Genomic DNA, 115,343 nt, shown 5'->3' on the forward strand with positions numbered 1-115,343 from the left:
AGTGCCGTGACAGGCGTCTTGCTCGATGTGAATGGCGGCCAATTCATGGCCAACTGACAGCAGGTCTTCGCCGCTTAAAGGGCCGGAGGGATAAGCTTCAGATCCTGATAGCGGCGAAGATATTTTCTCATCATATCTGCAGTATCAATACAGCCTGCAAAGCCTGCCTGCCTGACCTTGATCGTATTGATCAAATTCCAGCGCAACTCATCGCCGGGCTGTACAGGGGCCGTCCAGACACGCGCAACCTGAGGAGAAAACCCCAGGAATGTCTCAATATCGGAGGGGGCCGCCAGGCCATATTTCTCGACCATGCCTGGCCACAGATGCGCCAGGCATGCAAGTTCATCGGCGATATCGTACTGACAAACAGAGCCAACAGAAACGCCGAGCGATTCCGCTACCAACGGAAACGCATCGCGAATTGGGAACACGTCGCCATTTGTCAGATTGAACGCTTCATTGCGCGCATGAGGCGCCTCTGCTGCCCATGCCAGCGCTTCCGCGATCAGGTCCGCATCAGTGAAATCCACAATCTCCCCCCGCCCCGCTGGCAGGGGCATGGCGCGGCCAGCCTCACGGCATAACGATGCAAACACTGCCAGAACAAGAAATGGGCTGAGAGCGCCACCGATAACGACCCCGACCACGCTGGATGGCCTCAATATCGTAACCGCCCATTCGCCGGCACCAGCCTTCCTCTTCCGGGTCAGGTAATCTTCCTGCCAATAATAGAAATTGTCCCCCGGTGCACGCGGTTGGGTCTCGCGCAAGGGGATTGGCAAGTCGAGATCAGGCAGATGCACACCGTAGGCCTTGGGCCCGTGTACCAGCGAAATATGTTGCAACCCGCGAGCCGCATCGCACAACGGGTCGCACAAGTTCGCCAACATTGCTGCGTTCTTCGCCATTTGCGCGGGATCGCTCCATCCCGCGACAACATCGTCCTCACGCTCGTTCAGGGCGGCAAAGACCACATGAGTGACATCATGCATACCACCGAAAATTTGCTGGCATGCATCGCGGTCCAACAGATCAGCCGACAGGTGCCGCGCTCTGCCATATGGCATGATCGGCGGCCTGCGAGACACACCGACCACCTCCCAATCGGGCAAGCTGGAAAAATGACTCAGCGCGGCACCGCCGACAGCTCCGGATGCGCCGGCAATCAGAACCTTCTTCTTGGGGCCTTTACCGGTCACTTCACACAGCCTCCTTTGCGCTCAGTTTCAGTAACCGCGGAATACCGGAGCACGTTTTTCCATGAATGCTCTGGCTGCTTCCTTACCATCATGGGAGAGACTGAGTTGTGCGTTGGCGGTGGCCTCCAGCGCCATGGTTTCTTCAAATGAGCTGGTTTCGGCATTGTTCAGATTGCGCTTCATCGCCGCGAACGCAGCGGTCGGCCCCTGGGCGAGCTTTTCCGCGATCGTCTGGCTTTCTGCTTCCAGTTGATCATCATCGACCAGACGATTGACCAATCCCATGGCCAAGGCGCTCGGCGCATCGAACTTCTCATCCAATAAGTACAGCTCGCGCGCCTTGGCCGAGCCAAGCAGTTGAGTCAGCAGGAAGCTTCCCCCCGGATCACCGCATCGTCCGGCAGTGGCAAACGCGAGCTTGAAGCGCGCCGTAACCGATGCGACACGCAGATCGCAGGCCGCCGCCAGCAAGAGGCCGCTACCGGCGGCCGGTCCGCGAATAGCGGCAACAGTCGGCTTAGCCATGCGCCGCAACAGCGTAGGTATCTGCGAGTGGATCATCATGTGGGCCGCGGCTTCCTCCGGCCTTATCTCGCTGGTCTTGTCCGGTTCCTCGCCACCCGAAAGATCGTAACCCGCGCAGAAGCCCTTCCCTGCACCTGCAATCAGCACGCACCGGACCGAAGCGTCCACCGCAAATGACTGAAGCCTTTCGACCAGTTCATCCAGCATCGGCATCGTAAGCGCATTGAGTCTGTCGGGTCGATTGAGAGTGAGCTTCGCAACACCGTTCGCCATTTCAACGAGAATTGTCACTTGTTACCCTTCACGGCATCCATGCCGGCAACCATCCATTGCCCGGTTTGACCATAGGCTGATGCATGCCCGAGCTGGTGAATGTCAAAACAGCTTTGCAGGGCTGCGCTTTGTCCCATGATATCCATCGTTTGATTGACCGCCCTCTTGGCCATTGCCAACGCGTGGGGGTGCATCTTGGATATGTCGGCGGCAAGCGCGCGGGCCTGGGTTTCGAGATCGGCCAGCGGAACCACCCGGTTGACCATCCCGCGACGCTCGGCCTCGTGGGCATCTATCGGACGCGCAGTAAACAGCATTTCCTTGGCCTTGCGCGGGCCCAGTTCCCAGGTATGTCCGTGATATTCGACCCCACCTATTCCCATCATCACGACAGGGTCGGAAAAGCGCGCATTGTCGGCGGCAATGATGATATCGCATGGCCAGGCGAGCAACAGCCCGCCCGCGATGCAAGCCCCTTGAACGGCCGCTATCGTAGGCTTGGGAATGTCGCGCCACTTCTTGGAAAAACCGAGGTAATATTTGGCTTCCCATTCGTGGATACCAAGCATCCCCCGCTCAGGAATGGTTTCCTCAATGCGCTGGAAAGCCCCTTTGGCCATTTCCTCAGGGCTGATGTCATGCCCCGCGGAAAAGTGCGGCCCATCAGCCCGAAGAAGCACTACACGAACCCCCTCGTCCTCCGCAGCCTGATCGAAGGCCACGTTCAATTCTTCGAGGAATTGCTGATTCTGCGCGTTACGCCTCTCGGGACGGTTGAGCGTGATTGTCGCCACGCGATCGTCGACTGAATAGTCGATAAATTCTGCCACTGGAAATCCTCCTTGCGCTACAGAGTGTAGCCGTGTTGCCTTGCCCGCACCAGTTAGGAGCGGGCTTCCGGATGGTCGGAAGGCGTTGCTCGCAAAATTGACAATACGCGAGCAGGATGCGGATGCAGCCGCTCCATTCAAGAACCGGAGCTATTGATGAATCTCGACCTCGACGAACAGCAGATGCTGATGGCCGAAACGGCCGATCGCTTTTTCCGGGCGAGATCTTCGATGGACGAGGCGCGAGCGGCCGATGCCGGTATCGCCATGACGCTTTGGCAAGAAGCCGTGGAAATGGGCTTCATCGCCATGCGCATGCCGGAAGATGCAGGTGGCTCAGACGTTGGGTTGATGGACGCCGCTCTGGTGTGCGAAGCGGCAGGCCGTGTCGTTGCGCCCATCCCTATCGCGGATTCAATGGCCGCTTATCGCCTTCTCGCGAAACTCAATAGCCCGACCGCCCACGAGATGACCGGTTCGATCGCGGACACGCCGCTGGCTTTCCATCCCCAAGATAGTGCGACAATTCTCTCGTGCGAAGGTGGGGAGATTATTGCGACCAGCCCCTCCGGCGAACGCGCTGTTGTTGCACAGGGCAACGAAATCTCCACGTTGTTCGAAGCGGCCTGGGAAGAATGCGGGCTCTTGCGCACGTCCTACCTGATCGGCGCGACTACGGAGGCTATAGAACTTGCTTCGGCTTATGCCTGCGAAAGAACCCAGTTCGAACGGCCAATCGGCTCATTCCAGGGGGTTGCGTTCCCACTGGCTGAATCGATCACCGACATAGAAGGTGCCCGCCTGTTGACGTGGCACGCGATTTGTACGCTCGCCAGCGGAAGCAACAAGGCGGCTGCCCTCATCCCGATGGCCCAATGGTGGACGGCGAAATCCGCCAGAACCGCCGCTACGCGGAGCCTCCGGACGTTTGGCGGATATGGTCTGTCTCTCGAATACGACATTCATCTGTATTTCAAGGCGATCAATCGCATGGCCCTCGCTGAGGGCGATCCGGACAAACTGCTTCTGACCGTCGGCAAAAGACTGTGGCATGGTGAAAAGGTCAGCCTGCCTGATGCGGGCGAACCCGGTATCGAGACGGGGCTTGGCGCTGAGGCTGAAGCCTTCGCGGAAGAAGTTCGCCAGTTCTTCAAGGCTGAAATGACGCCTGAGCTGCAAGCCAAGGCTCACCATTCGACGGAAGGGCATGATCCCGACTTCCACCTCAAGCTAGCAGCGGCAGGCCTAGCCTATCCAGACTGGCCCAAGAAGTGGGGCGGCCGGGAAGTGAGCGCCATGGCCGTTACTGCTCTTGGCCGCGTGTTCGAGGAGTATCGCTGGACCCGCGTTCCCATCGGCTGCTCCAATATGGGGGCCCGTATGGTCATGAAATTCGGCTCGCCAGAATTGCAGGAAGAAGTTTTACCTCCGATCATTCAGGGGCGAGCACTCAGCTGTCTGGGCTTCACGGAGCCGGGATCGGGTTCAGACATGTTCGCGGCACGCACCCGGGCGACACGGGATGGTGACGACTGGATCATCAGCGGTCAGAAGATGTTCACTACCGGTGCGCACATTTCCGATTACGTTCTGCTGATCGCGCGCACCAATCCGGACAAGCCGAAACACCGCGGCATCACAATCTTCTTCTTCCCGATGAACCTGCCCGGCGTTTCAATCCAACCTGTCCATACGCTGCAGGATGAACGGACAAATATCACCTTCTATGACGAGGTCCGCGTGCCGGATCGTTACCGGCTTGGTGAAGTCGACGGTGGGCTGAATGTTATGGCAGCCGCAATGGAGATCGAGCACGGCGGCGAAGGCTATCACATCAACCATCGCAGCCTGATGGAGGCAGTGGAGCAATGGACTCACGCCCCCGATTCACATGGCAAGCGTCCCATAGATGATCCTACGGTTCTGACCGCGGTCGCCCGGGTCGCAACGCATCTCGAGATCGCTGATCTGCTGTGCCGTCGTGCGACCTGGGCCGGGTCGGTCGGAGCGGGCAGCCGCGCCAGCGGCCCTATGGCGAAGCTTTTCGCTACCGAAATCTATATGCACGACGCCGCGGATATGGTTGCACTCGCTGCCCCTGCCTCACTCCATCACGAAACATCCGCCCTGTCGGAAATAGAAGATCGGCATCGCCAGTCGATCAGCCAGACCATCTATGGCGGAACAAGCGAGGTTCACCGGGGCATTATCGCACAGTACGCCTTGAACCTTCCCCGCGCGAGTTGACCACGACAGCCATCGCCAGGCACCTTCCACGTAGGCGGAAAGGCGCTTGGCAGCGTTGACGAGAGGCCTTCCCGCGAGGGAAAAGGACGCCAACAGCCAAACATCATCTGTAATTTTTGCGAGAGCGTTATGACCGCTACCCTTCCCTTCCCCGTTTACGACGCGGACAATCATTTCTACGAACCCGAAGACGCCCTGTTTCGCCACCTCCCCAAAAAGTGGCAAAGAGATTTTCGTTACATCACGGAAAGCAACGGCCGTCGGCGTCTGGCAATCAATTCCCGCATTTCGGATTATCTGCCGAACCCCACGTTTGAACGGGTTGCTGCGCCAGGCACTCATGTAAAGTATTACAAGGCGCAGAACCCCGAAGGCCTGTCGATGCGTGAACTGGCGGGCAAGCCGGTTACCCCTCCCCCAGCCTGGCGTTACGGTGCCGACCGTATGGCTGTGCTCGACGAACAGAATGTGCAAGCCGCTTTGATGTTTCCTACGCTGTTTTCAGTGATCGAACATGGCCTGTCCTATAATCATGACCTGCTGCACGATGCGCTGCATTCGTTGAACCAGTGGGTATCGGAAGAATGGGGCTTCCATCGTGATGAACGCCTGTTCGGTGTGCCGGTAATCGGCCTTGCCAACATGGACCGCGCGATCGAAGAACTGGAATGGTTGCTCAAACAAGGCGCCCGTACGGTCAATTTACGTCCGTCTCCGGTCCCCGGTTATCGCGGTGGGCGCTCTCCCGGCCTGAAGGATTTCGATCCGTTCTGGGCGCGGGTGAACGAGGCAAAGATTTTCGTCACGATCCATGCGTCGAATTCTGACTATGACAATCTCATCACGATGTGGACCGGCGGTTCCGAGTGGCTGCCGTTCGAATCCGATCCGCTGGTCAACTGCCTGCGTATCATTGAGCGTGCGATTGCCGACACATTGTCCGCAATCATTTGCGGCGGTGTATTCCAGCGCTTTCCCGACGTCCGTGTGGTCAGTGTCGAGAACGGCGCCAAGTGGGTTGGACCGCTGATAGAGACACTGGAGCACGTTTACGGCCAGATGCCCCAGAAATTCAGCTTCGATCCGGTCGAGCATTTCCATCGGAATGTCTTTGTCACGCCGTTCGTCGAGGACAATTGGGACAAGGTCGGAGAGCTGATGCAGACCAATCGCATCCTCTTCGGCAGCGACTACCCGCATCCGGAAGGGACTGAGCGGCCGCTTGACTTCCTTGAGGAATTGGCATCCTTCAACATGACTCAGAAGGAGCAAATCATGTCCAGCAACCTCAAGGGCCTTCTCGAGGGCAAGAGAGACTGAGCGTGGGAGATGTTGTCGACAAGCTGCGGGATAACCTCCGGGCCCGCAGCGACCTGCGCGGAATCGAATATCAGGGGAAATGGGTAACCTGGGGTGAAGTGGCACGGTTCGGTGAAGCCGTCGTTGCCGCAGTGGATGCAACCGGTTGCCCACCCGATGCCCGTGTCGGAGTTATAATCCGCAACCGTCTGACTCATGCGGCGACGGTTGTGGGATTGTTGGCCCAACGCCGCTCGATCAGTTTCATTTACCCTTTCCTGCCTCCAGCAGCTCTCGTCGAGGCGGTGAGTTCGCTCGGAGCCGGGGCGATCATCGCCGATGTGGAAGACTGGCCTAATTTCCGCGATGCGGTGAAAGATGCCGGCAGCGCCGGTATCGAGCTTAGTTCTTTCGATAGCGCGCCAGCCCCTGTGGCCGGTCTTGAAACCTGCCTGAAACATCATGCAGGTCTGGATACCGGCAGCGAAGGCGGCATCGAGGTATTGTCCAGCGGCACCACAGGTCCGCCAAAACGGATTGCCATGCCGTTGCGCTTACTTGAACGCGCCGTTGCGAGCGCCCCCGGGGGCGAAGCCGACGAAATACCGGAGGTACAACTCAACATCTGGCCGCTGGGCGGCGTGGGCGGCGTGTGTCTGCTGATGTCCAGTGCCGTCAACGGCACTCCTCTGGTCATGTTCGAACGTTTCTCTGTGGATGCCTTGGTGGAATCCATCCGCCGCCATCGCCCATCCACTCTCGGCCTGAATCCCACCGCCATCAGCATGCTGATGGACGCGAATGTCTCGGTCGATGACATGAAGAGCGTGCAAAGCGTATCGGGAGGATCGGCTTACCTGGACCCCGATCTGCAAGATCGTTTTGAAGAACGCTATGGCATTCCCATCCTCTGGGGTATGGGCGCGACGGAATTCTGCGGCACGATCGTGCGCTGGACACCGCAAATGCGGGAAAAGGTCGGCAATTCCAAACGCGGCAGCACGGGGTTGCCCATGCCAGGCGTGGAAATCAAAGCTGTGGACCCTGAAACCGGAGAGGCAGTACCTCCCGGGCACGAAGGCTTGATGGAGGTACATTGCCCCGCCGTCCGGCCTGACTGGGTGCGCACAACCGATCTCGTAATGATCGACGAGGATGGCTACGTCTTCCATCGCGGCCGTTATGATGGCGCGATCGTGCGCGGCGGGTTCAAGATTTTACCTGAACGCGTGGTGGATGTTCTGCGCGCTCATCCTTCAGTTGCCGATGCTTCCGTGGTTGGTATGCCCGATGCCCGCCTGGGCGAAGTACCTGTCGCCGCGGTTGAACTGCTAGAAAGCGCACCGACAGTCAGCGAGCAGGCTTTGTTGGACCACGTCAGGACAAATCTGCCTCCAACGCATATTCCTGCGCGACTGCGGATTGTCGATGCCCTGCCCCGCACACCTTCACTCAAGGTCAGCCTGAATGATGTGAAGGATATGTTCGCCGAAAAGGTCAGTTAATCCAGGAAGGCGCAGGCGAGAGGCAATGTCCTCCAACCTGCGCCCCTGACTGCCTCAGATTCAGCCGCCAAACCGGCGTTCCGGCAGCCCTCTCACACCCAGTCCGTGAACGGCGAACAGCTTTCCGTCGAAAGGCGTTTCGGGCACCTCGCTGGGTATGTTCATCCCTGTGACGAACAGAATGTCCAGATCAGGCCCCCCGAACATCAGGCTGGTCGGTTTCGGTGTCGGCATGGTCACGATGCGATCAAGCGACCCATCCGGGGCATATCGCCGCAATTCGCCTTTACCGCTGTAGGCACCATTCGCCGCCGACCAGAGATAGCCTTCCTCGTCAACGGTGGCGCCATCAGGAATGCAGTTGGCCGCGAGGCGGGCAAACTCTCTCTTGTTGCTCGCCACTCCGGATTTCGCGTCCCAATCGTAGGCAAAGATAGTGTCGTCCGTGCTTTCCGTGAAATAGAAGGTGGACTGATCCGGGCTCCAGCAGGGTCCGTTGGAAACCGACATGCCGCTTTCGAGCCGATGCAGGCTTAGATCCGTGTCCAGCCGGTAAAGGGCGCCACGCCGATCCGGGCGGGCCGGTGGATCGAATACTGTCTCCATATCAAGAGAGCCGACGATAAAGCGGCCAAGGCTATCGACCTTGCCATCATTGAGGCGGACATTTTCCTGCCCTTCCTCCGGGTGGGCCACGAGTTCGAGCTTTTCGCTATCGAAATCGAAAAAATGCAGGCCGGTTTCGAGCGCAAGCAGCGCTCCACCGTTCTCGCGCAAGGCCAGCGATCCGATCGCCGCAGGCAATTCCCAGGTCCGCACATCGCTGCCATCGGCGGAACAGCGCCAGATCTGGTTCTTCATACTGTCGATCCAGTAAAGCCGCTGTTCCGCAACATCCCAGACCGGCCCCTCCCCCAATTGGTTAGTGCAATCGACGCACACCTGAATATCGGTCATCCTCGTCTCCACTTCCGCTCTTTTGCCTTGTTTCGGTTAGTCGGTAACAAATGCCAACCCCCTGCAAGCTCGCGGCACACCCCTCCGCATTGATGGAAAATTGCCGAACGGTCATACCCGCAGCCAGCTGTTGTATTATGGAGCGCGCCACATCGTCGTCATGCGGCCAGGAAAATTGGGAGAAGATTACCATGTCATCGTTGTTCGGACTTGAAGGGAAGAAGGCGCTGGTCGTTGGCGGCGGGCGCGGCATGGGAGAATCGACCGCTTTGCATCTTGCACAGGCAGGCTGCGATGTAGCGGTGCTGGACAACGCCAAGGAACGCGCTGAACTTGTCGCCGATCAGGTTGCCAAGCTTGGCCGTCGGAGCATGCCCGTCGTGGCGGACATTCTCGACGAAGACTCCGTGAAGAAGGCTGTTGCCGAGGTGGAAGCCGAGCTTGGCGGCCTCGATGTATTGGTCACCATCGTCGGCCAGGCACTGTTCAAACCCCTCCTCGAAACGTCGCTGGATGAGTGGGACTCCGAACAGGCCCGCAACCTGCGTTACGTATTCGTTACCGCCAAGACCGTGGCGCAATCGATGATCGCTCGCGGAACGGGTGGTTCGATTGTGTGTGTAGGATCCATTGACGGCGTGGTCGGTGCCCCACTTCATGCAGCCTACGGCGCCGCAAAGGCCGGACTGATGCATCTGGTCAAGAGCATGGCCGCGGAATGGGGCAGAGACGGCATCCGGGTCAATTCCGTAGCCCCTGGCAGTATCACTACCCCGCGGCTACCCGAAACACCTGAATCCCTCGCCATTCTCAAGAACAGCGTCGTCCCGCTGGGCCGTCCGGGGACCACCGATGAAATCGCCGGCGCAGCTTTGTTCCTTGCTTCCAGCCTGTCCAACTATGTGACCGGGCACACATTGCTCGTAGATGGCGGTTGGATGGCCGCGAACATCTTCGACATGCGTTTCTTCGAGGTTAAAAAGTCCAACGAGTGATCGTTTCGGACATCACTCGTCAAGAAAAGCCTGCAGATCCCCTATGAACCGATCGAAGCGGTCATGGTGGAGCCAATGTCCCGCTTCTTCGATATCTATCCGACGCACGTGTGGCACATATTGCATCAGGTCATCGGCCATTGCGGAAGGCCAACTTTCCTTGCCGAACATCAACAAGGTCGGGCAGGCGATATTCTGCCACAGAGCAAACACGGCACTCTGTGGGATGTCGGGTGCAGGCCAATGCCGCAGGTAGTTATCGAATTTCCAGATGTAGTCGCCATCTTCAGTCCGACGGAGGCCATGTAAGGTCAGGTGCGATGCGTGATCGTCGGACAGGCGCGGGTTTTCAGCCTGCATACGTTCCTGCGCCTCCCCAACCGAAGCATAGACCCGTGCGTTGTGACCTGCAGCACCCCTATGCTCTTCAATCCAGCGTCTGAAACGCGTCGCCATCGGAGCACTGATACGCTCCACATCGATATTGCCGGGCGCGCCAACCGCTTCGATCGCGATGAGTTTCGAAACAGCGTCAGGATAGATGCCTGCATAGCGTAGGGCGATATGTGCTCCCATCGAATGGGCTACGATTGTTGCGGGCTCTCCTCCCAGCTCAAAGGCGAGCTGGGCCAGATCATACGTATAGGAAGCAAAGTCGTAGCGTCCCTCAGGCGACCATGCGCTATCGCCATGGCCACGAAGGTCCGGCGCGACGACATGCCACTTCTCTGACAAGGCTTCCGCAGTCCAGTCCCAGCTGCGGCAATGATCCCTGTTCCCGTGAACAAGTATCAGCAGCGGAGCCCCGGTGTTGCCCCAATCCACATAATGCATCCTCGATCGCTGCGAGATGAAGCTTTGCGACGTCGGGCCGAAACGTGTCATCCTGTTCCCATCAGATTGTTTTCAATACCCGGTTCCTGCACTCCCGCACGCCCGGCACGAGCCGGAAAACCGGAGATTCCGTCAATCTGGAATCCCTACACGGCGTAGCTGAATGATAAAAGGCCGATATCCAGCACCCTCCAAGGGTGCGGATACCGGCCTTTTCATTGCACCGCTGACAAGCGGCAGGACGCAAATGCGAGCGTTATCTCAGAAGCGCCAGCCCAAACCTGCGCTCAACACCCAAGGGTCGAGGTTGTGCTTGGTTTCCAGCATCTTGACGCCGCTGGGATCGTACCATTTGGCATCGACATTCAGAAAATAACGCTTGGCATCAAGACTGATCGACATGCCTGAATCATTGATCGGGATATCGACGCCAGCCTGAAGTGCGAAGCCCAGGGAATCATTGAGTTTGGCCTTGGTCGCACCGACCAGGTTAGCCGTTGCTCCCGGCTTTTCGTCAATGAAAATGAAGTACGTGGGGCCGGCGCCGACATATGGCTTTATCGCCCCCGCATCGAGGTGATATTTGAGCGTGAAAGTGGCCGGAATGATCTTGGCATTGGAAATCATTTCAGCACCAGCGAGATCCCCTTTGCCGTCGACATCGTGCTGGGTCACGCAGCAGATCGTTTCGAGAGACACGTTGGGCGAGAAAAAATACTCGATCGCAACGGTCGGCACAAAATTGTCGTTCGCTTTCGTGTCGGGATTCGCCACGCCAGCCAATGCAACCGTGAAGTCCGGACCGACATATTTGATCTTGTCGATCTCGCCATCCGGCAGGACGGCCGTGCCCATCAGCTTGACTTGAATCTTACCGTCCGGGCTCGCGGCATGGGCCGGGGCGGTGACTGCGAAGGCGGCGGCAAGCGCCGCAGTGGCGGCCAGTTTACGCATTGTTTCAATCCCTCACGCCGCAGTGGCCACCCTGCGTGGCCTGATGTGATTACGACGTAGAATCGTTTTTTGCGCGCCCCGGCGCTTGCGACATTGATCCCGCGCAAATTTACTTCCGCTGAATTTTTCCTTGAGGCACGGTTTTTTGATCGTCATCAATGCTGGCATCCTGGTTCCGTCGCAGGGCCAGTTCATTGATAGTACCGAGGGAAGGCAATCTCCATGGAAAGGATTGTAACGCGCGCCGGAATCTGGTTCGCGATCATGCTGCTTGCCGTAATGGCGGCTGCGGCGGCTCAGGATTCCGGTTTTGCCGCGCACATGTTCATTGTCGCGATCGCGGCCCTGATCGGATTGTGGATGACGATCAGCAAGCCGGATTATTCGGCGATTGCGCGGGGTATCCTGCGCATGCCGGATGATCCGTCTCGCTATGACGACGATCCCGTGCGTTGGGGCGTCATTGCCACGGTGTTCTGGGGCATTGCCGGTTTTGCGGCAGGCCTCTTCATTGCATTGCAGCTTGCCTATCCGCTCCTCAATCTGGAGCCTTACCTGAACTTCGGACGCCTCCGTCCGCTTCATACCTCTGCGGTGATTTTCGCGTTCGGCGGCAATGTCCTGATCGCAACGTCTTTCTATGTAGTTCAGCGCACCTGTCGGGCCCGGCTCGCCTTTCCCGCCCTCGCCCGCTTCGTGTTCTGGGGATACCAGCTCTTCATCGTACTGGCGGCCACCGGCTATCTCATGGGGATCACTGAATCCCGCGAATATGCTGAGCCGGAATGGTATGTCGATCTGTGGCTCACTATCGTCTGGGTCGCTTATGCTGCCGTATTCATCGGCACGATCGTGAAGCGTTCGGAACCTCACATCTATGTCGCCAACTGGTTCTATCTGGCCTTCATCCTGACGATCGCGATGCTTCACATCGTGAACAACCTCAGCATGCCGGTGAGCCTGCTGGGATCGAAGAGCTACAGTGCCTTTGCAGGCGTTCAGGACGCTCTTACCCAGTGGTGGTACGGCCATAACGCAGTCGGCTTCTTTCTGACCGCTGGCTTCCTGGCCATGATGTACTATTTCGTCCCCAAGCAGGCGGAACGGCCCATCTACAGCTATCGCCTGTCGATCATTCACTTCTGGGCGCTGATCTTCCTCTACATCTGGGCAGGCCCTCACCACCTCCACTATACGGCATTGCCCGACTGGGCCCAGACGTTGGGTATGGTGTTCTCGATCATGCTGTGGATGCCCAGCTGGGGCGGCATGATCAACGGCCTGATGACTCTCAACGGCGCATGGGACAAAGTCCGCACCGACCCCATCATGCGTATGCTGATAATGTCGGTCGCCTTCTATGGGATGAGCACCTTTGAAGGGCCGATGCTGTCGATCAAGAGCGTCAATTCGCTGTCGCACTACACCGACTGGACCATCGGCCATGTTCACTCCGGCGCACTGGGCTGGAACGGCATGATCTCGTTTGCCGCAGTCTATTTCCTCGTACCGCGCCTGTGGGGCCGTGAACGCCTCTACAGCCTGCGCATGGTCAACTGGCACTTCTGGCTCGCAACCGTGGGGATCGTTTTCTACGCGGCCTCCATGTGGGTCGCCGGCATCACCCAGGGCCTGATGTGGCGCGAATACGGCGCTGACGGCTACCTCGTGAACAGCTTTGTCGAGACTGTCGCGGCCCTTCATCCGATGTATCTGCTGCGCGCCTTTGGGGGCGTGCTCTATCTGGGCGGCGCAGTCATCATGGTCATCAACGTCTGGGCGACCGTCCTTGGCAAACTGCGCGAGGAAACGCCGATGCAGACCGCCGCCTACGATCCGGCTGCCGACAGGCCGCTTGTACCAGCCACGAGCAATTGAGGCTTCGCAACATGAGCATTACCGAGAAGCACAAGAAGCTTGAACGCAATGTCACCCTGCTGAGCGTGGGGGCATTCATCACTGTCGCGATCGGCGGTATCGTTGAGATCGCGCCACTCTTCTGGATCGACAACACGATCGAGAAGGTGGAAGGCATGCGGCCTTATACCCCGCTCGAACAGGCTGGCCGCGATATCTATGTCCGCGAAGGATGTTATGTCTGCCACAGTCAAATGATCCGCCCGTTCCGTGACGAGGTGGAACGCTATGGGCATTACAGCCTCGCCGCGGAATCGATGTACGATCATCCGTTCCAATGGGGCTCCAAACGCACCGGCCCGGACCTTGCCCGTGTTGGCGGCCGCTATTCCGACGAATGGCACGTCCAGCACCTCAAGGATCCTCGCGCGGTGGTGCCGGAAAGCATCATGCCAACCTATGCTTTCCTTTCGGACACCGACCTCAAGATTTCCGACCCGGCAGCCAACCTGCGGGCCCTGCGTCGTGTAGGCGTCCCCTACACTGACAAGGACGTCGAAATGGCCATGAGCGACATCAAGGCTCAGGCAGATCCCGATGCCGATGCCGGCGATCTGGAGCAGCGTTATCCGAAGGCGCAAATTCGTGACTTCGACGGGAATCCATCCCGCCTGACGGAAATGGATGCCCTCGTCGCATATCTTCAGGTTCTGGGCACGATGGTCGACGTCAACGCCGCCTCCGCTCAGGAAGAGCTAGCCACGGAGAAAGGCCGGTGATCGAGCATTCCCTCTACGACTTCCTTCGTCACCTTGCCGACAGCTGGGTACTTCTGGCGATGTTCATCGTCTTCCTGGTTCTGGCGGCGTGGCCTTTTCGCCCCGGTGCGCGCGAGCGCAACAACAAGGCGGCAAACATGATCTTCGAGGATAAGAACGATGGCTAACAAGCGCATCGACGAAGCGACCGGCGTCGAAACCGTCGGACATGAATGGGACGGTATCGAGGAACTCAATACGCCGCTGCCCCGGTGGTGGCTGTGGAGTTTCTATGCCTGTATTGTTTTCGCCATAGGTTATTGCATTGTCTATCCTGCATGGCCCCTGCTCTCGCATGGAACCGAGGGTGTTCTGGGTTGGACCAGTCGTGGCCAGCTTGCTTCCGAAATGAACGCCGAAGAAGCCCGCCGCGAACCGATCATGGAAGCCTTGGCAGCTACGCCCATAGAAAAACTGCCTGACAATCCCGGCCTTATGCGGGCCGCCATTGAAGGCGGCCGGGCTGCATTCAAGGTCAATTGTGTGCAGTGCCATGGCGCGGGCGCAGCAGGTAGCCCCGGCTATCCAAATCTGAATGACGACGATTGGCTGTGGGGCGGCGATTTGAAGACGATCGAGACGACGCTGATTCATGGCATTCGCCAACCTGGCGACGACCAGACCCGCTTCAGCCAGATGCCGGCATTCGGGCGTGATGGGATCCTGACCTCGCAGCAAATCGGGCAGGTGACACAGTATGTGCAGTCGCTGTCGGGCAAGGCAAAGCCCAACGCCGCCGGTGCGCAGATCTTCGCTGATAACTGCGCCAGTTGCCATGGTTCGGATGGGAGAGGGATGCGACAGTTCGGTGCCCCCAACCTCGCCGATGCCATCTGGTTCTATGGCGGCAGTCCTGCAGCCATTACCAGGCAGATCACTACCCCGAACCATGGCGTAATGCCTTCGTGGGGGGGCAGGCTGGACCCGGCAACCATAAAAATGCTGGCGGCCTATGTACATTCTCTGGGAGGGGGTGAAGACTTTGAGGAGGTCGCCCCGCAGGCTGAAAATGCCTCAGCGACGGAGACGCATGAACAGCCCTGAACCCCTTGCCGTTACAAGCAACAAGAAAGGCGCTCAGGTGCCTGAACCCGTACTTTACGCAAAGCGTGAGCCAGTCTTCAATCGCCGGATTGACGGTCCTTTCCGGCGATTCAAGTGGTTCATCATGGCCGTTACTCTGGCGATCTATTACATCACACCCTGGCTTCGGTGGGACCGCGGTTCCTATGCACCTGACCAGGCCGTTCTGATCGACCTGGCCCATCGCCGGTTTTACATGTTCGGCATCGAAATCTGGCCCCACGAATTTTATTTCGTCGCCGGAATGCTGATCATGGCCGGCATAGGCCTGTTTCTCGTTACCAGCGCGGTGGGCCGGGCGTGGTGTGGATATGCTTGTCCTCAGACGGTCTGGACGGACTTGTTCCAGCATGTCGATCGATTGATCGACGGGGACCGCAACGCACGGTTCCGGCTTTACAAGGCACCTTGGGGGCCTTCGAAGATTGCCCGGCGTTTGTTGAAGTGGACGATCTACCTCGCAATCAGCTTTGCCACCGGTGGTGCGTGGATTCTCTATTTTGCTGACGCGCCAAGCCTGTTTCGGGACTTCTTCTCAGGCCAAGCTGCCCCTATTGCCTATGTAACGGTAGCCATCCTGACTACGACAACATTCGTACTTGGCGGTTTCATGCGAGAACAGGTGTGCATCTACATGTGCCCCTGGCCGCGCATCCAGACTGCCATGCTCGACGAAAAGTCACTCATCGTTACCTACAAGGACTGGCGTGGCGAACCGCGCGGTAGCGTCAAGAAGGCTGAAAAGAGTCCCGATTCATTCGGAGACTGCATCGATTGTGGGCAGTGTGTCGCCGTGTGCCCAACCGGCATAGACATTCGCGAAGGCCCTCAGATCGGGTGCATCACCTGTGCACTGTGTATTGATGCCTGCGACAGGGTCATGAAAGAGGTCGGACGCCCGCGCGGTTTGATCGACTATGCCACGCTGGATGACTGCAAGCGTGAAGCAGCAGGTGAGACACCTCGGCCCGTCTGGCGTAGTCTGCTCCATCCGCGTACGCTCATTTACACCGGCGTGTGGGCCGCAATCGGACTGGCCCTGCTGTTCGCGCTTGGCACCCGTTCGCGAACGCAAATCACTGTCGCACCGGATCGCAACCCACCCTACATGTTGTTGAGCGATGGGTCTGTCCGCAACGCCTACACAGTCAAACTTCGTAATATGGAAAGCCGTCCCCGCGACATGGAAATCGCGCTTACTGGCCTCCCCAATGCGAAGATGTGGAGCGACGACATGCCGCGTGAAGAGGCTGTGCGTGCCATGACCCGCAAGGTTCCTGCGGATTCCACGGACATTGTCAGGCTCTATGTCGTTGCTCCGGATGGAACCCCCGCCCAGGAATTTTCCTTTGCCGTACATTCCCTGGACGAAAAGGGCGAAACGGATAGCACGGAAACCAACTTCGAAGCTCCGGAGACAAGCGAATGAATGCCCCCTTTACCGGTCGTCACATGGCAGCAATTCTCGTCCTGTTTTTCAGCGTCGTCTTCGCAGTCAATTTCACCATGGCCCGCTACGCCAGCTCCACGTTCGGAGGCATCGTGGTGGAAAATTCCTATGTTGCCAGCCAGGAATTCAACACGTGGCTGGATGAGGCGTCAGCCGAAAAAGCGCTTGGCTGGAAGGCTACCGTAGAGCGGACGACTGACGGCAGGCTGGCAATCGATTTGTCCGGGGCCCCGGCAGATGTTACCTTAACCGCAATAGCACGCCATCCATTGGGCAGAGCACCCGACAGGGCAATAACATTCACCTCCGTTGGTGATGGTCGTTTCCTTTCGATCGAAGAACTGCCTCTTGGCCGTTGGACACTTCGGATCGAAGCCCGCACCGGACAATCTGTGTGGCGTGACGAGGAGCATCTGACTTGAGCGCACTTGCCAATCGACAAGGTGCAGACGACATTGAAACGGTTCTTGCCGTTCCGGGTATGCATTGTGCCGGTTGCATCAGCAAAATCGAACGGGGCCTGATGGATGTTTCCGGAATAGCCTCAGCCCGTGTGAACCTCTCTGCGAAGCAGGTTACCATCCATCACGACCCGCTGCTTAAGAGCCGTGATCTGGTCTTTGCGATGGAACGCATTGGTTTCGAATCCGAACCACGCAAAGGCAATCTTGCCCGCAGTCCTTCCGCTGTAAAACCCTTGCTTGCGCCACTTGCAGTTGCCGCATTTGCCTCAATGAACGTGATGTTGCTCTCGGTCAGCGTATGGTCCGGAGCCGACGGCACATCGCGAGAATTGTTCCACTGGATTTCCGCGCTCATTGCCATCCCGGCAATCGCCTACGCAGGACAACCATTCTTCCGTTCCGCATGGGCGGCCCTGCGTCACGGCCGCACCAATATGGACGTTCCGATCTCTCTCGGCGTGCTTATCGCAACCGCATTGAGTTTCTATGAAGTTGTTGTTGGTGGAAAGGATGCTTGGTTCGATGGCGCGTTAATGCTGCTGACCTTCCTTCTGGCGGGACGCGTGCTGGACGCGATGATGCGTGACAAGGCTCGCACCGGGGTCGATGCCCTTCTCAGCCATGCGGCGCAGGGAGCAATGGTTGTCGGCGAGGATGGGGCGTTGGAATGGCGCAAGGCCGAAGAGCTATCTCCTGGCATGACAATACGGGTCGCGGCAGGTGAACGGCTCGCTGCGGACGGTATCATCGTGTCAGGTGCAAGCCGTTTCGACCAATCCTTGCTGACTGGCGAAAGCGCCCCTGTTCCAGGCGCTGCAGGTCAGGAGGTGCTCACTGGCACTCTCAATCTGGACGCACCGATCGATGTTCGTATCACTGCAATCGGCGGCGATACCACACTGGCCGAGATCGCCCGCTTGATGGAAGCCGCCGCCCAGGATCGTTCCAAGTATGTCCGGATCGCCGACCGTGCCGCACGCCTCTATGCCCCGGCTGTTCACACACTCGCAGCGCTGACTTTCGCCGGATGGATGCTTGCTGGTGCTGGATGGTATCAGTCGCTGGTCATCGCTGTTGCGGTCTTGATCATTACGTGTCCCTGCGCCCTTGGACTTGCTGTGCCGGTCGCCCAGGTTGTCGCCAGTGGGGCTCTGATGCGTGCCGGTATTATGGTGAAAGATGGCAGCGCTCTTGAACGACTTTCCAAAATCGACCGGACGTTGCTCGACAAGACGGGATCATTGACCCTCGGGCGCCCTGCCCCCGATCCTGCAATTCTCACACTCCTGCCTGAAGATGCCAAAGCTGTGGCGCTAGCCCTTGCTTCACACAGCCGGCACCCAATCTCCAAGGCTCTCGCCGATGCTCTCACAGCCATGGAAATCCGCGCGGTTTCCATGGAAAATGTCGAAGAACGGCCCGGTCAGGGAGTGTTCGCAAGCTGGCGAAATATCGAGGTCGCACTGAGGCGGCCTGAAAGCGCAAATGGCGTTGCCGTAACCCTGGAGATTACCGGCCATCCCACTTGGCTTATCCCGTTTGCCGATCGCTTGCGGCCTGATGCCAAGGAAGCCCTTTCCCGGCTTTCCAAAATGGGAATTGAAACATCCATTTTGTCTGGCGACCATGCCGCCTCCGTATCTGCGATAGCGCAGGAAACTGGTCTGGCTGCGCAGGCTGAAGCGCTGCCGGCCGATAAACAGCAGGCGATTGCCCAACTCCAGGAAGAAGGCCACCGCGTTCTCATGGTGGGTGACGGTTTGAACGACGGGCCTGCCATGGCCCTGGCCGATGCTTCCATCGCGCCGGGATCTGCCAGCGATGTAGGACTGCAAGCCTCTGATTTCGTATTCGTCCAGGACTCCCTCATTGCCCTGCCAAGAGCGATACACGCCGCCCGGGCCACAATGCGCGTAGTGAGGGAAAATTTCGCGCTGGCAGTTATTTACAACATACTGGCCGTGCCACTGGCGATCGCCGGTTTCGTGACTCCGATGATTGCCGCCATCGCCATGTCCGCAAGTTCCTTGATCGTTGTCGGCAATTCACTTCGCCTCGCAAGAGCCGCGAAATGAATATACTCGCCTTTCTCATCCCGGTCGCGCTTCTGCTGGGCCTCAGCGGACTAGGGGCATTTTTCTGGTCTCTGAAGAGTGGCCAGTTCGATGATCTGGATGGCGCAGCCAATCGCATCCTGATCGACGACGACGAATTAAATGATGATGGTGACGGCTTGTGAACAGCCCGCTGAAAATTCTGATGATCGCCACACTGCTGCCAGCGGGCCTCAATCCGTCACTGATAGCATCGGCAAACGGGATCGCACTCAGTCTTTGCGGCAGTGCTGGTGCCAGTGTGACAGTTCCTCTGGGCGCTCCGTCCCTTCCCGGCACCAATGGCAGCGCATGCTGCGCAAAAGGATGCCACGGCTCTCAGGAACGCAAGCGCCTGCGCGGTCAGCCAGCAACCTGATCCGGCGCGGCTGAAATATCGATGTACCGCCGGTCATAATAGGTGAGCGGCTTGGCATTATCCCGATGCTGGGCGCCGATAAGCTCGCCAATGAAAATGGTGTGAGTACCAAAGCTGTGGCGATCAACCGTCTTGCAGATCAAACTGGACTGCGCATTCGCGAGGACCGGCACGCCCATCTGATCCGCCCACTCTCCGATCTCGAAGCGGTCTTCACCCTTCTTCGCCATAAAACAATCGGCCACATCACGGTTGGCAAGGCCCAGAACGTTTACGCAGAAGATATCTGCCTCCATCAAAGGGGCATGAACCGAAGCATCCTGATTGATGCAAATGAGAAGTGATGGTGGATCGAAACTGACCGAAGAAACCGCAGTCGCCACAATTCCGTAACGCTTGCCCTCAACAGTCGTTGTGATTGCATATACCGCAGCGGCGATGTGCCGCATGGTGTTCTGGAATTCGTCGAGGATTAGTTCGCGCTGCATTGTGGCTCCTGAGTGAATGTTTCACCTCGCTTCGCACATGGTACCCCATGAACGCAACCGCAAATAGAATTAAAATGTGATATTTCTTGTTGCGTGCACATTTAAATGTGATACCACAGTCTCATGAGCACATCGACAATTGACAAGGTTCGCACGCTGGTTTCTTCCGGCCAGATGACCAAAGCCGCCCTTGCGCGCGCCGCCGGGCTTCATGCCAATACTCTTCGCGATTGCATAGATCCTGGCTGGAATCCAACTGCCGAGACTCTGAGCAAGCTCGACCGCTTCCTCTCTGCCAACGACGATCGTCCCATGCTGGTTCCGATTGAGGAGATCATCGACGAAGCTCGCAACGGACGAATGTTTATCCTTGTCGACGATGAAGACCGGGAAAATGAAGGCGATCTTATCATCCCCGCCCAGATGGCGACTCCTGCCGCTATCAATTTCATGGCGACTCACGGCCGGGGCCTGATCTGCCTGTCGATGACTGGCCAGCGGTGTGAACAACTGGGCCTCAATGCCATGAGCCCGAGCAACGGAACCCGGCACGAGACCGCCTTTACGGTTTCGATCGAAGCCCGTGAAGGCGTCACCACCGGAATTTCCGCCGGAGACCGCGCCCGTACGGTTTCAGTGGCGATTGATGGCACCAAGAGCCGGGAAGACATCGTCACCCCCGGCCACGTATTCCCGCTGCGCGCACGCGATGGCGGCGTTCTCGTCCGTGCCGGCCACACCGAAGCTGCAGTGGATATATCGCGTCTTGCCGGTCTTAACCCTTCGGGCGTGATCTGCGAAATCATGAATGACGACGGCAGCATGGCAAGGCTGGATGATTTGATCAGCTTTGCCCGGCTCCATGATCTCAAGATCGGGACAATTCGCGACCTGATCGAATATCGGCGCCGTAATGATCACTTGGTCGAATGCGTTACCGAAGCTCCGTTTGTTTCGGATTACGGCGGCGAATGGACTGCCAAGACCTATCGCGACAAAGTCGAAGGGGCTGTGCACGTAGTTCTGCAAAAGGGCCATGTCATCCCCGGCGAGCCGACTCTGGTGCGAGTGCATGCAATTTCAATCTACTCGGATGTGCTTGGGCAACCCGGCCCATCCAAGCGCACCCTGCAAAGAGCCATGGTGGAAATAGGCCGCCAGGGCGCAGGCATCATTGTGCTGCTCATGCCCAACGATCCGGATCAGCTGAACCGTGAGGTTGGCGACGCCAAAGGCCCTGCGATGGACCTACGTAGTTACGGCATCGGCGCCCAGATTCTGGCCGATCTCGGCGTGCATGACATGATCCTGTTGAGCAATACGCCACGCAACGTGGTGGCCATCGATGGTTATGGCATCAACATCGTCGACCAGCACAATATTCCGGAAGGCTGAATCCATGGCCCGTTTTCTCATTGTCGAAGCCCGTTTTTACGACCACCTGAATGACATGCTCGTGTCCGGGGCGAGAGCAGCTTTGGAAACCGCAGGTCACGATGTCGATGTCGTTACCGTACCCGGCGCTCTGGAAATCCCCGGTGCGATTTCTCTCGCCGAACAGTCGGACCGCTACGACGGTTTCGTCGCCATCGGTGTCGTGATCCGTGGTGAAACCTATCACTTTGAAATTGTAGCTGGCGAAAGTGCGCGCGGCATCATGGCGCTGACCATGGACGGCATTGCTATCGGCAACGGCATCCTCACGGTCGAAAACGAACAACAGGCTCTGGTCCGCGCAGACCCCGAACAAAAAGACAAAGGCGGAGAAGCAGCCAAGGCCGCTCTTGCGTTATATGAATTGCAGGGACGCTTCGCCTGACGATCCGTCTCCGCCGACAAAAACGCTGCAATCAGCAAATGGAGTATCTGCATGAACGGTCCGGTCGAATGGTTGGCGGCAATTGGAACCATGATTGCTGCCGGCTTGATCGCCACGGATACAGGCAGAAAAACGACCGGCTGGGGCTTCGTCCTGTTTTGCCTGGTATCCGCCACCTGGGTGGTTACCGGGCTAGTGGATCACGCCCTTCCCATCGCGGCAATGAATGCGATGCTATTCCTCATCAACGTATGGGGTGTTTGGCAATACCTCCTCAGCCCGAAAAATCGCCGCAAGCTCAAACGCTTGGAGGAGCTTGAAGAACAGGCTGAGGAGGATGTCGAAAACGGTCAGGCCTGACGGGGTTAGCCGGCACGCCGGCCAAAGCATCCTGCCCCGGCATAACGGGCGGCACCCCCCAGTTCCTCTTCAATGCGGATCAACTGGTTGTATTTTGCAAGCCGGTCCGACCGTGCCAGAGAACCAGTCTTGATCTGGCCGCAATTGGTCGCAACCGCGAGATCGGCAATCGTCGCATCTTCGGTCTCTCCCGAACGGTGGGACATGACTGCCGTATAGCCGTTGCGTTGAGCGATGCTGACAGCCTCCAGGGTTTCGGTCAGAGTGCCGATCTGATTGACTTTCACCAGAAGTGAATTGGCCAATCCCTGCCCGATACCCATTTCAAGCCGCATGGGATTGGTCACGAACAGGTCATCACCGACCAGTTGAACCTTATCTCCAACCTTGGCCGTCAGCGCAGCCCATCCGGCGAAATCATCCTCGCCCATTCCATCCTCGATCGAACGAATTGGGTAAGCTTCGCAGAGATTGGCGAGATAATCTGCCATTTCTTCGCCCGTGAGCGAGAGCCCTTCGCCGGAAATCTCATACTTGCCGTTGCGGAAGAATTCCGTCGAAGCGCAATCCAAAGCCAACGCGATGTCGCTGCCTGGCTTGAAACCGGCCTTCTCAATCGACTCAAGCACGAAATCGAGCGCGGCGCGTGTGCTTGCGAGATTGGGCGCGAAGCCCCCTTCATCACCAACGGATGTAGAGAGCCCCTTTTCTGCCAACCCCTTCTTCAGGGTATGGAACACTTCCGCACCCCAACGCAAGGCTTCCGCAATCGAATCCGCCCCTATCGGCATGATCATGAATTCCTGGAAGTCGATCGGATTGTCTGCATGTTCGCCGCCATTGATAATATTCATCATCGGCACCGGCAGCATATGAGCAGAAACTCCGCCAACATAAGAATAGAGCGGCAGACCACGCGCATTGGCAGCGGCCTTGGCGGCAGCAAGGCTGACACCCAGAATTGCATTTGCGCCTATCCGGCTCTTGTTCTCGGTCCCGTCGAGTTCGATCATCGCGAGGTCAACGTCTCGCTGATCTTCCGCGTCGAGGCCGAGCAAACGCTCGGCGATTTCACCATTAACTGCATCGACGGCTTTCAATACACCCTTGCCCATGTAGCGAGACTTGTCGCCATCGCGCAGCTCAACCGCCTCATGCGCGCCTGTGGATGCCCCGGAAGGAACTGCGGCCCGGCCGAAGCTACCGTCTTCCAGCAACACATCGACTTCGACGGTGGGGTTGCCGCGGCTATCGAGAATTTCACGGCCGTGGATGTCAATGATCGCCGTCATGGTTTAACGCTCCGTTTCATGCTGCAATGCATTATGTTATGAAGATGCGGCCTCCTAGCTATGGGAACCATGGCAGGCAAGTCGCGTTGAAAAGAGGGGCGGGAAATGGCACTTTCCGTCTGATATTCGTCAGTCCACGAGATCAATAGAGAGGACTATCGTCATGGCCGAGAGCACCACCCGCAAAAGCACCCGTTCCACAAAGGCGAAGAGCACCGCAGCCCCTCCCGTCGACAACCGCACGGAAGCAAAGTCAAAGTTTTCTGCGGCTTTGGAGGAAGCGAAAGCTGGCGTCGCCGCCTTGGGGCGCGAGGCGCAGGTTCAGGCCGATAGCCTCAAGGGAAAAGCAATGGGCAAACAGGCCGAGTGGCAATCCGAAGCCAAGACCTACAGCGAACAAGCTAAAGCCAAAGCAGGAGAATTCGCGTCCGACGCAAAGGTCTATGGTGATCAGGCAAAGGCCAAGGCAAGTAAACTTGCAGCCGACGGTAAAGCCAAGACCAGCGAAGCTTTGAGCTTGCTTGGCAAGACTGTAGCGGACAATGCCAGCACAATCGATGAAAAGCTGGGTGAAAAATATGGAGATTACGCCCGCTCCGCGGCACGATCCATCCAGGAAACAGCAGCCAAGCTCGAAGCGAAGAGCGTCGAGGACATGGGTGAAGATGCCAAGGAGTTCGTCCGCAAGAGCCCCGGCCTTGCTGTCGGCATTGCCGCTGTCGCCGGCTTCATGGTTGCACGGTTGTTCAAAGGCTCGAAGAATTGATTTCAATACCGGTCAACGGTTCGATCACTAGCCATGGATGAACGGGACGAAGACGCGGAAAATCTCCGGCATGAGATACCGGATCAGCAGAATGAATCCCTTTTTGACGATGTCAGCGGTCTGATTGACGATGGGCGCACGCTCATCGAAGCGGAGTTGGCATATCAAAAAACCCGCTTTGCCTATGCAGGGCGAAGGGGACGGAATGCTGTTGTCTTTGGAATACTTGCAGCAATTTTGGCGGTGTTCGCCCTGTTCGGGCTCGTTGTCGGGGCGATCTTGGCGCTTACTCCCCACTTTACTGCTTGGGGGGCGACAGGCGTGGTCGCAGGCTTACTACTGATATCGGGAATCTTGTTTGCCTTGTTAGCAGCCAGAAACGCACGATTGATTGCAAAGGTCTTCAAAGAGGGAGAGTGATGGGTAGGCAAGAAAGAATTTTGTCGGAATACAAGGCATTGCGGGATGCCGCTCATGCCGCATTTCGAACCAATCTTGACCTTGTCCGTTCGGAGTTTGCCCCAGAGGCTATCGCACAACGCGCAGGCGAAAAGGCCTCTGCCCTATCCAGCAGTGCCACAGAAACAATCAAACATCATCGCGGAGCCCTTGTAGGAGGCATTGCTGCGGCAACACTCGCCGCCACACTCGTCTTTTGGTTGAGGCGCAGCTCGTCTCAGGGCGAAAATTGTAACGATGTGGAGGGGGACAACGATGAAGATAAGGAAATCTCATGACCGATGATCCCCAACTTAAAGACATAAAGCAACGTGTGGAAGCCGCTGAGACGCGAAACAGCCAGCGATTGGCCGACCGTGCAGCACAAGCAAAAAACCGTGTCGCGACATTTATCGGCGAGCATCCTGTCGCATCAATTGCCAGTGGCATTGCTGTGGGCACGTTAATTGGCACGCTCATTCCTAAACGGCGGGCCTCTGTTAAAATGGGCGCTCTCGCGGCGCTGGTCGCTGAAGCCGGTGCTGAGATTGCCCAGCGCAGTTGGCAATCGGCCCGCAACACTGGTCGTGCTGGACAGAAAAGCCTCGAACATTTAGGGGATCGCGTATCGGACAGCACAATCGGCCTACGCGAGGAGATCGAGCGCTTTGCAGAAGAAGCGATCGAGAATGTTCGTAGTGCCGGCAAGCAAGCGTCCCAACAGGCCAAGAGCGTGACCGGGAAAATCGGGTCACATCTTCGCCACTGAATCCCGCCAGGATATAGCGGGAGCCTGCGGGAGAGGCCGTTCGTCAGTTTATTTCCAAAGGTCTAAACAACATGCAGCTTCTTCACCTGGTAATGGGCGGGCGCGTCAAAAACCCCCAAAGTCTCGAATTTGAGGATCTGACGAAGATCGACTTGGTGGGTGTCTACGGCACTTATGCCGAAGCGGAGGAAGCTTGGCGCAGCCATGCGCAGCGCACTGTCGATGATGCTGAAATGAAGTATGTCATTGTTCACCTGCACAAACTGCTGGAGCCCAAGCTCCCAGGTGAATGATGGAATGACGAACCGGCGCACATGCGCCGGTTCGTTGATATTCAGATGAATTCAATCTTGTCGACAAGATAAAAGCGTTCACCCGAGGGCACGGTAACTTCAATTTCGTCACCTACCTTGCGCCCGATCAGCGCCTTGCCAAGCGGCGAATTATAAGAAATTCTTCCCACCTTGGCGTCAGCTTCAGTCTGACCGACGATCTGATAACGCACTGGTTTATCATCATCGTCCAAAAGGGTCACAGTCGCACCGAACACGACCTTGTCACCCGACAGCGTTGTGGGGTCGATAATCTGAGCCCGGCTGACGCGATCTTCCAGATCGGAAATCTGCGCCTCGACCTGACCTTGCCGTTCTTTTGCCGCATGATATTCGGCATTTTCCGAAAGGTCACCATGAGCACGCGCCTCCTCGATCGCATCGACGATACGCGGCCGTTCTTCCCTCAGGGCCTTAAGATCGGCAGTCAGCTTCTCATAGCCTTCCGCCAGCATCGGCACCTTTTCCATAAGAACTACCCCACTCCGTTAAGGTCTTCCGGTCAATAGGACCCCCGCCATTTCACGCACCATGCGGAGAAACGGTAGCAATCCAATCCTGATGTCGGGAAGACGCTGGTGTCTTAGGCGTAATAATCCTGAAGTGAGCGTACTTCAAGTTCGCTTGTTTTGGCAGCCGTAATCGCCTTTGCCACGGCCACGGATGCAGCTGCGGTGGTGAAATAAGGCACCTTGTTTTCCAGAGCCGATGCACGGATCGATTGCGAATCTTTCAGGCTCTGCCAACCTTCCGTGGTATTGAAGATTATCGCAACGTCACCGTCGATAATCTTGTCGACCACATGCGGCCGCCCTTCCAGAACCTTGTTCACCTGCTCAACCGATAGACCGGCCTTGATCAGATAGTCGTGGGTCCCGCCAGTCGCAATGACCTTGAACCCATTCTCGATCATCTCCTTCACAGCCGGCAAGATCACCGGTTTGTCGCTGTCCTTAACGGAAACGAAAAGCACACCCTTTTCCGGAAGCCGGAGACCAGCCCCCATCTGCGCTTTGAGAAAAGCCATCGGGAAATCGCGATCAATGCCCATGACTTCCCCGGTTGATTTCATTTCCGGTGACAGCACCGGATCAGTGCCAGGGAAACGGGTAAAGGGAAACACGGCTTCCTTGACTGCCATGTAATCCACCTCGCGCCGGATCGGCGGCAGGGAAGACAAGGCTTCACCGGCCATTACACGCGCAGCAATCTTTGCGACAGGGCTACCCACAGCCTTGGCGACAAATGGTACGGTACGACTCGCGCGAGGATTAACTTCGATCAGATAGACTTCGCCATCTTTAATCGCGAACTGCACATTCATAAGGCCACGGACATTGAGACCCCGAGCGAGGGCATCGGCCTGACGCTCCATCTCTGCCACGATCTCATCTGTCAAACTGTAAGGCGGAAGAGTGCAAGCGCTATCGCCCGAATGAACTCCCGCTTCTTCGATGTGCTGCATTACACCTGCAACTACGACCTGTTCGCCATCACAAAGGGCATCGACATCGCATTCGATCGCGTCCCTCAAATATTGGTCGATCAAAACAGGGCTGTCGCCTGACACGTTGACTGCAGTCGCAATGTAATCGTCAAGTTGGGCTTCCGAGTCGACGATTTCCATCGCCCGGCCGCCCAGGACATAAGATGGACGCAGCAAAACGGGGTAACCGATCCGTGCGGCCACAGCTGCGGCTTCATCCCGACTCCGAGCAATCCCGTTAGCCGGCTGTTTGAGACCAAGCTTTTCGACGAGCGCGGAGAAACGTTCCCGATCTTCAGCCAAGTCGATCGCATCAGGCGATGTACCAAGGATCGGAATCCCGGCATCTTCCAGCGGCTGGGCCAATTTGAGTGGAGTTTGGCCTCCAAATTGCACGATAACGCCTACCAACTCGCCTTTGCTCTGCTCAACCCGCAGAATTTCAAGCACGTCTTCAGCCGTCAGCGGCTCGAAATAAAGGCGATCCGAAGTGTCGTAATCGGTCGAGACAGTTTCCGGATTGCAATTGATCATGATTGTTTCGAACCCTGCTTCGTCAAGCGCAAAGCAGGCATGGCAACAGCAATAATCGAACTCGATGCCCTGCCCGATCCGGTTCGGCCCCCCGCCCAGGATCACAACCTTGCGGCGATCCGTTGGCATCGCCTCATCTTCCGGTTCACCAAAGCTAGGCGCCTCATAAGTCGAATACATATAGGGCGTAATTGCTTCGAATTCGGCGGCACAACTGTCGATCCGCTTGAATACCGGGTAGACGCCGAGTTTGTGGCGCAACTCGCGCACTTCTTCCTCACTGGTCGCACCAGCCATGGCGCGGATCGCATCGTGCAGCAGGCCCGAACGCTTGGCCTGTGTCTCACCCAGCCCACCAGCGACATGGACGGAGCGGACAGCTAAAGTGGCAAGGCGCTTGTCAGAAAAGCCCATGGCCTTCACGCGACGCATTCCTGCTGCGTCTGTGGGCAAGCCATGCTCCGAAATCTGTGTCTCTTCGGAAATGATTTCCTCGATATGGCGCAGGAACCACTTATCATACGCAGTGATCGCGTGGACCTCGTCCACGGTGAAGCCTTCACGGAAAGCCTGCGCAATTTTCAGAATACGATCCGGTGCGCGCACTGAAAGCGCAGCAGTGACGGCTTCTTTCCCGGCCCCCTCAAGCTCAACAACGCGATTGAAACCGTCCAACCCGGTTTCAAGCCCGCGAAGAGCCTTCTGCATGCTTTCCTTGAAATTCCGGCCAATAGCCATGACTTCGCCGACCGACTTCATGGCCGTGGAAAGCTCTACCTTGGCGCCTTTGAATTTCTCGAACGTGAAACGCGGAATTTTGGTGACGACATAGTCAATGGTCGGTTCGAAACTGGCTGGAGTCGCCCCTGTGATCTCATTAGTGATCTCGTCCAAAGTGTAGCCAACAGCGAGCTTGGCCGCGACCCGCGCGATCGGGAAGCCGGTGGCTTTCGATGCCAGCGCCGAACTACGTGACACACGGGGATTCATCTCGATCACGATCAGGCGACCATCATCCGGATTGACCGCGAACTGAACGTTGGATCCGCCTGTTTCAACTCCGATCTCCCGCAGCACGGCAATGCTCGCGGAGCGCATGATCTGGTATTCTTTATCAGTTAAAGTCAGTGCCGGGGCAACGGTGATGGAATCGCCCGTATGCACGCCCATCGGATCGACATTTTCAATCGAACAGATGATAATCGCATTGTCGTGCTTGTCGCGCACGACTTCCATTTCATATTCTTTCCAGCCCAGCAGGCTCTCTTCGATCAACACTTCAGTCGTGGGGCTGGCATCGAGCCCTTCCCGCACAATCTTTTCGAATTCTGCCTTATTATAGGCAATACCACCGCCAGTACCGCCGAGCGTGAAGCTTGGGCGGATGATTGAAGGCAGGCCTGTGTTCTCCAACACAGCGAAAGCTTCGTCCAACGTATGCGCCACACCGCTACGCGCGGATTCCAGGCCAATCTTGTCCATCGCTTCACGGAAACGCTGCCGATCTTCAGCTTTATCGATTGCGTCGGCATTGGCCCCGATCATGGTCACGCCGAATTTCTCCAGCACTCCCATGCGTTCGAGATCGAGCGCACAATTAAGCGCCGTCTGCCCGCCCATCGTCGGGAGCAAGGCGTCAGGCCGTTCTTTCTCTATGATCTTCGCAACCACATCCGGCGTAATCGGCTCTACGTACGTCGCGTCCGCAGTCTCCGGATCGGTCATGATCGTCGCTGGGTTAGAGTTGACGAGGACCACACGGTAGCCCTCCTCTTTCAGCGCCTTGATCGCTTGTGTGCCGGAGTAGTCAAACTCGCAGGCCTGGCCGATGATGATCGGGCCAGCGCCAATGACGAGGATCGAGGAGATGTCTGTGCGTTTTGGCATTAGCCGAGCGATCCCACGAATTTCTGAAAAAGGTAGAAGCTATCTTGCGGACCAGGCGAAGCCTCCGGGTGATATTGCACGCCGAACGCATTCTTACCCTTGATTGCAATTCCGCAATTGGAGCCATCGAACAAGGAAACATGCGTTTCCTCGATATTATCGGGCAACGTCGCATTATCAACCGCGAACCCATGGTTCATGCTGGTGATCTCAACCAGTCCTTCAGTGGGCCCCCAATTGCCGCCCACTCGCTTGACAGGATGGTTCGCCCCACGATGCCCTTGATGCATCTTGGAAGTCTTGGCCCCTGCGGCAAGCGCCAGCATCTGATGGCCGAGGCATATCCCGAACAGAGGGATGTCCCGGTCCAGCAGCCCCTTTATAACGGGCACCGCATATTCCCCGGTCGCTGCCGGGTCGCCCGGACCATTGGAGAGAAACACTCCGTCCGGCTTACAGGCCAATACCTGCTCCAGAGACGCATTTCCGGGAAGCACGGTAACCTTGGCCCCTGCTTTCACCAGATTGCGGAAAATATTGTCCTTGGCCCCGAAATCGAGTGCGACCACATGGGGACGGCCTTCACTCTCACCGAGGGAATAGCCTTGGCCTAATGTCCACGCACCGCCACTCCAGCCTTCCTCACCTTTGCGGCTGACCACTTTGGCAAGATCCATCCCAACAAGGCCGGGCCAATCCTGGGCCTGCCGCAGCAAGGCCGGAATGTCGAAGCGTCCTTCAGGATCATGAGCGATCACAGCGTTAGGCGCACCTGCCAAGCGGATGCGCCGTGTCAGCGCTCTGGTATCGATGCCGGAAAGACCGATCTTGCCGTTATCGGCCATCCAATCGCCAAACGTTCGTTCCGCGCGAAAATTGGACGGCGGAGTGACTTCCTCGCGCACTATGCAACCCACAGCCCCTTCGACGTGAGATTCGACATCTTCGTCGTTGGTCCCGACATTCCCGATATGCGGGAAAGTGAACGCGACGATCTGTGATGCATACGATGGGTCGGTCATCACTTCCTGATACCCGGTCATCGAAGTGTTAAAGCAAACCTCGCCCACTGCATTGCCGGTGGCGCCGAAGCCCTTCCCCCAAATCACAGTTCCGTCAGCGAGCACGAGAACGCCCGTCGCCCCATCGGGTAGGGGCACGTGCAAAGAGGCGGCGTCGGCCATAGGGGCTGCTCCGTCAGTAAGAGGTTTTGGCGATGTGCGCTAAGGCCCACCGGCTAGACGTGGCTGGGCCCTGGGTCAAGCTATCGGCAAACAAATATATCGGCTAAGATACTCATGCCCACCGGGCGGATCCTTAAATTATTGAGAGGAAAGTTTTTCCGATGCTCCGCGATTCGATCACGCAAGCCCAAAAAGATGCCATGAAGGCTCGCGAAAAGGATCGTCTGGCAGCTATCCGCCTGATCCTGGCCAAGATCAAGGATCGGGACATTGAGTTGCGCACCTCCAGTGCCACTGGCGACGATGATGCTATAATTGGAGAAGTCCTCCAGAAAATGGCCAAACAACGCCGCGAATCCATCGCGATGTATGAGGATGGCGGTCGGCAGGAACTTGCCGATCAGGAGAAGGGAGAGCTTGCGGTCATTGAAGAATTTCTGCCGCAACAGATGTCCGAAGATCAGATGAAAGCCGCGATCGGAGAGATCAAGACAGAGCTGAGCGCCGAATCGATCAAAGACATGGGCAAAGTGATGGGTGAATTGAAGGCGCGCTACGCAGGCCAGATGGATTTCGGCAGGGCCTCCAGTCTCGTAAAAGCCAGCTTCGGCTGAGTAAGACAGGAGCAGGTGGCGCTTTCTCCACAATGGCTGGATGAACTCCGCGCCCGGATCACGCTTTCCAGCGTCATCGGGCGGACGACCAAACTTCTGCGCGCCGGGCGGGAATGGAAAGCTTGTTGTCCATTCCATAATGAGAAGACACCCAGTTTCACGGTCAACGACGAAAAGGGCTTTTATCACTGCTTTGGCTGTGGCGCCCATGGCGACGTCATCCGCTGGATGACCGACCAGCGCGGACTGTCTTTCATGGATGCAGTGAAGGAACTAGCGTCGGAAGCAGGGCTGGAAGTTCCTCAGCCGGACCCACGTGAGGCGAAACGTGCCGAGCAGCGTGCGGGCCTGCATGATGTCATGCAGGCCGCTCAGGACTGGTTTGTAAACAATCTTGCCGAACCACGGGGGGCTGCGGCCCGAAAATACCTCATGGAGCGTGGTTTTGACGCCCGCACTATTCAACGCTTCGGCTTTGGGTATGCCCCAGGGAGTCGAATCGCACTTTTGGATGCTCTCGGCCGGTTTGACGAAGCGATGCTCTTGGAAGGAGGGCTTCGAATCGCTGTCGAAGGCAAAGAACCTTATGACCGATTCCGCGATCGCCTGATGCTTCCCATTCAGGATGCGCGTGGACGTGTGATCGCGTTTGGGGGACGCATCCTTCCTTCCCAACAGCCATCGGGAAACGACAGCGCACCCAAGTATCTTAATTCCCCGGATACTCCGCTGTTTGACAAGGGACGCACGCTTTACAATCTTCACCGAGCCGGCCCAGCCTCCCGCCACAGTCACCGTATCGTGGTCGTCGAAGGCTATATGGACGTTATCGCACTGGCAGCCGCCGGTATTGAAGATGCAGTGGCACCTCTCGGTACTGCTCTGACCGAACGGCAGATAGAGATGTTGTGGCGGCTGGTGGAAGTCCCGCTTCTCTGCTTTGACGGCGACACGGCAGGCCAACGCGCTGCAATGCGAGCCGTTACACGCGCCCTTCCCCTGCTCCGGCCTGGATATTCGCTTGCCATTGTGCGCTTGCCTGCCGGGCAGGACCCGGACGATCTGATCAAGGCGAAGGGCAGCACGGCGATGGAGGGCTTGTTGGCAAACCCCTCCAGTCTCCTCGACACGCTGTGGGAACATGAGCGTGAAGCGAAGCCGCTCAACACGCCAGAAGACAAGGCTGGCCTGAAAGCGCGTTTGCTCGAACATGTGGAAGTGATCGAACATCCGGACATAAAGGCATTATACCGGCGCGAATTGCTCGATCGCTTTTCTGCTTTCGCATATCCGCCACGTGCTCCTTTTACCCCTCACAGAAAATTCGCCCGTCCCACTCCTGAGAGACTCTCGGGACATTCGGCAAAACTGCTCCGGGGGCTTGTGCAAGGTGGTGGCCGAGACAATCTCGCCAGTGCAGTAATCGCAGGGCTTGCGCGCTTTCCTGACCAGATCCACCGTCACGCCGAAGCCCTGGCGGCATTTGAGACAACCGATGCTGAAACGACGCAGGCGATCAACATCTTGCTTGATCATGCCGAAACGCTTGAAAATCGAGCAGCTGTTCCCATAAAGAGTTTGGAAAGCCTTGCCACGCCGCCGGATCAAGCTCGACGCTATTCCTTCCTGATGGAAGATCAGAATCCGCAGTCTGCCCGCGAGGACTTAGCCGAAGCCGTCGCCATGCTGGTCGAACGGCCCGCTATCGAAGCCGCATTGGCGGCTGCGACGGCGCGGTTCGAGATCGATCCGGAAGGCGCCATTGCCGAGCAGCAGCGCTTGCGCCAAAGAAAGCTGGCATTGGAAGAGCGGTTGAGGCAATTGGCCCGGCAACGCGTCGCCGGGTCGACACAGGAAGATTCATCGCCTGCTGCTGTCCACCCAGCGCAGGGCGAACAGGGAATGGACTGAAATAGCTTATGGCGTCCGAAGCAAACACCGAAAGCAACGATGCACCTCTGATCGATCTCAACGAGGCGTCGATCAAGAAACTGATTGCTCGCGCAAAACGGCGTGGTTTTGTCACGGTTGACGAACTTAACGAAGCTCTGCCTCAAGATCAGATGTCTTCCGAACAGATCGAAGACATCATGTCGGCCATCTCCGAAATGGGCGTGAATATCGTCGAAAGCGACGAAGATGCCGAAGGTCAGGACGATGATTCGGGCGTCGACGAAATCGATGCCAACGATGACGCACCAAAGCTCGTCACCGAAACGCCGAAGAAAAAGGAAACGATTGAGCGCACTGACGACCCCGTACGCATGTATCTGCGTGAAATGGGGGCAGTGGAACTTCTCAGCCGGGAAGGCGAAATTGCCATCGCCAAGCGGATCGAGGCCGGTCGTGACACGATGATCATGGGCCTGTGCGAAAGCCCGATTACGTTTCACGCCATCATCCATTGGTCCGAAGCCCTCAACAACGAGGAAATGCAGCTGCGCGAGATTCTCGATCTCGACGCCATGCTTTCCAAGGAACCTCCCGTCGAGAAGATGGAAGAGGAAGAAGACGGCAACGGCGAGATCAGCGAAGAGACCGCGGGTCCGTCGTACAAGGACGATGACGACCTGGAAGAAGAGGAAGACGATTCCGAAGACGAGAACGGCGAAGGCAGTTCACGTCGTCGCGAGGAAGAGGATGAGGACGACAACACTCTCTCCCTCGCTCAAATGGAAGCCGCGCTTAAACCCGAAGCGCTCGAAAAATTTGACCGGATTACCAAGCTCTTCAAGAAATTCGAAAAAATACAGGCCGAGCGGGTCGATGCATTGGGTCGCGGGGATGATTTTCCTGCTGCAAAAGAGAAACTTTACGAGCAACTGCGCGAAGATCTCACCGCCGAGGTCGAAAGCGTCCAGTTCCACGCGACCAAGATCGAATTCCTGGTAGACAATCTCTACGCGTTCAATCGTCGGCTGACCGCCTTGGGCGGCCAGATGCTTCGCCTGGCCGAGCGGCATAAAGTCCCTCGCAAGGACTTTCTTGAATGTTACATCGGCCACGAGCTGGATGATGGCTGGCTGCAAAGCCACGCGAAAAGGGACAAGAAGTGGGCCGCATTCGTCGAAAACGAAGCGGAACCGGTTGAGCGCATTCGTGCGGAAATCGCCGATATTGCTGCCAACACAGGCATGAGCCTGAGCGAATTTCGCCGAATCGTGAATATGGTTCAGAAGGGTGAGCGCGAAGCCCGCATTGCAAAGAAGGAAATGGTCGAGGCGAACCTCCGTCTCGTTATTTCAATCGCCAAAAAATACACCAACCGCGGCTTGCAGTTTCTCGACCTTATCCAGGAAGGGAACATCGGCTTGATGAAGGCCGTTGATAAATTCGAGTATCGGCGCGGCTACAAGTTCAGCACTTATGCGACATGGTGGATTCGCCAAGCTATCACGCGCTCAATCGCCGATCAGGCGCGCACCATTCGTATTCCTGTTCACATGATCGAAACGATCAACAAACTCGTCAGAACGAGCCGTCAGTTCCTTCATGAACAGGGCCGTGAACCTACTCCCGAAGAGATGGCCGAACGGCTTTCAATGCCGCTTGAGAAGGTTCGCAAGGTGATGAAGATCGCCAAGGAACCGATCTCGCTCGAAACGCCTATCGGTGATGAGGAAGATTCACATCTCGGCGACTTCATCGAGGACAAGAACGCGATCATTCCGGTCGATGCGGCAATCCAGGCTAATCTCAAGGAAACGGTAACCCGCGTGCTGGCGTCTCTCACGCCACGTGAGGAACGTGTCCTGCGTATGCGCTTCGGTATCGGCATGAATACCGATCATACGCTTGAGGAAGTGGGGCAGCAGTTCTCCGTTACTCGCGAACGTATCCGTCAGATTGAGGCGAAGGCTCTGCGCAAGCTCAAGCATCCAAGCCGAAGCCGCAAGATGCGCTCTTTCCTCGATCAATAGTTCACGCAAACCCAATGCACGAACGGTAAGCCCAGAGTTCCGGGAACCATCCTGATTGCAGGGTGGCATCCTGGGACGACTGGGCCTAAGGGGACATCCACATCGAATCCCCAGAGCAGTTGACGACACACTATGCGCATCGCCATCGCTTCCGACCACGCCGCCGTCGACCTCAAGGCCGAACTGCGCGAATACCTGATCCAGCAGGGTCACGAAGTAGCCGATCTCGGCCCGGAAACGGCTGATCGGGTCGATTATCCTGATTACGGCTATAAACTTGCGTCTGTCGTAGCCGACGGCACAGCAGAATTCGGCGTCGCCCTATGCGGTTCGGGCATAGGGATTTCGATTGCAGTCAACCGTAATCCCAAACTCCGCTGCGCACTGGTTTCAGAACCTTTGTCGGCTTCGCTGGCGCGCGAGCACAACAACGCCAACGCAATTGCGTTGGGCGCACGTTTGACGGGTGTCGATATGGCGAAAGCATGCCTCGATGCCTTTCTTTCCACGGAATTCGGCGGCGGCCGACATGCTGGCCGCGTCGACAAACTGTCCAACCCCGCGATCGGGAATTGAACCATGAGCACTGCCCCTATTCAGACTGCCGACCCAATGAACCGCTTCTGGAACGATACGCTTGCACAGGCTGATCCCGAAATCGCCGAAGCGGTGGCAAACGAATTGAAGCGGCAGCGCAACAAAATCGAACTGATTGCTTCTGAAAATATCGCGAGCCGTGCGGTGCTCGAAGCGACAGGCTCCGTTTTCACCAACAAATACGCCGAAGGCTATCCCGGCAAGCGCTATTATGGCGGATGCGATTACGCCGATGTGGTCGAAACATTGGCAATCGAACGGGCCAAGAAGCTGTTCGGTTGTGAATTCGCCAACGTGCAGCCCAATTCAGGCAGCCAGATGAATCAGGCCGTGTTTCTCGCCCTGCTTCAGCCGGGCGACACTTTCATGGGGCTCAACCTGAATGCCGGGGGACATTTAACCCACGGCTCCCCCGTCAACATGTCAGGCAAGTGGTTCAATCCGGTTCCTTACGGGGTACGTGAGGACAATGAACTGATCGACATGGACGAAGTCGCGAGCATTGCACGGCAAAACAAGCCCAAGCTGATCATCGCTGGGGGGACAGCTTATTCACGCATTTGGGATTTCAAGCGTTTCCGCGAAATTGCGGATGAAGTAGGTGCCTATCTGCTCGTTGATATGTCCCACTTCTCCGGCCTGGTTGCCGGGGGCGCTCACCCCTCGCCGGTGCCGCACGCCCATATAGTAACCAGCACCACTCACAAGAGTTTGCGAGGGCCGCGTTCAGGGATCATCCTGACCAATGATGAGGCGATCGCCAAGAAGATCAATTCGGCAGTCTTTCCCGGCATGCAAGGCGGCCCCCTGATGCATGTCGTTGCGGCGAAGGCTGTGGCGTTCGGGGAAGCTCTGCGGCCCGATTTCAAAGTCTATGCCAATCGTGTGGTCGAAAACGCCCGTGCGCTCGCGAGCAGCCTGGAAGAACAAGGGTTACGCATTGTCTCCGGCGGGACTGACAATCATCTCATGCTCGTCGATCTCACAGCCAAGGACGTGACTGGTAAGGCCGCAGAAAAGGGCCTCGATCGCGCATGGCTGACGTGCAACAAGAATGGCATTCCATTCGACACCCGTAGCCCCTTCGTCACTTCGGGTGTGCGCCTTGGGACGCCGGCAGGCACCACCCGTGGCTTCGGCACGGATGAATTCCGCAAAATCGGTGCACTGATCGCCGAAGTGGTAGAAGGTCTTGCTCGGAATGGTGAGGAAGGTGATGGCCAGGTGGAAGAACGTGTCCGTTCTCAGGTCGAGGCCCTTTGCGAATCCTTTCCCGTTTATCCGGGCATATAAGCGGTAGCCGAGCCGATCCATGCGCTGCCCCTTTTGTGCCCATGACGACAGCCAGGTGAAGGATTCACGGCCGACAGAGGACAACACTGCAATTCGTCGTCGGCGGCAATGCGAACGCTGTGGCGCACGTTTTACGACATTTGAACGCGTCCAATTGCGTGATGTCATGGTCCTCAAGAGCGGTGCGAGTGGCGACGTCAGCCGCAGGGAGCCCTTTAACCGATCGAAGATTGAGCAATCGGTTGCTCTCGCCTGCCGAAAGCGTGGCATCGCACAGGAAAGATTGGATCAACTGGTTTCCGGCATTCAGCGCCAGATTGAAACCCTGGGTGAAAGTGAAATAGAGTCTGCCCGGATTGGCGAGATGGTCATGGAGGGGCTCCAGCAACTCGACAGCGTGGCCTATATCCGCTTTGCCAGCGTCTATCGGGATTTCAGCGAAGCCAGGGATTTTGAGGAATTCGCAAGCTCCCTTCAGGAAATGAGTGGGCGGGATGCCTCAAAAGGCTAAAGCCAGCACGAACCGGCCCATAATCGTTCTTGTCCGACCCCAACTTGGTGAGAATATCGGCAAGGCAGCCCGGGCAATGCTCAATTTCGGTCTATCCGAACTGCGGCTTGTCAGTCCCCGCGATGGCTGGCCCAACCCTTCTGCCGGACCAGCGGCTTCAGGTGCGGATATCGTGCTGGAACAAGCGCAGGTCTTCGACAGTGTTGGCCAGGCAGTTTCCGATTGTGAGCATGTCTATGCCACGACAGTTCGCAAACGAGGCGTAACCAAGCCGGTACTCACACCGGAAAAGGCGGCACAAGACATCACAACACTTTCCGGTCGGCACGCAATCCTGTTCGGGCCGGAACGCTCCGGGCTGGAAACAGATGATGTGGCTGTTGCCCGCGCGATCATTACTGTACCGATCAATCCGGAATTTGCATCGCTCAACCTCGCACAGGCCGTCATTCTCTGTGCTTACGAATGGTCAAAGCACCAGACACTTGTGCAGCCCACGATTGATGAGGAATTACCCCCTGCCCCGCAGGAGGAATTGGATGGGCTGATCGATCATTTTACCAGCTTGCTTGAGCCCAGAGGTTATTTCCTGCCCGAAGCCCGAGCCGCGACGACGGCTCGCACGCTGCGGAACATGTTGACCAAGCCCCGCTGGAATCATCTCGAAGTACGAACCATGCGCGGAGTGCTCAGCGCGTTGGGTCGCGAACCACGCAACGATGCTCCCGAGTCTTGACCTGACGCCCATTCCTGCTAGGGGCGCGCCTTCACTTCGGATCCGGCACTTGCTGGCACACCCGATTGGCCCCGCACCTCGGTGAAGCGGTGGCCGCGTCCGGCAACAGGCCGGACGGTGCGATACCGGGTTAAAACGTTGCCACAGGGGCAGCGGACGCAAATTGGAGAAGCACCATGTCGAAGCGTAAGGCATCGAAGTATAAAATTGACCGCCGTCTGGGTGAAAACATCTGGGGTCGTCCCAAAAGCTCGGTCAATCGCCGCAGCTACGGCCCTGGCCAGCACGGGCAGCGTCGCAAGGGCAAACTGTCCGACTACGGCATCCAGCTCCGCGCCAAGCAGAAGCTGAAGGGCTACTATGGCGATGTTACGGAAAAGCAGTTCAAGCGTACCTACCAGCAGGCCGCGAGCATGAAGGGCGATACGGGTCAGAACCTTATCGGTCTGCTTGAGCAGCGTCTTGATATGGTGGTCTATCGTGCGAAGTTCGCTCCGACCATCTTCTCCGCCCGTCAGATCGTTTCCCACGGCCACATCCGCGTCAACGGCGTGAAGTGCAACATTGCAAGCCGCAAGATCCTTCCTGGCGACGTCGTCAGCCTGGGTGACAAGGCCAAGGATATGGCATTGATCATCGAAGCACAGAGTCTGCCGGAACGTGATATTCCTGAATATGTCGCTCCCGATGGCAACGACAAAGTCACCTTCGTACGCGTTCCTTCGTTGGATGAAGTTCCTTACCCGGTGAAGATGGAACCGAACCTGGTTGTCGAATTCTATTCGCGCTAATTTGTACGGCAACTTGCCGATCACAAAAAAGGCGGTCCCTCGGGCCGCCTTTTTTGTTTGGGTATGTCTGAAACAAAACTATCCGATATGCTACTCGCCCAGATAACCCCGGCGAAAAGCAGCTGCGAAGGCACCAAAGCTCTGCCCCTCTATCGCGTCGCGCATGGCCTGCATTAGCTGCTGATAAAATGACAAATTGTGCTCCGTCATTAGCATCGCACCAAGAATCTCCTTCGATTTCACCAAGTGATGGAGATAGGCACGGCTGTAGTGTCGGCATGTCGAGCAGGTACATCGCGAATCCAAAGGCTCCATATCCTCAGCATGTTTTGCATTGCGGATATTCACCGGCCCGTTCCAGGTGAAAGCCTGCCCGTTGCGGCCTGAACGACTTGGCAAGACGCAGTCGAACATGTCGACCCCACGCTCGACTGCACCAACTAGATCATCAGGCTTCCCGACCCCCATCAAATAGCGCGGCTTGCCATCAGGTAGCTGCCCAGGCGCAAAATCCAGCGTCCTGAACATTGCTTCCTGGCCCTCCCCAACGGCCAGTCCTCCAATAGCATAACCGTCGAATCCAATATCTTGTAACGCTTGCGCGCTCTGCAGACGCAGATCTTCGTCCAACGCCCCCTGCTGGATGCCGAACAACGCCGATCTTGCGGCGTGTGCTTCGCCAGAATTAAATCCATCCCTGCTGCGTTTGGCCCAGCGCATGGACATTTCCATCGAACGCGCAATTACCTCGCGCGGTTCATCGGCACGCGGACATTCGTCGAAGGCCATCACAATATCAGAGCCCAACAGACGCTGAATTTCCATGGACCGTTCCGGTGTCAAAACATGCTTCGATCCATCCAGATGGCTCGAGAACCGAACCCCCTCTTCCGTAATCTTGCGCAGCGCGGAAAGGCTCATCACCTGATAGCCGCCGCTGTCGGTCAAAATGGGGCGGTCCCAATTCATGAACTTGTGCAGCCCGCCCAAACGCGCCACCCGCTCCGCACTTGGGCGCAGCATCAGGTGATATGTATTGCCCAGGATGATATCGGCACCAGTACGTCGCACATCCTCGGGCTTCATTGCCTTGACAGTTGCCGCCGTTCCAACCGGCATGAACGCAGGAGTGCGAATTTCGCCCCGTTCCATGGTGATCCGCCCTTTTCGGGCCTTGCCATCGCGAGCTTCTATGGTGAAAGCAAATCTGGTCATTGGGCTGGCGCATAGGGGCTCTCTCTCGCCTCGGCAATCGGAAGCGAAATTCAGGAACTGTCTTGGAACTAGAACTGTGGGTCTATGTCGCGCTAACCGCGACTTGCGTTGTGTCAGGCTTTATCGATGCGGTGGCCGGGGGTGGCGGATTGCTTACCATGCCTGCCTTACTGTCTGCCGGGCTGCCACCTCATCTGGCACTCGGCACTAACAAGCTGCAATCTGTATTCGGCGTGTCCATGGCGGCGCGAACATACCATGGAAAGGGCTTGCTGGAGATACGCCCCAATCTCGGCACGGCGATATGTGTCGTCGCTGCCGCCGCCATCGGTTCCCTTACTGTGCAAGCGCTCGATAGCAGCGTGCTGCAACTGGTCGTGCCAATCCTGCTTGTCCTGTGCGCAGGCTATGTCCTCCTCTCCCCTCGCATGGACGATTCGGACAGGCATCATGTATTGTCCCGAAAGGGTTATATGCCTGTGGCTGGCGGAATCGGCTTTTACGATGGCTTCTTCGGGCCAGGTACAGGCAGTTTTTTGACGACGTCGCTGGTGGCATTGCGCGGCATGGGGCTGACACGAGCAACCGCGTTATCGAAACTGTTCAACATCAGCAGCAATATCGGCAGCCTTGCGATGTTCGCCCTGGGTGGCAAAGTCATCTGGACACTCGGGCTCTGTATGGCATTGGGCACCATGGCAGGAAGCTGGCTCGGCTCACACAGCGCGATCCGCTATGGCGCACAGCTAATACGTCCCCTGCTGGTGGTGATTTCCCTCGCGCTCACCGCACGCCTTATCTGGGGCTATTTTGCAGGTTGATCAGCTGCGCAGACGCCAACCTGTTTTGAAAATCACCGCAATTACCCCAATGCAAATCACAAGAAATGCGACGGTCGATCCTGCCGAAACAAGAATGTTCACATCGGAAGAGCCATAGAACGTCCAGCGCAAGCCATTCACCAAATAGACTATGGGGTTAAACAGCGCGACCGACCGCCATGGTTCATCAAGCATATCTATGGAATAGAAGGTACCACCCAGAAATGTGAGCGGCATCAACACCAGCATCGGGATCATCTGCAGCTTCTCGAAGCCTTCCGCCCATATGCCGAGAATAAACCCCAGCAACGAGAAAGATGCTGCCACCAACATGATGTAGCAAACCGCCAAGATCGGGTGAGCTATGGAATAATCGACAAATATCGTTGCCGTCGCAAGAATGATTGCGGCCAGGATCAGGCTCTTCGTCGCCGCTGCCCCGACGAAACCGATCAAGGTCTCTGCCACACCGACAGGAGCTGATAACAGCTCATATATCGAGCCAGTGAAGCGCGGCATATAGATGCCGAAACTGGCGTTGGACGTGCTTTCGCTAAGCAAGGTCAACATGAGCAGACCAGGAACGATGAAAGCACCATAGTTGACCCCGCCAACGGCCTGCATCTGGCCACCGATGGCAGAACCAAAGACGACAAAATAAAGGCTCGTCGTCAGAACTGGTGACACGATCGTGCCAAAGATCGCACGCCAGGCACGCGAAACTTCTTGTTTGTAAATGGCCCAGGTGCCGCGCAAATTGATCATCCTGCAGCCTGCTCTTCCATCAATTCAACAAAGATATCTTCCAGGCTCGATTCCTTTTGGTCCAGCGCGCTAAAGATAATTCCGTGCTCTATCAGAATGCGAGCAATCGCAGCGATTTCCGCCTTGCCCTTGCCCATCCCGTCGCCACCGCGATAAACTAGAACTTTGCCCTCATCGTGCAAAGAAACATGATAAGATTGCAGTGCTTCCGGAATGGATTGCTGCGGTCGTTCCAGTACGAAACGTGCTTCGGTGCGCCCCAAGCGGGCCATGATCGCATCCTTATCGTCGACAAGCAGAATCCTCCCCTTGTCGATTATGCCCACGCGGTCGGCCATTTCCTCCGCTTCTTCGATGTAGTGCGTGGTCAGAATGATAGTGACACCCTGGTCGCGTAGCTGATCAATCAGCCGCCACATATCCCGGCGCAATTCAACATCGACACCAGCTGTCGGCTCATCGAGAAACAGCAGGTCCGGATCGTGGCTCAGCGCTTTGGCGATCAGCACACGCCGCTTCATTCCGCCGGAAAGCTTGCGGATCTGATCATGCCGTTTGTCCAGCAACTGAAGGGAGCGCAGAATTTCCGTAATTCGCCCGTCATCAGATGCACGACCGAACAACCCGCGGGAATAACGGATCTGCCGATCAACGGTATCGAATATATCGAAGCCCAGTTCTTGCGGCACCAGCCCGATACGCTGGCGGATCTCCCGCCAATCGCTTTTCAAATCGAGGCCAAACGCGCGGATCGAACCGGATGTGGGGCGAACCATGCCACAGACAGCCCCAATCAGCGTTGTTTTGCCGGCCCCATTCGGCCCCAGCAGTGCGAAGATTTCACCTCTGCGGACTTCCAGATCCACTGCGTCGAGAGCCTTCAGCCCCCCACTGTAGGTCTTGGTCAGCCCTCTGATGTCGAGAATAGGCTCCATACCCGGCTCATTGGCGATTCTTGCCAGTATTGCAACTGCCTAGGGGATCAGCAAACTTGCATCGCCATAACTGTAGAAACGGTAGGCATCACGAACTGCGTGGGCATAGGCTGCGTGCATCCGTTCCAGCCCCATCAGCGCGCTGACCAGCATGAAGAGGGTCGATTTCGGCAAATGGAAATTGGTCATCAATCCATCGATCGCGCGAAAGTGATAGCCCGGCGTTATGAAGATATCGGTATCGCCGACAAAGGGAGCGATCACCCCGTTCTCATCAGCCGCGCTTTCGAGAAGACGCAACGAAGTCGTGCCAACAGCAATCAACCGCCCTCCACTCTGGCGCACACTATTGAGACGATTGGCGGTATCCTGATCGATACGCCCCCATTCCGAATGCATCCGATGTTCTGTGGTATCGTCCGCCTTGACCGGAAGAAAGGTGCCTGCTCCGACATGCAAGGTAAGGGTTTCCGTTCCAACGCCTGCCTGATTTAGCGCAGCCAGCAATTCAGGCGTAAAGTGGAGCGCGGCCGTAGGTGCCGCGACAGCTCCTTCCTCACGCGCGAAAATCGTTTGATAATCTTCCCGGTCGGACGCATCGGTTGGGCGCTTGCCTGCAATGTAAGGCGGTAATGGCATGGTACCCGCCCTTTCGAGCAGCACCTCGACTGGCTCGTTTCCCTGGAACGCCAATGTCCAACTGCCATCTCCATGGCGTTCTTCTGCAATGGCAGAGACATCCCGTGGAAACATAATGACATCGCCCATGCGAAGCCGCTTGGCGTTGCGGATAAAAGCCTGCCAGCGCCTGAGATCGACTCTTTTATGCAAGGTCGCGCCGATCCGCGCCTCACCACGTCGCCCTTCGAGTTGCCCGGGTATTACCTTGGTATCGTTGAAGACCAGAACATCGCCCGCACGAAGAAGCTCCGGCAGTTCATTCACGACCCGATCCGCCAGCGGACTTTCCCGTCCTTCGACCACCAGCATTCGCGCCGAATCCCGCGGCCGGACAGGCCGCAGAGCAATCCGTTCGGGTGGAAGGACGAAATCAAACAGATCAACGCGCATGGAGCGCGCCTAGGCAAATGCAGAGCACTTGGGAAGCTTGCTTACTGCGCTTTCGACTTGTTCAGCATCTCGGCGGTAATCTGTTCCCCGGCAGGAGCAGGAGGAGCGATCACAGGTGGGGCCTTGTGATCTGCCGCGATGGATGCCTGCAGTATCTTGGTTGGGTTCTGAGGTGGCTCGCCACGTTGAACTTGGTCAACCGCCTGCATGTTGGCAATTACACGCCCGAAATTCGTGTAGCGGTGATCAAGCGCAAAACGCGGATAGAAAACGATGAAGAACTGGCTGTTGGCGCTGTCATCAGACGACGCACGCGCCATGGAAACCGTGCCACGTACATGCGGCATATCATTGAATTCCTGCGCAATGTCAGGATATTCCGAACCACCGCGACCTGTCCCCGTCGGGTCTCCGGTCTGGGCCATGAATCCGTCGATTACACGGTGGAAAATCACGCCATCATAAAAACCATCACGGGTCAGTTGCTTGATCCGCTCGACATGGTGAGGGGCCCAATCCGGCATCAGGCGGATCGCCACACGCTGTCCCGTCGACAAGTCGAGCAAAAGAATATTCTCGAGATCGTCATTCAGGTTGTAGTCGACCGGCGCATAGACACGTGCCGGTGCCGCTTCTTCATCCTTCTTGTCCTTGGCACTTGCCAATCCCGGAGCAAGGCTGAGGGAAAGGGCCAGTATGGTAGAAATAAGGGCTTTCGACATTTTTTTCTCGAACAATCTTGGGGGCTCACGAACAACCCGGTGGATGGACCGCCGCCGCGCCGTTTAGCCAGCAGCGACTGTCGGTGCAATGAACGATAACGAGCTCAGTACTCGCCAAGCTGGCCGCGCTCTGCCACACGGGCGACCACTTCGTCCCGAACTGGTTGACTGACGAAGGGTGAAATATCTCCGCCGAACAATGCAATTTCCTTGACCAGTTTGGAGGCAATCGGCTGCAAACTGACATCAGCCATGAGGAAAACCGTTTCAATTCCAGAGTTGAGTTGCTGGTTCATACCCGCCATCTGGTATTCATATTCGAAATCAGCAACCGCTCTCAGCCCCCTGACAATGACGCTGGCGCCCTGCTTTTCTGCGAATTTCATCAGCAGCGCATTAAACCCGATCACATCCACATTATCGATTCCGAGCGCCGCCACTTCCCGCTCGACCATCGACATGCGCTCACGCGGCGTAAACATCGGATTTTTAGATGGATTGGTCGTTACGCCGATAATCAGACGATCAACGAGCTTGGCGCCGCGCCTGATGATGTCTGCATGACCCAGCGTAATGGGATCGAACGTCCCCGGATAAACCCCCACCCGTTCGCTCATTAATATTCCCTCTCGACGATATAACGTGCCAGCACCCGAAGCAGTTCTCCCTCTTCGCCGTGGCTGACCAGATGTTCGACTGCCTGCTTCACCAGGATTTTCGCCTGCTCTCGCGCACGATCTGCCCCAAGCAGCGAAACGAAAGTCTGCTTGCCCTGCGCATTATCCTTACGCAACGCCTTTCCAGCCTTCTCCTCATCACCTTCGTGATCGAGCAAATCGTCCGCAATCTGGAAAGCCAGCCCCAAGTCTCGCGCGTAGGCACGCAAATGCACGCGCCCATCCGGCGGGACATGCCCCAGAATAGCCCCCATTTCCACTGCCGCCCCCAGCAAAGCCCCGGTCTTCAGCTGCTGCAGACGAGTAATTGTATGCAGATCGAAGTTTTCGACCCCGGCCAGCATGTCGATCATCTGCCCCCCAGCCATCCCATTTGATCCGCTTGCCATTGCCAGGGTCTGAACCAGTTCGGAACGAACAAAGGGATCCCCGCTCGTCTTTGAATCGGACAGGATCGAAAAAGCCAGTGCATGGAGCGAATCGCCTGCAAGCACAGCTGTCGCCTCGTCGAACGCCTTGTGCACGGTCGGTTTGCCATGCCGTACGTCGTCGTCGTCCATGCAAGGCAGATCGTCATGGATCAACGAGTAGACGTGAATCGCCTCTGCCGCGCACGCCGCACGCAAGGCTGAGTCTCTATGCACGCCATACATTTCCGCAGTTGCGACAAGCAGTAGCGGGCGGACACGCTTGCCACCGCCAATGGCGGCATAACGCATGGCATCAACCAGACGCGCATGCTTGTCATCCGGAACGGGCATGAGCGAATCGAACAATGTGTCGATCTCGCTGGCAATCCGTTCGAGGTTTTCCGTCAAAAGGTCGAGACCAACCGAGGTCGTGTCAGTCATCAGACACCTGTCCGGCCATCGGGATCGAAAGGTTCAGTCCCTTTCGCCTTTCCATCAGGCCCCGCCACGATCTTCTCGATTCTTGCCTGAGCTGCATCGAGGCGCTTCTGGCAATGCATGCGCAAGGCTTCTCCTCGCTCATAAAGATCTATCGATTCGTCGAGCGGCACTTCACCGCTTTCGAGCTTGCGAACCACGTCTTCGAGCGCGCGGAGCGCGTCCTCGAAGCTCAATTGCGAAATATCGGGGGCTTGCTGCGCCATGCTTTGAAGCTTTGACGAGCATATGCGAGCCGGTCAAGCGTGTGAGGGCTAGCAGGATTCATGCGACGCGGCTAAGGGCCCGCCCATGTCCGAAATTACGCCCGATGTCGTCGAGGCCCACGGCCTCTCCCCCGAGGAATACGAACGCGTCCTGCGCGCGCTCGGTCGCGAGCCCAACCTTGTTGAACTGGGTATTTTCTCAGTCATGTGGTCAGAGCACTGCTCCTACAAGTCTTCGCGACTGCATCTCAAGAAGCTGCCGACCGAAGCCCCATGGGTAATCCAGGGGCCCGGCGAGAATGCCGGAGTGATCGACATTGGGGATGGACAGGCAGCGATCTTCAAGATGGAGAGCCACAACCACCCATCTTACATCGAACCCTATCAGGGTGCCGCGACGGGAGTCGGCGGCATTCTGCGCGATGTATTCACCATGGGCGCTCGTCCCGTGGCGAATCTGAACGCGCTGCGTTTCGGGAGACCCGACCATCCCAAGATGAAGCACCTCGTGAAAGGGGTGGTCGCGGGAATTGGCGGTTATGGCAACTGCGTCGGCGTGCCGACAGTCGGTGGCGAGACCAACTTCCACAAGGCTTACGACGGAAACATCCTGGTCAACGCGATGACTGTGGGCGTCGCAGATACGGACAAGATCTTCTATTGCGCGGCAACCGGCATCGGCAATCCGATCGTCTATGTCGGGTCAAAGACGGGCCGCGACGGTATTCATGGTGCGACCATGGCCAGTGCCGACTTTGGCGAGGATTCGGAAGAGAAGCGTCCAACTGTACAAGTAGGAGATCCCTTCACTGAGAAGCTCCTGATCGAGGCGTGTCTGGAACTCATGTCGACCGATGCCATTGTCGCAATTCAGGACATGGGCGCAGCTGGCCTGACCTCGTCCAGTGTCGAAATGGCGAGCAAAGGCGGTGCCGGCATCCGACTGGACATGAATCAGGTGCCTTGCCGCGAAGAGGGAATGACTCCCTATGAAATGATGCTGAGCGAAAGCCAGGAGCGTATGCTGATGGTGCTCAAGCCAGGCAAGGAGCCCATGGCGGAGGCGATTTTCCGCAAATGGGAACTGGATTTCGCGGTTATCGGCGAAGTGACCGACACTGGGCACATGGTGCTCGAATTCGACGGTAAAGTGGTGTGCGACATTCCGCTCGCCCCGCTGGCAGACGATGCTCCGGAATACGACCGTCCCTACGTCTCCAAAGAAGAATATCGGAATTGGGCGGGAGTCGAAGAACTTAAAACCTTGCCCGAGAGCGGAGATATCGCCGCGGACCTCCTGAAATTGGTAGGCGGTACCGATCTTGCCTCGCGAAGGTGGATTTGGGAGCAATACGACAGCCAGGTCGGTGGTGACACGTTGCAGCTCTCTGGCGGCGATGCCGCAGTTGTGCGCGTACACGGCACGAAAAAGGCGCTCGCCATGAGCACCGATTGCACACCGCGTTATTGTTACGCAGATCCTTATGAAGGCGGCAAACAGGCGATTGCGGAAGCCTATCGTAATATCTCAGCCGTTGGGGGGCGGCCACTTGCCGTCACGAACTGCCTCAACTTCGCCAATCCGCAACGGCCTGAAATCATGGCTCAGTTCGTTGGCTGCCTCGAAGGGATGGGCGACGCCTGCCGGGCTCTCGATTTCCCAATCGTGAGCGGGAACGTATCCCTCTACAACGAATCCAAGGCTACCGGGGGCGGTAGCGCGATCCTCCCCACACCTGCAATCGGCGGCGTAGGGCTACTCGATGATTCTTCCGCAATGGCTACTATCGCTTTCAAGGGCGAAGGCGATACGGTGATCCTGATCGGCGATACAGCGGGCCATTTGGGGCAGAGCCTGTGGCTGCGCGAATGCCACGGCAGGGAAGAAGGCCTCGCTCCACCTGTCGATCTGACACTGGAGCGCAAGCACGGCGAGTTCGTCCGCAAACTGGTGACGGACGGCAGAGTATCTGCAGTCCACGACGTATCGGATGGCGGTATACTGGTAGCGATAACGGAAATGGCCATGGCAAATGGAATCGGAGCCAGGCTCACGCCGTCTGCGCAGTCGTCCAATCTCGCTGCCATGCTCTTTGGCGAAGATCAGGGACGCTACATCGTAACGACTTCCGAACCAGAGGCAGTGCTGGAAGCAGCGCGTTCAATCGGAATCGTTGCGGCTTCCATCGGCACCACTGGCGGTTCGACTGTATCCGGCCCTGGTTTCAGCGTGCCCCTGTCCGATCTGCGTGAGGCAAGCGACGCCTTCTTCCGCAATTGGATGGGAAACTAGAGGCGATCCACGAAAGCAGCACCTCGGTTTATCGTGGGGCTAATGGGGAAGTTACGCCTTAGCCCATTCTTTCTCCGGAATGCCAAGCAGGTGGAGAATGGCCGTCAAGTCACCACGGTCAATCCACCCGTTGGCGGCCGCACGAGCCTTTGGTTTGGCGCGATAGGCAATGCCGTAAGTCGCCACTTCCAGCATGGGAATGTCATTGGCGCCGTCGCCAGTGGCAAGGCTCACGGCCCCTTCACCAAGTTGCGAAACCTCCTCAAGCAAAACCGACTTCTTGACACTGCTATCGGTTATTGGCCCCGCCAACTCACCCGTTAGCGCACCATCGGAAATGGCCAGCCTGTTGCCAACCACGCGATCGAAGCCAAGTTCTTTTGCCACCGGATCGGCAAACTGGTGAAAACCGCCAGTTACTAGCACTGTCCTGCATCCCTTTGCCTTCAGAGTGGCGACCAGGGTCTTTGCGCCCGGCATCGGTGCAATGCGCGTATCGAGGCATTCGAGAATCGCCCCTTCCGAAAGGTCCCGCAGAAGCATAACCCGTTCGCGCAAGGCACTTTCGAAATCGAGTTCACCCTGCATGGCACGTTCAGTGATTGCAGCAATCTGATGTTTAATGCCGGCGAAATCGGCAAGTTCATCGATACATTCCTGCCCGATCATGGTCGAATCCATGTCGGAAACAAAGACGCGCGGCAATTCAAGCTCAGCATTCAGAATAAGCAGATCGGATGGCTGAAATTTCTCATCCAGCACGCGCCGAAATGCCGTTGCATCGCCTTCGGGCAGGGAAATCTGTAGAACCGGACTATTCGCATCATCCAGACGAGCAAGCGCCACGCGCATCCCTTCTCGCTCCAACGCAACTGTCGCATCATCGAGGCTTGCGGAATAATTGTCTGGGTCTGCTATCAGGCGGGCGATGAGCAAGGGAATCTCCGTAATATGACAGTTGGTCTGCCACCGTTGGCGCTCATTGCAGGGCCAACCGCGAGCGGCAAGAGCGATTGTGCCGTCCGCCTTGCGCTTGGCCTGAAAGAGCGTGGAACCCGCGCGGTAGTGGTCAATGCCGACAGTGCGCAAGTCTATGCCGATCTCGCCGTGCTCAGCGCACGCCCGAATGAGGCAGAGATGGTGGGGATAGAGCATCGCCTGTTCGGCGTCTGGGACGGAGCCACCCCCTGCTCCGCAGCCGATTGGGCCCAGGCGGCAAAGGCGGAAATCGCAGAACTGCATAGCCAAGGCGCTGTACCAATCCTTGCAGGGGGCACTGGCCTGTATCTCCGTACTCTGCTGGACGGCATTGCCCCCATCCCCCCCATAGATCCGGCCATCCGAGAGGACGTCCGCAGCCTGACTGTGTCAGAGGCGTATGCAGCCCTCCAGACCGAAGATCCGGCACGCGCCACAGCACTTCATCCGGGTGATACCACTCGCGTCGCCCGCGCCCTGGAAGTGATCCGGTCCACAGGCCAGACATTATCGTTCTGGCAAGAAGCGCGAACGGGCGGGATCGGTGCGAAGGTCTCGTTACACCCCCTCATTCTCCTGCCTCCACGCGAGGAACTCTACAGTCGTTGCGACGTGCGTTTCAGCAAAATGGTCGAGAGTGGTGCGGCTGAGGAAGTGCAAGCACTACTCGCCCGACAACTTGCGCCAGATCTGCCCGTCATGCGGGCAATTGGCGTACGCGAAATCGCAGGGTGGCTCCAAGGCGAATGGAGTCGAGAGGAGGCGATAGAGCGCGGCACACAGGCGACACGAAATTACGCGAAGCGGCAATATACATGGTTTCGCAGGCAACCTCCTGTCGACTGGCCCTGCAATGAACAGATAGATTTCGACAATCTAGGGTATTTTGAAATTTTATTGCGTATGTAGAGGTTGACAGGTCATTTCATGTCTCCTAACCGCCCTCTCATTCCTGAGAGGAGGATCAGACCCGACGCATCAATGCGCCGGGTCATCTTTTTCCAATGGAACTGACGACAGGTGGCGCAGCCACCGCAAACGAGGAAATGACGGTGACTCAAGAGCGCAGCGGCGCACAAATCCTGGTCGAAAGCCTGGTCCGGCAGGGTGTCGAATTTGTATTCGGCTACCCCGGCGGTGCAGTTCTTCCGATCTATGATGAATTGTTCAGCGACACACGCATCCGCCACATTCTCGTCCGGCATGAGGCCGGTGCGGCTCACGCGGCGGAAGGCTATGCCCGTTCGACAGGCAAACCTGGTGTTGTTCTGGTTACCTCAGGGCCGGGCGCGACGAATGCCGTCACCGGCATCGCCGATGCATTTCTGGATTCCATTCCGATGGTCGTCATTACTGGTCAGGTTGCAACGAACCTGATCGGCTCAGACGCATTCCAGGAAGCTGACACAATCGGGATCACCCGCCACTGCACGAAGCACAATTATCTCGTCCGTGACCCATCCGAACTGGCGGCGACCATTGACGAAGCGTTCGAAATCGCAACCACGGGCCGCCCTGGCCCGGTTCTGATCGATATTCCGAAAAACGTTCAGGTCGCGTCCGCAAGCCATGCCGACGGCAAACCACAGCGTCCCCAGCGATATAACCCCCGCATCATGGCCGATGCCGACGAAATCGAGCGTGCGGTCGATATGATTGCCAATGCCCGGGCACCGATTTTTTACACCGGTGGCGGAGTCATCAATTCGGGGCCTCGCGCCACCGAACTGCTCCGGCAATTCCAGGCGCTGACGGGCGCACCGGTTACTTCGACACTGATGGGGCTCGGCGCCTTCCCGCATGACCATGCGGATTGGCTCGGCATGCTCGGCATGCATGGCACCTTCGAGGCAAACATGGCCATGAATCGGTGCGATGTAATGGTGAACATCGGCGCTCGCTTCGATGATCGCGTGACGGGTCGGCTTGACGCATTCTCACCGGATTCGAAGAAGATTCACATCGATATCGACCGCAGTTCCATCAACAAGACCGTTCAGGTCGACCTGCCTGTTATCGGTGATTGCGCTGCTGTTCTCGAGCAGTTGATTGATGCCTGGGGCAAGCGCAAGGGTGCCGATCTGACCGAGTGGAAAGCCCGGATCGACGGCTGGCGCGCACGTGACAGTCTCGCTTATCCGCATCAGACAAGCGGTACGATCATGCCGCAATATGCGGTTGAGCGCCTGTTTGAAATGACCCGCGCGCAGGACCCGATAATCACCACCGAAGTCGGTCAGCACCAGATGTGGGCGGCTCAATACTTCGGTTTCGACAAGCCGAATAAATGGCTGACGTCCGGCGGTCTCGGCACGATGGGCTACGGTCTGCCCGCCGCCATTGGCGCGCAGCTTGGCAATCCGGACAGTCTGGTGATCGACATCGCCGGTGAAGCCTCGATCCAGATGAATATTCAGGAAATGGGAACGGCCAGCCAGTTCCGCCTGCCGGTCAAGGTCTTCATCCTGAACAACGAATACATGGGCATGGTCCGCCAGTGGCAGGAATTGACCTATGAGAGCCGTTATTCGAATTCCTATTCGGATAGCCTGCCGGATTTCGTGAAGATAGCCGAAGCCTATGGCTGGAAGGGCATCCGCATTCATGACCAGAGTGAACTGGAAGCGGGAATCAAGGCCATGATGGAACATGACGGGCCAGTGATGGTCGACTGCCTCGTTTCCAAGGAGGCCAATTGCTTCCCGATGATCCCGAGCGGAGCCGCGCATACCGAAATGATCCTCTACGGGGATACGGTCGCAGGAACTATGGAAGATGAAGCCAAGGCGCTGGTGTAAGAAGGATGGAAATGATGAAAATCCAGCATCGCGAGATTGAGCGCCACGTTCTGACCATCACGGTCGACAACGAAGCCGGCATTCTGGCGAAGATCGCCGGGCTGTTCACCGCGCGCGGCTACAATATCGACAGCCTGACTGTTGCCGATATCAGCGAAAACCATTCTGTCAGCCGGATCACTATCGTTACGCACGGCCCGCCTGCCGTGATCGACCAGATCCATGCACAACTTGAACGTCTGGTGCCGGTCCATCGTGTCACCGATCTGACCGAGGCCGGGCCTCACGTCGAACGTGAACTGGCCCTTATCAAGGTTTCCGGCACGGGTGAAAAACGGGTCGAGGCACTGCGTGTAGCCGATGTGTTCCGGGCAAAGGTGATCGACACGACTACGTCCAGCTTCATTTTCGAGCTGACCGGCGCCCCCGACAAGATCGACAGTTTCGTTGCAATCATGCGCGAACTCGGGCTGGTCGAAGTCGGACGGACTGGAATTGTCGGCATGATGCGCGGCGGCGAGGCCGCTTGATGCAAATTGCCATCCGATAGGCCTGAAAAGCCACTTTCTGCTTGCAAATTCGCCGTGCGCCCGCTTTCGCGGGCCCGCGCATACACAGGGACAGACCAATGAAAGTTTATTACGACGCCGATTGCGACCTCAACCTCGTCACGGACAAGAAGATTGCTGTGCTCGGCTATGGCAGCCAGGGCCACGCCCACGCACAGAATCTGCGCGACAGCGGCGTGAAGGAAGTCGCCATTGCGCTCCGCCCCGGTTCAGCCAGTGCCAAGAAAGCGGAAGCTGCGGGCTTCAAGGTGCTTTCCAATAGCGAGGCAGCCGCATGGGCCGATATCCTGATGATCCTCGCTCCTGATGAACACCAGGCTGCGATCTGGGAAAACGATCTCAAGGGCAACATGAAGAAGGGGGCCGCGCTCGCCTTCGCTCACGGTCTCAACGTTCACTTCGGCCTGATCGAAGCACCTGCGGACATTGACGTCATCATGATCGCTCCGAAGGGTCCAGGGCATACCGTCCGTTCGGAATATGTCCGTGGCGGCGGCGTACCATGCCTCGTGGCGATCGCTCAGGATGCAACCGGCAATGCCCATGACATTGCCCTCGCCTACGCCTCGGGTGTCGGCGGCGGACGTAGCGGCATCATCGAAACCAATTTTAAGGAAGAGTGCGAAACCGACCTGTTCGGCGAACAGGCCGTGTTGTGCGGCGGCATTACTCATCTGATTCAGGCAGGTTTCGAAACGCTGGTGGAAGCGGGCTATGCACCTGAAATGGCCTATTTCGAATGTCTTCATGAAACCAAGCTGATTGTCGATCTGCTTTACGAAGGCGGCATTGCCAACATGCGCTATTCGATCAGCAATACGGCTGAATATGGCGACATCACCACTGGCCCGCGGATCATCACCGATGAAACCAAGGCGGAAATGAAGCGCGTTCTGGCCGACATCCAGTCCGGTCGCTTCGTGAAGAACTTCGTACTCGACAACCGCGCCGGCCAGCCTGAACTCAAGGCGAGCCGCAAAGCGGCTGAGGCCCACCCGATTGAGCAGACTGGCGCTCGCTTGCGTGCCATGATGCCGTGGATCGGCGCCAACAAGCTCGTCGACAAAGACAAGAACTAATTCGCTTCACAGCCCCCCGGAAATTGGCCAGACCATTCCGGGGGGCTGCACTTGCCCAGTGGACATAGCCATCCCGAATGGCCAGATTGCTCTCCTTCGATCCGCCGGGGGAGTTTCCTGAATGCGCAAGATTAATTTCACACTCGCAGGCATTGCTGGTGCCGCATTGCTATCCTTCTCTGCGGTCCAGGCGCAAAACGGAACCAGCGGCCAACCCGGCAAGGCCGATGCCACGTTAATTTCAGCCGGAACCTACGCCGCAGACCCGAACCACACGTTGGTTGGCTGGCGAGTGAACCACTTCGGTTTCTCCGATTATTTCGGCATCTTTGGCGATGTAAGCGGCACGCTCAAGATCGATCCTGCTGACTTGGCTACGGCTCAACTGGAAGTTGTCGTTCCCGTTTCCAGTGTCACGACGGCCAGCCAGGAATTAACTTCACATCTGTTACGGCCCGGCAAAGACGGTGCTGCAGCTGACTTCTTTGGCGCGACGCCTGCCGACGCCATTTTCAAATCCACGCAAGTTCGGCAGACTGATAGCAATGAAGCCTTGGTCACAGGTATGTTGACACTCAACGGTGTTACGAAGCCGGTGTCGTTCATGGCTCAGTTCACCGGTGCAGGCACCAATCCAATGACCCAGAAAGCGACCATCGGTTTCAAGGGATGGGCCCGCATCAAAAGATCCGATTTCAATGTCAGTTACGGCATCCCGATGGTCACAGACACAGTAGACTTGGACATCACCGCCGCGTTCGAAAAACAGTGATCATATGACTATCAGCCGTCATTTCACTGCTGCCAACAAAAATAAGAATTGCCCACCCGGAAAAGCTTGGGCTTGAATTTTCTGCGACAATGCGCAAATGGATCCTGCAATGACGAACCGATCGATCCTATCGCTTCTTCGACTTACACGCCCTTAGGCGTGTCATTTGGCCTGCGCGCTTCTCGTGCATGGCATATCGCCTAAGGGCAATTTCCAGATCCAATAGACGAAATTCCGGCGTGCCTCTTGCCGTGCACGCCTTAAGCGATAAGGCGAATTGTCATGTCCATGCTGAAAGAACCGGGCCGAAAGTACCGTCCCTTCCCGCAAATCGACCTGCCGAACCGGCAGTGGCCGAGCCAAACCATCACCACGCCGCCACGTTGGCTCTCCACCGACCTGCGCGATGGGAACCAGTCCATCATCGACCCCATGGACGCGGTAAAGAAGAACCGTTTTTTCGATCTCCTGGTCGAAGTCGGCTTCAAGGAAATCGAAGTGGGCTTTCCTGCCGCCGGTCAGACAGAGTTCGATTTCATCAGTTCGCTGGTCCGCGAAGGTCGTATTCCTGACGATGTCATGGTTCAGGTTCTGACCCAATCTCGTGAAGATCTGATCCGAACAAGCTTCGACAGCCTGGAAGGTGCCCGGGCGGCGATCATTCACCTGTACAATGCCGTTTCGCCTGCCTGGCGGGACATTGTCTTCCAGATGAGCAAGGAAGAGGTGAAACAGATCGCGATCAAGGGCGCAAAGGTGCTGCGCGACGAAGCCGCCAAGCGCCCGGGGACCGACTGGTTCTTCGAATACAGTCCTGAAACCTTTTCAACCGCCGAACTGGATTTCAGTCTGGAAGTTTGTGAAGCGGTTATGGATGTACTCCAACCGACACCAGACCATCCGTTGATCTTCAATTTGCCGGCAACTGTCGAAGCGGCAACACCCAATATCTACGCGGATCAGGTTGAATATTTCCATCGCAATATCCCGCGCCGCGACAGCGTCGTAATCTCTCTGCATACTCATAATGACCGGGGTACCGGCGTTGCCGCCGCTGAACTGGGCATGATGGCCGGTGCAGATCGCGTGGAAGGCTGCCTGTTCGGCAATGGTGAACGCACAGGCAACTGTTGCCTGGTCACCGTAGCGCTGAACATGTACACGCAAGGGATTGATCCTGCGCTGGATTTCTCTGACATCGACAAGGCCATCGAGGTCGTCGAATATTGCAACCAGATTCCGGTACACCAGCGCCACCCCTATGGTGGCGAGCTGGTCTTCACGGCTTTTTCCGGCAGCCATCAGGATGCGATCAAGAAAGGGTTTGCCGCACATGAGCGGCAGAACGACGAGCAATGGAAGGTACCCTACCTGCCGATCGACCCAGCTGATCTGGGCCGCAACTACGAAGCAGTGATCCGCGTAAACTCGCAGAGCGGTAAGGGAGGCTTCGCTTGGGTCCTGGAGAAGGATCAGGGGCTGAAACTGCCGAAAAAGATGCAGGCTGACTTCTCGAAATATGTCCAGCAACTGGCCGATAAATTAGGACGTGAATTAAACGCCGACGATATTTGGCAAGTCTTTCGCGAGACCTATTTCGTGCAGGTAGACAAGCGCCGCTATCAATTGGTCGATTTCGACGAGACCCGAGCGAATGATGGCACCCGTCTGTTCACTGGTACTATAAAAGTGGACGGGCAGGAACAACGTGTCAGCGGGCGCGGCAAAGGGCTGATTTCCTCGGTCCTGGCAACACTGGAAGATGCCTTCGGACTGCAACTCGAAGTCGCCGATTACAGCGAACATGCGCTGGGCACTGGCACGGACGCACGGGCAGCGGCTTATCTCGAATGTCGCACACCCGCAGGCCAGACCGTCTGGGGCGTTGGCATCGATGAAGATGTAGCCGCGGCCAGCGTCCGGGCGATCGTTAGCGCAGCGAACAGCGCGGCTAGAGACACCAAGTAACCCAAAGTACGGCCGGGCAGGTCAACTGTCCGGCCAATATTTTTGCCAGCGATTTAATCTGATAGCCGAGGGACTTACCCCCCGCCCCATACCCTGACAAAGCGCTGATTGGCCGAAGGCGCAATCCGCAGTTTTCGCGCTTCCGGGCCAACAATTTCATCCGCTTTTGCAAGCGGGCCATTCTCGATCAGAAAATCGATCAACCGCGCGGCGATCTTGGCCGCAACGGCTTGGTCATCGGCCAGTTCCGGCTCCACTCTCACCTCTTGACCGACAAAGAATGCCGCTCCCTCGCTCTGCATACCGCCATCTGGAGACATGCCGAGCCCAACAAACCCGCGCGCTGGGAAGACTCCACCCTTGGTCCAGTTGGACACGATCTGGGTGAAATAGTTCGGCCCCATGCAGCTGCGGGCAGGATGCCAAACCACCGCAACCAACGATTCCAGGGAACACAATCGGGCAGCTAGACGAGTCATAGTCTGCACAACCGGCTCAATCCGTTCACCCCCTGCCAAATGCGGCCCCGGATAAAGCGAAACTGCCTCCAATCCATTCAGATCGAGATCGTCGGGGATATCGAACCGATATGCACAATCGGGGCCAGCGCGCGCAGGTCCGTTCCCCACTCCGGTCAGATCGAAAGTCAGCCCATTTATAAGCAATTCCACCCACCGGCGCTGATTATCGCCTGCGGGCTCGGCCAAGGCCTGTACTGATTCTCGCAATCGATCTTCGGAATCGTGACTGACCGAGAAGCTTCCATCCTTTTCGGCAAGAGCCCGAATTGCGGCGACTTCAGGCCGCTTCCCACGCGGGAATAGCAGCGACAAGCCGCGCACGCCAATGCTTGTATCATTGTTCATGAGGCTTCCAGTACCAACGTCTCGATTGCCGTGCGATCTGACCGGAAACCATTTATGCGTCGACCCTCGACTTAAGCTTTTGCATCCGATTTGGAGGTGTCTCTCAGAAGACCCCCAGTTGCAGACCTTGCGCCAATGCGGCCCCAAGCTCGCGGCATTGCTCGAGAACTTCATCAGACACGCTTTTGGGGGCAAGAATCTCCTCCGGCGTCTGCGCGTCGCAATTCACAATCAACGGTTCGGCAACCCGCTTCAGCCGCCAGCCCATCACAATTCTGTCGATCTGTGCCTGCGCACCACGACCGTCTGATCCGGCCGCAATCACTGTTGCGTAGGCCCGCCCCTCCACTTCACCCAACAGCGGGTAATAGCACCGGTCGAACATTTCTTTCATGGCACCGCTCATAGCTGCCAGGTTTTCGGGGCACAGGAAGAGATAACCGCCTGCCTCCAGCAAATCCTGTGGGCTGACCTGTTCCGCACAGAGAAGTCGCCCGCCCGGCCCTGCGCCCTCCGCGGCAGCCAGTGCCATGGCACGGGATGCTCCGGTGCGGCTATGCCATACGATCAGAAGTGGGCCATGCGTTGTGCTCATCCGCGCTCGAATCCCGCCCATTCTGTCGATTGTCAAATGCATGGGCTTTTCCGACTGCAAACCGTAGGCTAGCCGCAAGGACATGGCATCGCGTCAAGCAAGTGCAGTCTTCGGCATCGAACGCTCTCTCGGTGGGCGCGCATGGCATTGGCGTGGCGGCAACATGGACCTTGCTGATGGTGCCGTCGGGATGGAAGACGATCTCGTCGATCAACTGCTTCTCGCCCGCGGTGTCCCTCGCGAGGATCTGGCTCGCCACCGAAACCCGACCTTACGGGAATTCCTGCCTGATCCCTCGGAATTTCAGGATATGGATACCGCCGCCGAACGCCTGGCACAGGCAGTCCTGACCGGGGAAGCGGTCACCATCTACGGTGATTATGACGTCGATGGCGCGACCAGCGCGGCGTTACTCATCCGTTTGCTGCGTATGTTGGGCCATCCAGCGGGGTATTACATACCGGATCGCCTTCTGGAGGGATATGGCCCCAGCGGCGAAGCACTGGTCCGACTGGCGGAGCAGGGTAGCAGTCTTGTCGTGACTGTCGATTGCGGCGCGATGGCCCATCAGGCTCTTCAGCAAGCCCGAGATGCCGGACTGGACGTCATTGTAGTCGACCACCACAAGTGTCCGGTAGAGCTCCCTCATGCCGTGGCGCTGGTGAACCCCAACCGGCTGGACGAAGGCGATATTGGGGCTGCTCATGGGCATTTGGCCGCCGTAGGAGTCGCCTTTCTGCTCGCCGTAGCAACCGTGCGGGCCCTTCGATCGCGCAACTACTTCGAAACCCGACCTGAGCCGAACCTGTTCGCCCTGCTCGATCTTGTAGCACTCGGAACGGTAGCGGACGTTGCCGCCATTCATGGACTCAATCGAGCCATGGTCTCCCAAGGCCTGAAAGTTATGGCACGGCGTGAAAACATCGGCATGGCAGCTCTGATCGATGCCTCTCGGCTGAGCCGTGCCCCCGTGTGCAGTGATCTCGGCTTTGCACTGGGGCCGCGAATCAACGCCGGAGGTCGTGTCGGAGAATCAACATTGGGCGTGCGCCTGTTAACCACAGAGGACCCTGACGAGGCTCGTGCGATCGCGGCACAACTGTCGCAACTCAATGAGGAACGGAGAGCGATCGAAGCTGCCGTACAGGAAGAGGCCGAGGCACAGCTCGTCACGCAGCATAATCGTGCAGTGGTTGTCCTCGCTGGAAACGGCTGGCACCCAGGGGTGATCGGAATCGTCGCTGGTCGTATCAAGGAAAAGACCGGTAAGCCGTCAGTCGTCATTGCGCTCGATGCCGATGAAGAAACGGGCAATGGCAAAGGTTCGGGACGATCGATCACCGGGGTAGATCTGGGCGCGGCGATCATCGCCGCGCGCGAATACGGCCTGCTTGTGGCAGGCGGCGGTCATGCGATGGCCGCTGGGCTCACCATAGAAGCCGGACGAATCAATGCCCTGGCCGACTTCCTGGACGAGCAACTTGGACGGGCAGTTTCCATGGCCCAAGCCCAGCAATCCATGTTGCTGGATCTCGCAGTGGCACCTGGCGGATTGAAACCCGCGCTCGTCGAATCGCTGGAAAGCGCAGGTCCTTATGGTGTCGGATGGCCTGGCCCGCGCATCGCAGTCGGGCCAGTGCGCCTGATCAAGGCAGACATTGTCGGTAAGGATCACGTTCGCATGATTGCTGCGGGGCAGGATGGAGCCTCGTTCAAGGCAATCGCTTTCCGCGCGGCCGAGAGCGAGATGGGTCAGGCTTTGTTGCACGGTTCACGGGGCCGTAACCTCTGGCTGGCCGGACGGGCAAAGATCGATGATTGGTCCAGCAGACCACAGGCTGAACTGCATGTTGAGGACGCCGCATGGGCCAACTAAATTCATGATGCGCAAAGCAGGGGTTGACCAGTCCATCCACCACCCCTAAAGGCGCGGGCCTGCACAGAGTGGCCCCTTCGTCTAGCGGTCAGGACGCGGCCCTTTCACGGCTGAAACACGGGTTCGATTCCCGTAGGGGTCACCACAAGTGCAGCATAGTTTTCCGCGCATAGCCGCGGACATTCCGCGGCCCCTTCGTCTAGCGGTCAGGACGCGGCCCTCTCACGGCTGAAACACGGGTTCGATTCCCGTAGGGGTCACCAGTTTCCTCCCTGTTGATGGATCACTTTTTAAGCTGGTTCGTCCCCTGCCCTCCGGCTAAGGCCTAGCTCCATGAGCGAGCGTAGTCCTCTCCCTTGGCTGGGTATCGTTCTGGCCGTTATCAGCAGCATAGTACTGTTGGCAGCCGGAACCGAAATTGAACTCGTACTCGCCAATCTCCTTCTTTGGATTGGCACACTGTGGATTTCACGCCCCGAAATTGCCCCCAGCCAACCGCGCCGTGACAGGGTAAACTTCACCCGCGACAGTATGCGTTCGCTGATCGAGCACTCCGGGCTTCCGCTGCTCATGCTGGACCAGAGCCGAATCGTGATCGCCAATTCCGCTGCACGCGAGGCACTGGGGCGGCATATCATCGGGCAGGATGCCCGAGTCGCTCTGCGACACCCTGCTGCCATCGCGTTGCTGGACGATCCAGCGGGGGGCAGCACGACCATAAAAGGCCTGACCGGCGCGCGCAGCATCTGGCAAATGAGCCGCTATCCTGTGGACGAGCGCTATTGGATCGTCGAACTGATCAATCGCACGGCGGAAGCCGACATTAGCCGCGCACATACCGATTTCGTCGCCAATGCCAGTCACGAACTTCGCACTCCCCTGGCGTCAATCATCGGTTACGTCGAAACGCTGGCTGACAGCGATCAGAAAGTCGATCCCGAAACCGCTGCACGTTTTCACGGTACCGTCCTCAAAGAAGCAAAGCGGCTGCAGACCCTCGTCGATGATCTCATGTCGCTTTCCCGGATCGAAGCAGAGAAGCACGATCTGCCCAATACGCGAATCGAGTTGAATGGAGTTGCGGCACAGGCTGCACGAGACGCCGGTCGACCGGAGGACAAGGATCGAATCGAGATCAAAAAGGCTCCGGGACCACTTTTTGTCAGAGGGGACCGTCAGCAGCTTGAACAACTGGTACGCAATCTGGTCGACAACGCACTCAAATATGGGGATCCCCAAGGCACTGTGACCGTCGCCCTGTCCCTGGATGACAACGACAGTGCAATTCTGGAAGTTAAGGATGAAGGGGAAGGAATCGCTCCTGAGCACATCCCCCACCTCACCCGCCGTTTCTATCGTACCGACCCCGGACGAAGCAGAGCCGCTGGAGGCACCGGCCTTGGGCTTGCTATCGTCAAGCACATCGTGGAACGTCATAAGGGGCGTCTGGACATTGCCAGCAAGCCGGGAGAAGGCACTCGTATCACCATTCGCTTCCCGACATTACCGGACGATACCGGCGAAATGTCATGAAGGTGTCATATAATCGGGACATCGCCCGGCGGGCCAGCCACTCACATGGCTAAAACCAAGGAAGGGCAATCAAACATGAAAAAGTCTCTTTTCCTCGCAACGGCTGTAGCCGCCAGCGCCCTGCTGGCAGCCTGTGGCGGTGGCGATGCCGCCAGCGGCGATACGCGCGATTCGATTCGGGCCGTAGGCTCGTCGACTGTCTATCCGTTCGCCAAGGCTGTCTCGGAAGCTTTCGCCAAATCCTACCCCGACTTCAAATCGCCGATTATCGAATCGACCGGTACGGGCGGCGGCATGAAGCTGTTCTGCGCTGGCGTCGGGGCTGAAAATCCCGACATCACCAATGCTTCGCGCCGTATGAAGAAGTCCGAATTCGATGACTGCCAAGCCAATGGCGTCAAGGAAATCGTCGAAATTCAGGTTGGGCTCGACGGCATCGCATTGGCTTCGGCCAAGGGCGGAATCGACATGAACCTCACGCCTGAAATCGTTTACAAGGCGCTTGCAGCCAAGCCTTTCGGCAAGGATCAGACCGCCAAGACCTGGAAAGACGTCGATCCGTCACTGCCGGACGCCCCGATCCTCGTTTACGGTCCGCCGTCGACTTCAGGTACTCGTGACGCACTGAAGGAACTGATCCTTGAGGCCGGTTGTAAGACCGACGCCGAAACCAAGGCGCTTAAGGAAACCGACGAAGACAAGTTCAAGCAGATCTGCACGGAAGTGCGCAGTGACGGCGCCTATGTCGATGCCGGTGAAAACGACAATCTGATCGTGCAGAAGATCGAAGCCAATCCGAAGGCTCTCGGCATTTTCGGCTACAGCTATCTCGAAGAAAACGCGGACAAGCTGCAGGGCCTGACCGTGAACGGTGTTGAACCCACCTACGAAAACATTTCGAGCTTCGCCTACCCGGGTGCCCGTCCGCTCTTCATCTATGTGAAAAAAGCCCACTTGGCTGCCATTCCCGGCCTGAAGGAATTCGTCGGTGAATGGCCGAAGATGTGGGGCAAGGGCGGACCGCTCGCCAAGATCGGTCTCGTCGCCTCACCTGATGACGTGATGGCCAAGAGCGCAGACGCTGCGACAAACTTCACGCCGCTTAACGGCGACGACCTGAAGTAACGACCAACACGATCTGATATAAGGACCGAAGACGAATGTCGCCGACCATCCTACTGCTCCTTGCCCTCGGCCTTGGTTTGGCTGGATGGTTGGCGGCTCGTGCTCGGGCATACAGCTTCAAGCGCGAGGTGCCCGCCGGGCGCCTCGCAGCCTTGCCCAATTACCACGCCTGGTATGTAGCGCTGTGGATCCTGATCCCCGCCGTCATATTCATCGCCGTGTGGAGCTACATTGCTCCACAACTGGTGAGCGGCTCGGTCCTCGCCAATCCGGCTGCTGCCAACTTGCCTGAATTCGGTTTCGAAAGAAGGGCTATTCTCAACGATGCCGCATCCGTTGCGATGGGCAAATCCCCGGCAGTCTTCAATGAGCAGGCGAAAGCCCTCGTCGAGCCATACCGTGAGGCAATCGGGCAAACCCGGATTATCGGCATCATCATAACGCTTGTCATCGGCTTTCTGGGCGGCGCTTGGAGCTTTTTGAGGCTCAGGCCGGATTTCGGGGCCCGCACAAGAGTTGAACGCGCGGTAATGGGGATCCTGATCCTTGCATCGCTGGTCGCGATCCTTACGACACTCGGCATTCTCATCTCGCTGACGTTCGAAACCATTCGCTTCTTCAGCATGATATCGCCTACCGACTTCCTGTTTGGCACCCATTGGGGGCCGGACCCGATGAGTACCAACCCGGATCCCACGCGTTTCGGTGCCATCCCGCTATTCTGGGGCACAATCTACATCGGTGCCATCATCGCCATGATCGTCGCCATTCCGCTAGGCTTGATGAGCGCGATTTACCTCACGCAATATGCAAGCCCGGCCTGGCGCAGCTGGCTCAAGCCGGCGCTGGAAATTCTCGCTGGCGTACCAACCGTGGTCTATGGCTACTTTGCCGCCCTCACCGTCGCCCCGATCGTACGCGACGCCGCCATTGCTGTCGGCATCTCGAGCGCATCGAGCGAAAGCGCACTTGCCGCCGGCCTGGTGATGGGCGTGATGATTATTCCTTTCGTCTCTTCCATGGCTGATGACTCAATCGCCGCAGTGCCGCAGGCCATGCGCGACGGCAGCCTCGCCATGGGCGCCACGACCTCAGAAACCATCAAGCGGGTCCTCGTGCCTGCCGCCCTGCCTGGCATCGTGGCCGGCATCATGCTGGCAATCAGCCGCGCTATTGGCGAAACGATGATCGTGGTCATGGCCGCAGGCGCTGCCGCCAACCTGACTGCCAATCCCTTGGAAGCCATGACGACCGTGACGTTCCAGATCGTCGCCATGCTCACAGGTGAAGGCAGTTTCGACCATCCCGCGACATTGAGCGCCTTCGCGCTTGGTTTCGTCCTTTTCCTTGTCACCTTGGGCCTGAACATCATCGCCCTCCGTGTCGTCAAACGGTTCCGCGAAGCTTATGAGTGAGATCGTCCTTCCCAACCGCACTGCTCGTTTCGAACAGCGTTTGAAGAAGCGCTACGCGGCAGAGCGGCGTTTCAAGACCTTGGGTCTCGGCGCCATCCTGTTCTCCGTCGTTGTGCTCGCTATTCTGCTCGTCAGTATGACGATGAACGGAATTGGCGGTTTCCAGCGCGCCGAGTTGAGCGTTCCGGTCGACTTCCGGGAAGCCCAACTGGCTATCCCGCGAGATCGCCTGAAAGATCGGGACGCGGTACAGGCTCTGGAAACCGCAGGTCTTCCAATGGCGCTTGCAACTGCGGCCGAAAAAACACTCGGCACCGAAGGGGCCCAGCAACTGGGCCGCGATGCCTGGCGTGTGGCCGCTCAGGAAATCATCGCCGATCCTGCGATACTCGACAGCGAAGTGACGTTGCATCTGCCTGCCACTGAAAAGCTCGCTTCGGCACTGCGGGGCGAAGGGCAGGAAGATCTACAGCCTCTGGCCCAGGAATTGAAGGAAAAGGGTCTGCTCGCCCGGAACTTCGATCCCGGTTTCCTTACACGTGCCGATGCTACGGATTCGCAGATGGTCGGTATTTGGGGAGCGCTCAAAGGCTCGATCATGACCATGCTCGTGACCCTTGCCATGGCTTTCCCGATCGGGGTTCTCGCGTCCCTTTATCTTGAGGAATATGCCCCCAAAAACCGGTGGACCGACATTATCGAGGTTTCGATCAACAATCTCGCCGCAGTCCCTTCCATCATTTTCGGCTTGCTTGGTCTGGCGGTATTTCTCTGGATCTTCCCATACTATCGTTCCGCCCCGCTTATCGGCGGCATGACTCTCGCCCTGATGACCCTGCCGGTCATCGTGATCTCTGGCCGGAACGCCATCAAGGCAGTTCCGCCCTCGATCCGCGATGGCGCTCTGGCTGTTGGCGCTTCACCCGTGCAAGTGGTGTTCCATCACGTTTTGCCCCTTGCCCTCCCGGGCATCCTGACTGGCACGATTATCGGCATGGCACGCGCGCTGGGTGAAACGGCTCCTCTTCTGATGATCGGTATGCGCGCTTTCGTAGCGACGCCGCCGGATGGGTTCACATCGCCCGCGACCGTGCTGCCAGTGCAGATCTTCCTCTGGTCGGACGAGATCGACCGCGGGTTTGTCGAACGCACATCGGCCGCGATCATCGTCCTCCTATTGTTCCTGCTCGTCATGAACGGGCTGGCTATCTACCTCCGCAACCACTTCGAGAAAAAATGGTGAGCAACCAACCTTCAGCCGATACGATGGTCCCTACCGTCGAGTTCGCGGATGCGAACAGTGATCTCACGCCCAAGATGAGCGCACGCAACGTGTGCGTCTATTACGGGGAAAAAAAGGCGATCGACGATGTCTCGATCGACATTCAGACCAAGTATGTAACAGCCTTCATCGGCCCGTCCGGTTGCGGCAAGTCGACCTTCCTGCGCTCTCTCAACAGGATGAACGACACGATCAGCAGCGCCAGGGTCACCGGAGATATCAATCTCGACGGCGAAGATATCCATGCAATGGATGTCGTTCACTTGCGGGCTCGGGTCGGTATGGTTTTCCAGAAACCAAATCCTTTCCCGAAGTCGATCTTCGAAAACATTGCCTATGGCCCCCGTATTCACGGCCTTGCGGATGGCAAGCAGGACCTCGATGAAATCGTCGAGAAATCCCTTCGCCGCGCGGGGCTCTGGGACGAGGTCAAGGACCGCCTTCAGGAAAGCGGGACTGCCCTGTCCGGCGGACAGCAGCAGCGGCTTTGCATCGCCCGTGCCATTGCGGTCGATCCCGAAGTCATCCTGATGGACGAGCCTTGCTCTGCACTGGACCCTATAGCCACGGCGCGGATCGAGGAACTGATTGACGAACTGCGCGGGCGTTATGCCATCGTTATCGTCACACACTCGATGCAGCAGGCGGCACGCGTTTCGCAACGCACGGCTTTCTTCCACCTCGGCAAGATGGTGGAATATGGCGTCACTTCCGACATTTTCACCAATCCGCGCGAAGAGCGCACCAAGGATTACATCACAGGGCGGTACGGCTGATGGCAGAACATACGGTCAAGGCGTTCGACGAGGACATCACCCGCATTCGCGGTCTGATCGCCGAAATGGGTGGTCTGGCTGAGGTTGCTGTGCAGGAAGCCATGGAGGCCCTGGTCAACAGCAACGAAGAGCTGGCCGATTCCGTTGTTGTTCGCGACAAGAAAATCGACGCTCTCGAAGTCGAAGTCGACAAGCTAGCCGTGCGGGTTATCGCGCTGCGTGCACCGATGGCTGACGATTTGCGAGAGGTCATCGCTGCGCTCAAAATTTCCGGCGTGCTGGAACGGATCGGCGATTATGCGAAGAATATCGCCAAGCGCGTCGGACGGATCGAAGGGCGCAAGCCCTTCGAACCTCTCACTCTGCTGTCAGCCATGGGCGAAGTGGCGGAAGAGATGGTCCATGACGTGCTGACCGCCTATGGCGCACGCGACGTGGTGCTTGCTCGCGAAGTGGTGGAGCGCGATCACAAGGTGGACGCTTTCTATAACAGCCTGTTCCGCAACCTTGTCTCGTTCATGATGGAAAACCCTGCAACGATCAGCAGCGCAGCACAGTTGCTGTTCATTGCCCGCAACCTTGAACGGATCGGCGACCACGCGACCAACGTCGCGGAAATGGTCCATTATGCCGCTACCGGCGACTACCCCCCCGAGGAGGAATGACTAATCCCAAACTCCTCCTTGTTGAGGACGATCTCGCTCTGGCCGAGCTTTTGGAATTCCGCTTCAAAGGTGAAGGCTATCAAGTCCGGATGACCGGTGATGGTGACGAAGCATTGGTACTTGCTGCTGAGGATGTGCCCGACCTGATCATTCTTGACTGGATGATTGAGGGTACGAGCGGAATCGAAGTTTGCCGCCGATTGCGCCGCGACAAGGCGACAGCAAACGTACCGATCATCATGTTGACCGCGCGCGGGGCGGAGGATGATCGCATTCGGGGGCTCGATACCGGCGCGGACGATTATCTTACCAAACCTTTCTCTCCACGCGAATTGCAGGCCAGGGTTGCAGCTGTATTGCGGCGTGTTCGCCCCGCTCTGGCAGGCGAAACCGTTATCGTCGGCGATCTCAGCCTCGATCCTGTCGCGCACCGGGTGGAACGCCAGGGGAGAAAGCTGGCTCTTGGCCCAACCGAGTACAGGCTCCTCCAGTTCTTCATGGAGCATCCGGGGCGCGTCTTTTCGCGTGGACAATTGCTCGACGCGGTCTGGGGTACGGGAAGCGAGATCGAAGAACGTACCGTTGACGTTCATATAAGGCGTTTGCGCAAGGCTATCGAAGTCGATAACGCATCCGACCCCATCCGCACGGTCAGATCGGCAGGTTATTCTCTCGAAGGCACCTGATCACCACCTCCTGGCGCGCAGGGTTATGCCTTTCTGGCGATATTCCAGAATCAATCTTTTCCGGAAGCCCAGTGTTCGGCAGCAAATCGTGCTTGGGAATCTTCATATTCGCTGAAATGGTCGGACAGCGCACGCATGTGCAGGATAATATCCTTCGGAATACGTTCTTCGAACGTCAGTCCACACAGATGTCCTCGTGCCCAGGCAACCGAACCGAAGATTTCATAATCACTGAATCTCAGCCAAACGGATGCGCCTAGTCTAGGCAATTTTTCGATGCGTATGCGAGCACCACCGAGGGAAAGGTCCTCCAGCATGCAATGCATTTCTTCGTTCGGCAGCATAAGCTTGGCTGGCAAGGCAAGTCTTGCCCGACCGTTCCAACGGCGGCAGGCCATTTTTTCCGTAGATGATGGAATCTCGGCACCCATGGAGCGGGTTTAAATCAACATGGTAAAAGTACGCTTAAGACCCGGAGATTTGTGATTTTGAGATCTCGACGACCTTCTCCTTAGTGAAAGTCTCGCGATGGCGGAATAACCCGCACATTGCGAGGATGACCGCCATGCGGGGTTGCCTGCGTATAGATACCCCGCCCTGGACGGTTTATATGGTCGGCATTGTCCATCGCCGGTTCCAGCAAATCGTGTGACAGACTGTGCAAATTCACCGTTGCATCCGTCAGATGGGCTGCAATCACATGGATCACTTCGTCATCGTATTCCACACGGCCACGCACTTCCATTAGCCTCGCCCCCATAACGACCTTGCGGAAGCGTTCCATCGCATCAGGCCAGACGACGAGGTTCGCCACTCCGGTTTCATCTTCCAGTGTGATGAAACACACTCCCTTGGCTGATCCGGGACGTTGCCGAACCAATACGACACCAGCCAGGCTCACCATCGAGCGGGTTTTGCATCCGCGTAAATCCTCACACCGGATAAAACCTCTCTGCGCCAGACCCGCCCGCAAAAAGGCAAGTGGATGAGCCTTCAAACTCAATCTCGTAGTCTGATAATCGGCCACGACTTCTTCGGACAAAGGCATGAACGGCAGCGTAGCGGGTATCTTTTCAGAGCCTTCCTCATGCTCCGCAGCATGATTGAACAAAGGCAATTCAGGCACCGCAACAAGGCTACGCGCATCCCATAATGCCTGCCTGCGTCCAAGCCCCAGAGACGTGAAGCAATCCGCACTCGCAAGCAATTCTATATGCGCAGGCGACAACCGTGCTCGATTGCGCAGTGCTCCCACATCAACAAACGCATTCCCCGCCTCTCTCGCCGCGACCAAGTGAGCCGCAGCATACTGAGGGAAACCATCTACCTGCCTGAAGCCAAGCCGCAGGGCCACCTCTCCTCCCACGGATTCCAGTGTGCAATCCCACATACTGGCATTCACATCCACAGGCAGTACGGCCACCCCGTGTTCACGTGCATCGCGAACGATCTGTGCGGGGGCATAAAAACCCATAGGCTGTGAGTTCAGCAGGGCTGCTGCAAACGCAGCCGGGAAATGGCACTTCAGCCAACTCGACACATAGACGAGGTGTGCAAAACTGGCTGAATGGCTTTCAGGAAAACCATATTCGCCAAAGCCCTTGATCTGATTGAAGCAGCGCTGGGCGAATTCACGGTCGTATCCTCGCTTCACCATCTTTTCGACCATCATGTCTTCCAGTTCATGCACCATTCCGCGCGAACGAAATGTCGCCATCGCCTTGCGCAGCCGGTTCGCCTCGGCAGGGGTAAACTTGGCCGCATCAAGCGCGATTTTCATCGCCTGTTCCTGAAAAATCGGCACGCCAAGGGTGCGTCCGAGAATAGAGGAAAGTTCATCCGGCGGACCATGGTCAGGGTCCGGCGCTGGCAGGCTGACAGCCTCATCCCCTCGCCTGCGCTTCAGGTAAGGGTGCACCATGTCTCCCTGGATCGGACCTGGTCGCACGATCGCAACTTCGATCACCAGATCATAGAAACAACGCGGTCGCAGACGGGGCAGCATGTTCATCTGAGCCCGGCTTTCAACCTGGAACACCCCCAGGGAGTCCCCTTTGCACAACATGTCGTAAACAGCCGGGTCTTCACGCGGAACAGTGGCAAGAACCAGATCGCGGCCATGATGTTCACGCAGCAGGTCAAGGCTCTTGCGGATACAGGTGAGCATACCCAGCGCCAGAACATCAACCTTCAGGATACCGAGAGCATCGATATCGTCTTTGTCCCATTCGATGAAACTGCGATCAGCCATCGCACCATTCCCGATCGGAACGGTTTCTGTCAGTGCCCCTTCAGTCAGGATAAAACCCCCGACATGCTGTGAGAGATGCCGGGGCATGCCGATCATCTGTTCAGTCAGTTTCAACACACGGCGGAGATGCGGGTCGGAAAGGTCCAACCCAGCTTCTGCTACGTACTTATCCGCCACTTCATGCCCTGAACTGCCCCAGACCATGCGGGCCAGTATGCCTGTGACATCTTCCGACAATCCCATTGCCTTGCCGACTTCCCGGATTGCCATGCGCGGACGGTAATGGATCACAGTGGCGCACAATCCGGCCCGATGGCGACCATAGCGATCGTAAATATGCTGAATCACTTCCTCGCGCCGTTCATGCTCGAAATCGACGTCGATATCGGGGGGCTCCTTGCGCTCCTCTGAGATAAAGCGGTCGAACAGCAGCGCGTGTTTGGCCGGATCAACAGCTGTGATTTCCAAACAATAGCAGACGGCGGAATTGGCTGCACTGCCACGCCCCTGACAGAGGATCGGCGGCTTTTGCGAACGGGCAAAATCCACGATTTCCCTGATAGTGAGAAAATAGCGAGCCAGATCGAGTTTCCCGATCAAGGCCAGTTCACGACATAGCGTATCTTCTACTGAGACAGGTACGCCGGATGGATAACGCCGCCTTGCACCTTCCCAGGTCAGCACTTCCAGATGCTGCTGGGGGCTACGCCCTTGCGGATAGACCTCCTGAGGATATTCATATTTCAACTCTTCGAGATCGAAAGTGCAGGCATCGGCCACATTACGGGCAGCGGCCAATGCATGGGGCCACCGCTCAAACAATTCAAGCATCTCATCTGGCCCCTTGAGATGCCGTTCCGCATTGGCTTGCAGTAGATAGCCAGCCTGAGCCACAGTGGTTTTATGGCGGATCGCCGTCATCACGTCGTGTAAGGGGCGGCGTTCCGGAGCATGATACAGGACATCGTTAGTGGCCAATATCTCGAGGTTATGTGCCTTCGCCAGCACATCAATCCTCTCGATCCGGGCTACATCATCACCACGATAGAAATAGTTGACAGCCAGATGCCCAAGACTGGGGGATAGCTTCGCAAGCAGGTGCGGTAATATTTCCGGCAGAGCACCAATCGTCGATTGGTCTCGCCTGGCACCATCCAGATCAACCACATTATCGCCCCATGCCGGTACGGAGAAACGATTATCCAGATCTTCCGGCGGCAGGAGCACAAGCATCACATCTTCCGCATGATCCGCCAGCATCGCCAGAGCGATCTCACATACCCCCTTGGCCTGCCACTCTCCCGCAAGTGTCCCCATGCGCCCCGCCGAGATCAGGCGGCAAAGGCGGCCATATGCCTCTCGATCCTTTGGATAAGCCAGGAATGCCAACCCTTCGACCGTTTCGATCCGGCAACCGATGACAGGCCGTAACTTGAGAGCTTTCGCCTCCATATGAAGACGCACGATGCCAGCCATGGAATTGGTATCGGCGATACCAACCGCATCATACCCTAATGCGCGCGCAGTCCCCGCCAGTTCGATCGCATCGGAAGCTCCACGCTGGAAAGAAAAGCAACTTGCCAGGCCAAGTTCGACGAATGGAGCACGGCACGGCGGCGTCAGACTATCCGGATCAGGCCTGGTATGCCGCCGCCGATGCGTGAAAGACGTATCGGGCATCTCAGGAACAGAGCCCTTGCAAAAACCATTCAGGCATCCCTCCACGCCCATCGCCGATAAGACCGAGGCGATAGATCCAGTAACGCCGCCCATCCCCATCTTCGATGCGATAATAATCGCGCAACCGTACCCCGGCACGTTCACGCCACCATTCCGGGCCAATTCTTTCAGGCCCTTCGACCCGCGAAACTTCATGGACATGACCACGCCAACGGAAACGGCGAGGGAAGCCGTCCGGCGTAGCATAAAGCACCGCAATCCGTTCCGGGCGGTCGAGTAATTTGAGCGGCCTTGCGCGCAAGGGTAAATGATCTTGCCCGGCTGGAACAGGGTCGAGAGGCGGCTGCCAATGCTGGGCCCGTTCAGGCACATGGCTGGCATAGGAGACCGGGCGGCGTACCGCCTTGTCCCCCAAGCGAACGGTCAACCGGTCGATAAAAGCCCCAAGGCTGGTGCCATGGCATTCGACCGCCGCATCGAAATCGCCCTGGCCCATCGGCAAGGCCTGCACCCAGGTAGCTCGCAGACGGACCAGTTCAATTCCAAATCCAGCCTCAATATCGGCAAGCTTCTCTCCGAACAGACGGATCATATGGGCAGAATCGCGAGTAGCGACAGCCATTTCGAGGCTACGCAGCACAACCTCTCCATCGACCCGCCACAAGCCAAGTTCGAGGCGCCTCGCACCTTCTCCTCGCCCTTCCAGTTCGCGAGCCATATCCTGGGCGCAATCAGACATGACCTGGTCCAGCAGCTCACGATGGCGAATAGGCTCCAGCAATCGACGCTGGACTGCCGGCTGCTCCACCGCGAAAACAGGGAGCAACGGCTCAGGGACAAGGCCAAGAAGCTGATCCAGCCTAAGCAGGGGATTGGCAGATGGTGCACGGCGGGTACGGAAACGACGGAGCAATGCATCCCGGCCAATTCCGGCAATATCACCGATCTTTTTCAATCCCAAACGCCGCAATATCAGCAGTACATCCTCATCGAGCCGCAAGGCCGCGACGGGCAATTGCTCCAACCGCGCTTTCATCCTGTCCGCATCACCCTGCAGGATCAGACTTTGCGGTAATCTGGAATCATGGGCCGTATCCGTACCCTTTCCAAAGTGAGCCAGTGCCCACGCCGCCCCTGCCGTAGGCGCAATTGCAAAGCGCGCTGCAAGCCCATGTCGTGCAAAAACGCTGCGGACGTCTTCCAGCAACCGTTCTTCACCGCCAAACAGATGCGCCCCGCCAGTGATATCGACCAGTAAGCCATCTGGCGGATCAACGGCATTCCATGGCCCCCAACGTTGCGCCCAAAGGGCCAGACGTTCGAGAAAAGCAACATCACCAACCGGGTCAGCCGGGGCAACCTGCAAGTGCGGGCACAGACTGCGAGCATCGGCCAACATCGCGCCCGCTCGGACACTTTCTTCCCATGAGGCTGTATTCACCGCCGTAATTCTTGGTCCGTGGGCAGTTTCGGTCACCAATGCCAGCGGATCGGCATCGCGCCCCTCCCCTTCACGATATTGTTCAGAGCGCCGCCAGCGATCGATTGCCAGCCTTGTCAGCCAGATGGCCATGATCCGGCGTGAAAGGGGCGCTCGGATTTCTGGCGACGAGACCATTTCCACCATCGTACAATATCCATTCTCCTTGCGGATGGACGCGGGCCCGAAACAATTCCGCCCGCCAGCATGGCAAACCCGGGGCCCGGTGATCCCAGCGAGAGACCTGTGACAGGTGGGAGCGGATGTCCCAGCGCATCCTAGCAGATGACAAGTCATGCCTTGCATCAAGCCGGACAAGGTAAAGCGGTACACCATGCTTTTCCGCCGTCAGCGTCAGGCGCCGCGAAGCGACAAAGCTCAATGCTCGTGGATTACCAACGATTTCCCCGATCACACAAATCAGATCGCGACAGCGCAACCCTTCTTCCAGAGCGAAAAGCGCATCTTCAGGAGTACTGGCCGAGACATGAATCATCCGGGCACGCAATTTTTCCGGTAATCCATGGCGATATGGCCGCCCACCAAGGCGCAAGGCCTTTTTGTCCTGTACCCATAGGATCGCGCGACGATCATTCGCGCCACACTCCACCCTGCATGCTCCATCCAACGCAAGGGCCAAGGCCGCAGCTGTCCCGCCCGCATCCCTGGCTGAAGCAAATATCTCACTATGGCAGACAGGATGCAGCCCCGGTTGCCACTGGACAATATCATCAGCCCCGGAGAGGCCTGAAGAGAATGCGGAGGAAGACATAATGTTCCCATTATGTTCTCATAGTGAGAGATTGGCAACCCTCTCCACATGAAAAGGGCCGCCCAAACGGACGGCCCCTCCACTATGGCAAAGATGCACGATGGAACGCTCTGTCAGTCCCGTCCACGGTCGGCAATGCCTGGAATATCCGGTTCGATATCGGCGTAATCAGCCTCATGCACTTCGACTTTTCCGAGGCCCACATGGCTGTGAGAACGCGCATAGCCGAAATAAACCAACATCCCGGCCAAACCCCATACCGGGAGCACGAGCATAGCTGGGAGCGGCAAGTTCACGAACAGGAAAACACATCCGACAATCGTAGCCGGCCCCACCAGCCACAATGCCGGAGCCCGGAATTTCCGGGGAAGATCCGGCATCCGACGGCGTAGAATCATGGCCGAAACAGCAACCATGGTAAAGGCATAGAGCGTGCCTGCATTGGAAATATCGGCCAATCGCCCGACTGGAAGAAACGCTGCGGCAACCGCGACGACCACACCCGTAATCGCAGTGACGACATAGGGGGTCTTCCACTTGGGGTGCACCTGAGCAAGTTTCTCCGGCAACAGCCCGTCGCGCGCCATCACGAAGAAAATACGCGTCTGCCCGAACAGCAATATCAGGATGACGGATGGCAAAGCCACGAATGCCGCAATGCCCAGCATATTGCCCACCGTACCGAACCCGATGACCCGCAGCACATGAGCGAGAGCTTCATTCGAACAGACAAGATATTCGCTATATTCCGGCAACGCACACTGGCGCGCCAGTTCCTCCGACCCCGCCGGAAACGGAATACCATTCGGCCCCATAATGGGTTGGCCGCCGATCGAACCAATCGCACCCGCCGATACGAGAATGTAGAAGATGGTACAAAACACCAAGGAGCCGACCAGTCCGATCGGCACGTTACGCTGTGGATTCTTTGTTTCTTCCGCGGCAGTCGAAACCGCATCGAAACCAACATAAGCAAAAAACATTGTGGCCGCGGCTCCGACTGCCCCCACACCTGTGCCGAACCCGCCGAATACGCCAGCGGGAAGGAAGGGGTTGAAACGAACCAACTCGGCCTTGGGTAAAGTCAGCACGACAAAAGCAGTCAATGCTGTAACCTTTATTGCCACCAGCGCGGCATTGAACCAGGCGCTTTCCCGCGTACCGACCATCAGCAACCAGGTCACAAGCAACGCTATGAGCAAGGCTGGCAGATTTATAAGCCCGCCGGGGGCACCGCCAAGCGCCAATGGCCCGGCACTGAGCCAGGCAGGTAAGTGGATTCCAAGAAATTCATTGAGAATCGTCCCGCTGAAATACCCGGACCAACCGACCGAAACCGCGCTGGCGGCAACTGCATATTCCAGCACCAGCGACCAACCTACAGTCCACGCCAGAAATTCGCCCATCGTCGCGTAAGTGTAAGTGTAGGCGGAACCAGCCACCGGCACTATCGCCGCAATCTCGGCATAACACAGTGCGGCGACGATACAGATCCCGCCAGCGATAGCGAATGCGAGCAGCAGCCCCGGCCCCGCCTTTTGCGCCCCGGCGGAAGTCAGGACAAAAATGCCAGTACCGATGACACAGCCGATCCCGAACAGCATAAGCTGGAAGGCCCCGAGTGAGCGATGGAGTGATTTCTTCTCGGCTGTCGCGATAATCGCATCCAACGGCTTCACCCGTCCGAACATGCACTTCCCCCTAGTGATGACGTGAAATTCGTAGAGGAAGCTAACGCGGGATCACGGATTGGCAAGGGTGATTACCAGCCCTTCCCCAGCCAAGATACAGCGTCTAAAAGGCCTCCATGTCTACCACCTTCCAGATCGACACGGCCACGAGCCGCGCCAACCCCACCCCTGCCCCGCTCCGCAGGCTGACCGTACCGACCATACGCGCGCGGAAACGGGATGGGGTAACTGCTGAACCGGTTGTCATGCTGACGGCCTATACTGCCCGCCAGGCGCAATTGCTGGATGCACATTGCGACGTATTGCTTGTCGGGGACTCCCTGGGTCAGGTCATTTATGGCTTGCCTTCCACCATCCCAGTCACACTGGCAATGATGGCCAACCATGCAGCCGCTGTCGTACGCGGCAGTTATCATGCCGTAGTCACCGTCGACATGCCCTTCGGCAGTTACGAACAATCCCCGCAGCAAGCATTTGAAAATGCCACTTATCTGCTCAAGTCGAGTGGGGCAGCAGCCGTGAAGCTGGAAGGTGGGACCGCCATGGCAGAGACAGTGTCGTTCCTCACTCAGCGCGGCATTCCCGTAATGGGCCACGTTGGCCTCACTCCGCAGGCGGTGAACGTTCTGGGCGGCTATATGGCGCGCGGGCGCAGTGATGCCGAGGCACAAAAAATCGTCGGAGATGCAAAGGCACTGGATGAAGCCGGGGCGTTCGCCATTGTCGTCGAAGGGGTCGTCGAACCGATCGCCATAGAAACCACCCAAGCCGTTTCATGCCTGACCATCGGCATTGGCGGTTCGGCTCAATGCGATGGGCAGGTTCTCGTTACCGAAGATATGCTCGGTATGTTCGAACGGGTCCCCCGTTTCGTGAAGCGTTACGATAACATAGCCGAAGTCATCGAAGGCGCTGTATCCCGCTATGCCGAGGATGTGCGCAACCGGACATTCCCCGGCCCCGAACAGACATATCAGCCCAAGTAATCCCAACCATCGGCGGATAGCCGGAATCGGAAGGCAACCCACGTGCTTCGCTTCTATCGCGGATCGATTATCTTTACCGTTGTCTGCCTTGCGCTTGCCGCATGGTATGGCTGGGCTTCTACAGGTAGTATCGAAGCCACTGCACAAATCCTCTGGATCGTCGCCGTTCTGTCGATCCTCGAAATCTCGCTCAGCTTCGATAACGCTGTGGTGAATGCCACCGTTCTGGAGGAAATGGACGAGATCTGGCAACGCCGCTTCCTAACCTGGGGCATTGCCTTTGCCGTATTTGGCATGCGGGTAGTTTTCCCGCTCGCCATCGTTGCAATCGCCGCTGGTATCGGCCCGCTGGATGCCTTGCACCTGTCTCTCAACCAGCCTGACGAATACGAACGTATCGTATCTTCGGCTCATGTGGGCATTGCCGGATTCGGTGGGGCATTTCTGGCCATGGTCGGGCTTGGTTTCTTCTTCGACGCTGACAAGGAAGTGCATTGGATCGCCGTTATAGAAGAGCGATTGTCCCGCATTTCCGCAGTGAAATCAGTCGAAATCGGCCTTCTCCTGTTGATCATGTGGGGCATTTCAACCTTGCTTGATCCCACCGAAGCCCTGACGTTCCTCATCGCAGGAATCCTCGGAATTGCCACTTTCATTGGGGTCGAAGCAATCAACACCTGGCTCGAATTACGAGATGAGCAACGTAAGCTGGCCGGAGCAGTCGTGCGTTCCGGACTGGGTGGGTTTCTCTATCTCAACGTCCTTGACGCATCCTTCAGCTTCGACGGTGTCATCGGAGCCTTTGCGCTTTCGAACAACATGATCGTAATTGCGCTGGGCCTTTCTATTGGCGCCTTCTTCGTACGATCAATGACGCTAATGCTGGTGAAGAAGGGCACTCTCGCCGAATATAAATTCCTGGAACACGGTGCCTTCTGGGCCATCATTGCTCTCGGCGGCATCATGCTGTTTTCGGCCAGATTTCACATTCCCGAAACAGTTACTGGTCTGATCGGTGCGACGCTCATCGGGATATCCTTGTGGTGGTCGATCCGAACCAATCGCAAGCTCAATCCATCCATCGCAAACTAATATGAGATCAAGGATTGGCGCCAAAAATAGGAGCCACCAATTCAACCATGTTGCCGGATCGCAACAGTATTGCTGCCTCAATCAAATGCAGTGCAAAATGGTTGTCAAACGCAACAGATGAATGCATAGGAATGCTTCCAGTTTGGGAGAGGAAGGGAAAGAGCGGCACGCAGAGGCCGCTCTTTCTTTTTGGGTACAGTAAAAAGAACTACCCGGCGCGTTTGATCCGCTGAACTTTTTTCCTCAATGCCCGCACCGCGGCATCATCTTCTCCCCTTAATTCCGACAGTACCCTTGCGAGTATCAGGGTAATCTCCGCATTGCCGGGCTGCAGCCGATAGGCTGCGACAGCGTCTTCCCTCGCACCGGAGATGTCTCCGTTTAGCAGCTTGATCTCCGCTCTTTGCGCTACCACGGCAGCATCCCGTTCCACTCCTGGCTGTCGGAGAGCCACGTCAAGCCATTGCTCCGCCCTTTGCCAATCTCCCATTTCAGTAGCGAAGCCGGCAGCCCAGCCAGCCGCCCGTCCATCCATCGGATGTTCGTCCGCATATGCCGCCACAAGTTCACCGGCATGTGACAATTGCCCAGCCCCCGAATGGGCAGCAATCATACGCGGCAACAACACAGGCGACAGTCGAATACGGGCAGACAAGCGGTAATGCTCAAGTGCTTTCGCATAGGCTCCGCTAGCGATCCCGGCATCGCCCGCCAGCATTTGCGCGTCAGCAGAACCAGAAAACTTATTCAGCGCCTGATCGACCACGGCAACTGCTTGCTGAGCTTCATCCGTGGCAATCAATTGACGGACCAGCGGGATAATGTTGTCCGCTCGATATGGATCGCTCTGCCAACGCGGTTCAAGTACTGAGACGGGAATGGGCCCCGGCCTCGATAGGGCATATGGCGCAGGAAGCGGCGCTGCCGCACGATCCAGAAAGACGGCCGCTGTTCTCCTGTTCTCCAAGGCCTCATACGCTCTGCCGACCAAAGTCAAAAGGTAAGGGGATGCCCCTTTCTGTCTGGCTTGTTCACCGAACCTCTCCACCAGTTCCCGCATTTCGCCGGCCTCATACAAGGTTCTCGCTATCAGCAATGCCACTTGCCGATTGTCTGGCTGGCGCTGCCCCAGACGTTCAAAAAGATCGCGTGCCATGGCGAGATTGCCAGATTTGAATTCGAGAATGCCGCTCAACATCATAGCCGCCGGCATGTCACGAAATGCGTCGCCAGTTCGCCACATCAACCGTCGTGCCAGAGCATAGTCACCGGCTCTCGCGGCAAGCGCTGCCTGAAGATAAAATGCCCGAGGATTCCGGGGTGACAATTCGATCATCCGACGAGTGACCGCGAGCATTTCCTTTGCCCGGCCGACTTCACCAAGAGTCGCCGCATATTCTCCCAGGATATCGAGATCGTCCGGAGCTATTTTCCGTGCACGTTCGAACCAGCCAAGCGCTCCGACAGGCCCAATTGAATCGCGCACGATCTGCCCATAGAACTTAAGGGCCGCGATATTGTTGCCATCCAGCTTTATCGCCTTTTCTATCGCTGCAATCGCCTGAAGCTGTTCGCCTCCGCGATAACGCAATTGTGCGACATCCACCCAAAGCTGGGCATCGTTGGGTGTCAGTTCCAGTGCCTTGTCGAAAGCACGCCCCGCTTCCGACAAATTATCCTCGGCCATCTCCAGCCGGCCCAGCATACGGTAACCATAGGCTTGCTGATCGGGCACGAATTGCTCCGGGCCGAGCCATCGCCGCGCTTCAACCAGGTCTCCCTGCAACAGTTCGGCTTCCCCCATATTCGCCGCAACTGCCGGGCGCGAAGCCCCCTGCCTGAGCGCGTCGCGCAAAGCTACCTCTGCCGCGATTCCATCCTGCCTGAGCAAAGCTGCCCGCCCAGCGGCAAGCTGAGAGGCTGCACCGCTTTCGGCGAAGCCAACAATGGCCGGAAAAAAACAAAGCATCACGGCGCTGGCCGCGATGCCTCGTTTCATGTGCCTGCGATCAGGCGTGAAGATCATATTGCTTGAGGAGGTCGTAAAGTGTCGGACGACTGATCCCCAACATCTTCGCTGTATTGGAAATATTGCCCTCGCTCCGAGCCAGGGCATGGCGGATCACCTTGCGGTCCGCCTGCTCGCGCGCGCTCTTCAAATTGAGAGGCAGACTGTTTTCGTCCAACTCGTTCCCGAGATCGAGGTCCTCTGCGCTTATGAGCTTCCCGTCGGCCATGATAACCGCTCGCTTGATGCGATTTTCCAGTTCACGGACATTCCCAGGCCAAGACCACGCATCGATTGCAGCCAAAGCATCCGCAGCCAGTCCTTTCACTTGCGGATTCATTTCGGCTGCAAATCGCTTGAGAAACGCCTTGGCCAATAGCACTGCATCGCCTGGTCGTTCAGCCAGCGAGGGTATCTTCACCACGATCTCGGCCAAACGATAAAACAGGTCCTCACGAAACCTGCCTTCGGCGATCATCGTTTCCAGATTCTGGTGAGTGGCGCAAACAATTCGCGTGTCCACCTCGATCGACTTGCGTCCGCCTATTCGCTCAATCGTACGCTCCTGCAAGAAGCGGAGCAATTTCACCTGAAGCGGCAATGGAATATCGCCCACTTCATCAAGAAACAGCGTGCCGCCCTGGGCTTGCTCGATTTTACCCTCAGTGGTTTTGACCGCACCTGTAAAGGCCCCTTTCTCATGCCCGAACAATTCGCTTTCGAGCAGATTTTCAGGGATCGCGGCGCAGTTGATCGCGACAAAGGTCTTGTCCCGCCGGCCACTGGCCTCATGCAGGCCTTTTGCAAGCAGTTCCTTGCCGGTCCCGCTTGCGCCGAGCAACATCACGGAAACATTCGTGTTCGCCACACGCTCAATCGTGCGGGCAACGCGGACCATTTCAGGCGCAGCGGTAATCAATCCCCCCAGGACTGTATTGTTATCGCCCGCACGCGCCACGAGCCTGCGATTTTCCTCTTCAATCTGATGGAGGCTGAATGCTCTCCTCACGATCAAGCCCAGTTGCTCGATATCGACAGGCTTCTGATAGAAATCATATGCCCCGCGGTCGATCGCAGTCAGGGCACTTTCCCGCGCGCCATGCCCACTCGCAACAATCACTTTCGTATCGGGTTTGAGCCCCATGATTTCTTCCAGCACGGCAAAACCCTCACTGGTGCCATCAGGATCAGGCGGCAGCCCCAGATCCAATGTCACCACAGCAGGGGCTTCTGCACGCAAAGATGCAAGAGCCGAAGCACGATCACCCGCAATAACCACATCGAAATCATCATAGGCCCATTTAAGCTGAGCCTGTAGACCTTCGTCATCTTCGACGATCAGCAATTTGGGTTTATCGTCGGCCATTTCATGCCACCTCGGCTTTATTGGAATCTATTTTCCCGATCAGATCAGCGACACCTGCTCGCGGAAGGCGAAGAAAGAAACGCGTCCCGAGCCCTTCGCGAGACTCGACATCCAGCCTGCCTCTCATGGCAGTTATCAGTTCCCGTGCCTCGAACGCACCGATACCGAACCCACCCGGCTTTGAAGAAACGAATGGCTTGAACAGACGCGAACGGACAAATTCAGGGCTCATACCCGTCCCCGTATCGACAATTTCGACTAGCCCATGCACTCCATCCGGTCGAACACGTATGAACACTGGCGCATCTGCATCACTGGCATCGATCGCGTTCTGAAGCAGATGGACCAACGCCTGTTCCAAGCCCTCACGTTGGGCCTCAACTACGCAGTGTTCCTGTTCGACCACCACAACCGGATGCCCCGTCCCATAGCGCGCCGTCACTTGCTCCACACATTCGTCGAGAGCGACCGGTTCCAACTTGTCCCCACCGTGTGCGCCATATCGCCCGAGACGGGCCAAAAGACCGTTCAACTTGTCTGCACTATTACGCAGGGTAATCAGCATATCAGCGCGGAACTCCGGCTTTTCGACATGCTTTTCCGCATTGCGCGCCAAGAGAGAGAGCTGGCTGGCCAGGTTTTTGATGTCATGCATCACAAATGCGATGCGGCGATTGAACTCATCGAACCGGTTCGCCTCACTGAGCGCTTCCTGCCCTGCCTGTTCGGCAATGTAGCTAGCCAGTTGTTGCCCGACGACCCTGAGGAGATCGAAGTCTTCCCAGTCCAGCTTGCGCACCACTGTCGGGCGGGAAAGCACGACAAGCCCGGTCAGCCGTTCATAGTGTTGCAACGGCACGATCGCCCAGGCATTTTCATCGGATAAGAGCCAATCGGGGACGGCTTCTGCTTCTCCATGCTGATTGGCACCCGCCCGGACATCGTCAATATCGCAAATGAATGTGCCGCCGGCGAAAAAGCGCGCGGCTTCGGGGTCTATCGCGACGGCGGGCACTTCGATACTCAGCCATTTCCACCGCGCCGAAAGAACCATCCCGCCATTTTCACCTGGCAAGAGTAACAAGCCGGATGGGCTATCCGTGATATCGGCAAGGGCCTGGACCACACGCTCCTGCAATGGGGGCGCATCAGGGCCGGCACGACCGATCGTATGCGTCAATCGCAGCCACTCGGCACGGTAGTCATAGCGGTGCTGAAATAAGTGTTTGATCGCGGTCACTTTCAACCACCGACGCAAACGCTGGGAAGGCAGCCACAACAGCGCCACCACACTGGCCGTAAACAGGAATGCTACCTGCGTCAGCTGTGCAAGATTGCCGCCGATCAACGTCAGTGACCGTGCAATGATCACCATCATCAGCAGGTAGAGCCCGATCACAACAAGCGACAGGGTCTGAAACGTCACCGCTCGCGAAGGCATGAAGCGCAAGTCCCGCCCTGCCCTGCTCACGCCCAGTGCCAGCGGAACAGCCGCCGCAGCCACTACAATTCCGCGCAGGGCCGCCAGTTCGATGGCCACCCCATTACTCAAATAGGCAACCGTGTAATAATTGAGATCGACGACCCACAGTGCCGCCAATGCGGCGGCTGGCCAGCGCATACCCGGGCGATTGGCTGAGGATGCCCCGGCGTAGAGGTTATGCACAAGCAACAGCGCCCCGACCGTAACCAGCAAATGCATGATCACGGCGACTTGGAAGATTACCTCCTGTGCCCCAGGAATCTGGGCCACTCGCAGCTGTGCGAGCAGAAGTGCCGGTTGCAGGCCTTCCAGAAAAGCCAGGATAAACAAGACGGGACGAATTGGCTGAATTGCGGAGTCGCGCCCGTCGCTTGCGAACAGCCGGTAGAGCAGGAACATCCACCCCAGGTTTCGCGCGCTCTCGGCGATCAGTGCCCAGAAGGACAGCGGCGAGGATGCCGCCGCGACCAACGCCCAGGCAGCGGTTAAACCGAGCGCCGTACGGGCCCCCTTACGCTCCGAACTAAGGCGCTTCCCGCGACCTACCCATACCGCCAGAATTGCGCAAATCACTGCTCCGCCGAAATGGCTCCAGTATCCGATCGCACCCCAGAAATGGTCTCCCCCCATCAGCGGGCCCCCTCATTCCAGAGGATAACCCGCAGGGTCTGGAGCAGGATCAGCAGGTCTAGAAAAGGAGTATAATTCTTCGCGTAGTACAGATCATATTCGAGTTTGTGCCGCGCGTCGTCAATCGAGGCACCGTAAGGATAGTTGATCTGTGCCCATCCGGTGATACCCGGCTTCACCATATGTCGTTCGGCATAATATGGCAGCCGCTCTTCAAGGTCGGAAACGAACTGCGGGCGTTCAGGCCTTGGGCCCACGAAACTCATTTCACCTTTCAGAACACTCCATGTCTGAGGCAGTTCGTCAATTCTTACCTTGCGAATGAGGCGACCGACACGCGTCACGCGCGGATCGTTCGTCTGCGCCCATTTCGCCCCATCTTTCTCCGCATCAGTCCGCATCGAACGAAGTTTGATGACATCAAAAGGCTGCCCATAGAGCCCGACACGCGTTTGACGGAAGAAGGCGGGTCCTCTGCTGTCAATCTTCACCAGCAACGCAAAAAGCAGGATGACCGGGAAGGTCAGGAGCAGAAGCAGGCTGCTGGCAATGATATCGAACAGACGCTTGGCGATGCTCGACATCATCTGCGCGGATGAGAAACCATCGGAAAAAATCAGCCAGCTAGGGTTCAAGGTGTCGAGATCAACACGTCCCGTCTCCCGTTCCATAAAGCTGGAGAAATCGTTTACGTGAACACCTGCAGTCTTAATCCGCAACAAATCCTTGAGCGGCAAGGCATTGCGCCTTTCCTCTAAGGCAAGGACCACCTCGCTCGCCCCGAGATTCTGGACGAAACGGGAAAGATCATTGATCGCACTACGCGCAATCGCTTCATCAACTGTCCGCTCGTTCTCATTCATGCCGACATAGCCGACAATCACGAAACCGCTCTGCGGGCGCTCGGACAGCAACCGAAGACGATCAGCACGATGGCCTGCTCCGAGGACGAGCACGCGACGACGGAAAGCTCCCGCGCCCAGAATTCCACCGACGATCAACCTGTTCGCCAGCAGCATCGCAATGGCGAGGAACATCGCATAGGCTAGTGTCGATCGCCAGAAATCGAGACCTGGGACAATGAAATCCGCGAAGGAAAGCGCAATGATGCCAAGGCTGACGGCAACAAGAATGCGAGCCAGGGCAAAACGCATCGACCGCAGTGCGTCGACACCATAAACACCGACCGCGATCATCGCTGTTTGCACGACGATGGCGAAAGTAAGCAGCGATGGCAAACGCTCAGCCAGCAGACCCGTATCAGTATTCAACTGACCTGCGCGCAATTGCCACGCCAGTTCACCTGCGCCGAGCAGCAATGCCAGGTCAAGCAGCCCCAACAACAGCACGGCGTGCGGGATATAGTGTTTGAACAGGCGGATCATCGCTTCCTACAGCAGCCGAAAAGGGTCGGTCAGAGACACGCCCTAAACGGAAGAGATGAACTGTCGGTAAATTTTACATAAATCAACGAATAGCCCAAAAACCGGTCTATTGACGCTGGCCAGGCGTAGTTACTCGACTGTTACCTATGCATCGAAATCGAACGGAGTTTGCCCTCGGACGCGTTCTTCGAATTGCAGCATTGCCCCCCGTGGCGGCAGAGAACGTTGAATGCAGTCGGAGCGAAAACAACGCTCACACCCAGGGCCTACTGCCGTCGCTCCGCCAAGACCGAACGATATACCTCGCGCCTGAGCCAACTGCGCAGCAAGCTTGGCTTCGACCCCGATAACCGTCACGAACTGCACTGCAGACAAGTCATTTGCCCCGCGTCCCTCGCCGGTACAGGCGATCGTCAACCACTCTCGTTCGCCCTGCCCTGCTTCTTCCATCGCAATGAGTTGCACGCATATGTTCCCGGCACGTTCGAATGCCTGATGCGCCACCCAGAGCGGACAGCTATATTCCCCTTCCAACAGCAAGGTGCCACTTGCCCCGGCATAGCGCTTGGAAAACTGCCCGGCACGATCAACCCGAGCCATGAAGAACGGCAAGCCCCGTTGCCCAACTCGTTGCAAAGTGGTCAACCGGTGAGCCAATTGCTCGAAACTGACCCCGAAACGCCGTTGAAGAATGGCAAGATCATAGCCGGTCTGCTCGCAGGCACGCAAAAAACGACCGTAAGGCATCAACAAAGCAGCCGCAAAATACGACTGGAGGTGGCGCGCGAAAAACTGGCGTGCGGCCTCATCCGGCAAGCGTGCCCCCTGTACCAGGCTGCGGATCGCCCCGCGTTGCTCCAGGATGGCAAGTTGTATCGCCACCTGGAAGTTCCTCGACGGCAGGCTCAGCATTTCGGACAACTGCAATTGCCGTGCATGGAGATCGAGACGCCGCTGCGAACCCATCAGAACATCGCTCGGCAAGATGCGGACGGAAATCTGATGGCGTTGCCTCAAACGCTCCGTCAAAGCTTGTCCGATGTCGGCATTCGACAAACGCAGTTCATCCGCCAACTCCTCCGCGGCAACGTCGAGATCGGCAAAATGGTTGCGCCAACGCTCGATTTCACGCCGGGCAAGAGTCAACGGGCTGGTCTGTCCGGCCCCGGAATCTGCCGACACGCCAGCATCGTAGAGGCGCGCGAAGGCCACAGCCGCTTGCGGAACACTTGCGAGCCATTCAACTATTTCTTCGCGATCAATTTCAAGATCGGCGAAACGCTCATCCGCCAGCCTTCGCCGCATCCCATCGATTCCGCCAACGGCTTCTTCCTGCCGCAGCACACGCGGGTCAAAATCGAATTGCTCGACCAACTGGACTACCAGACGCGCTGAAACCGGTCTGCGGTTGTGCTCAACCAGGTTCAGATAGCTTGCCGATATACCCAGCCTGTCAGCCATGGCTGCCTGTGTCAGACCTTCGCGACGGCGCAATCGACGCAAGGCAGGACCAGCAAGAAGAGCAGCATCTGCCATATATCACCTGTAAATATCTTTACATATTTTCACATCTATTAGCGCATTATGCCGGAGAATAACAATAAAGTGTGTAATATTTTCTGTGCAAGCCACGTGAGGTCCGTCAAATGCAAGGCCAAGGGCTAGCCGATGAAAGCCAGCCCCACACTTTCGGAGCTGACGACATGACCACTTTTGCTGACCTTATCCCCGCCCCGGCAGGCCGTTTCGATGGCATCAACCGGACTTACGCCGCTGCCGACGTTGAACGCCTGCGCGGATCGGTTCCAGTAGAATACACTCTGGCTCGTCGCGGCGCCCTGAAGCTGTGGGATCTGCTGCGGAACGAACCCTACATAAACGCTCTGGGCGCCTTGTCAGGCAATCAGGCCATGCAAATGGTCCGCGCCGGCCTCAAGGCAATCTACCTGTCAGGCTGGCAGGTTGCTGCTGATGCCAATACCGCCGGTGCCATGTATCCCGACCAGTCGCTCTATCCAGCGAATGCCGGGCCGGAACTCGCGCGGAAGATCAACAATGCCCTTCAACGTGCCGACCAGGTTGAACATGCTGAAGGCAATTTGACACGCGATTGGTTCGCACCGATCGTTGCCGATGCAGAGGCCGGCTTTGGGGGCCCCCTCAACTGTTTTGAGATTATGAAGGCCTATATTGCGGCCGGGGCAGCCGGTGTTCACTTTGAGGACCAGCTTGCTGCGGAAAAGAAGTGCGGCCACCTCGGTGGCAAGGTTCTCATCCCGACCCAGGCGCATATCCGCAATCTCAATGCAGCACGCATGGCAGCAGATACTTGCGGCGTGCCGACCGTTCTTATCGCACGCACCGATGCGGAAAGCGCCAAGCTGATCACTTCGGACGTCGATGAACGGGATCACGAGTTCCTGACAGGCGAACGCACTCCTGAAGGTTTCTTCCGCTTGAAGGATGGCACCGGGGTCGATCACTGCATCAAGCGGGGCATTGCCTTCGCTGAACATGCAGACCTGCTCTGGTGGGAAACATCTAAGCCGAACCTCGATGAAGCAAAGCGCTTTGCCGAAGCGGTGCAGAAAGCCCATCCGGGCAAGATGATGGCCTACAATTGTTCGCCAAGCTTCAACTGGGAAGCCAATCTCGACAAGGACACCATTGCCAAATACCAGCGCGAACTGGGCGCCATGGGATACAAGTTCCAGTTCGTCACATTGGCCGGCTTCCACAGTTTGAACCATGGTATGTTTGAGCTTGCTCGGGGCTATCGTGACCGCGGCATGGCTGCCTATTCGGAACTTCAGCAGGCCGAATTTGCCAGCGAAGCCAATGGCTACACTGCAACTCGCCACCAGCGCGAAGTCGGCACCGGCTATTTCGACGCCGTCGCCACAGCGATTGGTGGTGGGCAAAGCTCAACCACTGCACTCGCGGAATCGACGGAAGCCGATCAGTTCAAGAAGGAAGCTGAACTTGCGTAAACTCCAAGCTTAGGAGAACGACGATGCAAACCGATACAATGACTTCGCATGAACCGACCCGCGCTCGGGCACTTTTGTCCACTGCGGATTTCAAGTTGCTCCGCGCCGCGCTGGCCAGTCATGCGAAAGCGGTGGAGGATCCAGGCGAGCTGGCAAAGATCAATGCGCTTTATCACCGCTTGGGCACTTATGCCTGAATAGCTTAATCTCCTGGGGAGGAGACGACGGTCGCCGGGTTTCAAAATCCGGCGGCCGTCAACTTCATTCTGCTACATCGCCGACAGGCATCAACTCCAGCGCCGCGGCCGCCAGCGCCTCCGCTGCTGTCCCAACGACCTTTTCCGCATCGGGTGCCCAAAGCGCGCTATGCAGTGAAGGCAGACTCGCCCCACCGATCTGAGCCGCATAGTATTTGTCTTGCGGCACACCACCCACCCAGAAAATCAGCGATCTGATGTGGTCAGGGTCGGCCAACCGATAACGCCCGAAATCCTCTCCTGCCATAACGGGTGGCACCTGCTTCACCCGTTCGGCCCCAAAACGGGCAGTAAACAGCCTTGCCATCTCTTGCGCAAAATCGGGGGTGTTGGCCGCAGCAGGAGTGGAACCTTCCAGAACGGTGACTACCGGCATCCGATCCTCCGGCAATCCCGCGGCCACTGCCTCTCCGCGGGCAATGCGGGCAATTCCATCGAGCAACAATTTCCGCGTTTCGGCATCGTAGCTGCGAACCGTCAGCTGCAGTTTCGCTTCAGCAGGAATTACGTTGTGCTTGGTTCCCGCATGGAAACTGCCAACTGTCACTACTGCCGGCTCGATCGGGTTCACTTCCCGGCTGACCAAAGTTTGCAACTTCATCACTATCGCACTGGCCAGGACGATTGGATCCTTTGTCGTATGCGGATAAGCCCCGTGTCCCCCCTGCCCTCTAACGAGTATGTCGACGCTATCGACATTGGCGTAAGCATATTCAGTTGAATAGCCAATCATACCAGCAGGATACTGCGCGGCATCGTGGAAGGCGAGTGCGTAGTCAGGCTTGGGAAAGCGAGTGTAAAGCCCATCGTCCAACATCGCCTTGGCGCCAAGGCCCACTTCTTCGCCTGGCTCCGCAATCATAAGCAGGGTCCCAGACCATTGATCTTTTCGAGCGGCCAGCAACTCGGCAGCGGCAATCCATGCCGTCATGTGAGTATCGTGTCCGCAGGCATGCATCACACCGCTTTCGACACCACTTGAGGAGGTCACACGCACTTTCGATGCGAAAGGCAGTCCTGTCTCCTCCGTAACTGGCAAGCCATCCATATCGGCCCGCAGCATGACTATCGGCCCGCTACCATTGCGCATTTCAGCGACCACGCCTGTTCCGCCGACACCTTCCGTTACCGCGAAACCTAGAGAGCGCATCTGCGCAGCCAGCTTCTTTGCCGTCCGCACTTCCTGCATGCTCAATTCTGGATGGGCATGAAGGTCTCGATACAATGCCATCAGATCGGGCATACGAGTTGTCAGGGCATCGCGTAGATCATTGGCATGGACCTGGATGGGCATGACCATCGCCGCACAGGCAAGCAGAGTCGTTTTGCGAAACATGCATCCAGTCTGGCCTCATGCACCCGCAGGTGCAACTACATGCCGTACTGAATGACCAGCAGGATCGACAGCGTTACAACCATCAGCAGCACGAGCGGCACACCCGTGCGGAGGTAATCGCCAAAGCTGTAATCGCCCTCTGCCATAATCAGCATGTTTGTCTGATAGGCGATCGGAGTTGCGTAGCAGAGATTGCACCCGAACAGCACAGCCAGAACCAACGGCTCCGCCGGCATACCCAGATGATTGGCAATGTTGAATGCAATCGGCGTTCCGATCGTGGCGGCCGTGGCATTGGACGCAAAGTTGGTCAGCGCGGTAACGAACAGCATGATGGCCGCGAGCACCGCCGCAGGGGGAAGGTACTGGAGAAAAGCTGCCATCAATTCACCCAGCCATGCCGCAGCTCCGGTTTCCATAACCAGACTACCAACCGCGATGCTGGCCGCGACCAGCACAATTACTTTGGCAGATAGCGCCCTGCCCACGCGGTCGAATTTCACGCAACCGGTGAGCAGCATGAGAATTGCCCCTCCCAGCGCCGCGATTGCAATGGGGAACAGGCCGATAGAGGCCGTGCCGATGGAACCGAACATGATAGCTGCCGAAAGCATCGCTTTCGACCGGCGCGGCATCTCCTTCGCCCCATCAAGGATAAGCAAGCTGTCTCCCCGGGCAAACTCCTGCAAATCATCGACCAGACCAATGGCAAGCAGGACATCCCCTTCCGCGATGCGCAGTTCCCCGGTCGCTTCTTCATGACCGGGGCCAATCAGCCGCGGCGGTTTGTGAATGCCCAGGACAGCCACATTATAAAGGTCTGCAATACCGCTGGTCGCCAATGTCCGTTGGAGCAGGCGGGAATCGGCAGTGACAGCCATTTCCACCACCATGACGTCATCGCCCAGAGCCGCAGCCTTTTGGCGAATTTTCGCCAGAACCCAACCCGGTGCGACTTCGCCCTTGAGCGTGCGCACTGCCTCCTCCAGCGCCTCGTGTGTGCCGGAGATCAGAATACGCTGACCAGCCTCCATGGGGCCTGCCGGATTTTCTTCAAATGCGAAGTCCGCAGGAACACGTGGGCGCAGGGCATCGAGCGCTTTTCCGACCAATTCGCTGCCAACCGGAATCCGTAGCCGGGTCAGGAAGCGACGCTGTTCATGCATTTCCTCAACACTATGGGCTGGCAGTAGCCGTGGCATCACGAGCCACAGATATGGCAAAGCAACCAGTGCAGCGGTCAAAACGATCGGCGTGTAATGAAACACGTTCATGTGCGGCATGCCCAGATCGCGGGCAATCGATACAACCAATAGATTGGTCGATGTGCCGATCGTCGTTGCCATTCCACCGATCAGCACCGCGGCATTAAGGGGAATCAGCGTCTTTGACGCAGGCATCGCGCCGCGTGCCGCAAGTTGCACGAAGATCGGAATCAGCAACACCAGAACAGGCGTATCGTTGACGATCATCGACAGGAAAAAGGCAATCAGCAGCGAAACCAGCAGCCCGACCTGATGGTTTATCTTCCACACCCGCTCAAGGATGCGTGCCGCCGGATCGAGAGCCCCGGTTACCACCAATGCCCGCCCCATTATCATCAGCGAGCAGATGGTAATCAGCGCGTAATGCCCGAAGCCACCGAACGCGAGCCGCAACCCGTCAGTAGGCTGGGTATGGGGAAGCGGAAAGAAATACAGGCCGACCGCTATTACCGCGATAGTCAGCAATGAAACAATTTCCACCGACATGCGACCACGCGCAAACCCGATGAACATGCCGATCGTGACGACCATAGCGGCCAAAGCATGAAAGGTAGGGAATCCCGGCATTACCTGTGCACCAGGCAGTCATGCAACATTGCGGGTTTCCTCCTCGAAAACGCAGCTGGTGCCCCTGGCCCGACTCGAACGGGCACTTCCGTAGAAACTCGATTTTGAGTCGAGCGCGTCTACCAATTCCGCCACAGGGGCACTGCGTTGAGTGGGTTTAGAACAATCCGAATGATTCGTGAATCATGCAGATCACTCCAACCCTATGTTGCCGCGTCGTTTCTTGCGAAAATCGAGCCCGACCCTCTCTACGCGATGCTCTAACGAGACAAATGCTCCGCATCAAGCACCGTAAAGACGATTACTTCAGCCTTTGAGCGCTCCTACAATAAGCTTGTGCAATCGGGAATGGAGCGCATCATTGCCCGCCAACACCTGGGTGTCGCAAATCGGGTCGGAACGCCCTCTCCAATCAGACACAAAACCGCCAGCTTCACGAACGAGAAGGCATCCTGCAGCCGTATCCCACGGCTGAAGATTACTCTCCCAAAAGCCATCGTATCGCCCGGCCGCAACCCAGGCCAGATCAAGCGAAGCAGAGCCAAACCGACGGATCCCAGCCACCTTCGGGCCGATTTCCGCATAGATCTTTACCCATTCGTTGGGATCGCCCGCCCCAGCAAAGGGAATGCCCGTAGCGATCAGCGCCTCATCCAGATGCCGCCGCGACGAAACGCGCAAACGACCGTCATGCAGCCATGCACCACGCGTCTTTTCCGCCCAATAGGTTTCATCGGTAATCGGCTGATAGATGACACCGGCAATGACATCGCCCCAGCCCTTACCATCCAGTCGCGGTTCCTGAGCAGCGATTGAAATCGCAAAGTGCGGAATCCCGTGAAGGAAGTTACTTGTGCCATCCAAGGGATCTATAACCCAACGCGGCTTCGTCGGGTCGCCTTCGATTATGCCCCCCTCCTCCAGCACAAAGCCCCAATCCGGCCGTGCCTGAAGGAGTTCGTCATATAAGGTACGCTCCGAAGCCCGATCGGCCTTGGAAACGAAATCTGCAGGTCCCTTCCGGCTAACCTGCAGATGTTCGACTTCACCAAAGTCGCGACGCAACCGCCCGCCCGCCTTGCGTGCGGCACGTTCCATCACGCGAATAAGGCCTGATACTGCAGCCATATTATTTCCTGTTACCTCCGCAGCAACTGCGAAGGATCACGCCTTTCGGGCTTAGCGCCCCTTGGACGGATCGGTTTTTGCGGGTGCCGGATTGCCCTTGGGCATGCCGCAAACTGCGGCGGAGGCGGCATAGATATGATTCGGATTCTTCGGATCGAGCTTTTCATTTTCGCTCAGAACCTTGCCGGCGGCCAGGCTGATCTTGCGAACCGGATTATTGTAAAGGCAAGCGATCAGCGCGCCCTTCTGTTCCTTGGTCACCTGATCGGAGTTCAATGCCCCCACGAAAGAGCGCACGATGACGACCCCTCGCTGAATGTCCTCAGCAGTGTTGCCCGGCACCACCTTGGCGTCGTCGGCTTTCTTGTCTGCGGCCAGAACTGCCGACGGGGCGGCGACCGCCGCAATCGCGGCAGCGAGAAGGATCGTCTTGCGCATTATCAATCTGCCTTTCTTACATATTCACGGGCATAAACATCGACGATGATCCGTGTGCCGCTTTCAATATGCGGCGGGACCATGACGCGAACTCCGTTGTCGAGAATCGCAGGCTTGTAACTGGAACTGGCGGTCTGCCCTTTCACCACTGCATCGGCTTCGACGATGGTGGCTTCGACCTGTTCGGGAAGCTGCACACTGATTGGACGTTCCTCGTAGAGTTCGAGCGTTACATCCATGCCATCCTGCAGAAACGCCACGGCATCGCCAAGAAGATCCGCAGGCAGCTGGAGCTGGTCGTATGTGTCCTTGTCCATGAACACCAGCTGATCGCCATCCGCATAAAGATACTGAAAATCTTTCGTATCCAGACGGACGCGCTCAACCGTATCAGCACTGCGAAAGCGAACATTCGTTTTCCGGCCGTCGATGAGATTTTTCATCTCAACCTGCATGAAGGCGCCGCCTTTGCCCGGCTGCGTGTGCTGGGTCTTGGCAACCTTCCAGATGCCCTTCTCATATTCGAGAATATTGCCGGGACGAATGTCCACGCCGCTGATTTTCATAAACTCGCTCTTTCGAGAAAATAGCTAATGTCTTGCGCGGCCCCTAGCGGCTGGCTGCTGCCGGAGCAAGGGCATCGGCTTCCATTCCCTGCGTGGAATCAGGTCAACCGCTCTGCGAAGGCCTGAACCGCACGAACCTCGTCACCACTCCATACGGCATTGCAAACAGCTAGAAAATCTGCCCCTGCCTCGACAAGAGGCAAGCAATTTTCCGGCGTTATTCCTCCAATCGCGACGCAAGGCAGTTCGAAATACATCTGCCACCACTCAAGGATTTCCAGTTCGGCCCGATGCTCGACATCCTTGGTTGTTGTCGGGAAAAACGCTCCGAAGGCGACGTAGTCGGCCCCGGCCTCACCAGCTTCCATCGCGAGATGACGGCTATTGTGGCACGTCACGCCGATTTGCGCCTCTCTGCCAAGCAGTTCACGTGCTTCACGCACATCGCCATCTCCCTGCCCCAGATGGACACCGTCAGCACCGATCCGTTTGGCCAGCGCAACCGAGTCGTTAACGATGAAGCCCACGTCACGATCCGCACAGATCGCCTGAAGCGGCTCTGCAAGCCGCACCGCCTCGTGCTGATCAACGCCCTTCACACGAAACTGAAAGGCAGTGACCGGCATTTCGGGACGCTGAGCATCTAGTGCGCGGGCAAGCCGGTCGGGGAATGTGCCGCTGACATCAAGCGGCGAGATAAGATAGAGTTGGCAATCTGACATAAAGACGCCCTGTATAGGTGAGAATGAGTCCCGCCAAGGCTATGGAACGCAATGAGGGCCGATGTATTCTTCCTTCATGAGACTGCCCATTCTTCTGGCCCTCACCAGCTTGGCCACGTCGTGTACGGCAAACCCGCCTGTGAAAGCTCCGATTCCGGAAAACGGTGTCGTCCAGGCAAGGATTGGGCAAACCGTCTATATCGACGGACCGCACCTGACGCCGCTCGCTGTAATCGAGGACAGCCGCTGCCCAACGGGAGTTCAGTGCGTCTGGGCAGGACAAGTGAAAGTCAGAGTGAAAATAGACCTGGGTCCGGGAAGCCAGTTACGAGAACTGGTGCTCGGAGACCCTCAACAGATTGCAGATGGCTCGATTGAACTTGTTGAAGTCACGCCAGCCATGCACGCAAAAGCGGCAATCCCGCCCGGGGATTACCGCTTCGGCTTTCGTTTCATGGGCGGTCTTTGACAACCACCCATCAGGGTCAGGCAGCAACGACCGACTTCTGGGTCGAGCCCTTGAAAATTTCGTCGATTGCGCCTGCCAGGGAAGCATTGAATTCATCATCGCTCATCTGGGCGCGTAGATCTTCAAGCAAAGCCCGGCTGAAGCTGGCGATAACGCCGCGATTCTTGGCCAGTTCCGCACAAGCCTCAGGCCGCTTGTAACCGCCCGAAAGCGCCACGACGCGCAGCACCTTTGGGTGATCGACCAGCGGATCGAACAATCCAGGCTTAACCGGAAGACTGAGCTTCAACATGACCTGCCGGCCTTCCGGCATGGCATCGAGATTTTTCAGGATTTCTTCGAGCAAGATCTGGTCGCATTCCGCGCGCGTCTCGCTCTTGATATTCACTTCCGGTTCGATGATCGGCATCATACCGTGCGAAATCACCTGTCTGCCAATTTCAAACTGCTGGGCAACGACAGCTGCAATCCCTTCACGATTGGCGGACTGAATAACCGAACGTTCCTTGGTGCCGAACACGCCCAGCGCTTTTGCACGGGTCAGAAGCATATCGAGTTCCGGCATCGGCTTCATCATCTGAACGCCGTTGGCTTCGTCTTCCAACCCTTTGTCAATCTTGATAAAAGGCACAACACCCTTATCGATAAGCGCCGTGGGCGTGGGCTTACCATCGACAGTCCCGTCCATCGTCTTTTCGAACAGGATAGCGCCGATTACCTTATCGCCTGAGAAAGCGGGTGAACTGATTATGCGGCTACGCATTTTATGGATCAGCGCGAACATTTCATCATCGTTGGAATAGGCACTTTCCTCAATGCCATACCCGAGGAGCGCTTTAGGTGTTGAGCCGCCACTCTGATCCAGCGCCGCAATGAAGCCGTTACCATCACCGATCTTCTTGATCATATCCTGCTGCTGCATGTCATTCCTGCCTATTTTCTCTTCGTAATCCAATTTGAATGGGGCCTGCCTTAGTCACCCCCAGACAGTGCCGCAACTGCATCAACCATAGTCCTATGTCTTGGCTTTTCAGTCTTCGTGACGCCTATTCGCCCAGAGCATCCGGCGGCCCCTTGAGTTCCAGCATGTTACCCTCCGGATCATTCAGGTAGATGCTGGGGCCGAACCCATCTGCCCCGTAACGCCTGCTCACAGAAATGTCCGCCAATCCATGATGCTTTAGATGACCCAGAATGCCAGCTTCGTCCCAAGGCCGAATCTGAAAACAAACGTGATCGACGTTGCGTCCGCCCTTGCCCGCCGGCTCTCCGCCTTGTCGCCCGAGTTCCCCGTCACAATCGACAAGATCGACCAGCGACCTTCCTGCACGGAGCTGTACAAGGCCCAAATTCTCGATCTTACGTTCGACAGTGGCGCCTAACACTTGTTCATAAAAGGCAATCATACGATCCATGTTCCGGACCCGAAACACGACATGGTCGAGCGCCGCGATCCTAATCATCGCATCAAAGCTGCGACACCCGGCAACTCACGGCCCTCCATCCATTCAAGGAAGGCTCCACCAGCTGTTGAAATATAGGTAAAATCTTTCGCCACGCCCGCATGATTGAGAGCCGAAACGGTGTCTCCACCGCCTGCAACCGAAACCAGCGATCCTTCCTTGGTCAACGCAGCTGCTGTGCGAGCCAGAGCGACGGTCGCCGCATCGAAAGGCTCCGTTTCGAATGCCCCCATGGGGCCATTCCACACCAATGTCCGGCAAGTCTTGAGAACGTCCGCCAAGGCTTCGACAGCCTGCGGCCCCACATCGAGGATCATCTCGTCAGCGCCCACTTCGTGAACATTGCATGTCCGCATAGACGGCGGATTGGGTGCGAATTCCTTTGCCACCACCACGTCGTATGGCAGGTGGACCGTGCAGCCGGACCTGTCGGCTGCATCCATGATTTTCTCGGCGACTTCCGCCAGTTCATGTTCGCAGAGAGATTTTCCGACATCGATTCCACGTGCGGCCAGAAAGGTATTGGCCATGCCGCCGCCGATTATCAGATGATCGACTTGCCCCACCAAATGTTCGAGCACGGCAAGCTTGGTCGAAACCTTGGCCCCACCTACCACAGCAGCAACCGGCTTTTCCGGGGCGCCCAAGGCTTTGTCGAGCGCTTCCAGTTCTGCCTGCATCGCACGGCCGGCATAGGCAGGCAGCAGATGAGCCAAGCCTTCCGTCGTTGCATGGGCCCGATGCGCAGCGGAAAATGCATCGTTGACATAGAAATCCGCATTAGCCGCAATGGACTTGGCAAAATCCGGATCGTTCTTTTCCTCGCCCTTCCAGAACCGGGTATTTTCCAGCATCCCGATATCACCTGGCCGCAAAATGCCGATAGCCTGCGCGGCAACTTCTCCGGCGACTTCGGGAATGAACATCACCTCGTGCCCAAGCACATCCTCGACCGCGCCCTGGACCAGACTGAGCGACATTGTCGAATGGCGTTCACCCTTTGGGCGGCCGAAGTGGGCGAGCAAGAGCACTTTCGCACCCTTGCCCGCCAATTCAAGAATGGTTGGCGCCGACGCCTTAACCCTTGTCACATCCGTGACATGGCCATCCTGCATCGGCAGATTCAGGTCAACGCGAACCAGTGCGACCTTTCCGGAAACATCACCGAGATCGTCAAGTGTACGGAAAGACGCCATTTTCTACCCCTCAGAGGAAGGAAGCCACCACTCCAGCGGTATCGATCATACGGTTAGAAAAGCCCCATTCATTATCATACCACGAAACCACACGGCCCAGCTTGCCTTCAAGAACCGCTGTTTCCAGGCTATCGACCGTCGAACTCGCCGGATAATGGTTGAAGTCGCTACTGACCAACGGCTCATCCGTGTAGTCCAGCACACCCTTCATCGGACCTTCCGCCGCCGCCTTGAGCGCAGCGTTCAGTTCTTCCGCCGTGGTATCCCGGCCTGGCACGAAAGTCAGGTCGATCAGGCTGACATTGGGGGTTGGCACACGGACTGAAGAGCCGTCCAACTTGCCCTTGAGTTCAGGAAGGACCAGGCCAACGGCACGTGCTGCACCGGTCGTGGTAGGGATCATATTGGCTGCGCCAGCGCGGGCGCGGCGCATATCGCTATGCATCTGGTCCAGCATGCGCTGGTCGTTGGTATAGCTGTGGATCGTAGTCATGAAGCCACGCTCGATACCAACCGCATCCTGCAAGACTTTCGCCACCGGCGCCAGGCAATTGGTCGTGCAACTTGCATTGGAAATGACCAGATCGTCTGCCGTCAAAGTGTCATGATTGACGCCATAGACAATCGTCTTCGAAACACCCGTTGCCGGAGCCGAGATGATGACACGCTTGGCACCAGCGGCAAGGTGCGGACGGCTCTTCTCATCAGACTGGAAAAAGCCGGTGCATTCCATGACGATATCGATGCCCATTTCGCCATGCGGGAGATTGGCAGGATCGCGTTCCGAAGTAACCGCAATATCCTTGCCATCGACCGTGATCTTGCCGTCACCGGCGATTACAGTGCCCGGATAACGGCCATGGGTGCTGTCATACTGGAACAGCAGTGCGTTCGATTTCGTGTCCGCGAGATCGTTGATCGCGACCAGTTCAAGATCGTGGTCGTTACGCTCGAGGATCGCGCGAGCGACCAGTCGCCCGATACGTCCGAACCCGTTGATCGCAACCTTCGTCGCCATGTAATGAACTCCTGTTAAATTACTATTTTTTCGAGAATTTTTGGAACAATTGCATCGGCAGTAAAGCCAAATTTCCGGAACAGCTCATCCGCCGGGGCAGACGCGCCGAAACGATCAAGGCCAATATTGAGACCCTTGAGCATGGTATAGCGTTCCCAGCCCTGAGTCACACCTGCCTCAATCGACACACGCAATATCTGGCTGGGCGGAACATCGGGCAGGACATCGTCGCGATATGCATCATCCTGCTGGTCGAACAGTTCCATGCACGGCATCGAGACGACATCGGCCCCGATACCCTGCGCTTCCAACTTTTCCGCTACTTCAATCGCCAGATGCACTTCCGAGCCGGTGGCAATCAGGATAACCCGTCGCTCGTTCTCCGCAGCACGAAGGCGATAAGCCCCACGAGCGGAACGATTTGCGGCGGAAGTCCAGTTTTCGTCCCCTTCCCCACGCAATTGCGGCAAGTTCTGCCGCGACAGAGCCAGTACGGATGGAGTGCCCGGTGTCTGAAGGGCAAGTGCCCAGCATTCCGCCGTCTCGATCACATCGGCTGGCCGGTAGACATTGAGATTCGGGATAAGCCGCAGGCTCATGACATGCTCGACAGGCTGGTGGGTCGGCCCATCCTCACCCAGACCGATCGAGTCATGCGTCAGCACATAGACTGTCTCGACGTGTTGCAGCGCGGACATACGGATCGCATTCCGGCAATAATCGCTGAACACCAGGAAAGTACCGCCATAGGGAATAACCCCACCGTGCAATGCCATCCCGTTCATCACGGCTGCCATGCCGAATTCGCGGATGCCGTAGTAAAGGTAACGCCCGCCATAATCCGCAGCCGTCAATGGGGTGGTACAAGCAGTCTTCGTGTTGTTCGAGCCAGTAAGGTCGGCTGATCCGCCGATCATCTGAGGAATCGCTTCAGTCAGCGGACCCAGCGCCATTTCCGATGCCTTGCGGGTCGCGACCTTTTTGGGCTCCTTGGCAAGACCGGAAATATAAGCTTCGAGCACTTCGCCAGCAGTATCGCCTGCTTCGGTAAGATAGGACCGGAAGGCATCCCCACTCTCACCCGCGCGATCCATGCGCTCCTGCCACAGGAGATGCGCCTCTCGACCGCGATCGGCGGTTTCACGCCAGTTCATCTCGATCTCTTCGGGAATTTCGAATGGCGCCGAGTCCCAACCGAGTTCCTTGCGCGCATTCGCGATTTCATCTTCGCCCAACACCGCGCCATGGACAGCGGACGTACCCTGTTTGTTGGGCGCGCCCTTACCGATAACTGTCTTGCAGGCAATCAGCGAAGGACGAGCGTCGGCCACCGCAGCGTCGATGGCACGGGCGATATCGGCGTAATCATGGCCATCGCAGCTTTCCACATGCCATCCCGTGGCAGTGTAACGAGCCTTGATGTCCTCACTCGTCGAAAGATCGGTCTTGCCGTCAATGGTAATCGCATTGTCATCCCAGAACACGATCAGACGGCCAAGCTTCAAGTGGCCGGCAATCCCGATCGCTTCATGGTTGATTCCTTCCATAAGGCAGCCATCGCCAGCAACCACCCAAGTGCGGTGATCCACGATATCGTCGCCGAACTTGGCATTGAGATGCCGTTCCGCAACCGCCATGCCCACGGCCATCGCCAAGCCTTGGCCGAGAGGACCGGTCGTGCACTCGACCCCATCGAGCTCGGTATTTTCGGGGTGGCCAGCGCAAGGGCTGCCGAGCTGCCGAAAATTCCGGATATCATCCATTGTCGGGCGCGCATATCCGCTGAGATTCAGCAGCGAATACATAAGCATGGAACCATGACCTGCCGAAAGGACAAACCGATCGCGATCCGGCCAGTGTGGATCCGCCGGATCAAACTTCAGATAATTGGACCAAAGAACAGTTGCGACATCGGCCATGCCCATTGGCATGCCCGGGTGCCCGCTGTTGGCCGCCTGCACGGCATCCATCGAGAGTGCGCGGATGGCATTGGCCATAGGCGCCAGACGGGACGGATCGAGGCTCATGCGAAGGGTGCTCCTGCGTCTGCGCCGGACGGGGTTATAAGTGATAGCGATTCGGCGCGGGGCCTCCTTTGCCAACACATGGCCCCTCGTCAAGCGCACGGACATTCACGCACACAGGGGTTTTTCCGCAGTTTTATTGGCAACAACCCCCTGCAAATCTTTGCCGATCCAATGCATTGCGCTAGCCCTATGGCATGGAACGGGAGCGAACATTGCAAGCTATAGCCCGGATAGAAAGGGCTTTGGACCACTTGGAAGCCTCCAATCCGACCGCACCCGATGCTCTTTTGCAACAGAAGCACGACGCGCTGCGCAAAAACGTGAATGCATCTCTCACTGAACTAGATTTGCTTATCCAGGCTTTGGAGAAATGACTCTTACCCTTGCGAAGTGCGCCATATGAGCAACGTAACCCTCAGGATCGGTGGCCGGAACTATACTGTGGCTTGTGCCCAAGGCGAGGAAGATCATGTCTCCATACTTGGCAGGCTGATCGACGAGAAGGTTGAGGCAATGGGCGCCGCGAAAGGCCAGAACGAGGTCCGGTCGCTGCTGTTTGCATCATTGCTCTTGGCAGACGAACTTTACGATGCCCGGCAAGCCAAGGCCGCCGCGACATCTGTTCCTGAAGTCGCACCGGCGCTGGAAAGAATTGCTCAGCGTATCGAAAATCTCGCCGCGAGCATGAACAGCGCTTGAGGATAAGCTTTGCCATCCCTAGATAGGCCGCGACGGGGACTGTCCGGCACGAGCCGTTCGAGAATATCCCTGAGGCTATAAGCAATCCATGGGGGCTGTCCCTGCCCGGATCCTGGTCCGATGCACATGGCTCCCACCTGACGTCGAGGCGTCAGAGGATTTCCCGGCAACGACCCATGATGGTTCCCGTCACTTTAGCTTTCGACAAGCGCTGTCCGGGCCGATCTTGATCTAATCCCGCTCTTTATTTCCAAAGGGATGACGGCTCTGCCGCAATTTCGGGGCACAGGGTGTGGCAAAAAATTCCAAGAATGAACTGCGGCGATCTTTGCGAGTAAAGCGGCAGGAACATGTGAATGCCCTGCCCGACAGCACTCGTGCCTTGTTATTTCTTCGACCACCCCGCCCGGTAACATCCATGATTCCGTCCGATGCGGTGATCGGCCTCTATCACGCTACATTGAACGAAGCTCCTGCTGCCGCGTATGCTCGCTTCTTCTACGAAGCCGGACACAAAGTAGCCTTACCCAGGTTCGCAGCCCCTGGCACAGAAATGGACTTCGCGACTTTCAGCGATCCCTTTGGTGAAAGCGATCTGGAACCCGGGCCTTACAAGGCCTTGCAACCCGGGTCAGAGGCATTGGCATTGATCCCCGATGTGCTGTTCACACCGCTGCTTGGTTTTACGGTCGATGGCCACAGGCTCGGACAAGGTGGTGGCCATTATGATCGTTGGCTGGATGCCCATCCAGGCACAATAGCCATAGGACTTGCCTGGGATTGCCAGTTGGTCGATCAACTACCGCTAGAGCCGCACGATCATCCATTGAAAGCGGTTGTTACGCCTACCCGGCTTTACGGCCCTTTTTAGAGAAATGCCCATGCGAGAAAAACCAACCCTGCGCATCCCATTTGGAATCCTCGGCCTGATGGCAGGATTAGCAATTTATGCGCTGCTCGTCGCAAAGGCATCGGACCTTATCGCCGGTTGGCATATTCTCGCCCAGACGGTGATTTATATCGTTTTGGGAACGATCTGGCTCTTGCCATTGAAGCGCTTCCTGATCTGGATGGAAACAGGAAGCTGGCGTGTGCCGCCAACGGAATGACACATGATTAGAGCACGATAGATGCCATAGCCACGAAACATAAAAGCCCCGGCAAATCGCCGGGGCTTTTATGTATTCCCTATATGGAAGTCCCAAGTGGCGCGAGTGACGGGACTCGAACCCGCGACCTCCGGCGTGACAGGCCGGCGCTCTAACCAACTGAGCTACACCCGCGTATCCTTGGGCGTGCACCGCTTGGGAGCCGCGCCACTAGGCTAGCGGCGATGGCCTGTCAACTACGCTTCGCATGCCTTTTTCCTCAAAATTGAAAGTAGCTTCGAAACTCCGAATTTTCCGTGCCTGGTTAACCATTTTTTCTCGGTCTTTTGGCGATGAATCCAGTCAGGGGAGAATGAGGGGATTTAACCATGCGACTGTTAAGTTTCATGATTCTGGCTTTTCTGGGTGCAGCTCCTGCGCAAGCTGCCGAAGCGATGAAAACGGTGCATAGCGCCGTTTTCATCGAACGCGAATCCTATGCCGAAGGATCTGACACGCGCATCGTCGAACGGGCGACCACCCTTGGCCGTGGCGACCGGGTCGTAACCATTCTGGACTGGCAGTCCCCGCAGGATGGCAAGCCTGCAACCGTTACACTGGCAGTCCCCCCGAACCTCACCTTCCAGCGTAGCAGCACCGGCGATGAAGAAGTATCCGCAGACAAGGGGCGCAGTTGGGGGACGCTGGGGCAGCTCCAGATACGTGACGCATATGGTCTGCGGCTCGCTACGCCGGAAGACATCACGAATGTTCGGTGGCGCGTAAACGGGCCTAATGGACGAATCAGCTATAGCGCACTTGTTCGCTGACTAAAGTCAGACTGCAACTGGCGCCTTGATCGCGCCTTGCGGCTCGTACCCATCCACCTGAAAATCATCGATTCGATAATCGAAAATCGAATCAGGTTTGCGCGTGATCCGCATTTTTCCATATCCTGACGGCGTGCGGGCGAGCTGTTCTTCAACCAATGCTTCGTGATTGAGATAGAGATGCGTATCGCCCCCCATCCACACCAGCTCACCCGGCTCAAGATCACACTGCTGGGCAAGCATCCGCAAAAACAGCGCCCCTCCCCACAGGTTGAAGGGTAAACCAAGCGCCACATCGCAGCTCCGTTGATAGAGCAAGCCGTTCAACCGGTCCCCTGCAACGTGAAATTGATATGTCTTGTGACAAGGCGGGAGAGCCATGGCATCCAGTTCCGCCACATTCCAGCCTTCAACGATATGGCGGCGGCTACCAGGACTGTGGCGCAGACTTTCAACCACCTGAGCAACCTGATTCACGCCTTTGGCCCGTTGACGGTAGATCAATCCGAAATCGTCGGCACCATCCTGTTCATATACCGGCCAATCGACCCATTGTTTGCCATAGACCGGGCCCAGGTTACCCCAGCGTGCTGCAAACTCCGCATCTTCAACGATGCGCTTGGAAAACTCATCTCGGGACATGGGGTCGCCCGTTTCCTTGCGGAAATGTTCAAGCGGCCAATCCGTCCATATCTGCACGTTTTGCGCACATAACGACCGAATGTTGGTCTCCCCTGTCAAAAACCATAGAAATTCACGCGTCGCCGTTTTCCAATAGACGCGCTTGGTGGTCAGCAGGGGCATCTGCTCCTCAGACAGGTCAAACCGCATCGATGCGCCAAATACCGAGCGCGTACCTACGCCGGTGCGATCGATCCGTTCGCTTCCTTCATCCCAGATTCGACGCATGAGATCGAGATACTGCCATTCCCAATGCCGTTGAGTGAGATAAGAATCGGAGGACTGGTTCAAAGTAGCCATCCCTTGACGATAACGCGCAATTGCCTGCTTGCCACCCCGCACTTGCACTACTATAGGGCCGCCTCTGCCTCGCTCCACAGCTTCTGTGGCAGCGCCGGTCGGGGAGTAGCTCAGCCTGGTAGAGCACTGTCTTCGGGAGGCAGGGGCCGGAGGTTCGAATCCTCTCTCCCCGACCAACATTTCATGGATCGAGCGACGTGAATCGCTCGACCATTAAAGCGCCAATTAATTGATCTCACCATTTGCAGAGTTGCTTCGTTGCGGAGCATGTTCCGCATATTGCGGGGCATCACCCCCGATGTGATCCCACGGCGCTTTCGAATCGACGAATATGTGCGCCCCAATCACGACACCTGGATCTCCATCGACGGTCCCCAAGGTGACGCCATGAACTGTATCACCGGCAACACCGCACAATGTGGTTCCGCACGTCTTGCAAAAACCCATGCCCCAGCCCGGCGCGGTCTCGTAGAAGCGGACATTCTCAGCCCCACTGGTCCATGAATGAGAGCCCGGCACGACTTCCGAATACGCAGAACCCGCACCACTGAAGGCTTTGCGACAGCGTGAACAATGGCAGCAGCGCCCTTCGCCAAGCGGTGCGTCGATCCGATAACGAACCTGGCCGCAAAAGCAGCCACCGGTCAAACTCACGATACTTTCCCCTTTCTCCAAGCGTATCCTGCCGATCGGCTAACCACCTCTCAACATTTGCACTCCCCAGTCACGTTCAAAGAGATACAGGAGCAATCGCGCGGCCTGCCCGCGCGACAAATCGAGCCCGCCATCTCGCTCGATCAACAGCCGTGCATCGTCATGGGCAATCGGCAACAGTCGCTGGATCTGTTCCAAAGATGCGACTCGAAATGGCGTATCGCCAGACTGCCGTGTTCCCAACAATTCGCCCCCTCCCCGCAAGCGCAGATCTTCTTCCGCCAAACGGAACCCGTCCTGAGTCTCGCGCATCAAGGCAAGCCGTTGTCGGCCGGTTTCAGAAAGCTGTTCTCCGCGCAAAAGCAGACAGATCGATTTTTCGCTCCCGCGTCCCACTCGTCCTCGCAATTGATGAAGCTGGGCAAGACCAAATCTTTCAGCCTGCTCAATCACCATCAGCGTCGCGTTCGGAACATCGACGCCTACTTCGATCACCGTAGTCGCAACCAGCAACTTTGCTTCACCGAGGACAAAACGCTCCATCGCAGCATCCTTTGCCTCCGGTTTCATCTGTCCATGAACCAGAACAACGGCTTCGCCGAAATGCTCCTTCAAAATCGCGTAGCGAGCCTCTGCAGCCGCAAGGTCTTCATTCTCGTTTTCGCGCACCATGGGGCAAACCCAGTACGCCTGCTGTCCGGTTGCAAGATGACGTTCAATTCCCGCCACGACATCCGCCAGCCTTTCCTGGGCAATCACCCGTGTGTCGATCGGCTGACGCCCCGGGGGCATCTCGTCGAGACGCGACACGTCCATTTCCCCATATTGGGCAAGTGTCAGCGTGCGTGGGATCGGGGTTGCTGTCATGGCAAGGCAATGAGGCGTGACCTTGCCTTTCTGCGCCAGCATCAGCCTTTGGCCGACGCCGAAGCGATGTTGCTCGTCGATCACCACCAGGCCGAGATTGCGATACCCCACCGCATCCTGAAAGATTGCATGCGTTCCGACAACAATCTGGATGCTGCCATCCATCAGCCCCATGAGGATTGATTCGCGTGCCTTGCCCTTGTCCCGTCCGGTCAACAGCGCAATCGCCACTCCGGAAGATGCTGCCAATTTGCGCAAGGTTTCATAATGCTGGCGGGCAAGGATTTCCGTAGGTGCAAGCATGGCAGCCTGTGCCCCAGCCTCCACAGCAATCAGCATCGCTTCGAGAGCGACAACAGTCTTGCCCGCCCCCACGTCTCCTTGCAGCAGGCGCAGCATGGGCGATTCCTGGGCCAGATCTCCTTCGATCTCGCCAATCGACCGCTTTTGTGCTCCGGTCAGCGGGAAAGGCAGGGAAATTCTGTCACGTAAATGACCATCGCCATTGAGCGGTTGTCCGCGACGAGCACGGTTCGCACTCTTCACCAGCATCAGCGCGAGCGAGTTCGCCAACAATTCGTCATAAGCCAGCCTGTCACGTGCCACCGGATGCGTATCACGATGCGCCAGTTCCAGTGCATCACGCCACGTCGGCCACTTCATTCGCTCAATCAACGCGGGCTCGATCCATTCGGGAAGTTCCGGCGCGTGCCCCATGGCTTGCATGACAAGCGCCGCCATGCGGGGCTGGGTCAGGCCTTCGGCCAGGGGATAAACAGGCTCGTTGAGCCTACCCATCAAGGCAGTGCTTTCCGCCTCCACATGGTCTGGATGCACGATCTGCAACATGTCGCCATACTGATCGAGCTTACCTGCAATCCAGCGGGTTTCGCCCAAGGGCAGCAATTTCTTCGCCGTATAGGACGCGCGACCAAAATATATCAGCGTACATACGTCACCCTCGCTATCTTGCGTCAGGACACGAAAGGGCCCTCGGCCTGACGAAGCACGATGTTCGACGGGAGTGAGGGCGATTATGACCTGCTCGCCGATGTTCGCTTCGTCGAGGCGTGTTACAGTGCGGCGTTGTATGAAACGATCTGGCAGATGGTAAACAAAGTCCCTGACGCGCGTCAGGCCAAGTTTTTCCAAGGGCTTGCGCAACTTGGGCCCAACCCCGTCCAGGCTTTGCGCATCGACAAACAGAGGATTGAGACGTTCCGGACGCATGCGCCTTCATAGACAGGTTATCGGGAAAATCGCCATAATTGACAAAGCGCATTGATACCGGTGATGACCTATGCCGAATTGTGCAGCATCAGTTGAAAACAAATGACAGGAGTACACGCATGTTGCTGGCCCACGGTACCGTCATCGCACTGGTCGATGGCAAGCAATTCGAATTGTTCAGGAACACCGGCAACGAAGCAGAACCGGAACTGGCAGCCATCGACGCTCCCAAACTGGACGAGCATAACAAGGGCTCCGGAGGCCACCACCACTCCAGTTCAGGCAATCCCACCGGTCATCTGCTGGATGAGGATGCCCACGCCGCGGCAGTAGCGGATTGGCTCAATCAGCAAGTCTTGAGCCACAAGATCGAGCATCTGGTGGTGATCGCCGCCCCGCGCACCCTCGGTGAACTGCGGCGCCATTATCACAAGCAGCTCGAGAGCATGCTGCAAGGTGAACTGCCGAAAGACCTGATCGGCAAGCAGGGCCCCGAAATCATCGCTGCACTGCGCGGGAAATAGCATACCGGACGGGGTTGCCTGAAAGCGCGCCCTGCCTTACCGGCAACCCCATGTCTGACACTCCTGCTCGCCTCGCTCGCTGCAAGTTTCGCGCATGGCATCGCGGCACGCGCGAGGCCGATTACATGATCGGTGGTTTCTTCGACCGCTATTATGATGGATGGGGCGAAGCTGAACTCGCATGGTTCGAAGCATTGCTCGAAGAAGACGATGTCGATGTCATGGCCTGGGCGCTACAGACGCAAACGGTGCCGGACGAATTCGCCGGATCGCAGATGCAACTGATGCAACGGCTCGACTACGTCGAAATTCCCGGCTGACGGAGCCAGTCAGGCGATTTCGTCAGTGAGCGTCACATGTCAGACCTGTCCCGCATATTAAAAGCCAAGTCTCCGCTGACCCTGTCCGCGATTGCGCGAGGGAGTCAGCCACTCGTCATGGCCGACCTGGCTCGCGCGGCTGGCGGCCCATCGCCTGACAATAATGGGCGAGCCGTTTTCATAGCCCCTGACGACGCGGCAATGCGGGCAGTCAGCGAAGCCGCAGCCTATTTCGCACCTGAACTCGAAGTGCTGGAATTTCCCGCGTGGGATTGCCTGCCTTATGACCGGGCAAGCCCTGCTCTTTCGGTCAGCGCGCGCCGCCTTGCGGCGCTCCATCGGCTTCAGATGGGGCACGAGGGATCGCAGTTGCTGGTAACCACGGTCAATGCCGTATTGCAACGCGTGCTTTCCCCTTTCCGTGTCCGGCAATCGGTTCGCGCTCTGGTGCCGGGGATCGAAATCGGGCGGGAAAGTCTGATCGCCTTGCTCCAGCGGCAGGGGTATTCTCGCACAGACACAGTGGCCGACGCAGGCGAATATGCGGTGCGCGGTTCCATCTTCGACATTTTTCCTTCCGGTCTGGATCAAGGGCTGCGGCTGGATTTCTTCGGAGATGAGCTGGAGACCTTGCGGCTGTTCGATCCCAATACCCAGCGCAGCACCGGCACAGTAAGAGAACACCTGCTTCTGCCAGCCAGTGAAGCCCTGCTGGACGAAGACAGCATCAAGCGCTTTCGCGGACGCTACCGGGAATTGTTCGGCGCTAACGCCACAGGAGACCCACTTTATCAGGCTATCAGCGAAGGCCGCCGCCTGGCCGGCATGGAACACTGGCTGCCGCTCTTCGAAGACCGACTGACGACGCTGTTCGATCACCTTTCACCGACCGACGTGATTGTGATCGACCAATCAGCGATGGCTTCCGGCGAAGAGCGACTGGCCGATATTGCCGACTATCACGCGACGCGCGGCGCAACGGCAGGCCAAGCCGCAGGGAGCTATCGTCCTCTGGAAGTGAACGCGCTCTATCTCACCAATTCAGAATTCAATGGATCGATCAACGACTGGCCAGTGCACCGGGCCGATGCCTTTGTACAACCCGAAAGCGAGAAGGTTGTCGATTTCGGCTTTTCCTCGGCTCGGGATTTCAGCCCGGAACGTGCCCGTGGCGAGAATGTGTACCAAGCCGCCGCGAACTATTTTCGAGGCCTGGCCGCGCAAGGCAAAAAGCCGATACTCGCTGCCTATTCGACTGGAAGCCGCGCCCGCCTCACTTCGATTATCGGTGATGCCGGCGCCGAAATCGCACTGGCTGACAGCTGGCAGCAAGCCCTGGGCCTTTCCGCCAAGGGCAAACCAGTTGCAGTCGTTCTTCCACTGGAAACAGGCTTTGCCAACGACGCTCTGGAACTGATTGCCGAACAGGATATTCTTGGCGATCGGCTCGTCCGCAGGAAAAAGAAGCGCAAGGACAGTGACGCTTTCCTGGCGGAGCTGTCGGCACTTCATCCCGGTGATCTTGTCGTGCACATGGAACATGGTATCGGCCGCTATGCCGGACTGGAATCCATACCCGTAGGCAAGAGTCCTCACGACTGCGTGATGCTGGAATATGCGGGGGGCGACAAACTCTACATCCCCGTAGAAAACATCGATGTTCTCTCTCGCTATGGCAGCGGGAACGACGGTGTACAGCTCGACAAACTGGGCGGCGAGGCCTGGCAACGCCGCCGTGCCCGGCTTAAGGAACGGATCCGGGAAATCGCGCATGAACTCATGCGTACGGCCGCTGTTCGCGCTCTCAAGCAGGCACCGATATTCACTCCCGACGAAGCCGCATTCAATCAGTTCGTCGACCGCTTCCCTTGGTCGGAAACGGACGATCAGGAACGCGCCATTGAAGATGTATTGGGCGACCTGTCCGAAGGAAAACCGATGGATCGCCTGGTCTGTGGGGATGTCGGCTTCGGCAAAACAGAAGTCGCACTGCGCGCGGCATTCGTAGCTGCAATGAGTGGGCAGCAGGTCGCTGTAATCGCACCGACCACCCTGCTGGCCCGCCAACACTTCACGAATTTCAGCGAACGCTTTGCCGGGTTCCCACTCAAGGTGGGACGACTGTCACGCCTGGTACCGCCCAAGGAAGCCGCCACGACACGTGCGGGACTGGCTGACGGGACCGTAGATGTGGTCATCGGAACGCACGCCCTTCTCTCCAAGTCGGTGCAATTCAAGCAACTCGGCCTGGTCATCGTGGATGAGGAACAACGCTTCGGCGTCAATCATAAGGAACGCCTCAAGTCACTGAGGGCTGACGTCCATGTTCTGACCCTGACCGCCACACCGATACCGCGTACCCTCCAGATGGCGATGTCGGGCCTGCGTGAACTGTCGACCATCCAGACACCGCCCGTCGATCGCCTGGCCGTGCGCACATACACGATGGAATGGGACGATATGGTGATGCGCGAGGCTTTGCTGCGCGAACACCACCGGGGTGGGCAAAGCTTCCTGATCGTTCCACGCATCGCGGACATTCCCGAAATTGAGGAATGGCTGCACAACACAGTACCTGAGGTTAAATTCGTCACCGCCCATGGCCAGATGAGCCCTGGCGAAGTCGAGGAACGGATGAGCGCTTTCTATGAGCGCAAGTATGACGTTCTGCTCTCAACCACCATCGTTGAGAGCGGGCTGGACATACCCAGCGCCAATACGATCATCATTCACCGCGCAGACCGCTTTGGGCTTGCCCAACTTTACCAGCTGCGAGGGCGGGTCGGTCGCTCCAAGCTGCGTGCCTATGCCTATCTCACCCACCCACGCGATCAGGCGCTCAACGAGGTCGCTGAAAAGCGACTGAAAGTACTGGGCGATCTCGATTCCCTTGGGGCCGGGTTCCAACTCGCGAGCCACGATCTCGACATTCGCGGGGCAGGCAACCTGCTTGGTGACGAACAATCCGGCCATATCCGGGAAGTGGGCTTTGAACTTTATCAGTCAATGCTGGAAGATGCGATTCTGGCAGCAAAGGCCGGAGATATGGGGCTGGAATCCGATACATCCGGCCTGTCCCCGCAGATTACCGTCGATGCGCCAATACAGATCCCCGAAGAATATGTCCCGGATCTCGCGGTTCGTATGGCCCTTTATCGCCGTTTGAACGATGCCAAGGACAAGGCCGACATCGAAGGCCTCGCTGCTGAAATGATCGATCGGTTCGGCGCACTACCCGACCCCACTGCCAATCTCGTCAAGCTGATTGAAATCAAGCATCAGGCAATCGAGGCCAATATCGCCAAGATAGATGTCGGCGCGCGTGGCACTCTTGTGAGCTTCCATAAGGACCAGTTCCCGGATCCTGCCGGCTTGATCGCTTATGTCGAGCGATTGCAGGGGACAGCTAAACTGCGACCGGACATGAAACTGGCGATCAACCGAGCATGGGGCGATCCCAAGAGTAGGCTTCATGGCTTGTTCCAACTCACCAAGGGTTTGTCGGCCATCGCACGAAAAGCCCGCAAGGCGGCATAACGCCTGACAATTTGACGGAACGTACTGCGGGACAGATAATATTCCCGTTTGCCATTCAATGCCCTGTAAACGTCAAAAATTCCTCGGCCTTCATCGGATGAGCGCGCAGGAAACCCTGATAATAGTCACACCCTTCCTGAGCGATCAGCGCCCTCTGATCCTCATTTTCGATACCTTCGGCGATCACCTTGAGATCGAGGGCTTTGGCCATGGCAAGAATGCCCCGAAAGACGGCAAGATCCCGTGCGTCATCCAGCACATCGTCAACCATGATCCGGTCGAGCTTGATGTAGTGCAGCGGCAATAGCTTGAGGTAGCGAAAGTTGCAGAACCCGGCACCGAAATCGTCGAGCGCGATCCGGATGCCGATATCGCGCAACTTGCGCAGCGAAACAGCCGACCGTTCAAGATCCGAGACCAGGGATTGCTCGGTGATCTCCAGAGTGAGGCGATCAGGCGCGAAACCGGCCTCGACCACCACAGCCGCGATACTGTTGGCAAAGGATGCTGCCGCAAGGTCTGCTGGCGTTACATTGAGCGACAAGCGCAAGGAATCCGGCCAGTCAGAAGCCCCTGTCAGGGCCTTTGCCGCAATGTGGTGCGACAACTGGGCCACGTGATCCGCTCGCTCTGCAATGGTGAAAAGAATCCCTGCACCGACGCGCCCTATCTGGGGATGTTGCCAACGGGCCAATGCTTCGGCACCCACGAGCCGATCATCTTCCGTCGCGAATTGAGGCTGGTAAACAATCTCGATTTCATCCCGATCCAGCGCCCCGAGCAAGTCCGCTTCGAGTTGCTGCGCGCTACGCCCGGCCAACGCCATATCCCCATCGGCCCAGAGAACCCTGCCAGCGGAATTGCGCTGCGCGCGGACAAGCGTTTCCGCGAGGCGATCGATCAGTGTCTGGCTTCCCTCCCCCGGTATCCCGCGAATAAGCGCGACACGTGGCCACAAACGTACGGTACCGCGACCACACAGATCCATGATCGGCTTCGCGATATTGTCCGCCAAAGCCTCTGCCAACCACTGCCAGCGCTCTCTGCTACAACTTTCGTTGACTGCAAGAAGGAAATTACCGCCGCCAAGCCGCGCGGCAATCCAGTCGCCATCGAACTCGTCCTCGGAAAACCGCGAAAGCCGTGACGCCACTTCGACCAGCGCCGCATCTCCCGCCTCCTCGCCATAGGCGAGATTAACTGTCTCGAAGCGCCGCAAACCAAGCATCAATGCATGAACAGGAGCGACCGTCCTTGTTTTCTCGGCCGCACTTGCCCAGGCAGCCAGACGGCTATGCACCGCCGCCGCACCGGCTAGGCCTGTAAGGGCATCACGATCATGCGGCAAAGGAGCCTCCGGTTCAGAAAACGAAGCAGACATGGCTCGGCCATAGCAGCTGCCGGTTAGGAATTCCTTCCTTTGGGTGATGGTCATGCGTTGCCAAACTTCCCGTCAGCCCATAGATTCGCGTCAGTTGCAGCCTGCCGGTCTGCATGGGAGGCAGGACAAGTGAGTTTCAGGCACGATTTTCAACGTCTCGCGCTCGTTGCGTCACAAGGCGAACGCGCCCAGCGCGCAATTGACGAACTGGCGGACGCGGAAGACTGGGTTCCTCTGGAGGAAGCGGACGCCGTGGTCGTACTGGGCGGCGATGGTTTCATGCTGCACACGCTCCATCAGATGCTCGATAGTGGGAGGGTTATCCCCGCCTTCGGTATGAATCGGGGCACCGTGGGCTTTTTGATGAACCGCTATGACACTGCCAGCGAGCTACGTGACCGGATCAACCAGTGCCGTTCGTTTTCCGTTGTTCCACTCTTGATGAATGCGACAACTCAGGACGGGAAGCAGCACACGTTCCGGGCCATCAACGAAGTCTCTCTGCTGCGCGAAACACGCCAAACCGCCAAGATCGAAGTTACAGTAAACGGCAAGGTGCGAATCGAAGAGCTGTTCTGCGATGGAATTCTGGTCGCGACCCCTGCTGGTTCAACCGCCTACAACCTTTCGGCCAATGGGCCGATTCTCCCACTCGATTCGAAGATGCTTGCCCTGACCCCGATCAGCCCCTTCCGCCCCAGACGGTGGCGCGGAGCGATTCTCCCTGATTTCTCCAGGATCGAATTGCGAGTTCTGGAACCCACGAAACGCCCGGTTGCAGTGGTGGCCGACCAGAAGGAGCTACGGGACATTGCTCAGGTGGAATTGCAGATCGACCCCGGCATAGGCCTCACCCTGTTGTTCGACCCCGGCCACAGCCTTGATGAGCGGATCGTCACCGAGCAGTTTATCGCATGACAGCAAATAAATTTCAGACAGACCGGCAACATTGCCATCGACGGGCTTGCCAAAGCGTTCAGTGCTGCATATAGGCGCACCCCTGCCCCGGTCTTCGGGCTGGGGCTGCTCCCCGATAGCTCAGCGGTAGAGCATTCGACTGTTAATCGAATGGCCGTAGGTTCGAATCCTACTCGGGGAGCCAGCTTTTCCTTAAATAGCGAAAAACATTGAAAATCCGGCATCTGCCGGATTTTTCGCATGGGCTGCCTTCGCTCACAAAAAAGGCGGCAGGAATATCTCCTGCCGCCCTTATGTAGCATTGAGGAAATAGTAGCCGCTCGGTTCAGGCTACCGCGCCATGACAATGCTTGTACTTCTTTCCTGACCCACAGGGACAGGGTGCATTCCTGCTGATGTCCATCCCGGCGAAGGGATTGCCAGATACAGCTGCCTCGGATGCCTGAGGCCCATTTGAGACTCCCGCAGCGCCACCCAGTGCGCCAAGAATGGCATCCGAGCCTGCCATCTTCGTCTCGCCTTCATTCGAGCCGCTCCAGGCGTCCACATGCCCGGTAAGGAAGTCCGGCAATTCGGGCAAAGGCGGCAACTCGGCAGCTTCCGGTTCGGCCTGTTGCACTTGCAATTCGCTGTTCAGGAGAATGCGAGTCACGTCTTCGCGTATCGTTTCCAGCATGCGTTCAAACAGGGAGAATGCTTCCCGTTTGTATTCGTTGATCGGCTGACGCTGTGCATAGGCGCGCAGGAACACGACCTGACGCAAGGCATCGAGCGTGGCGAGATGTTCCTTCCAGTGATGATCCAACCGGTCGAGCAGGACGCTTTTTTCAACCTGACGCCAGATACCCACATCGCCTGAGGCAATCTTGGCATCCATCTTTGCGTCGGCAAGATCCCGAATCCGCTCCTCAAGCAGCTCAGGCTCAAGCGCGTCTTCTTCCATCCATTCTTCGAATGGCGGCTGCAAACCCATCACATCATCGACCCGCTCCTTCAATCCGGCAATGTCCCATTGCTCAGGATAGGAGCCCGGCGGGCATGCTTCGCCAACCAGAAAATTCACGGTGTCGTGCCGCATGTCGACCACGACGTCGTCGACTGCTTCTGAATCCATGATTTCGGCGCGCTGCTCGTAAATCACCTTCCGTTGATCGTTCATCACGTCGTCGTATTCGACCACCTGCTTACGAACGTCGTAGTTGCGGGCCTCAACTTTCTTCTGCGCGGTTTCGATCGCCTTCGATAGCCAGCGAGAGCCGATCGCTTCGCCATCTGCAAGATTTGCATTCATCATCTTGGAGAACAAAGTGTCCGGGCCAAAAATACGAAGCAAATCGTCTTCCAGGCAAAGATAGAAGCGCGAAAGCCCCGGATCGCCTTGGCGCCCTGAACGACCGCGCAACTGATTGTCGATGCGGCGGCTCTCATGCCGTTCGGTCCCGAGAACGAAAAGCCCACCTGCATCGAGCACCTTCTGTTTCTCGGCTGCGATTTCCTCCTTGAGGCGTTCAACCGCAGTGTCGCGTTCCGGACCTTCAGGCATGTCCTTCAATTCATCGTCAATCCGGAATTCCAGATTACCGCCAAGCTGGATATCGGTGCCGCGCCCCGCCATGTTCGTGGCAATCGTGACCGCGCCCAAACGGCCTGCCTGGGCAACGATGTGCGCTTCCATCTCGTGGAAACGGGCGTTGAGCACGGCGTGCTTGACCCCTTCCTTGCGCAGGAAGTCGGACAGCAGTTCCGACTTTTCAATCGAAACCGTGCCGACCAGAACAGGTTGACCGATCTCATGCTTTTCCTTGATTGCCTTCGCAATCGCCTGAAACTTATCGAGAGTGTTCTTGTAGAATTCGTCTTCCTCGTCGAT

Annotated in this window: 105 protein-coding genes and 6 tRNA genes (2 of these 111 cut by a window edge); 61 read left to right on the plus strand and 50 right to left on the minus strand. The window is 57.3% G+C overall.

The annotated features are described in order from the left end of the window. Window positions 1-57: the final stretch of an SDR family oxidoreductase gene (locus tag MB02_RS04300; protein WP_067533036.1), read on the plus strand. Its footprint begins 729 nt before the window's first position; 57 of the gene's 786 nt are visible here — the last part of the coding sequence; its start codon lies beyond the left edge, outside the window; its stop codon occupies window positions 55-57. A 17-nt stretch (window positions 58-74) separates the two neighbouring features. Here MB02_RS04300 and MB02_RS04305 read toward each other — a convergent pair whose 3' ends face one another. Genes MB02_RS04305 through MB02_RS04315 form a run of 3 tightly spaced genes read right to left on the minus strand, consistent with a single transcriptional unit; the run spans window position 75 to window position 2,830 of the window. Further along, a complete protein-coding gene (locus MB02_RS04305) occupies window positions 75-1,202 on the minus strand; it encodes an NAD-dependent epimerase/dehydratase family protein (RefSeq protein ID WP_067533039.1) in 1,128 nt (375 codons plus the stop codon). 27 nt (window positions 1,203-1,229) lie between these two features. Beyond that, window positions 1,230-2,018: an enoyl-CoA hydratase gene (locus MB02_RS04310; RefSeq protein ID WP_235829419.1), complete on the minus strand. Its 789-nt coding sequence runs from the start codon at window positions 2,016-2,018 to the stop codon at window positions 1,230-1,232. Next, window positions 2,015-2,830 carry an enoyl-CoA hydratase gene (locus tag MB02_RS04315; RefSeq protein WP_067533042.1) on the minus strand — a complete coding sequence of 272 codons (816 nt, stop codon included), beginning with the start codon at window positions 2,828-2,830 and terminating at the stop codon, window positions 2,015-2,017. Before MB02_RS04315 ends, MB02_RS04310 begins: the two co-directional genes overlap by 4 nt. 156 nt (window positions 2,831-2,986) lie before the next feature. Between MB02_RS04315 and MB02_RS04320 the strand changes: the two genes are divergently transcribed. The 3 genes from MB02_RS04320 to MB02_RS04330 all read left to right on the plus strand — a co-directional run bounded on the left by MB02_RS04320 (window position 2,987) and on the right by MB02_RS04330 (window position 7,881). Further along, window positions 2,987-5,077, plus strand: a complete 2,091-nt coding sequence (locus MB02_RS04320) for an acyl-CoA dehydrogenase (RefSeq protein ID WP_067533045.1) — start codon at window positions 2,987-2,989, stop codon at window positions 5,075-5,077. Between the two features lie 129 nt (window positions 5,078-5,206). Further along, window positions 5,207-6,397 carry an amidohydrolase family protein gene (locus MB02_RS04325; protein ID WP_067533048.1) on the plus strand — a complete coding sequence of 397 codons (1,191 nt, stop codon included), beginning with the start codon at window positions 5,207-5,209 and terminating at the stop codon, window positions 6,395-6,397. Window positions 6,398-6,399: 2 nt separating this feature from the next. Then, entirely contained in the window at window positions 6,400-7,881 is a 1,482-nt protein-coding gene (locus MB02_RS04330) for a class I adenylate-forming enzyme family protein (protein WP_082825961.1), read from the plus strand. A gap of 60 nt (window positions 7,882-7,941) precedes the next feature. Here the strand turns inward: MB02_RS04330 and MB02_RS04335 are convergent, their stop codons facing one another. Next, the gene (locus MB02_RS04335; protein WP_067533054.1) at window positions 7,942-8,838 is read right to left on the minus strand and encodes an SMP-30/gluconolactonase/LRE family protein; all 897 of its coding nucleotides are present in this window, start codon (window positions 8,836-8,838) and stop codon (window positions 7,942-7,944) included. A gap of 191 nt (window positions 8,839-9,029) precedes the next feature. Between MB02_RS04335 and MB02_RS04340 the strand changes: the two genes are divergently transcribed. After that, on the plus strand, window positions 9,030-9,833 hold the full coding sequence (locus MB02_RS04340) for an SDR family NAD(P)-dependent oxidoreductase (RefSeq protein WP_067534103.1): 804 nt from the start codon (window positions 9,030-9,032) through the stop codon (window positions 9,831-9,833). Between the two features lie 12 nt (window positions 9,834-9,845). Here the strand turns inward: MB02_RS04340 and MB02_RS04345 are convergent, their stop codons facing one another. Beyond that, window positions 9,846-10,718, minus strand: coding sequence for an alpha/beta fold hydrolase (locus MB02_RS04345; RefSeq protein ID WP_067533057.1), 873 nt, complete (start codon window positions 10,716-10,718; stop codon window positions 9,846-9,848). A 210-nt stretch (window positions 10,719-10,928) separates the two neighbouring features. Then, a complete protein-coding gene (locus MB02_RS04350; protein ID WP_067533060.1) occupies window positions 10,929-11,621 on the minus strand; it encodes an OmpW/AlkL family protein in 693 nt (230 codons plus the stop codon). 222 nt (window positions 11,622-11,843) lie between these two features. On the opposite strand from MB02_RS04350, the gene ccoN reads away from it, so the two are divergent. The 8 genes from ccoN to ccoS are packed head-to-tail and all read left to right on the plus strand — an operon-like array spanning window position 11,844 to window position 19,532. Further along, a complete protein-coding gene (gene ccoN / locus MB02_RS04355; protein WP_067533063.1) occupies window positions 11,844-13,499 on the plus strand; it encodes a cytochrome-c oxidase, cbb3-type subunit I in 1,656 nt (551 codons plus the stop codon). Window positions 13,500-13,510: 11 nt separating this feature from the next. After that, window positions 13,511-14,257 (plus strand): cytochrome-c oxidase, cbb3-type subunit II, encoded by a 747-nt coding sequence (ccoO, locus tag MB02_RS04360; protein ID WP_067533066.1) that lies wholly within the window; start codon window positions 13,511-13,513, stop codon window positions 14,255-14,257. Then, the gene (locus tag MB02_RS17615; RefSeq protein ID WP_067533069.1) at window positions 14,254-14,424 is read left to right on the plus strand and encodes a cbb3-type cytochrome c oxidase subunit 3; all 171 of its coding nucleotides are present in this window, start codon (window positions 14,254-14,256) and stop codon (window positions 14,422-14,424) included. The genes ccoO and MB02_RS17615 overlap by 4 nt, the downstream gene beginning before the upstream one ends. Further along, window positions 14,417-15,340 carry a cytochrome-c oxidase, cbb3-type subunit III gene (gene ccoP / locus MB02_RS04370; RefSeq protein WP_067533073.1) on the plus strand — a complete coding sequence of 308 codons (924 nt, stop codon included), beginning with the start codon at window positions 14,417-14,419 and terminating at the stop codon, window positions 15,338-15,340. Before MB02_RS17615 ends, ccoP begins: the two co-directional genes overlap by 8 nt. Next, entirely contained in the window at window positions 15,327-16,808 is a 1,482-nt protein-coding gene (gene ccoG / locus MB02_RS04375; protein WP_067533076.1) for a cytochrome c oxidase accessory protein CcoG, read from the plus strand. Before ccoP ends, ccoG begins: the two co-directional genes overlap by 14 nt. Then, window positions 16,805-17,251, plus strand: coding sequence for a FixH family protein (locus MB02_RS04380; protein ID WP_067533079.1), 447 nt, complete (start codon window positions 16,805-16,807; stop codon window positions 17,249-17,251). Before ccoG ends, MB02_RS04380 begins: the two co-directional genes overlap by 4 nt. Then, complete coding sequence (locus MB02_RS04385; RefSeq protein WP_067533082.1) at window positions 17,248-19,368, plus strand: heavy metal translocating P-type ATPase; 2,121 nt, start codon at window positions 17,248-17,250, stop codon at window positions 19,366-19,368. Before MB02_RS04380 ends, MB02_RS04385 begins: the two co-directional genes overlap by 4 nt. Beyond that, entirely contained in the window at window positions 19,365-19,532 is a 168-nt protein-coding gene (gene ccoS, locus MB02_RS04390) for a cbb3-type cytochrome oxidase assembly protein CcoS (protein WP_067533085.1), read from the plus strand. The genes MB02_RS04385 and ccoS overlap by 4 nt, the downstream gene beginning before the upstream one ends. A 217-nt stretch (window positions 19,533-19,749) precedes the next feature. Here ccoS and MB02_RS04400 read toward each other — a convergent pair whose 3' ends face one another. Then, window positions 19,750-20,253: a flavin reductase family protein gene (locus MB02_RS04400; protein ID WP_067533091.1), complete on the minus strand. Its 504-nt coding sequence runs from the start codon at window positions 20,251-20,253 to the stop codon at window positions 19,750-19,752. A gap of 123 nt (window positions 20,254-20,376) precedes the next feature. Here MB02_RS04400 and ribB point away from each other — a divergent pair, with 123 nt between their 5' ends. The 3 genes from ribB to MB02_RS04415 are packed head-to-tail and all read left to right on the plus strand — an operon-like array spanning window position 20,377 to window position 22,432. After that, window positions 20,377-21,648: a 3,4-dihydroxy-2-butanone-4-phosphate synthase gene (ribB, locus tag MB02_RS04405; RefSeq protein WP_067533094.1), complete on the plus strand. Its 1,272-nt coding sequence runs from the start codon at window positions 20,377-20,379 to the stop codon at window positions 21,646-21,648. Window positions 21,649-21,652: 4 nt separating this feature from the next. Next, the gene (gene ribH, locus MB02_RS04410) at window positions 21,653-22,072 is read left to right on the plus strand and encodes a 6,7-dimethyl-8-ribityllumazine synthase (RefSeq protein WP_067533097.1); all 420 of its coding nucleotides are present in this window, start codon (window positions 21,653-21,655) and stop codon (window positions 22,070-22,072) included. Between the two features lie 51 nt (window positions 22,073-22,123). Continuing rightward, complete coding sequence (locus MB02_RS04415) at window positions 22,124-22,432, plus strand: hypothetical protein (RefSeq protein ID WP_067533100.1); 309 nt, start codon at window positions 22,124-22,126, stop codon at window positions 22,430-22,432. 5 nt (window positions 22,433-22,437) lie between these two features. On the opposite strand, the gene eno is transcribed toward MB02_RS04415, so the two are convergent. Further along, window positions 22,438-23,724, minus strand: a complete 1,287-nt coding sequence (gene eno, locus MB02_RS04420) for a phosphopyruvate hydratase (RefSeq protein WP_067533103.1) — start codon at window positions 23,722-23,724, stop codon at window positions 22,438-22,440. Between the two features lie 163 nt (window positions 23,725-23,887). Between eno and MB02_RS04425 the strand changes: the two genes are divergently transcribed. The 4 genes from MB02_RS04425 to MB02_RS04445 all read left to right on the plus strand — a co-directional run bounded on the left by MB02_RS04425 (window position 23,888) and on the right by MB02_RS04445 (window position 25,990). Then, window positions 23,888-24,490: a hypothetical protein gene (locus MB02_RS04425; protein WP_067533106.1), complete on the plus strand. Its 603-nt coding sequence runs from the start codon at window positions 23,888-23,890 to the stop codon at window positions 24,488-24,490. A 33-nt stretch (window positions 24,491-24,523) separates the two neighbouring features. After that, window positions 24,524-24,910 (plus strand): phage holin family protein, encoded by a 387-nt coding sequence (locus MB02_RS04430; protein ID WP_067533109.1) that lies wholly within the window; start codon window positions 24,524-24,526, stop codon window positions 24,908-24,910. Window positions 24,911-25,223: 313 nt separating this feature from the next. Then, the gene (locus MB02_RS04440; RefSeq protein ID WP_067533115.1) at window positions 25,224-25,697 is read left to right on the plus strand and encodes a hypothetical protein; all 474 of its coding nucleotides are present in this window, start codon (window positions 25,224-25,226) and stop codon (window positions 25,695-25,697) included. A gap of 71 nt (window positions 25,698-25,768) precedes the next feature. Continuing rightward, window positions 25,769-25,990, plus strand: coding sequence for a DUF4170 domain-containing protein (locus MB02_RS04445; RefSeq protein ID WP_067533118.1), 222 nt, complete (start codon window positions 25,769-25,771; stop codon window positions 25,988-25,990). Window positions 25,991-26,031: 41 nt separating this feature from the next. On the opposite strand, the gene greA is transcribed toward MB02_RS04445, so the two are convergent. The 3 genes from greA to carA form a co-directional block, all read right to left on the minus strand. Next, the gene (greA, locus tag MB02_RS04450; protein ID WP_067533121.1) at window positions 26,032-26,499 is read right to left on the minus strand and encodes a transcription elongation factor GreA; all 468 of its coding nucleotides are present in this window, start codon (window positions 26,497-26,499) and stop codon (window positions 26,032-26,034) included. 113 nt (window positions 26,500-26,612) lie between these two features. Continuing rightward, complete coding sequence (carB, locus tag MB02_RS04455) at window positions 26,613-29,936, minus strand: carbamoyl-phosphate synthase large subunit (protein ID WP_067533124.1); 3,324 nt, start codon at window positions 29,934-29,936, stop codon at window positions 26,613-26,615. After that, complete coding sequence (gene carA / locus MB02_RS04460) at window positions 29,936-31,120, minus strand: glutamine-hydrolyzing carbamoyl-phosphate synthase small subunit (RefSeq protein WP_067533127.1); 1,185 nt, start codon at window positions 31,118-31,120, stop codon at window positions 29,936-29,938. Before carA ends, carB begins: the two co-directional genes overlap by 1 nt. A 161-nt stretch (window positions 31,121-31,281) precedes the next feature. Here carA and MB02_RS04465 point away from each other — a divergent pair, with 161 nt between their 5' ends. The 8 genes from MB02_RS04465 (at window position 31,282) to rpsD (ending at window position 39,582) form a co-directional block, all read left to right on the plus strand. Next, entirely contained in the window at window positions 31,282-31,734 is a 453-nt protein-coding gene (locus tag MB02_RS04465; protein ID WP_067533130.1) for a GatB/YqeY domain-containing protein, read from the plus strand. A 15-nt stretch (window positions 31,735-31,749) separates the two neighbouring features. After that, window positions 31,750-33,645, plus strand: coding sequence for a DNA primase (gene dnaG / locus MB02_RS04470; protein ID WP_067533133.1), 1,896 nt, complete (start codon window positions 31,750-31,752; stop codon window positions 33,643-33,645). An 8-nt stretch (window positions 33,646-33,653) separates the two neighbouring features. Next, window positions 33,654-35,654, plus strand: coding sequence for an RNA polymerase sigma factor RpoD (gene rpoD / locus MB02_RS04475; protein WP_067533137.1), 2,001 nt, complete (start codon window positions 33,654-33,656; stop codon window positions 35,652-35,654). A 132-nt stretch (window positions 35,655-35,786) separates the two neighbouring features. After that, window positions 35,787-36,230: a ribose 5-phosphate isomerase B gene (rpiB, locus tag MB02_RS04480; protein WP_067533140.1), complete on the plus strand. Its 444-nt coding sequence runs from the start codon at window positions 35,787-35,789 to the stop codon at window positions 36,228-36,230. Window positions 36,231-36,233: 3 nt separating this feature from the next. After that, complete coding sequence (glyA, locus tag MB02_RS04485) at window positions 36,234-37,544, plus strand: serine hydroxymethyltransferase (RefSeq protein ID WP_067533143.1); 1,311 nt, start codon at window positions 36,234-36,236, stop codon at window positions 37,542-37,544. Between the two features lie 19 nt (window positions 37,545-37,563). After that, window positions 37,564-38,055 carry a transcriptional regulator NrdR gene (nrdR, locus tag MB02_RS04490; protein ID WP_067533146.1) on the plus strand — a complete coding sequence of 164 codons (492 nt, stop codon included), beginning with the start codon at window positions 37,564-37,566 and terminating at the stop codon, window positions 38,053-38,055. Continuing rightward, window positions 38,039-38,791 (plus strand): RNA methyltransferase, encoded by a 753-nt coding sequence (locus tag MB02_RS04495; RefSeq protein ID WP_170304628.1) that lies wholly within the window; start codon window positions 38,039-38,041, stop codon window positions 38,789-38,791. Before nrdR ends, MB02_RS04495 begins: the two co-directional genes overlap by 17 nt. A gap of 176 nt (window positions 38,792-38,967) precedes the next feature. Further along, entirely contained in the window at window positions 38,968-39,582 is a 615-nt protein-coding gene (gene rpsD / locus MB02_RS04500) for a 30S ribosomal protein S4 (RefSeq protein ID WP_067533149.1), read from the plus strand. 90 nt (window positions 39,583-39,672) lie between these two features. Here rpsD and tgt read toward each other — a convergent pair whose 3' ends face one another. Continuing rightward, window positions 39,673-40,797: a tRNA guanosine(34) transglycosylase Tgt gene (gene tgt, locus MB02_RS04505; RefSeq protein ID WP_067533152.1), complete on the minus strand. Its 1,125-nt coding sequence runs from the start codon at window positions 40,795-40,797 to the stop codon at window positions 39,673-39,675. 62 nt (window positions 40,798-40,859) lie between these two features. Between tgt and MB02_RS04510 the strand changes: the two genes are divergently transcribed. Next, the gene (locus MB02_RS04510; protein WP_067533155.1) at window positions 40,860-41,618 is read left to right on the plus strand and encodes a TSUP family transporter; all 759 of its coding nucleotides are present in this window, start codon (window positions 40,860-40,862) and stop codon (window positions 41,616-41,618) included. Here MB02_RS04510 and MB02_RS04515 read toward each other — a convergent pair whose 3' ends face one another. The 7 genes from MB02_RS04515 to MB02_RS04545 form a co-directional block, all read right to left on the minus strand. Beyond that, on the minus strand, window positions 41,619-42,383 hold the full coding sequence (locus MB02_RS04515; protein ID WP_067533158.1) for an ABC transporter permease: 765 nt from the start codon (window positions 42,381-42,383) through the stop codon (window positions 41,619-41,621). Further along, window positions 42,380-43,318, minus strand: a complete 939-nt coding sequence (locus tag MB02_RS04520) for an ABC transporter ATP-binding protein (RefSeq protein ID WP_067533161.1) — start codon at window positions 43,316-43,318, stop codon at window positions 42,380-42,382. Before MB02_RS04520 ends, MB02_RS04515 begins: the two co-directional genes overlap by 4 nt. A gap of 39 nt (window positions 43,319-43,357) precedes the next feature. Next, on the minus strand, window positions 43,358-44,389 hold the full coding sequence (gene queA, locus MB02_RS04525; protein WP_067533163.1) for a tRNA preQ1(34) S-adenosylmethionine ribosyltransferase-isomerase QueA: 1,032 nt from the start codon (window positions 44,387-44,389) through the stop codon (window positions 43,358-43,360). Between the two features lie 41 nt (window positions 44,390-44,430). Continuing rightward, window positions 44,431-45,111 (minus strand): peptidylprolyl isomerase, encoded by a 681-nt coding sequence (locus MB02_RS04530; protein ID WP_067534108.1) that lies wholly within the window; start codon window positions 45,109-45,111, stop codon window positions 44,431-44,433. Between the two features lie 104 nt (window positions 45,112-45,215). Then, window positions 45,216-45,728 carry a pantetheine-phosphate adenylyltransferase gene (coaD, locus tag MB02_RS04535; protein ID WP_067533167.1) on the minus strand — a complete coding sequence of 171 codons (513 nt, stop codon included), beginning with the start codon at window positions 45,726-45,728 and terminating at the stop codon, window positions 45,216-45,218. Next, complete coding sequence (locus MB02_RS04540; RefSeq protein WP_067533171.1) at window positions 45,728-46,639, minus strand: polyprenyl synthetase family protein; 912 nt, start codon at window positions 46,637-46,639, stop codon at window positions 45,728-45,730. The genes coaD and MB02_RS04540 overlap by 1 nt, the downstream gene beginning before the upstream one ends. Then, window positions 46,639-46,902 carry an exodeoxyribonuclease VII small subunit gene (locus tag MB02_RS04545; protein ID WP_067533175.1) on the minus strand — a complete coding sequence of 88 codons (264 nt, stop codon included), beginning with the start codon at window positions 46,900-46,902 and terminating at the stop codon, window positions 46,639-46,641. Before MB02_RS04545 ends, MB02_RS04540 begins: the two co-directional genes overlap by 1 nt. A gap of 85 nt (window positions 46,903-46,987) precedes the next feature. Between MB02_RS04545 and purL the strand changes: the two genes are divergently transcribed. Continuing rightward, window positions 46,988-49,195 (plus strand): phosphoribosylformylglycinamidine synthase subunit PurL, encoded by a 2,208-nt coding sequence (purL, locus tag MB02_RS04550; RefSeq protein WP_067533178.1) that lies wholly within the window; start codon window positions 46,988-46,990, stop codon window positions 49,193-49,195. Between the two features lie 51 nt (window positions 49,196-49,246). On the opposite strand, the gene serB is transcribed toward purL, so the two are convergent. Continuing rightward, complete coding sequence (gene serB, locus MB02_RS04555; protein ID WP_067533181.1) at window positions 49,247-50,131, minus strand: phosphoserine phosphatase SerB; 885 nt, start codon at window positions 50,129-50,131, stop codon at window positions 49,247-49,249. 15 nt (window positions 50,132-50,146) lie between these two features. Between serB and miaA the strand changes: the two genes are divergently transcribed. From miaA to leuA, 6 genes are all read left to right on the plus strand, one after another. Continuing rightward, window positions 50,147-51,082: a tRNA (adenosine(37)-N6)-dimethylallyltransferase MiaA gene (gene miaA / locus MB02_RS04560; protein WP_067533184.1), complete on the plus strand. Its 936-nt coding sequence runs from the start codon at window positions 50,147-50,149 to the stop codon at window positions 51,080-51,082. A gap of 137 nt (window positions 51,083-51,219) precedes the next feature. Then, entirely contained in the window at window positions 51,220-52,971 is a 1,752-nt protein-coding gene (gene ilvB, locus MB02_RS04565; RefSeq protein WP_170304643.1) for a biosynthetic-type acetolactate synthase large subunit, read from the plus strand. Between the two features lie 14 nt (window positions 52,972-52,985). Beyond that, window positions 52,986-53,501: an acetolactate synthase small subunit gene (gene ilvN / locus MB02_RS04570; RefSeq protein ID WP_067534114.1), complete on the plus strand. Its 516-nt coding sequence runs from the start codon at window positions 52,986-52,988 to the stop codon at window positions 53,499-53,501. A gap of 98 nt (window positions 53,502-53,599) precedes the next feature. Then, a complete protein-coding gene (gene ilvC / locus MB02_RS04575; RefSeq protein WP_067533187.1) occupies window positions 53,600-54,619 on the plus strand; it encodes a ketol-acid reductoisomerase in 1,020 nt (339 codons plus the stop codon). Between the two features lie 121 nt (window positions 54,620-54,740). Then, a complete protein-coding gene (locus MB02_RS04580) occupies window positions 54,741-55,391 on the plus strand; it encodes a YceI family protein (protein WP_067533190.1) in 651 nt (216 codons plus the stop codon). Between the two features lie 282 nt (window positions 55,392-55,673). Next, entirely contained in the window at window positions 55,674-57,359 is a 1,686-nt protein-coding gene (gene leuA / locus MB02_RS04585) for a 2-isopropylmalate synthase (RefSeq protein WP_067533194.1), read from the plus strand. Between the two features lie 74 nt (window positions 57,360-57,433). On the opposite strand, the gene MB02_RS04590 is transcribed toward leuA, so the two are convergent. Both MB02_RS04590 and MB02_RS04595 read right to left on the minus strand, forming a co-directional pair. Beyond that, window positions 57,434-58,225, minus strand: a complete 792-nt coding sequence (locus MB02_RS04590; RefSeq protein WP_067533197.1) for a hypothetical protein — start codon at window positions 58,223-58,225, stop codon at window positions 57,434-57,436. Window positions 58,226-58,328: 103 nt separating this feature from the next. Next, window positions 58,329-58,757 (minus strand): flavodoxin family protein, encoded by a 429-nt coding sequence (locus MB02_RS04595; protein ID WP_067534117.1) that lies wholly within the window; start codon window positions 58,755-58,757, stop codon window positions 58,329-58,331. A gap of 145 nt (window positions 58,758-58,902) precedes the next feature. On the opposite strand from MB02_RS04595, the gene recJ reads away from it, so the two are divergent. The 10 genes from recJ to phoB all read left to right on the plus strand — a co-directional run bounded on the left by recJ (window position 58,903) and on the right by phoB (window position 68,178). Further along, entirely contained in the window at window positions 58,903-60,696 is a 1,794-nt protein-coding gene (gene recJ, locus MB02_RS04600) for a single-stranded-DNA-specific exonuclease RecJ (RefSeq protein ID WP_067533200.1), read from the plus strand. Between the two features lie 70 nt (window positions 60,697-60,766). Further along, window positions 60,767-60,841: transfer RNA gene (locus MB02_RS04605), tRNA-Glu, on the plus strand. A 43-nt stretch (window positions 60,842-60,884) separates the two neighbouring features. Beyond that, window positions 60,885-60,959: transfer RNA gene (locus MB02_RS04610), tRNA-Glu, on the plus strand. Window positions 60,960-61,029: 70 nt separating this feature from the next. Beyond that, complete coding sequence (locus tag MB02_RS04615; protein WP_067533204.1) at window positions 61,030-62,229, plus strand: sensor histidine kinase; 1,200 nt, start codon at window positions 61,030-61,032, stop codon at window positions 62,227-62,229. A 75-nt stretch (window positions 62,230-62,304) separates the two neighbouring features. Beyond that, window positions 62,305-63,354: a substrate-binding domain-containing protein gene (locus MB02_RS04620; protein WP_067533207.1), complete on the plus strand. Its 1,050-nt coding sequence runs from the start codon at window positions 62,305-62,307 to the stop codon at window positions 63,352-63,354. 35 nt (window positions 63,355-63,389) lie between these two features. Continuing rightward, the gene (gene pstC, locus MB02_RS04625; RefSeq protein WP_067533210.1) at window positions 63,390-64,769 is read left to right on the plus strand and encodes a phosphate ABC transporter permease subunit PstC; all 1,380 of its coding nucleotides are present in this window, start codon (window positions 63,390-63,392) and stop codon (window positions 64,767-64,769) included. Next, complete coding sequence (gene pstA / locus MB02_RS04630) at window positions 64,762-66,012, plus strand: phosphate ABC transporter permease PstA (protein WP_067533213.1); 1,251 nt, start codon at window positions 64,762-64,764, stop codon at window positions 66,010-66,012. The genes pstC and pstA overlap by 8 nt, the downstream gene beginning before the upstream one ends. A 23-nt stretch (window positions 66,013-66,035) precedes the next feature. After that, entirely contained in the window at window positions 66,036-66,827 is a 792-nt protein-coding gene (gene pstB / locus MB02_RS04635) for a phosphate ABC transporter ATP-binding protein PstB (RefSeq protein ID WP_067534120.1), read from the plus strand. After that, window positions 66,827-67,492, plus strand: coding sequence for a phosphate signaling complex protein PhoU (gene phoU / locus MB02_RS04640; protein ID WP_170304629.1), 666 nt, complete (start codon window positions 66,827-66,829; stop codon window positions 67,490-67,492). The genes pstB and phoU overlap by 1 nt, the downstream gene beginning before the upstream one ends. Then, a complete protein-coding gene (gene phoB, locus MB02_RS04645; protein ID WP_067533219.1) occupies window positions 67,489-68,178 on the plus strand; it encodes a phosphate regulon transcriptional regulator PhoB in 690 nt (229 codons plus the stop codon). The genes phoU and phoB overlap by 4 nt, the downstream gene beginning before the upstream one ends. Before the next feature lie 50 nt (window positions 68,179-68,228). Here phoB and MB02_RS04650 read toward each other — a convergent pair whose 3' ends face one another. The 5 genes from MB02_RS04650 to MB02_RS04670 form a co-directional block, all read right to left on the minus strand. After that, window positions 68,229-68,609 (minus strand): PilZ domain-containing protein, encoded by a 381-nt coding sequence (locus tag MB02_RS04650; RefSeq protein WP_067533222.1) that lies wholly within the window; start codon window positions 68,607-68,609, stop codon window positions 68,229-68,231. A gap of 80 nt (window positions 68,610-68,689) precedes the next feature. Beyond that, a complete protein-coding gene (locus tag MB02_RS04655) occupies window positions 68,690-72,109 on the minus strand; it encodes an error-prone DNA polymerase (RefSeq protein WP_067533225.1) in 3,420 nt (1,139 codons plus the stop codon). Window position 72,110: 1 nt separating this feature from the next. Beyond that, on the minus strand, window positions 72,111-73,682 hold the full coding sequence (locus MB02_RS04660) for a DUF6504 family protein (RefSeq protein ID WP_156495413.1): 1,572 nt from the start codon (window positions 73,680-73,682) through the stop codon (window positions 72,111-72,113). Next, the gene (locus MB02_RS04665) at window positions 73,633-74,361 is read right to left on the minus strand and encodes a hypothetical protein (protein WP_067533230.1); all 729 of its coding nucleotides are present in this window, start codon (window positions 74,359-74,361) and stop codon (window positions 73,633-73,635) included. Before MB02_RS04665 ends, MB02_RS04660 begins: the two co-directional genes overlap by 50 nt. Window positions 74,362-74,474: 113 nt before the next feature. Continuing rightward, window positions 74,475-76,052: an amino acid permease gene (locus tag MB02_RS04670; protein ID WP_067533234.1), complete on the minus strand. Its 1,578-nt coding sequence runs from the start codon at window positions 76,050-76,052 to the stop codon at window positions 74,475-74,477. 116 nt (window positions 76,053-76,168) lie between these two features. Between MB02_RS04670 and panB the strand changes: the two genes are divergently transcribed. After that, on the plus strand, window positions 76,169-77,038 hold the full coding sequence (panB, locus tag MB02_RS04675; protein WP_067533237.1) for a 3-methyl-2-oxobutanoate hydroxymethyltransferase: 870 nt from the start codon (window positions 76,169-76,171) through the stop codon (window positions 77,036-77,038). Between the two features lie 42 nt (window positions 77,039-77,080). Continuing rightward, window positions 77,081-78,130, plus strand: coding sequence for a DUF475 domain-containing protein (locus tag MB02_RS04680; RefSeq protein ID WP_067533240.1), 1,050 nt, complete (start codon window positions 77,081-77,083; stop codon window positions 78,128-78,130). A 208-nt stretch (window positions 78,131-78,338) separates the two neighbouring features. Here MB02_RS04680 and MB02_RS04685 read toward each other — a convergent pair whose 3' ends face one another. The 5 genes from MB02_RS04685 to MB02_RS04705 form a co-directional block, all read right to left on the minus strand. Next, complete coding sequence (locus tag MB02_RS04685; RefSeq protein ID WP_067533244.1) at window positions 78,339-80,129, minus strand: tetratricopeptide repeat protein; 1,791 nt, start codon at window positions 80,127-80,129, stop codon at window positions 78,339-78,341. Between the two features lie 10 nt (window positions 80,130-80,139). Then, window positions 80,140-81,504, minus strand: a complete 1,365-nt coding sequence (gene prsR / locus MB02_RS04690; RefSeq protein ID WP_067533247.1) for a PEP-CTERM-box response regulator transcription factor — start codon at window positions 81,502-81,504, stop codon at window positions 80,140-80,142. A 1-nt stretch (window position 81,505) separates the two neighbouring features. Further along, the gene (gene prsK / locus MB02_RS04695) at window positions 81,506-83,617 is read right to left on the minus strand and encodes an XrtA/PEP-CTERM system histidine kinase PrsK (protein ID WP_067533250.1); all 2,112 of its coding nucleotides are present in this window, start codon (window positions 83,615-83,617) and stop codon (window positions 81,506-81,508) included. Beyond that, complete coding sequence (locus tag MB02_RS04700; RefSeq protein WP_067533253.1) at window positions 83,617-85,002, minus strand: TIGR03013 family XrtA/PEP-CTERM system glycosyltransferase; 1,386 nt, start codon at window positions 85,000-85,002, stop codon at window positions 83,617-83,619. The genes prsK and MB02_RS04700 overlap by 1 nt, the downstream gene beginning before the upstream one ends. A gap of 144 nt (window positions 85,003-85,146) precedes the next feature. Next, window positions 85,147-86,538, minus strand: coding sequence for a helix-turn-helix domain-containing protein (locus MB02_RS04705; RefSeq protein ID WP_067533256.1), 1,392 nt, complete (start codon window positions 86,536-86,538; stop codon window positions 85,147-85,149). A 167-nt stretch (window positions 86,539-86,705) separates the two neighbouring features. On the opposite strand from MB02_RS04705, the gene aceA reads away from it, so the two are divergent. Both aceA and MB02_RS17620 read left to right on the plus strand, forming a co-directional pair. Beyond that, window positions 86,706-87,992, plus strand: a complete 1,287-nt coding sequence (aceA, locus tag MB02_RS04710; protein WP_067534123.1) for an isocitrate lyase — start codon at window positions 86,706-86,708, stop codon at window positions 87,990-87,992. A 23-nt stretch (window positions 87,993-88,015) separates the two neighbouring features. Beyond that, window positions 88,016-88,189, plus strand: a complete 174-nt coding sequence (locus MB02_RS17620) for a hypothetical protein (RefSeq protein ID WP_156495414.1) — start codon at window positions 88,016-88,018, stop codon at window positions 88,187-88,189. A 64-nt stretch (window positions 88,190-88,253) separates the two neighbouring features. On the opposite strand, the gene MB02_RS04715 is transcribed toward MB02_RS17620, so the two are convergent. The 7 genes from MB02_RS04715 to thiE all read right to left on the minus strand — a co-directional run bounded on the left by MB02_RS04715 (window position 88,254) and on the right by thiE (window position 94,271). Beyond that, window positions 88,254-89,585, minus strand: a complete 1,332-nt coding sequence (locus tag MB02_RS04715; protein ID WP_067533259.1) for an amidohydrolase — start codon at window positions 89,583-89,585, stop codon at window positions 88,254-88,256. Window positions 89,586-89,620: 35 nt separating this feature from the next. Then, window positions 89,621-91,417, minus strand: coding sequence for an SLC13 family permease (locus tag MB02_RS04720; RefSeq protein ID WP_067533262.1), 1,797 nt, complete (start codon window positions 91,415-91,417; stop codon window positions 89,621-89,623). A gap of 56 nt (window positions 91,418-91,473) precedes the next feature. Further along, window positions 91,474-91,558, minus strand: a tRNA-Leu gene (locus MB02_RS04725). Between the two features lie 165 nt (window positions 91,559-91,723). After that, window positions 91,724-92,545 carry an inositol monophosphatase family protein gene (locus tag MB02_RS04730; RefSeq protein WP_067533265.1) on the minus strand — a complete coding sequence of 274 codons (822 nt, stop codon included), beginning with the start codon at window positions 92,543-92,545 and terminating at the stop codon, window positions 91,724-91,726. 51 nt (window positions 92,546-92,596) lie between these two features. Next, the gene (locus tag MB02_RS04735; protein ID WP_067533268.1) at window positions 92,597-92,983 is read right to left on the minus strand and encodes a hypothetical protein; all 387 of its coding nucleotides are present in this window, start codon (window positions 92,981-92,983) and stop codon (window positions 92,597-92,599) included. 2 nt (window positions 92,984-92,985) lie between these two features. Next, window positions 92,986-93,549 (minus strand): elongation factor P, encoded by a 564-nt coding sequence (gene efp, locus MB02_RS04740; RefSeq protein WP_067533271.1) that lies wholly within the window; start codon window positions 93,547-93,549, stop codon window positions 92,986-92,988. Between the two features lie 98 nt (window positions 93,550-93,647). Then, the gene (thiE, locus tag MB02_RS04745; RefSeq protein WP_067533274.1) at window positions 93,648-94,271 is read right to left on the minus strand and encodes a thiamine phosphate synthase; all 624 of its coding nucleotides are present in this window, start codon (window positions 94,269-94,271) and stop codon (window positions 93,648-93,650) included. A gap of 61 nt (window positions 94,272-94,332) precedes the next feature. On the opposite strand from thiE, the gene MB02_RS04750 reads away from it, so the two are divergent. Then, the gene (locus tag MB02_RS04750; RefSeq protein ID WP_235829420.1) at window positions 94,333-94,740 is read left to right on the plus strand and encodes a hypothetical protein; all 408 of its coding nucleotides are present in this window, start codon (window positions 94,333-94,335) and stop codon (window positions 94,738-94,740) included. Between the two features lie 16 nt (window positions 94,741-94,756). Here MB02_RS04750 and MB02_RS04755 read toward each other — a convergent pair whose 3' ends face one another. The 5 genes from MB02_RS04755 to tkt form a co-directional block, all read right to left on the minus strand. Then, entirely contained in the window at window positions 94,757-95,662 is a 906-nt protein-coding gene (locus MB02_RS04755; protein ID WP_067533277.1) for a fructose bisphosphate aldolase, read from the minus strand. A 124-nt stretch (window positions 95,663-95,786) separates the two neighbouring features. Further along, window positions 95,787-96,203, minus strand: coding sequence for a VOC family protein (locus MB02_RS04760; protein WP_067533280.1), 417 nt, complete (start codon window positions 96,201-96,203; stop codon window positions 95,787-95,789). After that, window positions 96,200-97,399 (minus strand): phosphoglycerate kinase, encoded by a 1,200-nt coding sequence (locus MB02_RS04765; RefSeq protein ID WP_067533283.1) that lies wholly within the window; start codon window positions 97,397-97,399, stop codon window positions 96,200-96,202. The genes MB02_RS04760 and MB02_RS04765 overlap by 4 nt, the downstream gene beginning before the upstream one ends. Before the next feature lie 10 nt (window positions 97,400-97,409). Next, window positions 97,410-98,417, minus strand: coding sequence for a type I glyceraldehyde-3-phosphate dehydrogenase (gene gap / locus MB02_RS04770; RefSeq protein WP_067533286.1), 1,008 nt, complete (start codon window positions 98,415-98,417; stop codon window positions 97,410-97,412). A 14-nt stretch (window positions 98,418-98,431) separates the two neighbouring features. After that, window positions 98,432-100,444 carry a transketolase gene (tkt, locus tag MB02_RS04775; RefSeq protein WP_067533289.1) on the minus strand — a complete coding sequence of 671 codons (2,013 nt, stop codon included), beginning with the start codon at window positions 100,442-100,444 and terminating at the stop codon, window positions 98,432-98,434. A 399-nt stretch (window positions 100,445-100,843) separates the two neighbouring features. Here tkt and MB02_RS04785 point away from each other — a divergent pair, with 399 nt between their 5' ends. From MB02_RS04785 to MB02_RS04795, 3 genes are all read left to right on the plus strand, one after another. Beyond that, window positions 100,844-101,143 (plus strand): cell division protein ZapA, encoded by a 300-nt coding sequence (locus MB02_RS04785; protein ID WP_067533295.1) that lies wholly within the window; start codon window positions 100,844-100,846, stop codon window positions 101,141-101,143. Between the two features lie 292 nt (window positions 101,144-101,435). Then, window positions 101,436-102,014, plus strand: a complete 579-nt coding sequence (locus MB02_RS04790) for a 5-formyltetrahydrofolate cyclo-ligase (RefSeq protein ID WP_067533298.1) — start codon at window positions 101,436-101,438, stop codon at window positions 102,012-102,014. 10 nt (window positions 102,015-102,024) lie between these two features. Further along, window positions 102,025-102,252, plus strand: coding sequence for a DUF2842 domain-containing protein (locus MB02_RS04795; RefSeq protein ID WP_067533301.1), 228 nt, complete (start codon window positions 102,025-102,027; stop codon window positions 102,250-102,252). Window positions 102,253-102,349: 97 nt separating this feature from the next. Here MB02_RS04795 and MB02_RS04800 read toward each other — a convergent pair. Further along, window positions 102,350-102,426, minus strand: a tRNA-Asp gene (locus MB02_RS04800). Between the two features lie 194 nt (window positions 102,427-102,620). On the opposite strand from MB02_RS04800, the gene MB02_RS04805 reads away from it, so the two are divergent. Further along, complete coding sequence (locus tag MB02_RS04805) at window positions 102,621-103,061, plus strand: hypothetical protein (RefSeq protein WP_067533304.1); 441 nt, start codon at window positions 102,621-102,623, stop codon at window positions 103,059-103,061. A gap of 6 nt (window positions 103,062-103,067) precedes the next feature. On the opposite strand, the gene thyA is transcribed toward MB02_RS04805, so the two are convergent. Beyond that, the gene (gene thyA, locus MB02_RS04810) at window positions 103,068-104,033 is read right to left on the minus strand and encodes a thymidylate synthase (protein WP_170304630.1); all 966 of its coding nucleotides are present in this window, start codon (window positions 104,031-104,033) and stop codon (window positions 103,068-103,070) included. 108 nt (window positions 104,034-104,141) lie between these two features. On the opposite strand from thyA, the gene MB02_RS04815 reads away from it, so the two are divergent. Further along, window positions 104,142-104,218, plus strand: a tRNA-Pro gene (locus MB02_RS04815). Between the two features lie 49 nt (window positions 104,219-104,267). On the opposite strand, the gene MB02_RS04820 is transcribed toward MB02_RS04815, so the two are convergent. Both MB02_RS04820 and recG read right to left on the minus strand, forming a co-directional pair. After that, complete coding sequence (locus tag MB02_RS04820) at window positions 104,268-104,696, minus strand: GFA family protein (RefSeq protein WP_067533310.1); 429 nt, start codon at window positions 104,694-104,696, stop codon at window positions 104,268-104,270. Between the two features lie 39 nt (window positions 104,697-104,735). Further along, complete coding sequence (gene recG / locus MB02_RS04825) at window positions 104,736-106,793, minus strand: ATP-dependent DNA helicase RecG (protein ID WP_067533313.1); 2,058 nt, start codon at window positions 106,791-106,793, stop codon at window positions 104,736-104,738. A 119-nt stretch (window positions 106,794-106,912) separates the two neighbouring features. Between recG and MB02_RS04830 the strand changes: the two genes are divergently transcribed. The 3 genes from MB02_RS04830 to mfd are packed head-to-tail and all read left to right on the plus strand — an operon-like array spanning window position 106,913 to window position 111,174. After that, window positions 106,913-107,317, plus strand: a complete 405-nt coding sequence (locus MB02_RS04830; RefSeq protein ID WP_067533316.1) for a baeRF12 domain-containing protein — start codon at window positions 106,913-106,915, stop codon at window positions 107,315-107,317. A 50-nt stretch (window positions 107,318-107,367) separates the two neighbouring features. Next, on the plus strand, window positions 107,368-107,637 hold the full coding sequence (locus tag MB02_RS04835) for an FAD assembly factor SdhE (protein WP_067533319.1): 270 nt from the start codon (window positions 107,368-107,370) through the stop codon (window positions 107,635-107,637). Between the two features lie 36 nt (window positions 107,638-107,673). Continuing rightward, window positions 107,674-111,174 (plus strand): transcription-repair coupling factor, encoded by a 3,501-nt coding sequence (gene mfd, locus MB02_RS04840; RefSeq protein ID WP_067533322.1) that lies wholly within the window; start codon window positions 107,674-107,676, stop codon window positions 111,172-111,174. A 55-nt stretch (window positions 111,175-111,229) separates the two neighbouring features. Here the strand turns inward: mfd and MB02_RS04845 are convergent, their stop codons facing one another. Further along, window positions 111,230-112,609: a bifunctional diguanylate cyclase/phosphodiesterase gene (locus tag MB02_RS04845; protein ID WP_235829421.1), complete on the minus strand. Its 1,380-nt coding sequence runs from the start codon at window positions 112,607-112,609 to the stop codon at window positions 111,230-111,232. A gap of 75 nt (window positions 112,610-112,684) precedes the next feature. Between MB02_RS04845 and MB02_RS04850 the strand changes: the two genes are divergently transcribed. Both MB02_RS04850 and MB02_RS04855 read left to right on the plus strand, forming a co-directional pair. Next, window positions 112,685-113,473 carry an NAD kinase gene (locus MB02_RS04850; RefSeq protein WP_067533328.1) on the plus strand — a complete coding sequence of 263 codons (789 nt, stop codon included), beginning with the start codon at window positions 112,685-112,687 and terminating at the stop codon, window positions 113,471-113,473. Window positions 113,474-113,582: 109 nt separating this feature from the next. Beyond that, a tRNA-Asn gene (locus MB02_RS04855) sits at window positions 113,583-113,657 on the plus strand. Window positions 113,658-113,798: 141 nt separating this feature from the next. Here MB02_RS04855 and secA read toward each other — a convergent pair. Continuing rightward, window positions 113,799-115,343 carry the 3' portion of a preprotein translocase subunit SecA gene (gene secA / locus MB02_RS04860; RefSeq protein ID WP_067533331.1) on the minus strand. The gene runs 1,221 nt beyond the window's last position, so 1,545 of the gene's 2,766 nt are visible here — the last part of the coding sequence; the start codon falls outside the window, past its right edge; it ends in the stop codon at window positions 113,799-113,801.

Origin of the sequence: Croceicoccus estronivorus, from assembly GCF_001625325.1 — a bacterium.
Taxonomy (GTDB): Bacteria; Pseudomonadota; Alphaproteobacteria; order Sphingomonadales; family Sphingomonadaceae; genus Caenibius; species Caenibius estronivorus.

What these genes read in the sequence shown, in the direction of transcription:
- MB02_RS04320 (WP_067533045.1), top strand. Translation starts at nt 2,987, where the DNA reads ATGAATCTCGACCTCGACGAACAGCAGATGCTGATGGCCGAAACGGCC.
- MB02_RS04325 (WP_067533048.1), top strand. Translation starts at nt 5,207, where the DNA reads ATGACCGCTACCCTTCCCTTCCCCGTTTACGACGCGGACAATCATTTC.
- MB02_RS04335 (WP_067533054.1), bottom strand. Translation starts at nt 8,838, where the DNA reads ATGACCGATATTCAGGTGTGCGTCGATTGCACTAACCAATTGGGGGAG.
- MB02_RS04340 (WP_067534103.1), top strand. Translation starts at nt 9,030, where the DNA reads ATGTCATCGTTGTTCGGACTTGAAGGGAAGAAGGCGCTGGTCGTTGGC.
- MB02_RS04345 (WP_067533057.1), bottom strand. Translation starts at nt 10,718, where the DNA reads ATGACACGTTTCGGCCCGACGTCGCAAAGCTTCATCTCGCAGCGATCG.
- MB02_RS04350 (WP_067533060.1), bottom strand. Translation starts at nt 11,621, where the DNA reads ATGCGTAAACTGGCCGCCACTGCGGCGCTTGCCGCCGCCTTCGCAGTC.
- ccoN (WP_067533063.1), top strand. Translation starts at nt 11,844, where the DNA reads ATGGAAAGGATTGTAACGCGCGCCGGAATCTGGTTCGCGATCATGCTG.
- ccoO (WP_067533066.1), top strand. Translation starts at nt 13,511, where the DNA reads ATGAGCATTACCGAGAAGCACAAGAAGCTTGAACGCAATGTCACCCTG.
- ccoP (WP_067533073.1), top strand. Translation starts at nt 14,417, where the DNA reads ATGGCTAACAAGCGCATCGACGAAGCGACCGGCGTCGAAACCGTCGGA.
- ccoG (WP_067533076.1), top strand. Translation starts at nt 15,327, where the DNA reads ATGAACAGCCCTGAACCCCTTGCCGTTACAAGCAACAAGAAAGGCGCT.
- MB02_RS04380 (WP_067533079.1), top strand. Translation starts at nt 16,805, where the DNA reads ATGAATGCCCCCTTTACCGGTCGTCACATGGCAGCAATTCTCGTCCTG.
- ccoS (WP_067533085.1), top strand. Translation starts at nt 19,365, where the DNA reads ATGAATATACTCGCCTTTCTCATCCCGGTCGCGCTTCTGCTGGGCCTC.
- MB02_RS04400 (WP_067533091.1), bottom strand. Translation starts at nt 20,253, where the DNA reads ATGCAGCGCGAACTAATCCTCGACGAATTCCAGAACACCATGCGGCAC.
- ribB (WP_067533094.1), top strand. Translation starts at nt 20,377, where the DNA reads ATGAGCACATCGACAATTGACAAGGTTCGCACGCTGGTTTCTTCCGGC.
- ribH (WP_067533097.1), top strand. Translation starts at nt 21,653, where the DNA reads ATGGCCCGTTTTCTCATTGTCGAAGCCCGTTTTTACGACCACCTGAAT.
- MB02_RS04415 (WP_067533100.1), top strand. Translation starts at nt 22,124, where the DNA reads ATGAACGGTCCGGTCGAATGGTTGGCGGCAATTGGAACCATGATTGCT.
- eno (WP_067533103.1), bottom strand. Translation starts at nt 23,724, where the DNA reads ATGACGGCGATCATTGACATCCACGGCCGTGAAATTCTCGATAGCCGC.
- MB02_RS04425 (WP_067533106.1), top strand. Translation starts at nt 23,888, where the DNA reads ATGGCCGAGAGCACCACCCGCAAAAGCACCCGTTCCACAAAGGCGAAG.
- MB02_RS04430 (WP_067533109.1), top strand. Translation starts at nt 24,524, where the DNA reads ATGGATGAACGGGACGAAGACGCGGAAAATCTCCGGCATGAGATACCG.
- MB02_RS04440 (WP_067533115.1), top strand. Translation starts at nt 25,224, where the DNA reads ATGACCGATGATCCCCAACTTAAAGACATAAAGCAACGTGTGGAAGCC.
- MB02_RS04445 (WP_067533118.1), top strand. Translation starts at nt 25,769, where the DNA reads ATGCAGCTTCTTCACCTGGTAATGGGCGGGCGCGTCAAAAACCCCCAA.
- greA (WP_067533121.1), bottom strand. Translation starts at nt 26,499, where the DNA reads ATGGAAAAGGTGCCGATGCTGGCGGAAGGCTATGAGAAGCTGACTGCC.
- carB (WP_067533124.1), bottom strand. Translation starts at nt 29,936, where the DNA reads ATGCCAAAACGCACAGACATCTCCTCGATCCTCGTCATTGGCGCTGGC.
- carA (WP_067533127.1), bottom strand. Translation starts at nt 31,120, where the DNA reads ATGGCCGACGCCGCCTCTTTGCACGTGCCCCTACCCGATGGGGCGACG.
- MB02_RS04465 (WP_067533130.1), top strand. Translation starts at nt 31,282, where the DNA reads ATGCTCCGCGATTCGATCACGCAAGCCCAAAAAGATGCCATGAAGGCT.
- rpoD (WP_067533137.1), top strand. Translation starts at nt 33,654, where the DNA reads ATGGCGTCCGAAGCAAACACCGAAAGCAACGATGCACCTCTGATCGAT.
- rpiB (WP_067533140.1), top strand. Translation starts at nt 35,787, where the DNA reads ATGCGCATCGCCATCGCTTCCGACCACGCCGCCGTCGACCTCAAGGCC.
- glyA (WP_067533143.1), top strand. Translation starts at nt 36,234, where the DNA reads ATGAGCACTGCCCCTATTCAGACTGCCGACCCAATGAACCGCTTCTGG.
- nrdR (WP_067533146.1), top strand. Translation starts at nt 37,564, where the DNA reads ATGCGCTGCCCCTTTTGTGCCCATGACGACAGCCAGGTGAAGGATTCA.
- MB02_RS04495 (WP_170304628.1), top strand. Translation starts at nt 38,039, where the DNA reads ATGCCTCAAAAGGCTAAAGCCAGCACGAACCGGCCCATAATCGTTCTT.
- rpsD (WP_067533149.1), top strand. Translation starts at nt 38,968, where the DNA reads ATGTCGAAGCGTAAGGCATCGAAGTATAAAATTGACCGCCGTCTGGGT.
- tgt (WP_067533152.1), bottom strand. Translation starts at nt 40,797, where the DNA reads ATGACCAGATTTGCTTTCACCATAGAAGCTCGCGATGGCAAGGCCCGA.
- MB02_RS04515 (WP_067533158.1), bottom strand. Translation starts at nt 42,383, where the DNA reads ATGATCAATTTGCGCGGCACCTGGGCCATTTACAAACAAGAAGTTTCG.
- MB02_RS04520 (WP_067533161.1), bottom strand. Translation starts at nt 43,318, where the DNA reads ATGGAGCCTATTCTCGACATCAGAGGGCTGACCAAGACCTACAGTGGG.
- queA (WP_067533163.1), bottom strand. Translation starts at nt 44,389, where the DNA reads ATGCGCGTTGATCTGTTTGATTTCGTCCTTCCACCCGAACGGATTGCT.
- MB02_RS04530 (WP_067534108.1), bottom strand. Translation starts at nt 45,111, where the DNA reads ATGTCGAAAGCCCTTATTTCTACCATACTGGCCCTTTCCCTCAGCCTT.
- coaD (WP_067533167.1), bottom strand. Translation starts at nt 45,728, where the DNA reads ATGAGCGAACGGGTGGGGGTTTATCCGGGGACGTTCGATCCCATTACG.
- MB02_RS04540 (WP_067533171.1), bottom strand. Translation starts at nt 46,639, where the DNA reads ATGACTGACACGACCTCGGTTGGTCTCGACCTTTTGACGGAAAACCTC.
- MB02_RS04545 (WP_067533175.1), bottom strand. Translation starts at nt 46,902, where the DNA reads ATGGCGCAGCAAGCCCCCGATATTTCGCAATTGAGCTTCGAGGACGCG.
- purL (WP_067533178.1), top strand. Translation starts at nt 46,988, where the DNA reads ATGTCCGAAATTACGCCCGATGTCGTCGAGGCCCACGGCCTCTCCCCC.
- miaA (WP_067533184.1), top strand. Translation starts at nt 50,147, where the DNA reads ATGACAGTTGGTCTGCCACCGTTGGCGCTCATTGCAGGGCCAACCGCG.
- ilvB (WP_170304643.1), top strand. Translation starts at nt 51,220, where the DNA reads ATGACGGTGACTCAAGAGCGCAGCGGCGCACAAATCCTGGTCGAAAGC.
- ilvN (WP_067534114.1), top strand. Translation starts at nt 52,986, where the DNA reads ATGAAAATCCAGCATCGCGAGATTGAGCGCCACGTTCTGACCATCACG.
- ilvC (WP_067533187.1), top strand. Translation starts at nt 53,600, where the DNA reads ATGAAAGTTTATTACGACGCCGATTGCGACCTCAACCTCGTCACGGAC.
- MB02_RS04580 (WP_067533190.1), top strand. Translation starts at nt 54,741, where the DNA reads ATGCGCAAGATTAATTTCACACTCGCAGGCATTGCTGGTGCCGCATTG.
- leuA (WP_067533194.1), top strand. Translation starts at nt 55,674, where the DNA reads ATGTCCATGCTGAAAGAACCGGGCCGAAAGTACCGTCCCTTCCCGCAA.
- MB02_RS04590 (WP_067533197.1), bottom strand. Translation starts at nt 58,225, where the DNA reads ATGAACAATGATACAAGCATTGGCGTGCGCGGCTTGTCGCTGCTATTC.
- MB02_RS04595 (WP_067534117.1), bottom strand. Translation starts at nt 58,757, where the DNA reads ATGGCACTGGCTGCCGCGGAGGGCGCAGGGCCGGGCGGGCGACTTCTC.
- recJ (WP_067533200.1), top strand. Translation starts at nt 58,903, where the DNA reads ATGGCATCGCGTCAAGCAAGTGCAGTCTTCGGCATCGAACGCTCTCTC.
- MB02_RS04615 (WP_067533204.1), top strand. Translation starts at nt 61,030, where the DNA reads ATGAGCGAGCGTAGTCCTCTCCCTTGGCTGGGTATCGTTCTGGCCGTT.
- MB02_RS04620 (WP_067533207.1), top strand. Translation starts at nt 62,305, where the DNA reads ATGAAAAAGTCTCTTTTCCTCGCAACGGCTGTAGCCGCCAGCGCCCTG.
- pstC (WP_067533210.1), top strand. Translation starts at nt 63,390, where the DNA reads ATGTCGCCGACCATCCTACTGCTCCTTGCCCTCGGCCTTGGTTTGGCT.
- pstA (WP_067533213.1), top strand. Translation starts at nt 64,762, where the DNA reads ATGAGTGAGATCGTCCTTCCCAACCGCACTGCTCGTTTCGAACAGCGT.
- pstB (WP_067534120.1), top strand. Translation starts at nt 66,036, where the DNA reads ATGGTCCCTACCGTCGAGTTCGCGGATGCGAACAGTGATCTCACGCCC.
- phoU (WP_170304629.1), top strand. Translation starts at nt 66,827, where the DNA reads ATGGCAGAACATACGGTCAAGGCGTTCGACGAGGACATCACCCGCATT.
- phoB (WP_067533219.1), top strand. Translation starts at nt 67,489, where the DNA reads ATGACTAATCCCAAACTCCTCCTTGTTGAGGACGATCTCGCTCTGGCC.
- MB02_RS04650 (WP_067533222.1), bottom strand. Translation starts at nt 68,609, where the DNA reads ATGGGTGCCGAGATTCCATCATCTACGGAAAAAATGGCCTGCCGCCGT.
- MB02_RS04655 (WP_067533225.1), bottom strand. Translation starts at nt 72,109, where the DNA reads ATGCCCGATACGTCTTTCACGCATCGGCGGCGGCATACCAGGCCTGAT.
- MB02_RS04660 (WP_156495413.1), bottom strand. Translation starts at nt 73,682, where the DNA reads ATGGCCATCTGGCTGACAAGGCTGGCAATCGATCGCTGGCGGCGCTCT.
- MB02_RS04665 (WP_067533230.1), bottom strand. Translation starts at nt 74,361, where the DNA reads ATGTCTTCCTCCGCATTCTCTTCAGGCCTCTCCGGGGCTGATGATATT.
- MB02_RS04670 (WP_067533234.1), bottom strand. Translation starts at nt 76,052, where the DNA reads ATGTTCGGACGGGTGAAGCCGTTGGATGCGATTATCGCGACAGCCGAG.
- panB (WP_067533237.1), top strand. Translation starts at nt 76,169, where the DNA reads ATGTCTACCACCTTCCAGATCGACACGGCCACGAGCCGCGCCAACCCC.
- MB02_RS04685 (WP_067533244.1), bottom strand. Translation starts at nt 80,129, where the DNA reads ATGAAACGAGGCATCGCGGCCAGCGCCGTGATGCTTTGTTTTTTTCCG.
- prsR (WP_067533247.1), bottom strand. Translation starts at nt 81,504, where the DNA reads ATGGCCGACGATAAACCCAAATTGCTGATCGTCGAAGATGACGAAGGT.
- prsK (WP_067533250.1), bottom strand. Translation starts at nt 83,617, where the DNA reads ATGGGGGGAGACCATTTCTGGGGTGCGATCGGATACTGGAGCCATTTC.
- MB02_RS04700 (WP_067533253.1), bottom strand. Translation starts at nt 85,002, where the DNA reads ATGATCCGCCTGTTCAAACACTATATCCCGCACGCCGTGCTGTTGTTG.
- MB02_RS04705 (WP_067533256.1), bottom strand. Translation starts at nt 86,538, where the DNA reads ATGGCAGATGCTGCTCTTCTTGCTGGTCCTGCCTTGCGTCGATTGCGC.
- aceA (WP_067534123.1), top strand. Translation starts at nt 86,706, where the DNA reads ATGACCACTTTTGCTGACCTTATCCCCGCCCCGGCAGGCCGTTTCGAT.
- MB02_RS17620 (WP_156495414.1), top strand. Translation starts at nt 88,016, where the DNA reads ATGCAAACCGATACAATGACTTCGCATGAACCGACCCGCGCTCGGGCA.
- MB02_RS04715 (WP_067533259.1), bottom strand. Translation starts at nt 89,585, where the DNA reads ATGTTTCGCAAAACGACTCTGCTTGCCTGTGCGGCGATGGTCATGCCC.
- MB02_RS04720 (WP_067533262.1), bottom strand. Translation starts at nt 91,417, where the DNA reads ATGCCGGGATTCCCTACCTTTCATGCTTTGGCCGCTATGGTCGTCACG.
- MB02_RS04730 (WP_067533265.1), bottom strand. Translation starts at nt 92,545, where the DNA reads ATGGCTGCAGTATCAGGCCTTATTCGCGTGATGGAACGTGCCGCACGC.
- MB02_RS04735 (WP_067533268.1), bottom strand. Translation starts at nt 92,983, where the DNA reads ATGCGCAAGACGATCCTTCTCGCTGCCGCGATTGCGGCGGTCGCCGCC.
- efp (WP_067533271.1), bottom strand. Translation starts at nt 93,549, where the DNA reads ATGAAAATCAGCGGCGTGGACATTCGTCCCGGCAATATTCTCGAATAT.
- thiE (WP_067533274.1), bottom strand. Translation starts at nt 94,271, where the DNA reads ATGTCAGATTGCCAACTCTATCTTATCTCGCCGCTTGATGTCAGCGGC.
- MB02_RS04750 (WP_235829420.1), top strand. Translation starts at nt 94,333, where the DNA reads ATGTATTCTTCCTTCATGAGACTGCCCATTCTTCTGGCCCTCACCAGC.
- MB02_RS04755 (WP_067533277.1), bottom strand. Translation starts at nt 95,662, where the DNA reads ATGCAGCAGCAGGATATGATCAAGAAGATCGGTGATGGTAACGGCTTC.
- MB02_RS04760 (WP_067533280.1), bottom strand. Translation starts at nt 96,203, where the DNA reads ATGATTAGGATCGCGGCGCTCGACCATGTCGTGTTTCGGGTCCGGAAC.
- MB02_RS04765 (WP_067533283.1), bottom strand. Translation starts at nt 97,399, where the DNA reads ATGGCGTCTTTCCGTACACTTGACGATCTCGGTGATGTTTCCGGAAAG.
- gap (WP_067533286.1), bottom strand. Translation starts at nt 98,417, where the DNA reads ATGGCGACGAAGGTTGCGATCAACGGGTTCGGACGTATCGGGCGACTG.
- tkt (WP_067533289.1), bottom strand. Translation starts at nt 100,444, where the DNA reads ATGAGCCTCGATCCGTCCCGTCTGGCGCCTATGGCCAATGCCATCCGC.
- MB02_RS04785 (WP_067533295.1), top strand. Translation starts at nt 100,844, where the DNA reads ATGAGCAACGTAACCCTCAGGATCGGTGGCCGGAACTATACTGTGGCT.
- MB02_RS04795 (WP_067533301.1), top strand. Translation starts at nt 102,025, where the DNA reads ATGCGAGAAAAACCAACCCTGCGCATCCCATTTGGAATCCTCGGCCTG.
- MB02_RS04805 (WP_067533304.1), top strand. Translation starts at nt 102,621, where the DNA reads ATGCGACTGTTAAGTTTCATGATTCTGGCTTTTCTGGGTGCAGCTCCT.
- recG (WP_067533313.1), bottom strand. Translation starts at nt 106,793, where the DNA reads ATGCGTCCGGAACGTCTCAATCCTCTGTTTGTCGATGCGCAAAGCCTG.
- MB02_RS04830 (WP_067533316.1), top strand. Translation starts at nt 106,913, where the DNA reads ATGTTGCTGGCCCACGGTACCGTCATCGCACTGGTCGATGGCAAGCAA.
- MB02_RS04835 (WP_067533319.1), top strand. Translation starts at nt 107,368, where the DNA reads ATGTCTGACACTCCTGCTCGCCTCGCTCGCTGCAAGTTTCGCGCATGG.
- mfd (WP_067533322.1), top strand. Translation starts at nt 107,674, where the DNA reads ATGTCAGACCTGTCCCGCATATTAAAAGCCAAGTCTCCGCTGACCCTG.
- MB02_RS04845 (WP_235829421.1), bottom strand. Translation starts at nt 112,609, where the DNA reads ATGACCATCACCCAAAGGAAGGAATTCCTAACCGGCAGCTGCTATGGC.